This window comes from Streptomyces sp. 8N616, from assembly GCF_052246385.1.
Classification (GTDB): domain Bacteria; phylum Actinomycetota; class Actinomycetes; order Streptomycetales; family Streptomycetaceae; genus Streptomyces.
The window spans coordinates 57034-172376 of sequence record NZ_JBQQBY010000018.1; the positions used below are offsets into that span (position 1 = coordinate 57034).

General features: G+C 70.0%; 64 protein-coding genes, 2 pseudogenes and 1 riboswitch (2 of these 67 only partly in view). Of the genes and pseudogenes, 41 read left to right on the forward strand and 25 right to left on the reverse strand.

All coding sequences use genetic code 11. The features are described from left to right. From ACTWQC_RS18290 to ACTWQC_RS18330, 9 genes are all read left to right on the forward strand, one after another. On the forward strand, positions 1-10746 hold the 3' portion of the coding sequence (locus tag ACTWQC_RS18290; RefSeq protein WP_443316779.1) for an amino acid adenylation domain-containing protein. Its footprint begins 66 nt before the window's first position; only the last 10746 of its 10812 coding nucleotides appear in the window; its start codon lies beyond the left edge, outside the window; the stop codon is at positions 10744-10746. Then, positions 10743-31157 carry a non-ribosomal peptide synthase/polyketide synthase gene (locus tag ACTWQC_RS18295; RefSeq protein ID WP_443316780.1) on the forward strand — a complete coding sequence of 6805 codons (20415 nt, stop codon included), beginning with the start codon at positions 10743-10745 and terminating at the stop codon, positions 31155-31157. Before ACTWQC_RS18290 ends, ACTWQC_RS18295 begins: the two co-directional genes overlap by 4 nt. A 1-nt stretch (position 31158) precedes the next feature. Then, a complete protein-coding gene (locus ACTWQC_RS18300) occupies positions 31159-41286 on the forward strand; it encodes an amino acid adenylation domain-containing protein (RefSeq protein ID WP_443316781.1) in 10128 nt (3375 codons plus the stop codon). Between the two features lie 9 nt (positions 41287-41295). Then, positions 41296-41865 carry a hypothetical protein gene (locus tag ACTWQC_RS18305; RefSeq protein ID WP_443316782.1) on the forward strand — a complete coding sequence of 190 codons (570 nt, stop codon included), beginning with the start codon at positions 41296-41298 and terminating at the stop codon, positions 41863-41865. A gap of 178 nt (positions 41866-42043) precedes the next feature. After that, positions 42044-42646, forward strand: coding sequence for a hypothetical protein (locus tag ACTWQC_RS18310; RefSeq protein ID WP_443316783.1), 603 nt, complete (start codon positions 42044-42046; stop codon positions 42644-42646). A gap of 32 nt (positions 42647-42678) precedes the next feature. Next, positions 42679-43803: a peptidoglycan-binding protein gene (locus tag ACTWQC_RS18315; protein WP_443316784.1), complete on the forward strand. Its 1125-nt coding sequence runs from the start codon at positions 42679-42681 to the stop codon at positions 43801-43803. After that, positions 43800-44564, forward strand: coding sequence for an ABC transporter ATP-binding protein (locus tag ACTWQC_RS18320; RefSeq protein WP_443316785.1), 765 nt, complete (start codon positions 43800-43802; stop codon positions 44562-44564). The genes ACTWQC_RS18315 and ACTWQC_RS18320 overlap by 4 nt, the downstream gene beginning before the upstream one ends. Beyond that, positions 44561-45763, forward strand: coding sequence for an ABC transporter permease (locus ACTWQC_RS18325; RefSeq protein WP_443316786.1), 1203 nt, complete (start codon positions 44561-44563; stop codon positions 45761-45763). The genes ACTWQC_RS18320 and ACTWQC_RS18325 overlap by 4 nt, the downstream gene beginning before the upstream one ends. A 208-nt stretch (positions 45764-45971) precedes the next feature. Then, a complete protein-coding gene (locus tag ACTWQC_RS18330; protein WP_443316787.1) occupies positions 45972-47303 on the forward strand; it encodes a cation:proton antiporter in 1332 nt (443 codons plus the stop codon). Positions 47304-47322: 19 nt separating this feature from the next. On the opposite strand, the gene ACTWQC_RS18335 is transcribed toward ACTWQC_RS18330, so the two are convergent. After that, positions 47323-48960 carry an FAD-dependent oxidoreductase gene (locus ACTWQC_RS18335; RefSeq protein ID WP_443316788.1) on the reverse strand — a complete coding sequence of 546 codons (1638 nt, stop codon included), beginning with the start codon at positions 48958-48960 and terminating at the stop codon, positions 47323-47325. 507 nt (positions 48961-49467) lie between these two features. Here ACTWQC_RS18335 and ACTWQC_RS18340 point away from each other — a divergent pair. Then, positions 49468-50100 carry an endonuclease gene (locus ACTWQC_RS18340; RefSeq protein WP_443316789.1) on the forward strand — a complete coding sequence of 211 codons (633 nt, stop codon included), beginning with the start codon at positions 49468-49470 and terminating at the stop codon, positions 50098-50100. An 82-nt stretch (positions 50101-50182) separates the two neighbouring features. Here ACTWQC_RS18340 and ACTWQC_RS18345 read toward each other — a convergent pair whose 3' ends face one another. From ACTWQC_RS18345 to ACTWQC_RS18355, 3 genes are all read right to left on the reverse strand, one after another. After that, positions 50183-50944 (reverse strand): class E sortase, encoded by a 762-nt coding sequence (locus tag ACTWQC_RS18345; RefSeq protein WP_443316790.1) that lies wholly within the window; start codon positions 50942-50944, stop codon positions 50183-50185. 188 nt (positions 50945-51132) lie between these two features. Continuing rightward, complete coding sequence (locus tag ACTWQC_RS18350) at positions 51133-52689, reverse strand: GMC family oxidoreductase (RefSeq protein ID WP_443316791.1); 1557 nt, start codon at positions 52687-52689, stop codon at positions 51133-51135. Between the two features lie 106 nt (positions 52690-52795). Next, positions 52796-53842 carry an alpha/beta fold hydrolase gene (locus ACTWQC_RS18355; RefSeq protein ID WP_443316792.1) on the reverse strand — a complete coding sequence of 349 codons (1047 nt, stop codon included), beginning with the start codon at positions 53840-53842 and terminating at the stop codon, positions 52796-52798. 168 nt (positions 53843-54010) lie between these two features. Here ACTWQC_RS18355 and ACTWQC_RS18360 point away from each other — a divergent pair, with 168 nt between their 5' ends. From ACTWQC_RS18360 to narI, 5 genes are all read left to right on the forward strand, one after another. After that, positions 54011-57385, forward strand: coding sequence for a pyruvate carboxylase (locus tag ACTWQC_RS18360; protein ID WP_443316793.1), 3375 nt, complete (start codon positions 54011-54013; stop codon positions 57383-57385). Positions 57386-57913: 528 nt separating this feature from the next. Next, the gene (locus ACTWQC_RS18365) at positions 57914-61651 is read left to right on the forward strand and encodes a nitrate reductase subunit alpha (RefSeq protein ID WP_443316794.1); all 3738 of its coding nucleotides are present in this window, start codon (positions 57914-57916) and stop codon (positions 61649-61651) included. Then, positions 61651-63324 carry a nitrate reductase subunit beta gene (gene narH, locus ACTWQC_RS18370; RefSeq protein WP_443316795.1) on the forward strand — a complete coding sequence of 558 codons (1674 nt, stop codon included), beginning with the start codon at positions 61651-61653 and terminating at the stop codon, positions 63322-63324. Before ACTWQC_RS18365 ends, narH begins: the two co-directional genes overlap by 1 nt. Continuing rightward, positions 63321-64025, forward strand: coding sequence for a nitrate reductase molybdenum cofactor assembly chaperone (gene narJ, locus ACTWQC_RS18375; protein ID WP_443316796.1), 705 nt, complete (start codon positions 63321-63323; stop codon positions 64023-64025). Before narH ends, narJ begins: the two co-directional genes overlap by 4 nt. Continuing rightward, positions 64022-64762 carry a respiratory nitrate reductase subunit gamma gene (narI, locus tag ACTWQC_RS18380; RefSeq protein ID WP_443316797.1) on the forward strand — a complete coding sequence of 247 codons (741 nt, stop codon included), beginning with the start codon at positions 64022-64024 and terminating at the stop codon, positions 64760-64762. Before narJ ends, narI begins: the two co-directional genes overlap by 4 nt. 101 nt (positions 64763-64863) lie before the next feature. Here narI and ACTWQC_RS18385 read toward each other — a convergent pair whose 3' ends face one another. Beyond that, positions 64864-65433: a carbonic anhydrase gene (locus ACTWQC_RS18385; protein WP_443316798.1), complete on the reverse strand. Its 570-nt coding sequence runs from the start codon at positions 65431-65433 to the stop codon at positions 64864-64866. A 492-nt stretch (positions 65434-65925) separates the two neighbouring features. Between ACTWQC_RS18385 and ACTWQC_RS18390 the strand changes: the two genes are divergently transcribed. After that, positions 65926-68313, forward strand: a complete 2388-nt coding sequence (locus ACTWQC_RS18390; RefSeq protein ID WP_443316799.1) for a family 43 glycosylhydrolase — start codon at positions 65926-65928, stop codon at positions 68311-68313. Between the two features lie 148 nt (positions 68314-68461). On the opposite strand, the gene ACTWQC_RS18395 is transcribed toward ACTWQC_RS18390, so the two are convergent. Together ACTWQC_RS18395 and ACTWQC_RS18400 are read right to left on the reverse strand one after the other, a co-directional pair. Beyond that, the gene (locus ACTWQC_RS18395) at positions 68462-69004 is read right to left on the reverse strand and encodes a DUF488 domain-containing protein (protein WP_443316847.1); all 543 of its coding nucleotides are present in this window, start codon (positions 69002-69004) and stop codon (positions 68462-68464) included. Between the two features lie 375 nt (positions 69005-69379). Further along, complete coding sequence (locus tag ACTWQC_RS18400; protein ID WP_443316800.1) at positions 69380-70912, reverse strand: sulfatase family protein; 1533 nt, start codon at positions 70910-70912, stop codon at positions 69380-69382. A gap of 116 nt (positions 70913-71028) precedes the next feature. Then, positions 71029-71119, forward strand: a riboswitch (ZMP/ZTP riboswitch). A gap of 20 nt (positions 71120-71139) precedes the next feature. On the opposite strand from ACTWQC_RS18400, the gene ACTWQC_RS18405 reads away from it, so the two are divergent. The 6 genes from ACTWQC_RS18405 (at position 71140) to ACTWQC_RS18430 (ending at position 76681) form a co-directional block, all read left to right on the forward strand. Next, entirely contained in the window at positions 71140-72003 is an 864-nt protein-coding gene (locus ACTWQC_RS18405) for a bifunctional 5,10-methylenetetrahydrofolate dehydrogenase/5,10-methenyltetrahydrofolate cyclohydrolase (RefSeq protein ID WP_443316801.1), read from the forward strand. A gap of 423 nt (positions 72004-72426) precedes the next feature. Next, positions 72427-73866: an ATP-binding protein gene (locus ACTWQC_RS18410; RefSeq protein ID WP_443316802.1), complete on the forward strand. Its 1440-nt coding sequence runs from the start codon at positions 72427-72429 to the stop codon at positions 73864-73866. Next, a complete protein-coding gene (locus ACTWQC_RS18415) occupies positions 73863-74309 on the forward strand; it encodes a roadblock/LC7 domain-containing protein (RefSeq protein ID WP_443316803.1) in 447 nt (148 codons plus the stop codon). Before ACTWQC_RS18410 ends, ACTWQC_RS18415 begins: the two co-directional genes overlap by 4 nt. Further along, positions 74306-74665 carry a DUF742 domain-containing protein gene (locus ACTWQC_RS18420; protein WP_443316804.1) on the forward strand — a complete coding sequence of 120 codons (360 nt, stop codon included), beginning with the start codon at positions 74306-74308 and terminating at the stop codon, positions 74663-74665. The genes ACTWQC_RS18415 and ACTWQC_RS18420 overlap by 4 nt, the downstream gene beginning before the upstream one ends. Next, entirely contained in the window at positions 74643-75242 is a 600-nt protein-coding gene (locus tag ACTWQC_RS18425; RefSeq protein WP_443316805.1) for a GTP-binding protein, read from the forward strand. Before ACTWQC_RS18420 ends, ACTWQC_RS18425 begins: the two co-directional genes overlap by 23 nt. Further along, positions 75239-76681: a cytochrome P450 gene (locus ACTWQC_RS18430; RefSeq protein WP_443316806.1), complete on the forward strand. Its 1443-nt coding sequence runs from the start codon at positions 75239-75241 to the stop codon at positions 76679-76681. The genes ACTWQC_RS18425 and ACTWQC_RS18430 overlap by 4 nt, the downstream gene beginning before the upstream one ends. A 94-nt stretch (positions 76682-76775) precedes the next feature. Here the strand turns inward: ACTWQC_RS18430 and ACTWQC_RS18435 are convergent, their stop codons facing one another. The 4 genes from ACTWQC_RS18435 to ACTWQC_RS18450 form a co-directional block, all read right to left on the reverse strand. Next, the gene (locus tag ACTWQC_RS18435; RefSeq protein WP_443316807.1) at positions 76776-77978 is read right to left on the reverse strand and encodes a cytochrome P450 family protein; all 1203 of its coding nucleotides are present in this window, start codon (positions 77976-77978) and stop codon (positions 76776-76778) included. Further along, a complete protein-coding gene (locus ACTWQC_RS18440) occupies positions 77975-79201 on the reverse strand; it encodes an MAB_1171c family putative transporter (RefSeq protein WP_443316808.1) in 1227 nt (408 codons plus the stop codon). The genes ACTWQC_RS18435 and ACTWQC_RS18440 overlap by 4 nt, the downstream gene beginning before the upstream one ends. Continuing rightward, the gene (locus ACTWQC_RS18445) at positions 79198-79740 is read right to left on the reverse strand and encodes a hypothetical protein (RefSeq protein ID WP_443316809.1); all 543 of its coding nucleotides are present in this window, start codon (positions 79738-79740) and stop codon (positions 79198-79200) included. Before ACTWQC_RS18445 ends, ACTWQC_RS18440 begins: the two co-directional genes overlap by 4 nt. Positions 79741-79887: 147 nt before the next feature. Further along, on the reverse strand, positions 79888-80703 hold the full coding sequence (locus ACTWQC_RS18450) for a hypothetical protein (protein WP_443316810.1): 816 nt from the start codon (positions 80701-80703) through the stop codon (positions 79888-79890). A 548-nt stretch (positions 80704-81251) separates the two neighbouring features. Here ACTWQC_RS18450 and ACTWQC_RS18455 point away from each other — a divergent pair. Further along, positions 81252-81869, forward strand: a complete 618-nt coding sequence (locus ACTWQC_RS18455; RefSeq protein WP_443316811.1) for a hypothetical protein — start codon at positions 81252-81254, stop codon at positions 81867-81869. A gap of 83 nt (positions 81870-81952) precedes the next feature. On the opposite strand, the gene ACTWQC_RS18460 is transcribed toward ACTWQC_RS18455, so the two are convergent. From ACTWQC_RS18460 to ACTWQC_RS18485, 6 genes are all read right to left on the reverse strand, one after another. Then, on the reverse strand, positions 81953-83032 hold the full coding sequence (locus ACTWQC_RS18460) for an ABC transporter ATP-binding protein (protein WP_443316812.1): 1080 nt from the start codon (positions 83030-83032) through the stop codon (positions 81953-81955). 1 nt (position 83033) lies between these two features. Beyond that, on the reverse strand, positions 83034-84137 hold the full coding sequence (locus tag ACTWQC_RS18465; RefSeq protein ID WP_443316813.1) for an ABC transporter ATP-binding protein: 1104 nt from the start codon (positions 84135-84137) through the stop codon (positions 83034-83036). Then, positions 84134-84979 (reverse strand): carbohydrate ABC transporter permease, encoded by an 846-nt coding sequence (locus ACTWQC_RS18470; protein ID WP_443316814.1) that lies wholly within the window; start codon positions 84977-84979, stop codon positions 84134-84136. Before ACTWQC_RS18470 ends, ACTWQC_RS18465 begins: the two co-directional genes overlap by 4 nt. Further along, a complete protein-coding gene (locus ACTWQC_RS18475) occupies positions 84976-85854 on the reverse strand; it encodes a carbohydrate ABC transporter permease (RefSeq protein ID WP_443316815.1) in 879 nt (292 codons plus the stop codon). Before ACTWQC_RS18475 ends, ACTWQC_RS18470 begins: the two co-directional genes overlap by 4 nt. A gap of 80 nt (positions 85855-85934) precedes the next feature. Further along, positions 85935-87536, reverse strand: coding sequence for an extracellular solute-binding protein (locus tag ACTWQC_RS18480; RefSeq protein ID WP_443316816.1), 1602 nt, complete (start codon positions 87534-87536; stop codon positions 85935-85937). Positions 87537-87555: 19 nt separating this feature from the next. Continuing rightward, complete coding sequence (locus tag ACTWQC_RS18485; RefSeq protein ID WP_443316817.1) at positions 87556-88581, reverse strand: NAD(P)-dependent alcohol dehydrogenase; 1026 nt, start codon at positions 88579-88581, stop codon at positions 87556-87558. Positions 88582-88886: 305 nt separating this feature from the next. Between ACTWQC_RS18485 and ACTWQC_RS18490 the strand changes: the two genes are divergently transcribed. After that, a complete protein-coding gene (locus ACTWQC_RS18490; RefSeq protein WP_443316818.1) occupies positions 88887-90548 on the forward strand; it encodes a sigma-54-dependent Fis family transcriptional regulator in 1662 nt (553 codons plus the stop codon). Here the strand turns inward: ACTWQC_RS18490 and ACTWQC_RS18495 are convergent. Continuing rightward, positions 90545-90703 (reverse strand): annotated as a pseudogene (locus ACTWQC_RS18495) (PaaI family thioesterase); the annotation flags it as partial. The gene ACTWQC_RS18490 and the pseudogene ACTWQC_RS18495 overlap by 4 nt on opposite strands. Positions 90704-90727: 24 nt before the next feature. After that, positions 90728-91495, reverse strand: a complete 768-nt coding sequence (gene map / locus ACTWQC_RS18500) for a type I methionyl aminopeptidase (RefSeq protein ID WP_443316819.1) — start codon at positions 91493-91495, stop codon at positions 90728-90730. A 62-nt stretch (positions 91496-91557) separates the two neighbouring features. Here map and ACTWQC_RS18505 point away from each other — a divergent pair, with 62 nt between their 5' ends. The 6 genes from ACTWQC_RS18505 (at position 91558) to ACTWQC_RS18530 (ending at position 96157) form a co-directional block, all read left to right on the forward strand. Next, positions 91558-91827: a helix-turn-helix domain-containing protein gene (locus ACTWQC_RS18505; protein ID WP_443316820.1), complete on the forward strand. Its 270-nt coding sequence runs from the start codon at positions 91558-91560 to the stop codon at positions 91825-91827. A gap of 318 nt (positions 91828-92145) precedes the next feature. Continuing rightward, entirely contained in the window at positions 92146-92706 is a 561-nt protein-coding gene (locus ACTWQC_RS18510; RefSeq protein ID WP_443316821.1) for a hypothetical protein, read from the forward strand. Between the two features lie 185 nt (positions 92707-92891). Beyond that, a complete protein-coding gene (locus tag ACTWQC_RS18515) occupies positions 92892-94133 on the forward strand; it encodes an MAB_1171c family putative transporter (protein ID WP_443316822.1) in 1242 nt (413 codons plus the stop codon). A gap of 242 nt (positions 94134-94375) precedes the next feature. Continuing rightward, positions 94376-95059, forward strand: a complete 684-nt coding sequence (locus ACTWQC_RS18520) for a hypothetical protein (protein ID WP_443316823.1) — start codon at positions 94376-94378, stop codon at positions 95057-95059. Positions 95060-95258: 199 nt separating this feature from the next. Beyond that, the gene (locus ACTWQC_RS18525; protein WP_443316824.1) at positions 95259-95894 is read left to right on the forward strand and encodes a nucleotide-binding protein; all 636 of its coding nucleotides are present in this window, start codon (positions 95259-95261) and stop codon (positions 95892-95894) included. Beyond that, entirely contained in the window at positions 95891-96157 is a 267-nt protein-coding gene (locus tag ACTWQC_RS18530) for a hypothetical protein (protein WP_443316825.1), read from the forward strand. Before ACTWQC_RS18525 ends, ACTWQC_RS18530 begins: the two co-directional genes overlap by 4 nt. A gap of 291 nt (positions 96158-96448) precedes the next feature. On the opposite strand, the gene ACTWQC_RS18535 is transcribed toward ACTWQC_RS18530, so the two are convergent. Continuing rightward, positions 96449-97150 carry a FadR/GntR family transcriptional regulator gene (locus tag ACTWQC_RS18535; RefSeq protein WP_443316826.1) on the reverse strand — a complete coding sequence of 234 codons (702 nt, stop codon included), beginning with the start codon at positions 97148-97150 and terminating at the stop codon, positions 96449-96451. 224 nt (positions 97151-97374) lie between these two features. Between ACTWQC_RS18535 and ACTWQC_RS18540 the strand changes: the two genes are divergently transcribed. From ACTWQC_RS18540 to ACTWQC_RS18555, 4 genes are all read left to right on the forward strand, one after another. Beyond that, a complete protein-coding gene (locus ACTWQC_RS18540) occupies positions 97375-98616 on the forward strand; it encodes an aminotransferase class V-fold PLP-dependent enzyme (protein ID WP_443316827.1) in 1242 nt (413 codons plus the stop codon). Between the two features lie 95 nt (positions 98617-98711). Further along, positions 98712-100016, forward strand: a complete 1305-nt coding sequence (locus tag ACTWQC_RS18545; protein WP_443316828.1) for an ABC transporter substrate-binding protein — start codon at positions 98712-98714, stop codon at positions 100014-100016. A 2-nt stretch (positions 100017-100018) separates the two neighbouring features. Further along, positions 100019-101014 (forward strand): carbohydrate ABC transporter permease, encoded by a 996-nt coding sequence (locus ACTWQC_RS18550; RefSeq protein ID WP_443316829.1) that lies wholly within the window; start codon positions 100019-100021, stop codon positions 101012-101014. Continuing rightward, complete coding sequence (locus tag ACTWQC_RS18555; protein ID WP_443316830.1) at positions 101011-101847, forward strand: carbohydrate ABC transporter permease; 837 nt, start codon at positions 101011-101013, stop codon at positions 101845-101847. Before ACTWQC_RS18550 ends, ACTWQC_RS18555 begins: the two co-directional genes overlap by 4 nt. Before the next feature lie 238 nt (positions 101848-102085). Here ACTWQC_RS18555 and ACTWQC_RS18560 read toward each other — a convergent pair whose 3' ends face one another. Continuing rightward, positions 102086-102652 (reverse strand): TetR/AcrR family transcriptional regulator, encoded by a 567-nt coding sequence (locus ACTWQC_RS18560; protein ID WP_443316831.1) that lies wholly within the window; start codon positions 102650-102652, stop codon positions 102086-102088. A gap of 74 nt (positions 102653-102726) precedes the next feature. Here ACTWQC_RS18560 and ACTWQC_RS18565 point away from each other — a divergent pair, with 74 nt between their 5' ends. Continuing rightward, positions 102727-103224, forward strand: coding sequence for an FBP domain-containing protein (locus ACTWQC_RS18565; RefSeq protein ID WP_443316832.1), 498 nt, complete (start codon positions 102727-102729; stop codon positions 103222-103224). A gap of 136 nt (positions 103225-103360) precedes the next feature. After that, positions 103361-104569 carry a GDSL-type esterase/lipase family protein gene (locus tag ACTWQC_RS18570; RefSeq protein WP_443316833.1) on the forward strand — a complete coding sequence of 403 codons (1209 nt, stop codon included), beginning with the start codon at positions 103361-103363 and terminating at the stop codon, positions 104567-104569. Here the strand turns inward: ACTWQC_RS18570 and ACTWQC_RS18575 are convergent. Together ACTWQC_RS18575 and ACTWQC_RS18580 are read right to left on the reverse strand one after the other, a co-directional pair. After that, the gene (locus ACTWQC_RS18575) at positions 104561-105418 is read right to left on the reverse strand and encodes a class I SAM-dependent methyltransferase (protein ID WP_443316834.1); all 858 of its coding nucleotides are present in this window, start codon (positions 105416-105418) and stop codon (positions 104561-104563) included. The two genes, ACTWQC_RS18570 and ACTWQC_RS18575, sit on opposite strands and share 9 nt — an antisense overlap. Before the next feature lie 78 nt (positions 105419-105496). Continuing rightward, positions 105497-107581, reverse strand: a complete 2085-nt coding sequence (locus ACTWQC_RS18580; RefSeq protein ID WP_443316835.1) for a SpoIIE family protein phosphatase — start codon at positions 107579-107581, stop codon at positions 105497-105499. A gap of 388 nt (positions 107582-107969) precedes the next feature. On the opposite strand from ACTWQC_RS18580, the gene ACTWQC_RS18585 reads away from it, so the two are divergent. From ACTWQC_RS18585 to ACTWQC_RS18595, 3 genes and pseudogenes are all read left to right on the forward strand, one after another. Next, positions 107970-108320: a VOC family protein gene (locus tag ACTWQC_RS18585; protein ID WP_443316836.1), complete on the forward strand. Its 351-nt coding sequence runs from the start codon at positions 107970-107972 to the stop codon at positions 108318-108320. A 253-nt stretch (positions 108321-108573) separates the two neighbouring features. Further along, the gene (locus ACTWQC_RS18590) at positions 108574-109770 is read left to right on the forward strand and encodes a cytochrome P450 family protein (protein WP_443316837.1); all 1197 of its coding nucleotides are present in this window, start codon (positions 108574-108576) and stop codon (positions 109768-109770) included. Between the two features lie 76 nt (positions 109771-109846). Then, positions 109847-110116, forward strand: a pseudogene (locus tag ACTWQC_RS18595) (mycothiol transferase); the annotation flags it as partial. A gap of 35 nt (positions 110117-110151) precedes the next feature. On the opposite strand, the gene ACTWQC_RS18600 reads toward ACTWQC_RS18595, so the two are convergent. Then, positions 110152-111129 carry an AraC family transcriptional regulator gene (locus tag ACTWQC_RS18600; RefSeq protein ID WP_443316848.1) on the reverse strand — a complete coding sequence of 326 codons (978 nt, stop codon included), beginning with the start codon at positions 111127-111129 and terminating at the stop codon, positions 110152-110154. 484 nt (positions 111130-111613) lie between these two features. Between ACTWQC_RS18600 and ACTWQC_RS18605 the strand changes: the two genes are divergently transcribed. Continuing rightward, on the forward strand, positions 111614-112315 hold the full coding sequence (locus ACTWQC_RS18605) for a LuxR C-terminal-related transcriptional regulator (protein ID WP_443316838.1): 702 nt from the start codon (positions 111614-111616) through the stop codon (positions 112313-112315). 77 nt (positions 112316-112392) lie between these two features. On the opposite strand, the gene ACTWQC_RS18610 is transcribed toward ACTWQC_RS18605, so the two are convergent. Next, on the reverse strand, positions 112393-113691 hold the full coding sequence (locus ACTWQC_RS18610; protein ID WP_443316839.1) for a beta-ketoacyl-[acyl-carrier-protein] synthase family protein: 1299 nt from the start codon (positions 113689-113691) through the stop codon (positions 112393-112395). Positions 113692-114066: 375 nt separating this feature from the next. Here ACTWQC_RS18610 and ACTWQC_RS18615 point away from each other — a divergent pair, with 375 nt between their 5' ends. Next, positions 114067-115343, forward strand: the 5' portion of a protein-coding gene (locus tag ACTWQC_RS18615) for a fatty acyl-AMP ligase (RefSeq protein WP_443316840.1). 520 nt of this gene lie beyond the right edge of the window; 1277 of the gene's 1797 nt are visible here — the first part of the coding sequence; it begins with the start codon at positions 114067-114069; the stop codon falls past the right edge of the window.

Genomic DNA, 115343 nt, shown 5'->3' on the forward strand with positions numbered 1-115343 from the left:
CCGGATGCGGTGGCAGTGGTCGGCGAGGGCGGCCGGGAGTGGTCGTACACGGAGCTGGCCGAGCGGGCGGACCGGGTGGCGGGTGTGCTGGCCGCGCGGGGGGTCCGGCGCGGTGACCTCGTGGCGGTGGTGCTGGACCGGTCCGCCGAGCTGGTGGCGGTGTGGCTGGGCGTGGTGAAGGCCGGGGCGGGGTTTGTGCCGGTGGATCCTGCGTATCCGGCGGAGCGGATCGGGTGGATGGTCGAGGACTCGGCGCCCGTGCTGGCGGTGTGCTCCGAGGAGACGCGGGCGTTGGTCCCGGCCGGGGTGGAGTGCCTGGTCTGGGATCCGTCCGCGGAGGCGGCGCCGGCGCCCACGGCCTTGGTGAGCGCGGACGATGTGGCGTACGTGATCTATACGTCGGGGTCGACGGGCCGTCCCAAGGGCGTGCTCGTGACGCACCGCGGCATCGGGAACATGGCGGCCGCGCAGATCGACCGGTTTGCGGTAGACGCTGATGCACGCGTGCTGCAGCTGGCGTCGCTGAGCTTCGACGCGGCGGTCTCCGAGATGTGCATGGCCCTGTTGTCGGGCGCCGCCCTGGTGATGGCCGCCGCCGACAGGCTGCCGCCGAACGGGTCGTTGAGCGAGGCGGTGGCGGAGTTCGGCGTCACGCATGTGACCGTGCCCCCGTCGGTGCTGGCGACGGTGGAGGAGCTTCCGGAGAGCCTGCGCACGCTGGTGGTGGCGGGGGAGGCCTGTGCACCGGCGCTGGTGGAGCGGTGGGCCCACGGGCTGCGGATGATCAATGGGTACGGGCCGACCGAGGTCACCGTGTGCGCGACGATGAGCGCGCCTCTGGAGCCTTCCGGGTCGGTGCCGATCGGCGGGCCGATCACCAACACGCAGGTGTTCGTGCTGGATGAGCACCTGCGGCCGGTCCCCGAGGGAGTGCTGGGCGAGTTGTACGTCGCGGGCCCGGGGCTCGCGCGGGGCTATCTGGGCCGGCCGGGCCTGACCGCGGAGCGGTTCGTCGCCTGCCCGTTCACGGGTGGCCGGATGTACCGCACCGGCGACCTGGCGAAGTGGACCGCCGAAGGCGAGCTGGTCTTCGGTGGCCGCGCCGACGAGCAGGTCAAGGTCCGCGGCTTCCGCGTCGAACCCGGCGAGATCGAGGCCGTCCTCACCCGCCACGAGAGCGTCGGCCAGGCGGCGGTGACGGCCCGCGAAGACCGCCCCGGCGACAAGCGGCTCGTCGCCTACGTCGTCCTCGACGGCGCGGCCGATGCCGCCGAGCTGCGCGACCACGTCGCAGCCCACCTGCCGGAGTACATGGTGCCCACCGCGGTCGTCGTGCTGGACGCGCTCCCGGTCACGGTGAACGGCAAGCTCGACCGCGCTGCCCTCCCCGCCCCCGACTTCACCGACGCGGCGGAGGGTCGCGGTCCGGAGACGCCCACCGAGGAGATCCTCTGCCGGCTGTACTGCGAGGTCCTCGGCCTGGAGTGGGTCAGCGCGGAGGCCTCCTTCTTCGAGCTCGGCGGCGACTCCATTCTGACGATGCTGCTGGTGTCGGTCGCCCGGCGCGCCGGGCTGGTGATCGCCCCGTACCAGGTGTTCGAACTCTGGACCCCGGCCCGCCTCGCCACCGTCGCCGAACCGCTGGACGAGGGCGCTGCGACGGGCGACCGGGCGCGGGGCGCCGGGGACCTTCCGCTCTCCCCGGCCATGCACGAACTGCTGGACCACGAGGGGCCCGTGGGGTTCCGGTCGGCCGTGCTGGAAGTGCCGGCCGGGCTGGACCTGGACGCCGTCGCCCGTGCGCTGCAGGCCCTGGTCGATCGCCACGGCGTGCTGCGGGCCCGGCTGGAGACCTCGCCGGACCGGCGGCTGACCGTACCCGAGGCGGGGTCGGTGTCCGTCCGGCCGTGGACGCGGCGGGTGGCGACGGCAGGCCTGGACGCGGAGGGGCTCCAGCAGGTGCTCGACGCCGAGTCGGCCGCGGCCGGGCGGCGGCTGGACCGGCAGGCCGGGGTGATGGCCCAGGCCGTGTGGTGCGACAACGGGCCGGATGCGCCGGGGCGGCTGCTCGTCGTCGCGGACCGGCTGGTGGTCGATGCGGAGTCCTGGCGGATCCTGCTGCCGGACCTGGCCGCCGCGGTCGCGGGGCGGGAGGCGGCGGTGCCGACGTCGTTCCGCCACTGGACGCAGGCCCTGGCCGCGCAGGCCGGCAGCGCGGAGCGGCGTGCGGAGCTGCCGGCCTGGACCGAACTGCTCGCTGCCGGTGACCCGTTGCTCACGACCCGGCCCGCCGACCCGGCACGCGACGCGGACGCTCCGGTCCGGCACGCCTCCGTACGCATCCCGGCCGAGACCACGGCGGCGCTGCTGACCGGCCTCCCGGCGGCCTTCCACACCGGCGTCGACGCCGTCCTGCTGACCGGCCTGACCGCGGCCCTCGCCGCCTGGCGCGACGGCCAGGACCGGGCCGGCGGCTTCCTCGTGGACGTGGCAGCGCCGGACCACGGGCGTAGCGCCCTGGCCGACGGCGCCGATCTCTCCCGCACCGTGGGCTCGTTCGCCCACAGCCACCCCGCCCGGCTCGACACCGGGGCCCTCGACCTCGCGGTGATCCGCGCCGGCGGCCCCGCCGCGGGCCGGGCCGTGAAGCAGATCAAGGAACAGTTGCGGGCCATCCCCGGCGACGGACTCGGCTACGGCCTGCTGCGCCGTCTCAACCCCGACACCGCCGCCACACTCGCCGCCCTGCCCACCCCCCAGCTCGGCTTCGCCGCCCCGGGCGACGACGACCGGCCGCTCACGCACCCGCTCGAAACCGCGGCCCGGGTCGACGGAGCCGAACTCGTCCTCAGCCTGGCCTGGCCCGAGCCCCTCCTCGACGAGCCGACCGCCCAGCGCCTGCTCGCCGGCTGGGCGGAGATGCTGGCAGGCCTCGCCGCACACGCCGGCGGCGGCCACACGCCGTCCGACTTCCCGCTGGTGACGCTCGACCAGGCCCAGATCGAAGAGCTCGAGGCCGAGGTGCCGGGCGGCCTGGTCGACGTACTGCCGCTGTCACCGCTCCAGGAGGGCCTGCTCTTCCACGCGATGTTCGACGAGCGGGAGCGGGACATCTATGTGGAGCAGAAGGCCCTGGACCTGGAAGGGCCGATGGACGTACGGGCGTTGCGCGCCACCTGGCAGGCACTCGTCGAGCGGCACGGCAGCCTGCGCGCCGGCTTCCGCCGGCTGGTCGGCGTGGACGAGCCCGTCCAGGTGATCGCCCGCCAGGTCGCCCCGCCCTGGCGCGAGGTGGACCTGTCGCACCTCACCCCCCAGGCGGCGCGGGACCGGGCGGACCGGCTGGAGAGCGCGGAGCGGGCCCGCCGCTTCGACCTCGCGGCCCCGCCGCTGGCGCGGATCCTGCTGGTGAAGATGGGCCCCGACCGCTACCGCATGGTCGTCACCCTGCACCACATCGTGCTCGACGGCTGGTCGCTGCGGATCCTCATCCGCGAGCTGTGGGCCGTCTATGCGGCCGGCGGCGACGCCCGCGAGCTGGCGCCGGCCACGCCGTTCGGGGACTATCTGGCCTGGCTGCGCCGCCAGGACCGGGAGGCGGCGCGCGCGGCCTGGCAGCAGGCGCTCGACGGCTTGACCGAGCCGACGACAGTCGCCGCGCTCGACCCGAACGCCGAGCCGGTCCTCACCCGCAAGATTCTGGCCGAGACCGGCGACCATCTGGACGGCGCGCTGCGGGAGCTCGCACGCAGCCACGGCGTCACGTTGAACACCGTGCTGCAGGTGGCCTGGGCCCAGGTCGTCGGCAAGCTCACCGGCAGGCGCGACGTGGTGTTCGGCGCCGCCGTGGCCGGCCGTCCGCCGGAGCTGGCGGGGATGGCGGACATGCTGGGGCTGTTCATCAACACGATCCCCGTACGGGTCCGGCTGCACCCAGCCGACTCGATCGCCGACCTGCTCGCCGTGCTGCAGGCCCAGCAGTCGGCGCTCTTCGACCACCAGCACCTCGGCCTCAAGGAGATCCGGCGCGTGGCCGGCCCGGGCGCCACGTTCGACACCCTGATGGCCTTCGAGAACTTCCACGCGGGCGAGACGGGCCCGGCCGCCCCCCTGCAGCTGACCGCCAGCACGACCCGGATGGCGACCACCTTCCCGCTGACGCTGGGGGTGGATCCGGCGGACGAGCTGAAGTTCTGGCTGGACTACCGCCCGGACGCGTTCGACGAGGAGGCGGCCCGGGGCGTGGTGGAGCGGTTGGTGCGGGTGCTGGAGCAGATGGCGGCGGACCCGGCGCAGCGGCTGAGCGAGGTCGAGGTGCTGAGCCGCGGCGAGCGGGCGCGGGTGCTGGAGGAGTGGAACGCCACCGACCGGGCTGTGCCGGTACGGCCGTTGGGTGAGCTCTTCGACGCGCAGGCGGCTGCGTCCCCGGATGCGGCGGCCGTGGTGGGGGCGGGCGGCCAGGAGTGGTCGTACGCGGAGCTGAGGGAGCGGTCCGACCAGGTGGCGGGCGTGCTGGCCGCGCGCGGTGTGGGGCGCGGGGATTTCGTTGCCGTGGTCCTGGAGCGGTCGGCGGACCTGGTGGCCGTGCTCCTGGGGGTGGTGAAGGCCGGTGCGGGGTTCGTGCCGGTGGATCCTGCCTATCCGGGCGAACGGATCGCGTGGATGGTCGAGGACGCCGCGCCGGTGCTGGCGGTCTGCTCCGAGGAGACGCGGGCGCTGGTTCCGGCCGGGGTGGAGTGCCTGGTCCGGGATCCGTCCGCGGCGGCGGAGCCGGCTCCGGCGGTCCCGGTGGGCGCCGATGACGTGGCGTACGTGATCTACACCTCGGGCTCGACCGGCCGACCCAAGGGCGTCGTCGTGTCCCACCGCGGCATCGGGAACCTGGCCGCTGCCCAGGTGGACCGCTTCGGCGTGGGCGCGGAGTCGCGGGTACTGCAGCTCGCGTCGCTGAGCTTCGACGCCGCGGTCTCCGAGATCTGCATGGCGCTGCTGTCGGGCGCGACTTTGGTGATGGCCGGCGCGGACAGGCTGCCGCCGAAGGCGCCGCTGAGCGAGGCGCTGGCCGAGTTCGGCGTCACGCATGTGACCGTGCCGCCGTCGGTGCTGGCGACGGTGGAGGAGCTGCCGCCGGGTGTACAGACCTTGGTGGTGGCGGGCGAAGCCTGCGCGCCGGGGCTGGTGGAGCGGTGGGCGCCCGGGCGGCGGGTGGTCAACGCGTACGGGCCGACCGAAGTCACCGTCTGCGCGACGATGAGCGTGCCCCTCGACCCGGCCGGGCAGGGCCCGGTGCCGATCGGCCGGCCGATCACCAACGCGAAGGTGTTCGTGCTGGACGCGTTCTTACGGCCCGTGCCCGAGGGCGTGGCAGGTGAGCTGTACGTCGCGGGCCCAGGGCTCGCGCGCGGCTACCTGCGCCGCCCGGGGCTGACGGCGGAACGTTTCGTGGCGTGCCCGTTCACGGGCGGTCGGATGTACCGGACCGGGGACCTCGCGCGGTGGACCGCGGACGGTGAACTGGTCTTCGCGGGCCGCGTCGACGAGCAGGTCAAGGTCCGCGGCTTCCGTGTCGAGCCTGGCGAGGTCGAGACCGTCCTCGCCGGCCATCACAACGTCGGCCAAGTCGCCGTCGTCGTACGGGAGGATCGCCCCGGGGACAAGCGGCTCGTCGCCTATGTCGTCTCCGAAGGCGATGCGGACCCGGCCGCGTTGCGCGATTACGTGGCCGAGCGGTTGCCGGACTACATGGTCCCCGCCGCCGTGATGACCCTCGACGCCCTCCCCATCACGGTGAACGGCAAGCTCGACCGTGCCGCCCTCCCCGCCCCCGACTTCGGCGGCGCCACCGGCCGCGGTCCCGCCACGCCGACCGAGGAGATCCTCTGCGGCCTGTACTGCGAGGTCCTCGGGCTCGAACGCGTCGGCGCCGAAGTGTCGTTCTTCGACCTCGGCGGCGACTCGATCCTCGCCATGAAGCTCATCGCCCGTATCGGCGCCGTCCTCGACACCGAGCTCAACATCGGCGAGCTATTCGCGGCGCCGACGGTGGCCGGGGTCGCCCGCCTCGTCGCGGCGGCGGGTGGTACGGCCGCCCGGGCAGCGCTGACGCCGCGGCCGCGGCCGGAGGTGCTGCCGCTTTCGTACGCCCAGCAGCGCATGTGGTTCCTCAACCAGCTGGAGGAGACCAATCCGGGTGCCGGCGCGGTCTACAACCTGCCGCTCGCCCTGCGGCTCTCCGGCGGACTGGATGTAGCCGCGCTGGAGGCGGCCCTTGGCGATGTCGCCGACCGGCACGAGAGCCTGCGGACGGTCTTTCCCGAGACGGACGGCGAGCCGTGCCAGCAGGTGCTGGAGGGCGAGGCGGGCCGGCCGCGGCTGGTGCTCGTGGAAACCAGCGAGGAGCTCCTCACGGCGGAGCTCGGGGTGCACGCTGACCGCGGCTTCGATGTGACCGTGGATCTGCCGTGGCGGATCCGGCTGCTGAAGACGGGGCCGGCGGAGTATGTGCTGCTGGTCGTGGCGCATCACATCGCGGTCGACGGGTGGTCGATGGGCGTGCTCGCGCGGGATCTGGGGGTGGCTTATGCGGCCCGGCGGGCCGGCGGGGCGCCGGGGTGGGAGCCGCTGCCGGTGCAGTACGCGGACTACGCCCTGTGGCAGCGCGAGATGCTGGGCGACCTCGACGACCCGGACAGCGTGATCAGCGGCCGGCTCGGCTACTGGCGCGAGGCGCTGGCCGGCGCGCCCCAGGAGCTCGCACTGCCGACCGACCGGCCCCGGCCGGCGGTGTCCTCCTTCCGCGGCGGCGAAGTGCCGATCCAGATCACCGCAGAGACCCACGCCCGGCTGTTGGAGGTCGCCCGCCGCGGTCGCGCGACGATGTTCATGGTGGTGCATGCCGCCCTCTCCGTGCTGCTCAGCCGGGTGGGTGCGGGCGACGACATCCCGATGGGCGTGCCGATCGCCGGCCGCGGCGACCCGGCGCTGGACGACCTGGCCGGGTTCTTCGTCAACACCCTGGTCGTCCGCGCCGATCTGAGCGCGGACCCGTCCTTCACGGAGCTGCTGGCCCAGGTGCGGACATCGGACCTGGCCGCGTACGCCCATCAGGACGTGCCCTTCGAACGGCTCGTCGAGGACCTCAACCCGTCCCGCTCGCTCTCCCACAACCCGCTGTTCCAGGTCCTGCTGGCCTTGCAGAGCGTGCCTGCGGCGCAGTGGGCCCTGCCGGGGCTGCAGGTCCGGCAGATACCGGCGGCCGCCCAGGTGCCGGCGCGCTTCGATCTGTCGGTGGACCTGGCCGAGCACCGTGATGAGGCGGGGGCGGCGGCGGGGTTGGGTGGGGCGTTGCTGTATGCGGCGGATCTGTTCGATGAGGGTACGGCGCGGGCGTTGGTGGAGCGTTTGGTGCGGGTGTTGGAGGTTGTGGCGGCTGATCCGGGGGTGCGGGTCAGTGAGATCGATGTGCTGGGGGAGGTGGAGCGGGCGCGGGTGGTGGAGGAGTGGAATGCCACTGGGGCCGTGGTGCCGGGTGGGTCGGTTGTGGAGCGTATCGAGGGGCGGGTTGCGGCGGCGCCGGATGTGGTGGCGGTGCGGTGTGGTGAGCAGGTGTTGTCGTATGGGGAGTTGGACCGGCGGGCGAATCGGCTGGCGCGGTTCCTGGACAGCGCCGGGGTGGGGCGGGAGTCGCGGGTTGCGTTGTGTCTGCCGCGGTCGGTGGAGATGGTGGTGGCGGAGCTGGCGGTGTGGAAGGCCGGTGGTGCCTTTGTGCCGTTGGATCCGGAGTATCCGGTGGACCGGTTGGGCTTCATGGTCGCGGACAGTGGTGCCGAGGTGGTCCTCGGCACGGCCGACTGCTTGGCCGAGGTGGAGCTCGGCGATGCACGCGCCGTCCTTCTCGAGGAGGTCGGCGATCTCTCGGCGGAGCCGCTCGGGACGGAGATCTCGGCAGACCAACTGGCGTATGTGATCTACACGTCGGGTTCGACGGGTCGCCCGAAGGGGGTGGCTGTCGCTCATGGTGGGGTGGCGAATCTCGCTGAGGCGATGCGTCCGGTGCTGGGGATGGATGCGGGTGTGGTGGGGCTGCAGTTCGCGTCCTTCAGCTTCGACGCCGCCGTCCTCGACGTCGTCGTCACCCTCGCCGCTGGCGGCACCCTCGCGGTGGCGACGGCGGACGAGCGCGGTGATCTGCAGGCGCTGGCGGAGATGATCGACGCCGCCGGGGTGGAGGTGGCCAGCGTGGTGCCCTCCCTGCTGGGGGTGCTGGAGCCGGCCGCTGTTCCGGGGGTGCACAACTGGGTGCTGGGAGCGGAGCGGTTGAGTGCCGATCTGGCGGGTCGGTGGTCGGCGAGCGCGCGGGTGTGGAACACGTATGGCCCGACTGAGGCCACCGTCATTACCACTGCCACCGCGACCGCACTGAAGACCGGCCTGGAGGAAGCCCCGCCGATCGGCCGGCCCCTCGCCAACAACAAAGTGTTCGTGCTGGACGAGTTCCTCAAGCCGGTCCCGGAAGGGGTCACGGGTGAGGTCTATATCGCCGGTGCGGGTCTGGCTCGGGGTTACATCGGGCGGCCGGGGCTGTCCGCGGAGCGGTTCGTCGCGTGCCCCTTCGCTGCCCCGGGTGGGCGGATGTATCGCAGCGGCGACCTGGCGAAGTGGACCGCCGACGGCGAACTGGTCTTCGCAGGCCGCATCGATGAGCAGGTCAAGGTCCGCGGTTTCCGTGTGGAGCCGGGTGAGATCGAAGCCGTTATCGCCGCGCACGAGGCTGTGGGTCAGGTCGCGGTTGTGGTCCGTGAGGACGGTCCGGGGGACAAGTGGCTGGTCGCGTATGTGGTCCCCAGTGGGGAGCTGGATGTGGCGGCGGTACGGGAGTTCGCCGCGGGGCGGCTGCCGGAGTACATGGTCCCGGCGGTCGTGGCGCTGGAGGCGCTGCCGTTGACGGTCAACGGCAAGCTGGACCGCTCGGCGCTCCCTGTCCCGGACACTGCCGGGATGGCGGTGGGCCGGGCTGCGGAGACGCCTGCCGAGGTGGTCTTGTGTGGTCTGTTCGCTGAGGTTCTCGGTCTCGATGAGGTCAGCGCGGATGCGTCGTTCTTCGAGTTGGGTGGCGACTCGATCATGTCGATGCTGCTGGTGTCGAGGGCGCGTAAGGCGGGCTTGGTGGTGACGGCGCGGCAGGTGTTCGAGCGTCAGTCTCCGGCGGGCCTGGCCGTGGTTGCCGGGGAGGTCGGTGCCGGTGGCGTCGTCGGCGGCGGTGAGCCGGGCACCGGTGAGGTGCCGCTGACCCCCGTCATGCACGAGTTGCTCGGGCGGGCTGGAGCGGAGCGTATCGGAGGGGTGTATCAGTCGACGGTGGTGGTGGCCCCGGCGGGGATGCGACTGGAGACGCTGATCGACGCCGTCCAGGCAGTCGTTGATCACCACGACATCCTGCGGGCCCGGCTCGAGACCGAGCCCGTACCCCGCCTGGTCGTCCCCCCGACCGCGTCCGCGGCCCCCTGGGTGCACCGGGTCGATGCGACCGCCGGCGATCTGGACCGCCTCATCGCCGAGGAGTCCCGGGCCGCCACGGACCGGCTCGACCCACAGGCGGGTGTGATGGCCCAGGTGGTCTGGTTCGACGCCGGCCCGGACACCCCCGGACGGCTCCTGCTCACCGTCCACCACCTGGCGGTGGACACGCTCTCCCTCCGGATCCTCGTCCCGGATCTCGCGCAGGCCTACGCAGACCTGGCCGTCGGCCGCGAGGTCGCGTTGGAGCCGGTGCCCACCTCCTTCCGGCACTGGGCCCGCGCCCTGCAGGCCGAAGCCACCGGCCGGCCGCGGCTCGCAGAACTCCCTGCCTGGACCCGGCTGCTGCGCGACTCCGACGCGCCGCTCGGCGACCGGCCCCTGGACCCGGCCCGTGACGTGGGCGTCACGCTGCAGCGGGTCTCCGTGACGGCCTCGGCGGAGCTCACCGGCACCCTGCTGACGGCGGTCCCGGCCGCCTTCCACGCCGGGATCGACGATGTGCTGCTCACCGCCCTGGCCTCCGCGGTCACGGAGTGGCGGCGGCACCGCGGGCAGGACGCGGGGGGCGGGGTCCTCGTGGACGTGGAAGGCCACGGCCGGACGGCCGATGGTCTCGATCTGGTCCGTACGGTGGGCTGGTTCACCAGCACCACTCCGGTGCGGCTCGACCCCGCGACGCTGGACTTCGCGGGGCTGCGCGGCGGCGGGCCGGCGGCGGGACGGGCCGTCAAGCAGATCAAGGAACAGCTCCGCGCGGTCCCGGGCGACGGCCTCGGCCACGGCCTGCTCCGGTATCTCAACCCCGAGACCGCGCCCGCCCTCGCCGCGCTGCCCACCGCCCAGATCGGCTTCAACTACCTGGGCCGCTTCGCCGACGGGACACCGGACCGGACAGCCGCCTGGTCCGCCGCCCCCGAAGGCAGCTTCGGCGGCGGAGCGGGCGACAAGGTCCCGCTGGCCCACGCCCTGGAGGCCGTCGGCCTGGTCCGCGACCTGCCGGACGGCCCGCGGCTCACGCTGACGCTCGCCTGGCCCCGGCACATCCAGCACACCGAGGACATGCGGCAACTCGCCGACGGCTGGCTGGCGATGCTCACCGGCCTCGCCACCCACACCACCGGCTCCGGCGGCGGCCACACGCCGTCGGACTTCTCACTGATCACGCTCGACCAGAGCCAGATCGACGCGCTCGAAGCGGAACTCGCGGACAAGGGGGGAGCACGATGACTCAGATGCGAGTCCAGGACGTCTGGCCGCTGTCGCCGCTGCAGGAGGGCCTGCTGTTCCACGCGGTGTACGACGAGCAGGGCACCGACGTCTATGTCGAGCAGCTCGTGCTGGACCTGGCAGGAGACGTCGACTCGGCGGTGCTGCGGGCCTCGTGGCAGGCGCTGCTCGACCGGCACGAGAGCCTGCGCGCCGGCTTCCGGCAGCTGGCCGGGGTGGCGCAGCCGGTGCAGATCATCGCCCGGGGCGTGACCCTGCCGTGGCGGGAGGAGGATCTGTCCGGGCTGGATGCCGATGTGGCCCGGGCGGAGTCGGAGCGGCTGGGGATCGAGGAGCGGGAGCGGCGGTTCGACCTGGCGGTGCCGCCGCTGCTGAAGGTGCTGCTGGTCAAGGTCGGGCCTGACCAGTACCGGATGATGATCACGTTGCACCACATCCTGCTGGACGGCTGGTCGCTGCCGGTGCTGATGCGGGAGTTGTGGACGTGTTACGAGGCCGGGGGCAGCGCCCGCGGTCTGCCGCCCGTCACCCCGTACCGCGACTACCTCGCCTGGCTCGCCCGCCAGAACAAAGAAGCCGCGCGCGACGCCTGGCGGCAGGAGCTGGCGGGTGCGGAGGAGCCGACGCTGGTGGCCCCGGGCGAGCAGTCCGCCGCCGCCCCTGTCGCCTCCGGCAAGGCGGCCACCGACGCCGGCGCGGAGCTCGCCGGCCGGCTGCGGGACCTCGCCCGCCGCAACGGCCTGACCCTGAACACCGTGATCCAGGCCGCCTGGGCCGTCGTGCTCGGCCGGCTGACCGGCCGCCGCGACGTGGTGTTCGGCGCGACGGTGGCGGGGCGGCCCGCGGATCTGCCCGGTATGGAGAGCATGCTGGGGCTCTTCATCAACACGGTGCCCGTACGCGTGCACTTCGACCCCGCGCAGTCGGTCACGGCCATGCTGACGGAGCTGCAGGACCGGCAGTCGGCGCTGCTCGGCCACCAGCACCTGGGCCTCACCGAGATCCAGCGGCTGGCCGGGCCCGGCGCGACGTTCGACACGATCATGGCGTTCGAGAACCACCCCATCGGGGCACAGGAGTCCACCGCGGCCGCTGGGGTGCAGGTCACCGGCACGGCGATGCGGGAGTCCACCAACTTCCCGCTGTCGCTGGGCGTGCACCCGACGGAGGAGCTGCGGCTGCGGCTGGACTACCGGCCGGATCTGTTCGACGCCGAGGCGGCACAGGAGCTCCTTGAGCGCTTGGTACGGGTGTTGGGGCAGATGGCGGCTGATCCGGGGGTGCGGGTCAGTGAGATCGATGTGCTGGGGGAGGTGGAGCGGGCGCGGGTGGTGGAGGAGTGGAATGCCACTGGGGCCGTGGTGCCGGGTGGGTCGGTTGTGGAGCGTATCGAGGGGCGGGTTGCGGCGGCGCCGGATGTGGTGGCGGTGCGGTGTGGTGAGCAGGTGTTGTCGTATGGGGAGTTGGACCGGCGGGCGAATCGGCTGGCGCGCTTCCTGGACAGCGCCGGGGTGGGGCGGGAGTCGCGGGTTGCGTTGTGTCTGCCGCGGTCGGTGGAGATGGTGGTGGCGGAGCTGGCGGTGTGGAAGGCCGGTGGTGCCTTTGTGCCGTTGGATCCGGAGTATCCGGTGGACCGGTTGGGCTTCATGGTCGCGGACAGTGGTGCCGAGGTGGTCCTCGGCACGGCCGACTGCTTGGCCGAGGTGGAGCTCGGCGATGCACGCGCGGTCCTTCTCGAGGACGTCGACGGGTTCTCGGCGGAGCCGCTCGGGACGGAGATCTCGGCAGACCAACTGGCGTATGTGATCTACACGTCGGGTTCGACGGGTCGCCCGAAGGGGGTGGCTGTCGCTCATGGTGGGGTGGCGAACCTTGCTGAGGCGATGCGTCCGGTGCTGGGGATGGATGCGGGTGTGGTGGGGCTGCAGTTCGCGTCCTTCAGCTTTGATGCCGCCGTGCTGGATGTGGTCGTGACGCTGGCCGCGGGTGGCACCTTAGCCGTCGCCACGTCCGCCGAGCGCGGTGATCTGCAGGCGCTGGCGGAGATGATCGACGCCGCCGGGGTGGAGGTGGCGAGCGTGGTGCCCTCCCTGCTGGGGGTGCTGGAGCCGGCTGCTGTTCCGGGGGTGCGCAATTGGGTGCTGGGAGCGGAGCGGTTGAGCGCTGATCTGGCCGACCGGTGGTCGGCCGGCGCCCAGGTGTGGAACACGTATGGCCCGACTGAGGCCACCGTCATTACCACCGCCACCGCGACCGCACTGAAGACCGGCCTGGGGGAAGCCCCGCCGATCGGCCGGCCCCTCGTCAACAACAAGGTGTTCGTGCTGGACGAGTTCCTCAAGCCGGTCCCGGAAGGGGTCACGGGTGAGGTCTATATCGCCGGTGCGGGTCTGGCTCGGGGTTACATCGGGCGGCCGGGGCTGTCCGCGGAGCGGTTCGTCGCGTGCCCCTTCGCTGCCCCGGGTGGGCGGATGTATCGCAGCGGCGACCTGGCGAAGTGGACCGCCGACGGCGAGCTGGTCTTCGCAGGCCGCATCGATGAGCAGGTCAAGGTCCGCGGCTTCCGCGTCGAGCCCGGCGAGATCGAAGCCGTCCTCAGCGGCCACCCGACCGTGGCCCAGGCCGCCGTGGTCATCCGCGAGGACCACCCGGGGGACCGGCGTCTCGTGGCCTACGTGGTCCCCGCCGGCGAGCTCGACCCGGCAGCCCTGCGCGGCCTCGCCGCCAACCGGCTGCCGGAGTACATGATCCCCGCGATCGTGCCCCTCGACGCACTGCCGCTCACCGTCAACGGCAAGCTGGACCGCGCCGCCCTCCCCGCCCCCGACACCGCCGGCACCACCGAGGGCCGCGCCCCCGCCACCCCCACCGAGGAGATCCTCTGCGGGCTCTTCACCGAAGTCCTCGGCCTGAACCAGGTCAGCGCCGACGCCTCCTTCTTCGAGCTCGGCGGCGACTCCCTCCTCGCCATGAAGCTCATCGCCCGCATCCGCCCCGTCCTCGACAGCGAACTGCGCATCGCCGACCTGTTCGCCGCCCCGACCGTCGCCGACGCCGCCCGCCGGATCGACGCCGAGCGCGGCGACGCGCGGCCGCCGCTGGAGCCGCAGCCGCGGCCCGAGCAACTGCCGCTGTCGTACGGGCAGCAGCGGATGTGGTTCCTCAACCGGCTGGAGACGCTCGGAGAGGGAGCCGAGGGCGTCTACAACATGCCGCTCGCGCTGCGGCTCTCCGGCGCCCTCGACACCGGCGCGCTGGACGCCGCCCTCGCCGACGTCGCCGACCGGCACGAGAGCCTGCGGACGGTCTTCCCGGAGACCGACGGCGTACCGCGGCAGCAGGTGCTGGACGGCCCCGCGGCGCATCCGCCGCTGGTGGTCGTCGACGTCCCCGCGGACCAGGTCGAAGCGGAGCTGAGCGCGCACGCCGGCCGCGGCTTCGAGCTGAGCACCGAACTCCCGTGGCGGGCGCGGCTGCTGGTCACCGGACCCACGGAGTACGTGCTGCTCATCGTGGCGCACCACATCGCCGTCGACGGCTGGTCGATGGGCGTCCTCGCGCAGGACCTGAGCACGGCCTACGCGGCCCGTCGGCAGGGCCGGGCGCCGGTGTGGGAGCCGCTGCCCGTGCAGTACGCCGACTTCGCCCTCTGGCAGCGGCAGCTTCTGGGGGAGCAGGGCGACGCGGACAGCCTGCTGAGCGATCAACTCGCCTACTGGCACGACGCCCTGGCGGGCGCGCCGCAGGAGCTGGCGCTGCCGACAGACCGGCCGCGCCCGGCGGTGTCGTCGTACGCGGGCGGCCTGGTCCCCCTCCGGATCGACGCCCGCACCCATGCCCGCCTCGTCGAGGTCGCCCAGCGCGGCGGGGCCACGGTTTTCATGGTCGTGCACGCCGCGCTGGCGGCGCTCCTCGCCCGGATGGGCGCCGGCACGGACATCCCCATCGGCACGGCCACCGCCGGCCGCGGCGACGCGGCGCTGGACGGGCTGACCGGCTTCTTCGTCAACACGCTCGTGCTGCGCACCGACCTGAGCGGCGACCCCGCCTTCACCGAGCTCCTGGCCCGGGTACGGGAGACCGACCTGGCCGCGTACGCCCACCAGGACGTGCCCTTCGAGCACCTCGTCGAGGACCTCGCGCCGTCGCGCTCGCTGTCCCGCAACCCGCTGTTCCAGGTCATGCTGTCGCTGCGGAACGTCCCGTCCGCGCAGTGGGACCTGCCCGGTCTCCAGGTCCGGCTGACCCCGCCCGGCTCTCTCGCCGCCCGCTTCGACCTGTCGGTCGACCTGTCCGAACACCGCGACGACGACGGCAGCCCGGCCGGCATCGGCGGCGAGATCTTCTACGCCACCGAGCTGTTCGACGAGGACACCGTTCAGGACCTGGCCCGGCGGCTGGCGCGGGTGCTGGAGCAGATCGCCGCCGACCCCGCCGCGCCCCTCAGCCGGCTGCAGATCCTGGACCCGGCCGAGCGGCGCACCGTCGTCCAGGACTGGAACCGCACGGCCCGGGACGTGCCGGAGGGCACGCTGGCCGAGCTGTTCGAAGCACAGGTGCAGCGGACCCCCGATGCCGTGGCCGTCGTCGGGGCGGAGCGCAGCCTGACGTATGCACAGCTGGAGGAGCAGAGCAACCGGCTGGCGCACGAGCTGATCGCCCGCGGCGTCGGTCCCGAGGACCTGGTCGGCGTGGCCATGGAGCGGTCCGTCGAGCTGATGGCCGTGCTGCTGGCCGTGGTCAAGGCAGGCGCGGGCTATCTGCCCATCGACCCCCGGTATCCGGCGCAGCGGATCGCGTTCATGCTGGCCGACGCCCGGCCGAAGCTGATGCTGTGCACCGGCGGGACCGAGGTCGCGCCGGCCGCCGGCACGCTGCCCCGGCTGGTCCTCGACGACCCGGAGGTGACCACCGCGCTGGCGGCCCGCCCGGCCACCGCCCCCGGCGACGCGGACCGCATCCGGCCGCAGCGGCTGCAGCACCCCGCGTACGTCATCTACACCTCCGGCTCCACCGGCACCCCGAAGGGCGTCGTGGTCACCCACGGCGGAGTGGGCAGCCTGGCGGCGAGCCACATCGCACGGTTCCGGCCCGAACCCGGCGCGCGCATTCTGCAGTTCGCCTCGCCGAGCTTCGACGCCGCGTTCGCCGAGTTCTGCACCGCCCTGCCCGCGGGTGCCGCCCTCGTCATGGCGGACCGCGACATGCTGCCGCCGTACGGGTCGCTGGCAGGCGTGGCCGCCGAGTTCGGCGTGACGCATCTGACCGCGCCGCCGTCCGTGCTCGCCGCCGCCGACGAGCTGCCCGCCACCGTGACCACCGTCGCGGTCGCGGGCGAGGTGTGCCCGCCCGCGCTGGTCGGACGGCTGGCGCCGGGCCGGCGGATGATGAACGCGTACGGCCCCACCGAGGCCACCGTCTGCGTCACCTTGAGCGACCCGCTCACCCCGGCTGACGCCGACGCCCCCGTGCCGATCGGACGGCCGCTCGAGAACGGGCAGACGTATGTCCTGGACGAGTTCCTGCAGCCCGTCCCCGCCGGCGTCACGGGAGAGCTCTATCTCGCCGGCCCCGGCCTGGCCCGCGGCTATCTCGGCCGCTCGGCGCTGACCGCCGAGCGCTTCGTGGCCTGCCCGTTCGCTGCCGTCGACGAACCCGGCCACCCCGGCGGGCGGATGTACCGCACCGGGGATCTGGCCTACTGGACCCCCGACGGCCGGCTCGTCGTCGTCGGCCGGGCCGACACCCAGATCAAGATCCGCGGCTTCCGGGTGGAGCCCGGCGAGATCGAGGCCGCGCTGGCCGCCCACCCGGCCGTCGGCCGGTCCGCCGTCGTGGTCCGCGAGGACCGCCCCGGGGACAGGCGGCTCGTCGCCTACGTCGTCCCCGAGGGCACCGAAGAGCCGGGCGGGCTGCGGGAGTACGTGGCCGAGCGGCTGCCGGACTATCTGGTCCCGGCCGCGGTGATGGTCCTCGACTCCCTCCCCGTCACGGTGAACGGCAAGCTCGACCGCGACGCCCTGCCCGCCCCCGACTACGCGGGCCTTACCGGCCGGCGCGCGCCCGCGACCCCCATCGAGGAGGCGCTGTGCGGGCTGTTCGCCGACATCCTCGGCCTCGACCAGGTCGGCGTCGACGCGTCGTTCTTCGAGCTGGGCGGTGACTCGCTGCAGGCGATGCGGCTGATCGCCCGGATCCGCGCCGTCCTGGACGCCGAGCTGAGCATCCGGCAGCTGTTCGCCGAGCCGACCGTCGCCGGGGTCGCCCGGCAGCTCGCCGGTGGGGGAGACGTGCAGCTGTCGCTCACGCCGCAGCCCCGGCCGGAGGTCGTGCCGCTGTCGTTCGGGCAGCAGCGGATGTGGTTCGTCAACCAGATGGAGGAGGCCCAACAGGGCGGCGAGGCCGCGTACAACCTGCCGCTGCGCTACCGCATCTCCGGCGACCTCGATGTCGCCGCGCTGGAAGCCGCCCTGCGCGACCTCGCCGACCGGCACGAGAGCCTGCGCACGATCTACCCCGAGACGGACGGCGTGCCGCGCCAGCAGGTCCTCGAAGGCCTGGCCGGCCGGCCGCCGCTGGTCGTCCTCGACACCCCCGGCGACCGGGTCGAGCAGGTGCTCGCCGAGCAGACCGAGGAGCGCTTCGACCTGAGCGCCGACCTCCCGTGGCGGATCCGGCTGCTGAAGACCGGTCACGCCGAGTACGTGCTGCTGATCGTCGCGCACCACATCGCGGTCGACGGCTGGACGATGGACCTGCTCCTCAAGGACCTCGAACTGGCCTACACGGCCCGGCTGCACGGTCGCCGGCCGGCCTGGGAGCCGCTGCCGGTGCAGTACGCCGACTACGCACTCTGGCAGCGCCGGCTGCTCGGCGACCTGGACGCCCCCGACAGCCTGATCAGCGCCCAGCTGGACTACTGGCGGCAGACCCTGGCCGGCGCGCCCCAGGAGCTCGCGTTGCCGGCCGACCGGTCCCGGCCCGCGGTGTCCTCGTACCGTGGCGGGGCGGCCGGGGTGCGGATCGACGTGCCCGCCCATGCCCGGCTGGTGGAGGTCGCAAGACGCGGCGACGCCACGATGTTCATGGTCGTGCACGCGGCGCTGGCGCTGCTGCTGTCCCGGCTGGGCGCCGGGCAGGACATCCCCGTCGGCACGGCCGTCGCCGGCCGCGGCGACGCCGCGCTGGACGGATTGGCCGGCTTCTTCGTCAACACCCTGGTGCTGCGTACGGACCTGAGCGACGACCCCACCTTCGAGCAGCTGCTGGCCCGGGTGCGGGAGACCGACCTGGCCGCGTACGCGCATCAGGACCTGCCCTTCGAGCACCTCGTCGAGGACCTCAACCCCGCCCGCTCGCTGGCCCGGCACCCGCTGTTCCAGGTCATGCTCTCCGTGCAGACGATGCCGCCCGGGCAGTGGGAGCTGCCGGGCGTCCAGGTGCGGCCGATGACGCCCGGGGCAGCGGCGGCCCGGGTCGACATGTCGCTGACCCTGGCGGAGCACCGGGACGGCGAGGGCAACCCGGCGGGCATCGACGGCGATCTGCTGTATGCCACGGACCTGTTCGACGAGGCCACCGCGCGCGTGGTGGCGGAGCGGCTGGTGCGGGTGCTGGAGCAGATCGCCTCGGATCCGGCGGCGCGGCTGAGCGAGGTCGAAGTGCTCGGCGGCGCGGAGCGGGCGCGGTTGGTGGAGGAGTGGAACGCCACCGAGCTGGCTGTGCCGGTACGGCCGTTGGGTGAACTGTTCGACGTGCAGGCGGGGCGGTCGCCGGATGCGGTGGCGGTGGTGGGTGCGGGCGGTCTGGAGTGGTCGTACGCGGAGCTGGCCGAGCGGGCGGACCGGGTGGCGGGTGTGCTGGCCGCGCGGGGTGTGGGGCGTGGCGATCTCGTGGCGGTGGTGCTGGACCGGTCCGTCGAGCTGGTGGCGGTGTGGCTGGGGGTGGTGAAGGCCGGGGCGGGGTTTGTGCCGGTGGATCCTGCGTATCCGGCGGAGCGGATCGGGTGGATGGTCGAGGACTCGGCGCCTGCGCTCGTCCTCTGCTCCGAGGAGACGCGGGTGTTGGTTCCGGCCGGGGTGGAGTGCCTGGTGTGGGATCCGTCCGCGGAGGCGGCGCCGGCCCCCACGGCCTTGATGAGTGCGGACGATGTGGCGTACGTGATCTATACGTCGGGGTCGACGGGCCGTCCCAAGGGTGTGGCGGTGACGCACCGCGGCATCGGGAACCTCGCGGCTGCCCAGATCGACCGGTTCGAGGTGGATGCGGGTTCGCGGGTGCTGCAGCTGGCGTCGCTGAGCTTCGACGCGGCGGTCTCCGAGATGTGCATGGCCCTGTTGTCGGGCGCCGCCCTGGTGATGGCCGACGCCGACAAGCTCCCGCCGAACGGGTCGTTGACCGAAGCGGTGACGGAGTTCGGCGTCACCCATGTGACCGTGCCGCCGTCCGTGCTGGCGACGGTGGAGGAGCTGCCGCAGAGCCTGCGCACCCTCGTGGTGGCGGGTGAAGTGTGCCCGCCGGCGCTGGTGGAGAAGTGGGCGCCGGGGCGACGGATGGTCAATGCGTACGGGCCGACCGAGGTCACCGTCTGCGCCACCATGAGCGCGCCTCTGGAGCCATCCGGACCGATATCCATCGGCCGTCCGATCTCCAACACCGGCGTCTATGTGCTGGATGAGCACCTGCGGCCGGTCCCCGTGGGTGTGCTGGGTGAGCTGTACGTCGCGGGCCCCGGCCTCGCCCGCGGCTATCTGGGCCGCCCGGGGCTGACGGCGGAACGTTTCGTGGCGTGCCCGTTCACGGGCGGCCGGATGTACCGCACCGGGGACCTGGCGAAGTGGACGGCCGACGGCGAGCTGGTCTTCGGCGGCCGTACGGACGAGCAGGTCAAGGTCCGCGGCTTCCGCATCGAGCCTGGCGAGGTCGAGGCCGTCCTCGCCGGCCACCAGAATGTCGGCCAAGTCGCCGTCGTCGTACGGGAGGACCGCCCCGGGGACAAGCGGCTCGTCGCCTATGTCGTCCCCGAAGGCGATGCGGACCCGGCCGCGTTGCGCGACTACGTGGCCGAGCGGTTGCCGGACTACATGGTCCCCGCCGCCGTGATGACCCTCGACGCCCTCCCCATCACGGTGAACGGCAAGCTCGACCGTGCCGCCCTCCCCGCCCCCGACTTCACCGACGCCGCAGAGGGTCGCGGTCCGGCCACCCCCACCGAAGAGATGCTCAGCGGCCTCTACTGCGAGGTCCTCGGCCTGGAGTGGGTCAGCGCCGACGCCTCCTTCTTCGACCTCGGCGGCGACTCCCTCCTCGCCATGCGGCTCATCGCCCGGATCCGCGCCGTCCTCGATGCCGAGGTCAGCATCGGCGAGCTGTTCGCCGCCCCCACCGTCGCCGGCGTCGCCCAGCTGGTGGGCGAGCTCGCCGGCGAGTCCCGGGCGCCGTTGACGGCGCGGCCGCGGCCGGAGGTGCTGCCGCTGTCGTTCGAGCAGCAGCGGATGTGGTTCCTCAACCGGCTCGAAGGCGCCGGCGAGGGCGCCGCGTACAACCTCCCCCTGGCCCTGCGGCTCTCCGGCGACCTCGACGTCGCCGCGCTGGAAGCTGCCCTTGGCGACGTCGCCGACCGGCACGAGAGCCTGCGGACGGTCTTCCCGGAGACCGCGGGCGTCCCCCGCCAGCAGGTCGTGCACGGCGCGGCGGGCCGGCCCTCGCTGACGGTGGTGCACGCCGCCGCGGACGAGGTGCCCGGGCAGCTCGCGGCGTACGCGAACAAGGTGTTCGACGTCCGCACCGAACTGCCCTGGCGCGTACGGCTCCTGGTGACCGGCCCGGCCGAGTACGTACTCCTGGGCGCTGTCCACCACATCGCCGCCGACGGCTGGTCGATGGGCATCCTCGCGCGCGACATCGGCGCCGCCTACGCGGCCCGATGCGCGGGCCGGCTCCCGGGCTGGGAGCCGCTGCCGGTGCAGTACGGGGACTACGCGCTCTGGCAGCGCGAGGTGCTCGGCGAGCTCGACGATCCGGACAGCCTGGTCAGCGGGCAGCTGGACTACTGGCGGCAGGCGCTCGCCGGCGCCCCGCAGGAGCTGGACCTGCCGACCGACCGGCCCCGCCCGGCGGTGTCCTCGTTCACCGGCGGCGAGATGCCGTTCGAGGTGGACGCACAGACCCACGCCCGGCTGGTGGAGCTCGCCCAGCGCGGCCGGGCGACGATGTTCATGGTGATGCACGCCGCGATCACCACCCTCCTCTCGCGGATGGGCGCCGGCACGGACATCCCCATCGGCACGGCGACCGCGGGCCGCGGCGACGCCGCGCTGGACGGGCTGGCCGGCTTCTTCATCAACACCCTGGTGCTGCGCACCGACCTGAGCGGCGACCCGTCGGCCGCCGAACTGCTGGACCGCGTCCGGCAGACCGACCTGGCCGCGTACGCGCATCAGGATGTGCCGTTCGAGCGGTTGGTCGAGGACCTCAACCCGGCCCGCTCGCTGGGCCGGCACCCGCTGTTCCAGGTGTCGCTCACCATGCAGAACCTGCCGCAGAGCCGTCGGCAGTGGGAGCTGTCCGGGCTGGAGGTGAGCGGTCTGCCGGCCGCCTCGCCGGCGGCCCGGTTCGATCTGTCGGCGACGGTGGCCGAACGGCGCGACGAGGATGGGGCGCCGGCGGGGCTGGCGGGCTCGCTGTTGTATGCGACTGATCTGTTCGATGAGGGCACGGTGCGGTTGTTGGCGCAGCGGTTGGTGCGGGTGTTGGAGCAGGTGGCGGTTGATCCGCGGGCGCGGGTCAGTGAGATCGATGTGCTGGCGGAGAGCGAGCGGGCGCGGGTGGTGGCGGAGTGGAATGCCACTGAGCGTCCGGTGCCGGCGGCGTCGTTGGTGGAGTTGTTCGCGGCGCAGGTCGCGGCGGTGCCGGATGCGGTGGCTGTGGTGGGTGTGGACGGCCGGGAGTGGTCGTACGGGGAGTTGGCCGAGCGTTCGGACTCGGTGGCGTGTGAGCTTGCGGCCCGGGGTGTGGGGCGTGGGGATCTGGTCGGCGTGGTGATGGAGCGGTCGGCGGAGCTGGTGGCGGTGCTGCTGGGGGTGGCGAAGGCTGGTGCCGGTTATGTGCCGGTGGATACGGCGTGGCCGGTGGCGCGGCGGGAGTTGGTGCTGGGTCAGGTCGGGTTGGTGGTGGCGGGCCGGGTGCTGGAGGTGCCGGGTGCGGTGCCGGTGGAGGAGTTGTTCGGTGGGCGGGGCGGCGTGCCGGATGTGGTGCTCTCGGCGCAGGATGTGGCGTATGTGATGTTCACGTCCGGCTCCACGGGCGTCCCGAAGGGCGTGGCGGTCAGCCACGGAGCCGTGGCCGCGCTGCTCACCGACCGGTGCTGGAGCGCGGCGGCGCGCGATCGCGTTCTGCTGCATGCGCCGCATGCGTTCGATGTGTCGACGTACGAGATATGGGTGCCGCTGGTCAGTGGTGGCCGGGTGGTGGTGGCGCCGCCGGGTCCGATGGACGCGGGCACGCTGGCGGGTCTGGTGCGGGCACATGGGCTGACGGCGGTGCATGTGACGGCCGGTCTGTTCGGTGTGCTGGCGGAGGAGTCGCCGGAGTGCCTGTCGGGTCTGGCTGAGGTGCTGACCGGCGGTGACGTGGTGCCCGCGGGGGCGATCGCCCAGGTCAAGGCCGCTTGCCCGGAGATCGAGATCCGGCACATGTACGGGCCTACCGAGACCACTCTGTGCGCCACGACCCACGTCATTCCCGCTGCGGCCCAGGCTCCGGCGGTGCTGCCGATCGGCCGGCCGCGCGGCAACACCAAGGCTTTCGTCCTCGACGAGTACCTCAAGCCCGTCCCCGTCGGGGTGATGGGCGAGCTCTATCTCGCCGGCGCCGGCGTCGCCCGCGGGTACACGGGGCACCCCGGCCTCACGGCCGAGCGCTTCGTCGCCGCGCCCTTCGTCGAGCCGGGGGCACGGATGTACCGCACCGGGGACCTCGCGCGGTGGACCGCGGACGGTGAACTGGTCTTCGCGGGCCGGGCGGACGAGCAGGTGAAGATCCGCGGCTTCCGGGTGGAGCCGGGGGAGATCGAGGCCGTGCTCGCTGCTCACGAGAGCGTGGGCCAGGTTGCGGTCGTCGTACGGGAGGACCGCGAGGGCGACAAGCGGCTCGTCGCCTATCTCGTACCCGACGGTGCGGCGGACCTGGCCGGGCTGCGGGAGTACGTGGCCGAGCGGCTGCCGGACTACATGGTCCCGGCCGCCTTCGTCACCCTCGACACCCTCCCCGTCACCGTCAACGGCAAGCTCGACCGCTCCGCCCTCCCCGCCCCCGACTTCGGCGGCGCCACCGGGCGCGGCCCCGCCACCCCGGCCGAGGAGATCGTCGCTGGGCTCTTCGGCGAGGTGCTCGGGCTGGACTGGGTGGACACGGAGGCCTCGTTCTTCGACCTCGGCGGCGACTCCCTCCTGGCCATGCGGCTCATCGCCCGCATCCGTGCCGTCCTTGGGGCGGAGCTCACCATCGGCGAGCTCTTCGCCGCTCCCTCGGTCGCCGGCGTCGCCCGGCTGGCCGGCGCGGCAGCCGGCCAGACGCGCTCGGCGCTGACGGCGCGGCCGCGGCCGGAGGTGCTGCCGCTGTCGTTCGAGCAGCAGCGGATGTGGTTCCTCAACCGGCTCGAAGGCGCGGGCGAGGGCGCGGCGTACAACCTCCCCCTGGCCCTGCGGATGTCCGGCGACCTGGACATCGCGGCCCTGGAGACCGCCCTTGGCGACGTCGCCGACCGGCACGAGAGCCTGCGCACGGTCTTCCCGGAGACCGCGGGCGTCCCCCGCCAGCAGGTGCTCGAAGGCGCCGCCGGCCGGCCGCCGCTGGTCGTGGTGGACACCACCGAGGACGAGATCGAGGGTGCCCTCACGGCCCACGTGGGCCGCGGCTTCGACGTCAGCGTCGACCTACCCTGGCGGATCCGGCTGCTCAGGACCGGCCCCACGGACTACATCCTGCTGATCGTGGCGCACCACATCGCGGTCGACGGCTGGTCGATGGGCGTCCTCGCGCAGGACCTGGAGACGGCCTACACCGCCCGACGGCAGGGCCGGCTCCCGGGCTGGGAGCTGCTGCCCGTGCAGTACGCGGACTACGCCCTCTGGCAGCGCACGGAGCTGGGCGAGCTCGACGATCCGGACAGCCTGGTCAGCGGGCAGCTGGACTACTGGCGGCAGGCGCTCGCCGGCGCGCCGGAGGAGCTGGACCTGCCGACCGACCGGCCCCGCCCGGCCGCGTCGTCGTTCCGCGGGCGCACCCTGCCGGTGGAGGTGGACGCACAGACCCACGCCCGGCTGGTGGAGCTGGCGCGGCACGGCCGGGCGACGATGTTCATGGTCGTGCACGCCGCGCTGGCGGTGCTGCTGTCCCGGATGGGCGCGGGCCAGGACATCCCGGTCGGCACGGCGACCGCGGGCCGCGGTGACGCGGCGCTGGACGGGCTGGCCGGCTTCTTCGTCAACACCCTGGTGCTGCGCACCGACCTGAGCGCCGACCCGGGCTTCGACGAGCTGCTGACCCGGGTGCGGGAGGCCGATCTGGCCGCGTACGCGCATCAGGATGTGCCGTTCGAGCGGCTGGTCGAGGACCTCAACCCGGCCCGGTCGCTCTCCCGGAACCCGCTGTTCCAGATCACGCTCGTCCTGCAGAACCTGCCCGCGTCCCAGGGGCGGTGGAATCTGCCCGGGCTGCAGGTCGGGCCGCTGGAGGCCACGTCGCAGGAGTCGACCGCCAAGTTCGACCTGTCGCTGACCCTGGCCGAACGGCGGGACAGCGAAGGCGACCCGGCGGGGCTGGCGGGCTCGCTGTTGTATGCGACTGATCTGTTCGATGAGGGCACGGTGCGGTTGTTGGCGCGGCGGTTGGTGCGGGTGTTGGAGCAGGTGGCGGTTGATCCGCGGGTGCGGGTCAGTGAGATCGAGGTGCTGGCGGAGAGCGAGCGGGCGCGGGTGGTGGCGGAGTGGAATGCCACTGAGCGTCCGGTGCCGGCGGTGTCGTTGGTGGAGTTGTTCGCGGCCCGGGTCGCGGTGGTGCCGGATGCGGTGGCTGTGGTGGGTGTGGACGGCCGGGAGTGGTCGTACGGGGAGTTGGCCGAGTGCTCGGACTCGGTGGCGTGTGAGCTTGCGGCCCGGGGTGTGGGGCGTGGCGATCTGGTCGGCGTGGTGATGGAGCGGTCGGCGGAGCTGGTGGCGGTGCTGCTGGGGGTGGCGAAGTCTGGTGCCGGTTATGTGCCGGTGGATACGGCGTGGCCGGTGGCGCGGCGGGAGTTGGTGCTGGGTCAGGTCGGGTTGGTGGTGGCGGACCGGGTGCTGGAGGTGCCGGGTGCGGTGCCGGTGGAGGAGTTGTTCGGTGGGCGGGAGGGCGTGCCGGATGTGGTGCTCTCGGCGCAGGATGTGGCGTATGTGATGTTCACGTCGGGCTCCACGGGCGTCCCGAAGGGCGTGGCGGTCAGCCACGGAGCCGTGGCCGCGCTGCTCACCGACCGGTGCTGGAGCGCGGCGGCGCGCGATCGCGTTCTGCTGCATGCGCCGCATGCGTTCGATGTGTCGACGTACGAGATATGGGTGCCGCTGGTCAGTGGTGGCCGGGTGGTGGTGGCGCCGCCGGGTCCGATGGACGCGGGATCGCTGGCGGGTCTGGTGCGGGCACATGGGCTGACGGCGGTGCATGTGACGGCCGGTCTGTTCGGTGTGCTGGCGGAGGAGTCGCCGGAGTGCCTGTCGGGTCTGGCTGAGGTGCTGACCGGCGGTGACGTGGTGCCCGCGGGGGCGATCGCCCAGGTCAAGGCCGCCTGCCCGGAGATCGAGGTCCGGCACATGTACGGCCCCACCGAGACCACCCTGTGCGCCACGACGCACCCGGTCGCTCCCGAGGTCGAGGCCCCGGCGGTGCTGCCGATCGGCCGGCCCCGCGACAACACCAAGGCCTTCGTCCTCGACGAGTACCTCAAGCCCGTGCCCCCGGGCGTCAACGGCGAGCTCTATCTCGCCGGTTCCGGACTAGCCCGCGGCTATCTCGGCCGACCGGGGCTGTCGGCAGAGCGCTTCGTGGCGTGCCCGTTCACGGGCGGTCGGATGTACCGGACCGGGGACCTCGCGCGGTGGACCGCGGACGGTGAACTGGTCTTCGCGGGCCGGGCGGACGAGCAGGTGAAGATCCGCGGCTTTCGGGTGGAGCCGGGGGAGATCGAGGCCGTGCTCGCTGCTCACGAGAGCGTGGGCCAGGTTGCGGTCGTCGTACGGGAGGACCGCGAGGGCGACAAGCGGCTCGTCGCCTATCTCGTACCCGACGGTGCAGTGGACCTGGCCGGGCTGCGGGAGTACGTGGCCGAGCGGCTGCCGGACTACATGGTCCCGGCCGCCTTCGTCACCCTCGACACCCTCCCCGTCACCGTCAACGGCAAGCTCGACCGCTCCGCCCTCCCCGCCCCCGACTTCGGCGGCCTCACCGCCGGCCGGGGCCCGGCGACGCCGGCCGAGGAGATCCTCTGCGGGCTTTTCGCCGAGGTGCTGGGCCTGGAGTGGGTCGGCGCAGAGGCCTCGTTCTTCGAGCTTGGCGGCGACTCCCTGCTGGCCATGCGGCTCATCGCCCGCATCCGGTCGGTTCTGGACACCGGCGTCACGATCGGCGAGCTGTTCGCGGCGCCGACGGTGGCCGGAGTCGCCCGCCTCGTCGCGGCGGCGGGCGGTACGGCCGCCCGGGCCGCGCTGACACCGCGGCCGCGGCCGGAGGCGCTGCCGCTCTCGTACGCCCAGCAGCGGATGTGGTTCCTCAACCGGCTCGAAGGTGTCGGCGAAGGCGCGGGCTACAACCTTCCCCTGGCGCTACGGATATCGGGAGACCTGGACATCGCCGCCCTGGAGGCCGCGCTGGGCGACGTCGCCGACCGGCACGAGAGCCTGCGGACCATCTTCCCGGAGACGGACGGCGAGCCCCGGCAGCACGTGCTGGAGGGCGAGGCGGGCCGACCGCCGCTGATCGTCGTGGAGACCACACCGGACGAGCTCGGCGCGACCCTGGCGGCGCACTCCGGGCGCGGCTTCGAGCTGAGCGTCGATCTGCCGTGGCGCATCCGGCTGTTGGCGACCGGGCCCGCGGAGTACGTACTGCTGGTCGTGGCGCATCACATCGCGGTCGACGGCTGGTCGATGGGCGTGCTCGCGCGGGACTTGGGGGTGGCTTATGCGGCCCGGCGGGCGGGCGGGGCGCCGGGCTGGAGGCCGCTGCCGGTGCAGTACGCGGACTACGCCCTGTGGCAGCGCGAGATGCTGGGCGACCTCGACGACCCGGACAGCGTGATCAGCGGCCAGCTGGACTACTGGCGGCAGGCCCTGGCCGGCGCACCGGAGGAGCTCCTGCTGCCGACCGACCGGCCGCGCCCGCCCGCGTCTTCGTTCCGGGGCGGCACAGTGCCCCTGCGCGTGGACGCCGAGACCCACGCCCGGCTGGTGGCGACCGCCCAGCAGGGCAACGCGACCATGTTCATGATCGCGCAGGCCGCACTGGCCGTGCTGCTGGCGCGGCTGGGCGCGGGCACCGACATCCCCATCGGCACCGCTATCGCCGGCCGGGGCGACGAGGCCATGGACGACCTGGCCGGGTTCTTCGTCAACACGCTGGTGCTGCGCACGGATGTCACTGCCGACCCGACGTTCAGCGACGTGCTGGCGCGGGTGCGGGAGACCGATCTGTCTGCGTACGCCCACCAGGACGTGCCGTTCGAACGGCTCGTCGACGTGCTGAGCCCAGCGCGGTCGCTGTCGCGCAACCCGCTGTTCCAGGTCATGTTGGCGCTGCAGAGCGCCGCGCCGGAGGAGTGGGAGCTGCCCGGCCTGGCGGTCGACGCGCTCCCGTCGACCGCGGATCCGGTGGCCCGCTTCGATCTGTCGGTGACGCTGATCGAGCAGCGTGACGACGCCGGTGAGCCCGCGGGGTTGGGTGGGGCGTTGCTGTATGCGGCGGATCTGTTCGATGAGGGTACGGCGCGGGCGTTGGTGGAGCGTTTGGTGCGGGTGTTGGAGGTTGTGGCGGCTGATCCGGGGGTGCGGGTCAGCGAGGTCGATGTGCTGGGGGAGGTGGAGCGGGCGCGGGTGGTGGAGGAGTGGAATGCCACTGGGGCCGTGGTGCCGGGTGGGTCGGTTGTGGAGCGTATCGAGGGGCGGGTTGCGGCGGCGCCGGATGTGGTGGCGGTGCGGTGTGGTGAGCAGGTGTTGTCGTATGGGGAGTTGGACCGGCGGGCGAATGGGCTGGCGCGGTTTTTGAACGGTGTGGGGGTGGGGCGGGAGTCGCGGGTTGCGTTGTGTCTGCCGCGGTCGGTGGAGATGGTGGTGGCGGAGCTGGGGGTGTGGAAGGCCGGTGGTGCCTTTGTGCCGCTGGATCCGGAGTATCCGGTGGACCGGTTGGGCTTCATGGTCGAGGACAGTGGTGCCGAGGTGGTCCTCGGCACGGCCGACTGCTTGGCCGAGGTGGAGCTCGGCGATGCCCGCGCCGTCCTTCTCGAGGAGGTCGGCGATCTCTCGGCGGAGCCGCTCGGGACGGAGATCTCGGCAGACCAACTGGCGTATGTGATCTACACGTCGGGTTCGACGGGTCGCCCGAAGGGGGTGGCTGTCGCTCATGGTGGGGTGGCGAACCTTGCTGAGGCGATGCGTCCGGTGCTGGGGATGGATGCCGGTGTGGTGGCGCTGCAGTTCGCATCCTTCAGCTTCGACGCCGCCGTCCTCGATGTCGTCGTCACCCTCGCCGCGGGCGGCACCCTCGCGGTGGCGACGGCGGAGGAGCGCGGGGACCTGCAGGCGCTGGCGGAGATGATCGACACCGCCGGGGTGGAGGTGGCCAGCGTGGTGCCCTCCCTGCTGGGGGTGCTGGAGCCGGCCGCTGTTCCGGGTGTACGGAACTGGGTGCTGGGAGCGGAGCGGTTGAGTGCCGATCTGGCCGACCGGTGGTCGGCCGGCGCCCAGGTGTGGAACACGTATGGCCCGACTGAGGCCACCGTCATTACCACCGCCACCGCGACCGCACTGAAGACCGGCCTGGGGGAAGCCCCGCCGATCGGCCGGCCCCTCGTCAACAACAAGGTGTTCGTGCTGGACGAGTTCCTCAAGCCGGTGCCGGAAGGGGTCACGGGGGAGGTCTATATCGCCGGTGCGGGTCTGGCTCGGGGTTACATCGGGCGGCCGGGGTTGTCCGCGGAGCGTTTCGTCGCGTGCCCCTTCGCTGCCCCGGGTGGGCGGATGTATCGCAGCGGCGACCTGGCGAAGTGGACCGCCGACGGCGAACTGGTCTTCGCAGGCCGCATCGATGAGCAGGTCAAGGTCCGCGGCTTCCGCGTCGAGCCCGGCGAGATCGAAGCCGTTATCGCCGCGCACCCAGCCGTGGGCCAGGTCGCGGCTGTGGTCCGCGAGGACGGGCCGGGGGACAAGCGGCTGGTCGCGTACGTGGTCCCCAGCGGGGAGCTCGATGTGGCGGCGGTACGGGAGTTCGCCGCCGGGCGGCTGCCGGAGTACATGGTCCCGGCGGTCGTGGCGCTGGAGGCGCTGCCGTTGACGGTCAACGGCAAGCTGGACCGCTCGGCGCTCCCTGTCCCGGACACTGCCGGGATGGCGGTGGGCCGGGCTGCGCAGACGCCTGCCGAGGTGGTCTTGTGTGGTCTGTTCGCTGAGGTTCTCGGTCTCGATGAGGTCAGCGCGGATGCGTCGTTCTTCGAGTTGGGTGGCGACTCGATCATGTCGATGCTGCTGGTGTCGAGGGCGCGTAAGGCGGGCTTGGTGGTGACGGCGCGGCAGGTGTTCGAGCGTCAGTCTCCGGCGGGTCTGGCCGTGGTTGCCGGGGAGGTCGGTGCGGGTGGCGTCGTCGGCGGTGGTGACCCGGGCACCGGTGAGGTGCCGCTGACCCCCGTCATGCACGAGTTGCTCGGGCGGGCTGGAGCGGAGCGTATCGGAGGGGTGTATCAGTCGACGGTGGTGGTGGCCCCGGCGGGGATGCGGCTGGAGACGCTGATCGACGCCGTCCAGGCAGTCGTTGATCACCACGACATCCTGCGGGCCCGGCTCGAGACCGGGCCCGTACCCCGCCTGGTCGTCCCCCCGACCGCGTCCCCGGCCCCCTGGGTGCACCGGGTCGATGCGACCGCCGGCGATCTGGACCGCCTCATCGCCGAGGAGTCCCGGGCCGCCACGGACCGGCTCGACCCACAGGCGGGTGTGATGGTCCAGGTGGTCTGGTTCGACGCCGGTCCGGACACCCCCGGACGGTTGCTGATTCTCCTCAACCACCTCGTCGTGGACGGCGTCTCCTGGCGCGTCCTGGTGCCCGATCTGGCCGAGGCCTATACGGAGCTGGCCGCCGGCCGCGAGGTCGCGCTGGAGCCGGTGCCCACCTCCTTCCGGCACTGGGCCCGCGCCCTGCAGGCCGAAGCCGCCAGCCGGCCGCGGCTCGCAGAACTCCCCGCCTGGACCCAGGTGCTGGACGGCACCGACCCGCTGCTCACCCCGCGGCCCGTGGACCCGGGGCGGGACCTCGGCGCCACCGTGCGGCAGCTGTCGGTGAAGGTGCCCACGGAGGTCACGTCGGCGCTGCTGACCAGTGTGCCGACGGCGTTCCACGCGGGCGTCGACGACGTGCTGCTCACCGGCCTGACCGCGGCGGTCGTCGAATGGCGCCGCCGGCAGGGCCAGTACACGGCCGGGATCCTGCTGGACCTCGAGGGCCACGGCCGGGTCCCGCTGGCTGAGGGCATGGATCTGACGCGCACGGCAGGCTGGTTCACCAGCAGCTATCCGGTGCGGCTCGATGTCGGCGTCGCCGACTTCGCGGAGCTGCGCTCCGGCGGGGCCGCGGCGGGACGGGCCGTCAAGCGGATCAAGGAACAGCTCCGGGCCGTCCCGGGCGACGGGCTGGGCTACGGGGTGCTCCGGCATCTCAACCCCGAGACCGCACCCGCGCTCGCCGCGCTGCCCACCGCCCAGATCGGCTTCAACTACCTGGGCCGGTTCCCCGCCCAGCAGAGTCGGCAGCCCGCTGAGCAGAGCCGGCAGCCCGCCGAGCAGCAGGCCTGGCAGACCGCCGGCGAGGGCGGCCGGGGCGGCGGGGCCAACGACCGGATCCCGGTCATGCACGCCCTGGAGGTCATGGGCGTCGTCCACGACCTGCCCGACGGCCCGCAGCTCACCCTCATCGTGTCCTGGCCGGCCGAGCTGCTGACGGAGCCGGCCGCCCGGAGCCTGGCCGAGGGCTGGGCCGCGATGCTCACCGGGCTGGCCACGCACACCACGGACGCCGACACCGGTGGCCACACCCCCTCCGACTTCCCGCTGGTGGAGATCAGCCAGAGCGAGTTGGACGAGTTCGAAGCGACAGCGCAGCAGATGGAAGAAGGAGCTTGAGATGACCGACTCCGCTCTGGTGGGGGTATGGCCGCTGTCGCCGCTGCAGGAGGGCCTGCTGTTCCACGCGGTGTACGACGAGCAGGGCACCGACGTCTACGTCGAGCAGATGATCCTCGGCCTGGAGGGCAAGCTCGACTCCGCGGTGCTGCGGGCGTCCTGGCAGGCGCTGCTCGACCGGCACGAGAGCCTGCGCGCCGGCTTCCAGCGGCGTGCCTCCGGAGCGCCGGTCCAGCTGATCATGCGCCGGGTGACCCTGCCGTGGCGGGAGGAGGATCTGTCCGGGCTGGATGCCGATGTGGCCCGGGCGGAGTCGGAGCGGCTGGGGATCGAGGAGCGGGAGCGGCGGTTCGACCTGGCGGTGCCGCCGCTGCTGAAGGTGCTGCTGGTCAAGGTCGGGCCTGACCAGTACCGGATGATGATCACGTTGCACCACATCCTGCTGGACGGCTGGTCGCTGCCGGTGCTGATGCGGGAGTTGTGGACGTGTTACGAGGCCGGGGGCAGCGCCCGCGGCCTGCCGCCCGTCACCCCGTACCGCGACTACCTCGCCTGGCTCGCCCGCCAGAACAAGGAAGAAGGCCTGGCGGCCTGGCGGCAGGTGCTGGCCGGGGCGGATGAGCCGACGCTGGTGGCCCCGGCCGAGTACAACCGGGCGCCGGCGCACTCCGCCATGGTGTCCGGCAAGGCGAGCAAGGAGCTGGACCAGGCGCTGCGCGAGCTGACGCGCACCCATGGCCTCACCCTGAACACGGTGGTCCAGGCCGTCTGGGCCCTCATCGTCGGCAAGCTGACGGGCCGGCGGGACGTGGTGTTCGGCGCCAGCGTTGCCGGACGGCCGCTGGAGCTGCCGGGCATGGAGAGCATGCTGGGGCTCTTCATCAACACGGTGCCCGTACGCGTGCGCTTCGACCCGGCGCAGTCGGTCGCCGAGATGCTGACGGAGCTGCAGGCCGAGCAGTCGGCGCTGGTGGACTACCAGTATCTGAGCCTCAGCGACATCCAGCGGCTGGCCGGGCCCGGGGCGACGTTCGACACGATCATGGCGTTCGAGAGCTTCCCCTCGGGCACGAACGCGCAGAAGCCGTCGGGCGACGAGGTCGATCGACGCGGACCGGGCGGCCTGAAGTTCACCGAGTCCGGACTCCGGGAGTCGATCAATTACCCGCTCGGCCTGGTGGTCGGCCCGAGCGGCGGTCTGGGCATGCGGCTGAGCTATCGGCCGGATCTGTTCGACGAGGAGACGGCCCAGGCGCTGGTCGACCGGGTGCTCCGGGTGCTGGGGCAGATGGCGGCTGATCCGGGGGCGCTGGTCGGTCGGCTGGATGTGCTGGGGGAGGTGGAGCGGGCGCGGGTGGTGGAGGAGTGGAATGCCACTGGGGTCGTGGTGCCGGGTGGGTCGGTTGTGGAGCGTATCGAGGGGCGGGTTGCGGCGGCGCCGGATGTGGTGGCGGTGCGGTGTGGTGAGCAGGTGTTGTCGTATGGGGAGTTGGACCGGCGGGCGAATGGGCTGGCGCGGTTTTTGAACGGTGTGGGGGTGGGGCGGGAGTCGCGGGTTGCGTTGTGTCTGCCGCGGTCGGTGGAGATGGTGGTGGCGGAGCTGGCGGTGTGGAAGGCCGGTGGTGCCTTCGTGCCGTTGGATCCGGAGTATCCGGTGGACCGGTTGGGCTTCATGGTCGCGGACAGTGGTGCCGAGGTGGTCCTCGGCACGGCCGACTGCCTGGCCGAGGTGGAGCTCGGCGATGCACGCGCCGTCCTTCTCGAGGACGTCGACGCGTTCTCGGCGGAGCCGCTCGGGGCGGTCATTGTGCCGGAGCAGTTGGCGTATGTGATCTACACGTCGGGTTCGACGGGTCGCCCGAAGGGGGTGGCTGTCGCTCATGGTGGGGTGGCGAATCTCGCTGAAGTGATGCGTCCGGTGCTGGGGATGGATGCGGGTGTGGTGGGGCTGCAGTTCGCGTCCTTCAGCTTCGACGCCGCCGTCCTCGACGTCGTCGTCACCCTCGCCGCGGGCGGCACCTTAGCCGTCGCCACTTCCCCCGAGCGCGGCGACCTGGAAGCGCTGGCCGGGATGATCAGCCGGTCCGGCGTGCAGGTGGCGAGCGTGGTGCCCTCCCTGCTGGGGGTGCTGGAGCCGGCCGCTGTTCCGGGGGTGCGCAATTGGGTGCTGGGAGCTGAGCGGTTGAGTGCCGATCTGGCGGGTCGGTGGTCGGCGGGTGCGCGGGTGTGGAATACGTATGGCCCGACTGAGGCCACCGTCATCACCACTGCCACCGCGACCGCACTGAAGACCGGCCTGGAGGAAGCCCCGCCGATCGGCCGGCCCCTCCCCAACGCCCGCGTCTATGTGCTCGATGAGTTCCTCAAGCCGGTCCCGGAAGGGGTCACGGGTGAGGTCTATATCGCCGGTGCCGGTCTGGCCCGGGGTTACATCGGGCGGCCGGGGCTGTCCGCGGAGCGTTTCGTCGCGTGCCCCTTCGCTGCCCCGGGTGGGCGGATGTATCGCAGCGGCGACCTGGCGAAGTGGACCGCCGACGGCGAACTGGTCTTCGCAGGCCGCATCGATGAGCAGGTCAAGGTCCGCGGCTTCCGCGTCGAGCCCGGCGAGATCGAAGCCGTTATCGCCGCGCACGAGGCTGTGGGTCAGGTCGCGGTTGTGGTCCGCGAGGACGGTCCGGGGGACAAGTGGCTGGTCGCGTACGTGGTCCCCAGTGGGGAGCTGGATGTGGCGGCGGTACGGGAGTTCGCCGCCGGGCGGCTGCCGGAGTACATGATCCCGGCGGTCATGGCGCTGGACGCGCTGCCGCTGACGGTCAACGGCAAGCTGGACCGCGCGAAGCTCCCCGCCCCCGACGCCACAGTCACCGCAGAGGGCCGCGGTCCGGCCACCTCGACCGAAGAGGTGCTCTGCGGGCTTTTCGCCGAGGTACTCAGCGTGGAGCGGGTCAGCGCCGATGCCTCGTTCTTCGAGCTCGGCGGTGACTCGCTCCTGGCGATGAAGCTGATCGCCCGGATCCGGGCGGTCCTCGACACCCGGATCACCATCCGCGAGCTCTTCACCGCCACCACCGTCGCCCTCCTGTCCCGCCGGATCGAGGAAGAGGGCAGCGCGGACGGCCGGGCCCGCCCCGAACTGGTGCCGTTCCCCCGACCGGACTCCGTACCCCTGTCGTACGCCCAGCAGCGGATGTGGTTCCTCAACCGCCTGGAAGGCGTCGGGGAAGGTGCGGGCTACAACCTGCCGCTGGCGCTGCGGCTCTCCGGCGAGCTCGATGTGGCCGCGTTGGAGGCGGCGCTGGGGGATGTCGCCGACCGGCACGAGAGCTTGCGCACGGTCTTCCCTGAGACCGACGGCGAACCGCGGCAGCAGGTTCTGGCGGACGGCGCCGGCCGACCACCGCTGGTGGTCGTGGAGACCGCGGAGGACGAGCTGCCGCAGGCCCTGGTGGCGCACTCCGGCCGCGGCTTTGACCTGAGCGTCGATCTGCCGTGGCGGATCCGGTTGTTGAAGACGGGGCCGGTGGAGTACGTGCTGTTGATCGTGGCGCATCACATCGCGGTCGACGGTTGGTCGATGGGTGTGCTGGGCCGGGAGGTCGGGGTGGCGTACGCGGCCCGGCGGGCGGGCGGGGCGCCCGGCTGGAAGCCCCTGCCGGTGCAGTACGCCGACTACGCGCTGTGGCAGCGTGAGGTGCTGGGCGATCTCGACGACCCGGACAGCGTGATCAGCGGCCAGCTCGGCTACTGGCGCGAGGCGCTGGCCGGTGCACCGCAGGAGCTGGTCCTGCCGACCGACCGGCCCCGGCCCGCCGTCTCCTCCTTCCGCGGCCGCTCCCTGCCGGTGCAGGTGAGCCCGCAGGTCCACGCCCGGCTGGTGGCGCTCGCCCAGCGCGGGCGGGCCACCATGTTCATGGTCGTCCAGGCGGCGCTGGCGCTGCTGCTGTCCCGGATGGGTGCGGGGAAGGACATCCCGATGGGCACGGCGGTCGCGGGGCGGGGGGACGCGGCGCTGGAGGGGATGGCGGGGTTCTTCGTCAACACGCTGGTTCTGCGCACCGACCTCAGCGGTGACCCGACGTTCGCTGAACTCCTGGCTCGGGTGCGGGAGAGGGATCTGGATGCGTATGCCCATCAGGAGGTGCCGTTCGAGCGGTTGGTGGAGGATCTCAATCCGGCCCGGTCGCTGGGGCGTAACCCGCTGTTCCAGGTCTCGCTGGGTATGCAGAGTGCGCTTCCGGGTGAGGGGCGGTTGTGGGAGCTGCCGGGGCTGCAGGTCCGTCCGCTGGAGTCGGGGGCGGAGGCGGCGGCCCGGGTCGACTTGTCGCTGGATCTGGCCGAGCACCGGGACGGCGAGGGCAACCCGGCGGGCATCGACGGTGCGTTCCTGTATGCCACCGATCTCTTCGACGAGGGTACGGTGCGGCTGCTGGCGGAGCGGCTGGTGCGGTTGCTGGAGCAGGTCGCCTCGGATCCGGCGGCGCGGGTGAGCGAGGTCGAGGTGCTCGGCGGCGCGGAGCGGGAGCGGGTGGTGGAGGGGTGGAACGCGACCTCTGCCGATGTGCCGGTGGCTTCGCTGTGGGAGCTTTTCGACGCGCAGGCCGGGCGGTCGCTGGATGCGGTGGCGGTGGTGGGTGCGGGCGGTCTGGAGTGGTCGTACGCGGAACTCCGGGAGCAGGCGGACCGGGTGGCGGGTGTGCTGGCCGCGCGGGGTGTCGGGCGCGGTGACTTGGTCGCGGTGGTGCTGGACCGGTCCGTCGAGCTGGTCGCGGTGCTGCTGGGGATTGCCAGGGCCGGGGCGGGGTTTGTGCCGGTGGATCCTGCGTATCCGGTGGAGCGGATCGGGTGGATGGTCGAGGACTCCGCTCCGGTGCTGGCGGTGTGCTCCGAGGAGACGCGGGTGTTGGTTCCGGCCGGGGTGGAGTGCCTGGTGTGGGATGCGTCCGCGGAGGAGGCGCCGGCGCCTACGGTCTCGGTGGGTGCCGATGATGTGGCGTATGTGATCTATACGTCGGGGTCGACGGGTCGGCCCAAGGGTGTGGCGGTGACGCACCGCGGGATCGGGAATCTGGCGGCTGCCCAGGTCGATCGGTTCGGCGTGGGTGCGGGTTCGCGGGTGTTGCAGTTGGCGTCGTTGAGTTTCGACGCTTCGGTGTGGGAGCTGTTCATGGCGCTGCTGTCGGGCGCCGCTTTGGTGATGGCCGATTCCGACAAGCTCCCGCCCAACGGCTCGTTGGCCGAGACGGCCGAGGAGTTCGGCGTGACGCATGTGACCGTCTCGCCGTCGGTTCTGGCAACCGTGGAGGAGTTGCCCGACAGCCTCAGCACCGTCGTGGTGGCCAGTGAGGTGTGCCCCCCGGCGCTGGTGGAGAAGTGGGCGCCGGGCCGGCGGATGGTCAATGCGTACGGGCCGACCGAGGTCACCGTCTGCGCGACGATGAGCATGCCCCTGGAGCCGGCCGGTTCGGGCCCGGTGCCGATCGGCCGGCCGATCACCAACAGCCAGGCCTTCGTACTCGACGAGCACCTGCGCCCCCTCCCGGAGGGTGTGCTGGGTGAGCTGTACGTCGCGGGCCCCGGCCTCGCCCGCGGCTATCTCGGCCGCCCGGGGCTGTCCGCGGAACGTTTCGTCGCCTGCCCCTTCGCTGCCCCGGGTGGCCGGATGTACCGCACCGGCGACCTCGCGAAGTGGACGGCCGACGGCGAGCTGGTCTTCGGCGGCCGTACGGACGAGCAGGTCAAGGTCCGCGGCTTCCGCATCGAGCCTGGCGAGGTCGAGGCCGTCCTCGCCGGCCACCAGAATGTCGGCCAAGTCGCCGTCCTCGTACGGGAGGACCGCCCCGGGGACAAGCGGCTCGTCGCCTACGTCGTCCCCGAAGGCGAAGCGGACCCGGCCGCGTTGCGCGACCACGTCGCCGAGCGGCTGCCGGACTACATGGTCCCCGCCGCCGTGATGACCCTCGACGCCCTCCCCATCACGGTGAACGGCAAACTCGACCGTGCCGCCCTCCCCGCACCCGACTTCACCGACGCCGCAGAGGGGCGCGGTCCGGCCACCCCCACCGAAGAGCGCCTCTGTGCGCTCTTCGCCGACGTGCTCGGCCTGGAACAGGTGGGTGCCGACGCGTCGTTCTTCGACCTCGGCGGCGACTCGATCCTCGCCATGAAGCTCATCGCCCGGATCCGGTCGGAACTCGGCGCCGAGGTCAGCATCCGCGCCCTGTTCACCGCCCCGACGGTCGCCGGCGTGGCCCGGTTGCTGGACGGTACGGAGGGGGACGGCACCGTCCAGCAGGCGCTGACGCCGCGGCCGCGGCCGGAGGTGCTGCCGCTGTCGTACGCCCAGCAGCGGATGTGGTTCCTCAACCGTCTCGAAGGCATCGGCGACGGTGCGGGCTACAACCTGCCGCTGGCGCTGCGGCTCTCCGGCGAGCTCGATGTGGCCGCGTTGGAGGCGGCGCTGGGGGATGTCGCCGACCGGCACGAGAGCTTGCGCACGGTCTTCCCTGAGACCGATGGCGAACCGCGGCAGCAGGTGCTGGAGGGCGAGGCTGGCCGGCCGCCGCTGGTCGTGGTGGAGACCGCGGAGGAACACCTGCGGGAGGTGCTCGGCGGCTATGCCGGGCGGGGCTTTGACCTGAGCGTCGATCTGCCGTGGCGGATCCGGTTGTTGAAGACGGGGCGGGTGGAGTACGTACTGTTGATCGTGGCGCATCACATCGCGGTCGACGGTTGGTCGATGGGTGTGCTGGGCCGGGAGGTCGGGGTGGCGTACGCGGCCCGGCGGGTGGGCGGGGCGCCCGGCTGGAAGCCCCTGCCGGTGCAGTACGCCGACTACGCGCTGTGGCAGCGTGAGGTGCTGGGCGATCTCGACGACCCGGACAGTGTGATCAGCGGCCAGCTCGGCTACTGGCGCGAGGCGCTGGCCGGTGCGCCGCAGGAGCTGGTCCTGCCGACCGACCGGCCCCGGCCGGCGGTGGCCTCCTTCCGCGGCGGGGAAGTGCCGATCCAGATCACCGCAGAGACCCACGCCCGGCTCACGGAGCTCGCCCAACGGGGCGGGGCGACGATGTTCATGGTGATGCACGCCGCCATCTCCGCACTGCTGTCCCGGATGGGTGCGGGGAAGGACATCCCGATCGGTACGGCGGTGGCGGGGCGCGGGGACGCGGCTTTGGAGGGGCTGGCGGGGTTCTTCGTCAACACGCTCGTGCTGCGGACCGATCTGAGCGGTGACCCGACGTTCGCCGAACTCCTGGCTCGGGTGCGGGAGAGGGATCTGGATGCGTATGCCCATCAGGAGGTGCCGTTCGAGCGGTTGGTGGAGGATCTCAATCCGGCCCGGTCGCTGGGGCGCAATCCGCTGTTCCAGGTCTCGCTGGGTATACAGAGTGCGCTTCCGGGTGAGGGGCGGTTGTGGGAGCTGCCGGGGCTGCAGGTCCGTCCGCTGGAGTTGGGGGCGGAGGCGTCGGCGCGTGTCGACTTGTCGTTGGATCTGGCCGAGCACCGGAACGGTGACGGCAGCCCGGCGGGGATCGACGGTGCGTTCTTGTATGCCACTGATCTCTTCGACGAGCGGACGGTGCGGCTGCTGGGGGAGCGGCTGGTGCGGTTGCTGGAGCAGGTCGCCTCGGATCCGGCGGCGCGGGTGAGCGAGGTCGAGGTGCTCGGCGGCGCGGAGCGGGGGCGGTTGGTGGAGGAGTGGAACGCCACCGAGCTGGCTGTGCCGGTACGGCCGTTGGGTGAACTGTTCGACGTGCAGGCGGGGCGGTCGCCGGATGCGGTGGCGGTGGTGGGTGCGGGCGGTCTGGAGTGGTCGTACGCGGAACTCCGGGAGCGGGCGGACCGGGTGGCGGGTGTGCTGGCCGCGCGGGGTGTCGGGCGCGGTGACCTCGTGGCGGTGGTGCTGGACCGGTCCGTCGAGCTGGTCGCGGTGCTGCTGGGGATTGCCAGGGCCGGGGCGGGGTTTGTGCCGGTGGATCCTGCGTATCCGGTGGAGCGGATCGGGTGGATGGTCGAGGACTCCGCTCCGGTGCTGGCGGTGTGCTCCGAGGAGACGCGGGTGTTGGTTCCGGCCGGGGTGGAGTGCCTGGTGTGGGATGCGTCCGCGGAGGCAGAGTCGGCGCCGGTGGTCCCCGTGAGTGCGGACGATGTGGCGTATGTGATCTATACGTCGGGGTCGACGGGTCGGCCCAAGGGTGTGGCGGTGACGCACCGCGGGATCGGGAATCTGGCGGCTGCCCAGGTCGACCGGTTCGGGGTGGGTGCGGGTTCGCGGGTGTTGCAGCTGGCGTCGTTGAGTTTCGACGCTTCGGTGTGGGAGCTGTTCATGGCGCTGCTGTCGGGCGCCGCTTTGGTGATGGCCGATGCCGACAAGCTCCCCCCGAACGGCTCGTTGGCCGCGACGGCCGAGGAGTTCGGCGTGACGCATGTGACCGTCTCGCCGTCGGTGCTGGCGACTGTGGAGGAGTTGCCCGACAGCCTCAGCACCGTTGTGGTGGCCAGTGAGGTGTGCCCTCCGGCGTTGGTGGAGAAGTGGGCGCCGGGCCGGCGGATGGTCAATGCGTACGGGCCGACCGAGGTCACCGTCTGCGCGACGATGAGCATGCCCCTGGAGCCGGCCGGTTCGGGCCCGGTGCCGATCGGCCGGCCGATCACCAACAGCCAGGCCTTCGTACTCGACGAGCACCTGCGCCCCCTCCCGGAGGGTGTGCTGGGTGAGCTGTACGTCGCGGGCCCAGGCCTCGCCCGCGGCTATCTCGGCCGCCCGGGGCTGTCCGCGGAACGTTTCGTCGCCTGCCCCTTCGCTGCCCCGGGTGGCCGGATGTACCGCACCGGCGACCTCGCGAAGTGGACGGCCGACGGCGAGCTGGTCTTCGGCGGCCGTACGGACGAGCAGGTCAAGGTCCGCGGCTTCCGCGTCGAACCCGGCGAGATCGAGACCGGGTTGGCCGCGCACGACAGCGTCGGACAGGTAGCGGTGATCGCCCGGGAGGACCGTGCCGGGGACAAGCGGCTCGTCGCCTACGTCGTACCGGACGGCGGAGTGGACACGGCCCAGCTGCGGGAGTTCCTCGCGGACCGGCTGCCCGACTACATGATCCCGGCCGCGTTCGTGGAGCTGGACGCACTCCCGGTGACCGTCAACGGAAAGCTCGACCGCTCCGCCCTCCCCGCCCCGGACTTCACCGGGGCGACTGTGGGCCGCGGGCCGGCGACGCCGACCGAGGAGCGCCTCTGCGGGCTCTACTGCGACGTGCTCGGCCTGGAACAGACCGGCGCCGACGCGTCGTTCTTCGACCTCGGCGGCGACTCGATCCTCGCCATGAAGCTCATCGCCCGGATCCGGTCGGAACTCGGCGCCGAGGTCAGCATCCGCGCCCTGTTCACCGCCCCGACGGTCGCCGGTGTGGCCCGGCTCATCGACGCCCGCACGGACACCGACGGCCTCGGGCTGCTGTTGCCGCTCCGGACGGAAGGCGACCGGCCGCCCCTGTTCTGCGTCCACCCGAGCACCGGCCTGGGGCGCTGCTACGCAGACCTCCCGGACCACCTGCCGCCGGACCGTCCGGTCTACGCGCTGCAGGCCCGCGGCTTCGGCACGGACGAGCCCCTGCCGGAGACGGTCGAGGAGATGGCCGCGGACTACGTCGCGCAGATCCGGACCGTGCAGCCGGCCGGGCCCTATCACCTCCTCGGCTGGTCGTTCGGCGGCGCCGTGGCCCATGCGATGGCGGCGCTGCTGCAGCAGCAGGGCGAGACGGTGGACCTCCTCGTCAGCCTCGACGGCTACCCCGGCGCCGACGAGGCGGAGCCGGTCGGCGGGCCCGCCGCCGGGCAGCGCAGGCAGGTCAGGATGCTCTCCGAGATCCAGAGGGTCAACGCGAACAACAACCGACTCCTCCAGCATCACACCCCTGGTCTCTTCCACGGAGACCTGCTGCTCTTCGTCGCCACGGAGGGCCGGCCCGCATCGGCTCCCGCGCAGACGGCTCCGGACACCTGGGCGCCGTATGTCATCGGGCACGTCGAACCGGTCCGGATCGCCTCCGATCACGACGGGATGCTCACCGGAAAGCCCCTCGAAACGATCGGCCGGCTCATTTCCGCACAGCTGCTCACGAAGAAATAAGGAGAGGGAATGGAAGAGAAGGAGAACGCGGCCGCGGGCGAGCCGCCCGGGGGCAAGCGGCGGCAAGGCAGAATTGGCATTCTGGTCGCTTCGCTCGGGGCTGCCCTGGCGATTGCCATGGTGGCGGCCGGATTGGGTTTTGCGTTCGGCTCCAATGATTCCCCGGAAGCCGCCGGAGGCGCCGGGGCTGGGGACAAGAAGGCCAAAAGCATGGCCTTCATCGAATGTCTGCGGGAGAACGGCGTGCCGGACTTTCCCGACCCCGCCGCGGACGGCTCCATTCTGCTCGACCCGAGCAGCGGGATCGACGTCAAGGGCGACGCGTACAAGAAGGCGGAGAAAGCCTGCGAGGACCTGATGCCCGAAGGCCGCCGGGCCTCGCCGCCGCCCGGCGGTATGCCCGATCTGACGAAGTACGCCGACTGTATGCGGGAGAACGGCGTGCCCGACTTCCCCGACCCCAAGGGCAGCGGCTTCGCCCCTGAGGAGGCTGGGATCGACGTCGAGTCGCCCGAATTCCAGGACGCCCACAAGGCCTGCCAGCGGCACCTGCCCGCCGGGGCGCCGCCGCCGGCGTAGCCCCACGGGGTGCCGCCGTCGGCGTAGCCCCACGGGGTGCCTCCCCTGCCCCGGCCTGCCGGACCACCCGTCCGGCGGACCGGGGCTTCTGCATGCCCGGCGGCAGCGAAACCTCGGCGAAACCGCAGCCTCGGTAGAACAGGGGTACAGGAAATCCGGAAGGAATGGGGACAGTGGCATGGCGGTTATCGCGGAGCGGCCGACGGATGGCATTACCGCATCAAAAAGGAAGCTGCGGCACAACGCCGTACTGGTATTGATGACCGGGGTCGCCCTGTTCGTCACCGCCTGTGGCGGCAACGAAGACCCGGGTAACAGCGTGGCCAGCGTCGGCTCCGGGAATGACTCGCAGTCCAAGAAGCCGGAGGCCGGCGGGCAGGGCGACGGGCTGAAATTCGCGCAGTGCATGCGAGACAACGGCCTGCCCGACTTCAAGGACCCGAAGCCCGGCGAGGGCATGGGCGGCGGGATCGACCCGCAGTCGCCGGAGTTCAAGAAGGCCGAGAAGGCCTGCAAGCAGTACATGCCGGCTCCGCCCGCGCAGGAGGGCGGCGGCGGTCCGGGCGATGTGTGGCCGACCGAGGACAAGCTCAAGTACGCCAAGTGCATGCGGGAGAACGGCGTGCCGAGCTTCCCGGACCCGGACGACAGCGGCGGCTTCAAGCTTGAGGTCGACCCCAACACGCCGCAGTTCAAGAAGGCGGAGGAGGCCTGCGAGAAGTACCAGCCCGAGTCCCTGCGCAACATGGAGCCCAACAAGCCCGGCGGGGGTCCGGCGTGAGTGCAACACGGTTACCGACGGAGGACGAGGAAGTGAGCACCCCGGACCGCCAGAGCGCGCCGCCGCCACCGGAGCGGCGCAAGCGGCGCGGGCTGACCGCGCTGGTCGTCGTAGCGATCGTGGTCGCGGCCGGCGCGGGGGTCGTCGTGACCGACCCGTTCAAGAAGCCCGCGAAGGACGCGTCCGCCAGGACCACCGTCCCCACCGGGCTGGCGAAGGTCACCCAGGGCACCCTGTCCGCCCGCACCCTGCAGAACGGGACGCTCGGCTACGCGGGTTCGTACGACGTCGTCAACAACGCCAAGGGCACCATCACCAAGCTGCCCGGCGTGGGCGACGTGATCAGCCAGGGCGACGTGCTCTACCGCGTGGACGGCAAGCCGGTGGTGCTGCTCCAGGGAGCCGCCGAGCCGGTGTACCGCGATCTGTCCTACGGTGCCGAGGGCCCCGACGTGCGGCAGCTCAACGCCGCGCTCGTCACCCTCGAGTACGCCACCAAGGAGGAGATCGACCCCGACTCGGACTACTTCGGCACGCAGACCCTCAACGCGCTCAAGGAGCTGCAGGAGGACGTCGGCCTGGACGACTCGGGTGAACTGCCCCTCGGACAGGCGGTGTTCCTGCCCGCCGAGGAGGTCCGGGTCACCAAGTCCGACGCCGTGCGCGGCGGGCCGGCAGGACAGGGGCAGAACGTCCTGCAGGTCTCCTCGACCAAGCGGCAGGTCACCGTCGAGCTCAACGCCAGCCAGCAGACCGGGGTGGCGGTCGGCGACAAGGTGACCATCACGCTCCCCAACGGCAAGACGACCCCGGGTGAGGTGTCGTCGGTGGGGAAGGTGGCGAAGCAGGTCGAGGACAAGACCACCATCGAGGTCCGGATCAAGCCGAAGGACCCGAAGGTGACCGGAGGGCTCGACCAGGCGCCCGTCCAGGTCGCCATCGTCTCCGACACGGTGAAGGACGTGCTGTCGGTGCCGGTGAACGCGCTGCTGGCGCTCGCCGGCGGCGGTTACGCCGTCGAGGTCGTCGGCAGCGGCGGCGACAAGCACAAGCTGATCCCGGTGCGGACCGGGCTCTTCGACGACAGCGAGGGCAAGGTCGAGGTCAGCGGCCCCGGGCTCGCGGTCGGTCAGAAGATCGTGGTGCCCGCCTCATGACCGGCGTGGAGACCGAGACGCGGCCGGCCGGCGTCCAGGGCACCGGCGAGGCGGTCCTGCAGCTGGAGGGCGTGACCAAGGTCTACCCGGGCGTGTCCTCGGTCGTGGCGCTGGACGGGGCGGGCTTCACCATTCACCGGGGCGACTTGGTGGCGATCGTGGGCCCGTCCGGCTCCGGCAAGACGACCCTCCTGCAGGTGATGGGCACCCTGGACCGGCCGACTTCCGGGACGGTACGGATCGTGGGGGAGGACGTCGCCACGATGTCCGACCGGGCGCTGGCCTGGCTGCGCGCCACCCGGATCGGCTTCGTCTTCCAGCAGTTCTTCCTGGCCGAGCACGCCACCGCGCTGGAGAACGTCGCCGACGGGATGCTGTACTCCGGCGTCCGGCGCCCGGCCCGGCTGTCGGCGGCCGCCGCAGCCCTGGACCGGGTCGGCCTCAGCCACCGGATCCACCACCGGCCGCCGCAGCTCTCGGGCGGCGAGCGGCAGCGGGTCGCGATCGCCCGGGCCCTGGTCGGCGACCCGGCGATCGTGCTGGCCGACGAGCCCACCGGCAACCTCGACAGCGTCGCCGGCGCCGCGATCTTCAAGCTGTTCAAGGAACTCAACGCCGAGGGCACCACCATTGTCATGATCACCCACGACCGGGAGCTGGCCGCCCGGCTGCCGCGCCGGATCGAGGTCCTCGACGGCCGCATCGTCGCGGACGTCATGTCAGCGGAGGACCCCCTGAACACCGAAAGGCGGCTGCCATGACCACCACGGCCACCGCCCCCGTCCGGCTCCACCCCGCCGATCTGGCGCGGACCGCCAGCGTCGGGCTGCGCACCCGGCGGATGCGGGCCGCCCTGTCGGCGCTGGGCATCGCCATCGGCGTCGCCGCGATGGTGGCGGTGCTCGGGCTGTCGGCCTCGTCGCAGGCCGGGCTGCTCGCCGAGATCGACAAGCTGGGCACCAACCTGCTGAAGGTCACCCCGGGCCAGTCGCTGGGCGGGGGGGACGCGAAGCTCCCCATCGAGGCGCCGGGCATGATCTCCCGGGTCGGCCCGGTCGAGGCGGTGCAGAGCACCGGCAAGACCGACGCCGAGGCCTACCGCAGCCCGCACATCCCGAGCCTCAACACCAACTCCCTCACGGTGAACGCCGCCAGCCTGCGCCTCCCGGCCGCGGTGCGCACCTCGATGGCCCAGGGCAGATACCTCAACGCTGCCACCGCGCAGCAGCCGGTCGCCGTCCTCGGCTGGGACGCCGCGAGCCGACTGGGCATCTCCCGGATCCACTCGGACATGCGCATCTGGGTCGGCGGCCAGTGGTTCTACGTGTCCGGGGTCCTCAAGCCCGCGAAGCTGACGCCGGAGATCGACTCGGCGGTGCTGGTGGGCTATCCGGCCGCGGAGAAGTACCTGGACTTCGACGGCCACCCCTCCACGGTGTACGTGCGGTCGGATACCGACCAGGTCAAGGAGGTCCGCAATGTGCTGGCCGCCACGGCCAACCCGCAGAACCCCAGCGAGGTCAGTGTCACCCAGCCGTCGGCCGCGCTCGAGGCCCGGGCCGCCGCGCAGTCGGCGCTCGACGGCCTCTTCCTCGGGTTGGGGGCGGTGGCCCTGCTCGTCGGGGGTATCGGCGTCGCCAACACCATGGTCATCTCCGTGCTCGAACGCCGCTCGGAGATCGGCCTGCGGCGGGCGCTCGGCGCCACCCGGGGCACCATCCGGCTGCAGTTCCTCTCCGAGGCGATTCTGCTCGCCATGCTCGGCGGCGCGGTCGGGGTGGCGCTGGGCACGCTGGCGACGTTCGTCTACGCCGGCGTCAAGGGCTGGGAGACCGTCGTCCCGGTGCTCGCCTGGGCGGGCGGACTCGGTGCGGCCGTGGCCATCGGCGCCATCGCCGGGCTGCTGCCCGCCCTCCGGGCGGCCCGGATGCAGCCCACGGAGGCGCTGCGGACGGTCTGACCGAGTTGCCCGGCACTGCGGTGTTCCCCCCGCCGCGGTGCCGGGCTCTCGGCTGTTCAGGGAAGGTCGCGGTGGACGCCTGCCCGTAGGGCGGTCCGGTCACCGCCTGCGCCGGTCGGCAGAACCCCGCGTCCAGATGTCCAAGTGCAGATTTCCGTCTCGCCGTTGGCTCCCCAAGACTGGAGTGAACCGGTGATGCGGAGGGGGCATGGTCGTGAGCAGCAGCGCGCTGGAAGGGACCATCCGTGACGTGCTGGTCGGCCTCGCCGTGGTCGTGCCCGCGGCCTTCATCTGCGGCCGGATCGCCCAGCGGCTGCGGCAGCCGGCGGTGCTGGGGGAAATCGCCGCGGGCCTGATGCTGGGGCCCAGCCTGCTGGGTCTGTTCCCCGGGAATCCGACCGCGGTCCTGTTCCCGGACGAGGCCCGCCCCTTTCTTCAGTTGCTGGCCCAACTGGGCCTTGTTCTCTTTATGTTCGGGGTGGGGTATCACCTCGACGTCGCGCATCTGCGCGGCCGGGGACGTCAGGTGCTGTCGGTCTCGCTCAGCTCCGTCGCCCTGCCGTTCGCCCTGGGCACGGGCCTGGCCGTCGTGTTCGCGTCCTGGGGCCTCACCGGGCAGGAGGGGACCGGACTGCTCGGCCCGGCGCTGTTCTTGGGCGCGGCCATGTCCATCACGGCCTTTCCGGTGCTCGCCCGCATCCTGTCCGACCACGGCCTGGCCCGGGAGCGCATCGGCACCATGGCGCTCGCCTGTGCCGCCCTGCAGGACCTGCTGGCGTGGGGCATTCTCGCCGTCGTGGTCGTGGTGGTGAACGCCACCGGCCCCTGGCCGCTCGCCCGGATGGCACTGCTGTCCGCCCTCTTCGTCCTCGGCATGCTGTACGTGGTCAGGCCTGGGCTGCGCTGGCTGCTGGCGCCCGAACGGCGCTGGAACCGGGACAGCACGCTGGTCCACGGGGTGGTCTTCAGCGGCCTGCTGCTGTCGGCCTGGGCCACCGACGTGATGGGGCTGCACACCGTGTTCGGCGCCTTCGTCTTCGGCGCCGTCGTACCGCGCCGGCAGATCGACGCCTGCGCTCCGGAAGTGCCCGCCCGCATCGAGCAGTCGAGCCTGCTGCTGCTCCCGGTCTTCTTCACCGTCACCGGGCTGTCGGTCGACTTCCAGGGCCTCGGCGGACAGGGCCTGGTCATGCTGCTCGCCGTGCTCGTCGTGGCCTGCGCGGGCAAGTTCGTCGGTGCCGCGGCCGCCGCCCGGCTCACCGGGGCCACCCCCCGGCTGTCCATCACCCTCGGTGTGCTGCTGAACGCGCGCGGGCTCACCGAACTGGTCCTGCTCAACGTGGGCCTCGGCCTCGGCGTCATCGACGGCCGCCTCTTCACTGTGATGGTGGCCATGGCCGTGATCACCACGATGATGACCGGCCCGCTGCTGCAGCGCCTGTGGCCGGCGCCCCGGTCGCGCACCGTCGGCCGCGGTGGCGAGCACGGGGGCGCCGGCGACGCGGCGGCCTCAGCGGAAGATGCCGGTGTGACCCAGTGAGTACCGGAACCGCATCGGCTCAGCTGCCCAGGTACTCGTGCACGAGACGAACGGCCGTGGCTCCCTCGCCCACCGCCGAGGCGACGCGTTTGATCGAGCCCTTCCGTACGTCTCCCGCGGCGAACACGCCGGGCATGCTCGTCTCCAGCGGGAGGGGGGCACGACCATGGTGCCCGTGCGCTGCGGACTCCTCGCGAATCTCGCGCCCCGTCAGAAGGTAACCCTGATCATCGCGCGCGATGCTCTCCGGGAGCCATTGCGTGTGCGGTTCACCGCCGATCATGATGAACAGCGCAGTCGCCGGTACCCGCTCGACCGCGCGTGCCGTACGATCCGCAAGCGTCAGGTACTCGAGGCGCCCCTCGCCACCACCGTCGACCACCTCCGTCCGATAGCGGACGATGATGTTCGGCGTCGCCTCGACGGCACGTACAAGGTAGGCCGATGCGGACTTCGCAAGGCTGTCGCCCCGGACGACCAAGGTGACTGTGCGAGCGTGCCTGGCCAGATGCGTGGCGGCCTGCCCAGCCGAGTTTCCGGCGCCGACGACGAAGACGTCCTGGTCTTGCATGGCCCGGCTCTCGCTCACGGCCGCGCCGTAGAACACCCCGGAGCCGACGAGGGCCTCCAGCCGCGGCACACCGAGGCGTCGCCAGTCGATGCCGGTCGCAATCACGACCGCGGGTGCGCTGACGTCGGAGCCGTCCAGCAGGTGGACCACTCGGCGGTCACCGCGGCGTTCGAGCCCGACCGCTTGTTGCGCGAAGACGATGTGCGCGCCCATCAGCCACGCTTGCTCGCAGGTCTGCCCCATGAGGTCGCCGCCGGCGATGCCATGGGGAAACCCGGGATAGTTCCTGATCAGCGGGCTCGTCCCGGCCTGCCCACCGGAGACGGCTCGTTCGAGCAGCACCGTGTCGAGCCCTTCGGACGCGGCGTACACGGCCGCCGTCAGGCCGGCCGGTCCGGCACCGACGATGGCGACGTCGCAGACGTCCACGTCGTTCGTGACGCTGACCCCGATCGCACGGGCGAGGTCGGGCAGGTTCGGATCGACGAACACGTGGCCGTCATGGCGAATCACCACCGGCAGCCGCGACGCGTCGAGCCCGGCCTCGCGCAGCAGACGCCGTCCGGCCTCCCGCTCCACCGGATAGAACCCGAACGGCATGCTGAAGCGCGTCATCACATCGCGCAGCTGCAGCACACGGCTGTCGCCCTCCTGGGCGATGATGCGGAACAGCTCGAAGTTCGGCTCCTGCTCCTTCGTCCACGACGAGAGGAACGTGCTCACGGTGCGGTACATCATCTCGTCGTCCGCCCATGGCCGCACAAGGTGATAGTCGGCGCGGCCGAGTGCGATCGCCTGGACCGCCGGACTCGTCGACGAGTAGTCGCGATCCACGAGCAGCACACGCTTGGCCTGCGGATACAGCTCATGTGTCCGTGTGAGCACGTCGACGGAGTCGTCGTCCACGAGCAGCAGTGCGACGGGTTCCTCGGCCCGCGCGAGTTCCTGCATCGCGGTGAGCGCCGCTTCCGGCGAGCCCGCGCCCTTCACCGCGAATGCCCTGCCGAACCGTCGCGTGAGGTCGGCGAGTAGCACACGAAACGAGCTCGGGTCGTGTTCCACCACGAAGATGACCGGCCACGTCACCTCTGCAAGCCTAATGGCGGCAGCCCGGTCATGCGCGGCGACCGCTGGCTGCCTACGCGAAGAAGAGGGAGCTCCCGGAGCCATGGCTCCGGGACCACTTTCGGACCACACGCTGTGCGTGCAGCGGAACGATGACAGTTCAGAGGAACGACACCGCGTGCAGCAAATCCCTCATCGTGGCCGGACACGACCACAGACCGGTGTGGCTGCCATTGCTCCGCGGGCACCCGCGCCGCAGGCCGATCACGCGCTGCGGCGTTCCAGGCGCGAAGTTCTCCCCTGTGGATCGTGCCGGTTCCGGCCACGACCGGGTGTCCTGCGCAGCATCGGCACGGCTCGCTGAACAAGCTGCTCAGGGCCGTCGCTTGACCATGGCAGACCATCCTCACCGTCGGCTTGGATCCCTCACATCATGGCCGCAAATTTTGGTCGACTGCCTCCGCCGATGCCGGGCACCCGCGCCGTAAGGCCCATCCAGGGAGACGTAAAGGCAGGCAGGTGAGCGCCATGGGCAAGAAGAGTGGTGCCGTGGCACATGTTCTGCTCGACCAGTACGGACGGACCTACGCGTCCGAGGCCGGTATCAAGCTGCGGGACAGCCCCGGTTCCCTTTACCAGATCCTCGTGCTCGCCCATCTGCTGTCCGCGCGGATCAAGGCAGACATTGCGGTGGCGGCGGCCCGTGCGCTCTTCGACGCGGGAATGCGGGACGCGCGACGGATGGCGGAGGCGAGCTGGCAGCAACGCGTCGACGCGCTCGGCGAGGGCGGCTACCGCCGCTACGACGAGCGCACCGCAACCCAGCTCGGCGATGCGGCCGAGCTGCTGAGGCGGGAGTACAGGGGCGATCTACGCCGACTTCGCCAGGCCGGAGACCCCAAGAAGCTGCTGCGGGACTTCCCGGGCATCGGGCCCTCAGGGGTCGACATCTTCCTCCGGGAGGTTCAGGGAATCTGGCCGGAGTTCGCGCCGTACATCGACAGCAAGGCGCTGCAGGGGGCGGAACGTGTCGGCCTGCCGAAAACCCCGAAGGCCCTGGCACGACTCGTGAAGGAGGACGACCTGCCCCGGCTGGCGGCCGGCCTGGTGCGGGTGGCCCTCGACAAGCGCGCCGCCGAGGAGGTGCGCGCAGCTGCGTGAAGAGGCAGCCGCGTCATCCTCGCCGAAGCACCTCGTGGAACATGCCGCCCGCCTCGGCGACGACATGGAAAGAAATGACCTCTCAGGGCGAAGCCGGATTACCGGGAGCCTTCCGCGTCGAGGCCAGCACGCCGACTTTGTCGATGCGGTGCTCGGGGTTGCCCCTGTCGTCGCGCCAGAAGTTTCCGGCCGCGTCGTCCTCCGGAGTCGCGCAGGTGGAGATTGTGATCATGGATTCCGTGGCACGCTCGCCCGGGGAACCAGGGACCGCCGCCCGCTGCTCGGTGAGGGAGCTCTCGGAGCGGAAGGAGGTCTTCCGAGTCTGGGTGATCTCGTATTCGTAGATCATGCCACCCGACGTGACGAGGACCGAGTCGCCCAGGTCGAGGGAGGGCAGGTTGTGCAGGGGCCCACCAGCGGAGAGGCGGTGGGCTGTCACGATGTAGTTGCCGATCTCGCCGGGGCCGACACCGCCACGGTCCCCGTACGGGCTGGCGGCCACGCCGCGGTTCTGGATTCGCGTACCCGGCCAGTCGTCAGTCGTGCCCTCGTACGGCACGACGTGCAGGTCCTGGAGGCCGATCGACGGGATCGTCAGCGAGGCGGTCTGGGTCCGCGTGCTGGTCTCGCGCGGAGTCGGCTTCGTCGAGGTCGTCTGCGGAGCCGGTGAGGGGCTGTTCGGCGAGGGGGTCGTGGGCCTCTCCGTGGGCGCAGTCGCGGTGGACGCTGAGCCCCGGGTGGCCATTCTTCCGGCTCCCTCGTCCCCACCACCGGAGAAGCAGCCGGCAAGTACGAGGGTGAGCGTGCCGGCGAGTGCGATCCACGCCGCGCGGGAAGGGGACATATTACTCCCCAGTAAATTGGAGGCATATCGATCTCGGGGGCGGTCGACGGTGAACGCCTCTCATGCGACAACAACAGGAACGGATCAGGTGTTCCTCCATCAAGCATGCCGTTGACCTGCGGGTATCCGCTGGGGCCCCCGACCTGCGGGCAGGTCCGTGCAGTGATGGCCCAAGCCGCCGCGTTGCGTCAGGCCGGTGACGGGAGGTCGCGGATCATGTCCGCGGCCTTTTCCGCGATCATGATCGTGGGGGCGTTGGTGTTGCCTCGTACCACGGTGGGCATGACCGAGGCGTCGGCCACCCGCAAACCGTGCACGCCGTGCACCCTGAGCCGGGAATCCACGACGGGGCCGATGGAACAGGTGCCCACCGGATGGTAGAGGGTCTGCAACTCGCGCCGGGCGTAGTCGAGCAGGCCGGTGTCGTCCGTGGAGCGGGGTACGCGGAAATCGGCTCGGCGATGCTTGCGCAGGCTGGGCTGGTCGGCGATGTGGAGCAGCACCCTGAGCGCCCGGATCATCGTGGCGCGATCGTCCTCGGTGGTCAGGTAGTTGTGCAGGATATGCGGCTTGGCGCTGGGCACAGCGGACCGCAGGGAGACTTTGCCCCGGCTCGTGGGGGCGAGCAGGACCGCGCCGAACATGAAGGCATGGTCGGTGACGGGGCTGATGCCTTCCTCATGGAACATCACCGGGGCGGCATGCACCTGGATGTCGGGGGCGTCCAACCCCTCGCGGGTGCGGTGAAATCCGCCGGCCTCGCCGACGTTCGAGGTGAGCGGGCCGCGGCCCTCGGTCTCCAGCAGGCGCACGTTGTCGGGTGTCTCGGCGGTCATCAACGACTCGGTGTCGGTCAGGTAGCACAGGCCGACATGCGGATGGTCCTGCAGGTTTTCCCCCACCGGGAGGTCGACGCGGGGCGTGATGCCGTGGGCCGCCAGTTCACCGGCCGCACCTATGCCTGACAGCATGAGCAGGTGCGGGGAGTTGTACGCACCGGCCGACAGCACCACTTCCCGTTCGGCGCGCAGTCGCAGCAGTTCGCCGTTCCCGTCCACCTCGACGCCGGTCGCGCGGTCGCCGTCGAGCAGGACACGGGTGCACCGGGTGCCGGTGAGCACCTCGAGGTTCGGCCGGGACAGGGCTGGCCGCAGATAGGCGACAGCCGTGCTGCAGCGCAGACCGTCACGCTGAGTGAGGTGGTAGTAGCCGACGCCGTCCTGTTCCGGACCGTTGAAGTCGGTGGTGTAGGGGTGGCCGGCCTCCTGGGCGGCCGCCACGTAGGCGGCCATCAACGGATGCCGGGAACGGCCCTCGCTGACCGTGAGAGGTCCGCCGGTGGAGTGCCATGGTGACGGGGCGCCCGAGAAGTCCTCGGCACGCAGGAAGTACGGCAGGACGTCCTGCCAGCTCCACCCGTCGGCGCCGGCCGCTGCCCAGGCGTCGTAGTCACGGCGGTTGCCGCGTATGTAGATCATCGCGTTCATCGATGATGAGCCGCCGAGCATCCGGCCCCGGGGCAGATAGCGGCGGCGGCCGTCCAGCCCTGGTTCGCAGTCGCTGAGGTAACTCCAGTCGTACTTCGTCTGGAAGAGCTTGCTGAACGCGGCCGGAACGTGGATTTCCTGCGCATCGTCCTCCGGCCCGGCCTCGATGAGCAGGACGCGCGTGCTCGCGTCCTCGGTGAGTCGGGCCGCCAGCACGCACCCCGCCGACCCGGCACCCACGATGATGTAGTCGTACACCCGTCCCCCCTCGACCGACCTGGCTACCTGGCCCCTTCACCTAAGCCGCATCGGTGGGCGGACCGCACCCCTGCTCTCGGCCATAATCAATCCGTTCCGCTCCGGCTCAATCGGACTCATGCAAGGAGATAACGGCCTCTACGAGGGTGTGGGGGCTTTCCCAGTTGAGCATGTGCCCGGCGTCCGGCACGGTGATCAGCCGCGCACCCGGTATCCCTGCGGCCAGGCGCCGGGAGTGACTACGCGGTGTGGTGCGGTCGGCCGAGCCGACCATGACGACAGTGGGAACCGTGATGTCCTTCAACCGCGGGTAGCGGTCCTCGCGGGCGAAGCCCCGCACGACCGGCAGGAGGGGCGGATGGTCCTGACGCAGGAACACGTCGAGGAACACCTCGATCATCGCCGGCGAGGGGCGTTTGCCGCACTGAACGGACCCGAAGAGTATTCCGCCGGTGCGGGTACGTGCCAACCGCTGGAGTATGCCGGCCTTCAGCAAGGGGATCTGCAGCCGGTTGTGCGGCGCTCCGTCGTAGATTCGGCCCGCCCATGTTGCGAACAGCACCAGACCGCGGAGGCGAGAGGCGGCGTCGGGGTGGTCAAGCAGTGCCCGGATGGCGAGAAACCCGCCCATGGAGTGCCCCACCAGGACCCCGCCCCGTACGTCGAAGTGCTCCAATACCGCCACGTAGTCCTGCGCCATGGGGCCCGAGCCGGCGCCGTCCGAGCCGAGCGTCGAACGCTCATGACCGCGCTGGTCGAAGGCGATGACACGGTGGCCGCGCGCCACTAAGGCGTCCTGCACCAGATTCCACTCCAGGAGCGAGGCGCCGTAACCGTGCGCCAGCACCACCGGGGGTCCCTCACCCGCGACGATGGCGCGCAGGACCGTTCCGTCCGGGCGAGACAGGAACACCTCCTCGCCCTCGGGCTCCCGGCGGAGCCGCGCGTAAGGAACGGGATCGGGGTGACGCTCAATCCTGGCGGCCGCTGCGCGCGCCGCGATTGCACCCACGACCGCCGCAGTGGCTCCCCACACCAGCCGCATACCCAACGAAATCCCCTCCTCCACGACGACCGGCTCGACACCGGCCATCGTCGCTGCCCACCACTCGAGCCCCTGGACGGCTGCCACCGCTGCGGGCGTGATCGACATCGCATGATTTCATGCGCACGACCGACTGAGGGGAGCCTTCGGCTCTTACCGGACACCACCGGGTGCTCCCCCTGTGAGCTGGACCACCCGGGCGCCGACTTTGCGCCACACAGCGCTAGCGTCGCCGAGGAGGCGGTGTTCGTACCGTGCACGCAGAAGGGATCGGGCATGTTCCGCAAGGTGCTGGTCGCCAACCGTGGTGAGATCGCCATTCGCGCGTTCCGCGCCGGCTATGAGCTGGGCGCGAGAACCGTCGCGGTGTTCCCGCATGAAGATCGCAACTCGTTGCACCGGCTGAAGGCCGACGAGGCGTACGAGATCGGTGAACCAGGGCACCCGGTGCGCGCCTACCTCTCTGTGGAGGAGATCGTCCGCGCGGCGCGCATGGCCGGTGCGGACGCGGTCTACCCCGGGTACGGCTTCCTGTCCGAGAACCCCGACCTTGCGCGCGCGTGCGAGGAGGCGGACATCACGTTCGTCGGCCCGAGCGCGGAGACCCTCGAGCTCACCGGAAACAAGGCTCGCGCGGTGGCGGCCGCCCGCGCGGCCGGCGTACCGGTGCTCGGTTCCTCGCAGCCCTCCACCGACGTCGACGAGCTGGTCCGGGCCGCGGAGGAGATCGGCTTCCCCGTCTTCGTCAAGGCCGTCGCCGGTGGTGGCGGCCGCGGCATGCGGCGGGTGGAGGACCCCAGGATGTTGCGCGAGTCCATCGAGGCGGCGGCGCGTGAGGCCGAGTCCGCGTTCGGTGACCCGACAGTCTTCCTGGAGAAGGCCGTCGTCGACCCCCGGCACATCGAGGTGCAGATCCTCGCCGACGCCGAGGGCAACGTCCTCCACCTGTTCGAGCGTGACTGCTCGGTGCAGCGGCGCCATCAGAAGGTGATCGAGCTCGCGCCCGCGCCCAACCTCGACCCGGAGCTGCGCGAGCGGATCTGCAACGACGCCGTGAAGTTCGCCCGGCACATCGGTTACCGCAACGCGGGCACGGTGGAGTTCCTGCTCGATCGGGACGGCCGGCACGTGTTCATCGAAATGAACCCACGCATCCAGGTCGAACATACGGTGACCGAGGAGGTCACCGACGTCGATCTCGTACAGGCCCAGCTGCGGATCGCCGGTGGTGAGACACTTGCTCAGCTCGGGCTGACGCAGGACACCGTCTACCTGCGCGGTGCCGCGCTGCAGTGCCGGATCACCACCGAGGACCCGGCCAACGGGTTCCGCCCGGACATCGGCAAGATCAGCGCCTACCGCTCGCCGGGCGGCTCGGGTATCCGCCTCGACGGCGGCACCGCCCACGCCGGGACGGAGATCAGCGCACACTTCGACTCGATGCTGGTCAAGCTGACCTGCCGGGGCCGGGACTTCACCACCGCGATCGGCCGCGCCCGGCGCGCGGTGGCCGAGTTCCGGATCCGCGGCGTATCGACGAACATCCCGTTTCTGCAGGCTGTGCTGGACGATCCGGAATTCCGGGCCGGGAAGGTCACCACGTCGTTCATCGAGCAACGGCCGCACCTGCTGACTGCACGGCACTCCGCCGACCGCGGCACGAAGCTGCTCACCTACCTCGCCGATGTCACGGTGAACAAGCCCCATGGCGAGCGGCCCCAGTTGATTGATCCGGCCACCAAGCTGCCGCGGCTTCCCGGCGCCGAGCCGCCCGCCGGCTCCAAGCAGAAGCTCACCGAGCTCGGTCCGGACGGATTCGCGCGGTGGCTGCGCCAGTCGCCGACGATCGGCGTCACCGACACCACCTTCCGGGACGCGCATCAGTCGCTGCTCGCCACCCGGGTCCGGACGAAGGACCTGCTCGCGGTGGCCCCGGTGGTGGCGCAGACCGTGCCGCAGCTGTTGTCGCTGGAATCCTGGGGCGGCGCCACGTACGACGTCGCGCTGCGCTTCCTTGCCGAGGATCCCTGGGAGCGCCTCGCCGCGCTGCGCGAAGCGGTGCCGAACATCTGCCTGCAGATGCTGCTGCGCGGCCGCAACACCGTGGGCTACACGCCCTACCCGACCGAGGTGACAGGCGCCTTCGTACAGGAGGCCACCGCCACCGGCATCGACATCTTCCGGATCTTCGACGCGCTCAACGACGTAGAGCAGATGCGGCCCGCCATCGAGGCCGTGCGGGAGACCGGATCCGCGATCGCCGAGGTCGCGCTGTGCTACACCTCCGACCTGTCGGACCCGTCGGAGACGCTCTACACCCTGGACTACTACCTCGGGCTGGCCGAGGAGATCGTGTCCGCGGGCGCACACGTGCTGGCGATCAAGGACATGGCAGGGCTGCTGCGCGCCCCGGCCGCGGCGAAGCTCGTATCCGCGCTGCGCAGGGAATTCGACCTGCCGGTGCACATCCACACCCACGACACCGCGGGCGGCCAGCTCGCCACCTATCTCGCGGCCATCCAGGCCGGTGCGGACGCCGTGGACGGCGCTGTGGCCTCCATGGCGGGCACCACCTCGCAGCCGTCGCTGTCAGCGATCGTGGCCGCCACCGACCACTCCGACCGGCCGACCGGGCTGGACCTCCAGGCGGTCGGTGATCTGGAGCCGTACTGGGAGAGCGTGCGCAAGATCTATGCGCCGTTCGAGGCGGGCCTCGCCTCGCCGACCGGGCGCGTGTACCACCACGAGATCCCCGGCGGGCAGCTCTCCAATCTGCGCACGCAGGCCATCGCACTCGGCCTCGGTGACCGCTTCGAGGAGATCGAGGCGATGTACGCCGCCGCCGACAAGATCCTCGGCCACCTGGTGAAGGTCACGCCGTCGTCGAAGGTGGTCGGCGACCTCGCGCTGCACCTGGTCGGGGCGGGGGTGTCGCCGGAGGACTTCGAGAGCGAGCCGAACAAGTTCGATCTTCCCGACTCGGTCATCGGGTTCCTGCGCGGTGAGCTGGGCAGCCCGCCGGGCGGATGGCCGGAGCCGTTCCGCAGCAAGGCGCTGGAAGGCCGGGCCGACGCCAAGCCGACGCAGGAGCTGTCCGCCGAGGACCGTGAAGGGCTGGACAAGGACCGGCGGGCGACGCTGAACCGGCTGCTCTTCCCCGGGCCGACGAAGGACTTCGAGACGCACCGTCAGGCCTACGGCGACACCAGCGTGCTGGAGAGCAAGGACTTCTTCTACGGGCTGCGCCCGGGGAAGGAGTACGCGGTGGACCTTGAGCCCGGCGTCCGGCTGCTCATCGAGCTGGAAGCCATTGGCGAGGCCGACGTACGTGGCATTCGCACCGTGATGTCCACGTTGAACGGTCAACTGCGGCCGATCCAGGTGCGGGACACCTCGGTGGCGTCCGATGTGCCGGCGACGGAGAAGGCCGACAAGGCCAACTCCGGTCATGTCGCTGCGCCGTTCGCCGGCGTGGTGACGCTGGCCGTCGCCGAGGGCGACACGGTTGAGGCCGGTGCCACCGTGGCCACCATTGAGGCGATGAAGATGGAAGCCACCATCACGGCCCCGAAGGGCGGAAGCGTGACACGGGTTGCCATCAATGCGATCCAGCAGGTGGAAGGCGGCGACCTCATCGTCGAGCTCGCCTAGAGTCCGGGGCGACCACGCCAGTCGGTGGGTGGTCCAGGAGGCGCGTTATGCGCGAGCGTCATCGCGTGCCGTCCTGGACACCACCGGTGGCCGCCTGTGGCAAAATCAGAAACCACGGGCATAGCCGAAGAAAACCTGCCTGGGACGACCGGAGATCGCTGGTGAATTGGCCGGCCGTGGGCAGCGGTCGGCTTCTCCGCATTGCATTCAACCGCCTCGGACGGGGCGGTCATCGCCATGACGGATTCGGTGGAATCGTCGGCGAATACACCGGTGGCAGCGTGTCCAACAGAGCGTCATCCCCGCTGAACAGCGACGTGCGCGGCGGCTCGGGCCGCTCCGATCGATGCCCGCCCTCACGGAAAACAGGTCACGTGGCGAGGCTTGCAGGAGCCAGCAGTGTAAACATGGCGTTACGGCGATCGCACCGCCGCCGTTGCCATCACGTGCGCATGCTCAGATTCGTAGCGCGCGGTCTTGTAGGGCATTAACACGCCACCTACGGTAAGTCTGCGGCTCCCAGAGCGTATGCCCATTCAAGAATACAGGAGAGGTGGACTTGTGTCCGAATCCTCGAATGGTATCCCCAGCGTACAAGGGACCAAGTCGGCCACCGATTTCGAAGATTCTCTACTCCGCATCGGGAAGCATTTTCAGCGTGGCGAGACCTCGGGTGACCTCCGGACGGTGCACAAGATCGGCGGCAGGTCCGCGGACGTGTTCTACCGGGACCGCTGGGCCTACGACAAGGTCGTGCGGTCGACCCATGGGGTGAACTGCACCGGTTCCTGCTCGTGGAAGGTCTACGTCAAGGACGGGATCATCACCTGGGAGGCGCAGCAGACCGACTACCCGTCGATCGGCCCCGACAAGCCCGAGTACGAGCCCCGCGGTTGTCCGCGGGGCGCGTCGTTCTCCTGGTACACCTACTCACCCGCACGAGTCCGGTACCCCTATGTGCGCTCGACGCTGCTCGAGCTCTACCGCGAAGCCAAGCAGCGGCTCGAGGATCCGGTGCTGGCCTGGGCCGACATCGTCGAGGACCCGGAGAAGGCCCGCAGGTACAAGTCCGCACGCGGAAAAGGGGGGTTCGTGCGGGCGGAGTGGTGGGAGGCGGCCGAGATCGTCGCCGCCGCGCACGTGCACACGATCAAGCAGCACGGGCCGGACCGGATCGCAGGGTTCTCGCCCATACCCGCGATGTCGATGGTGAGTCACGCGGCGGGCGCTCGGTTCATCTCGCTGATCGGCGGCTCGATGCTGTCGTTCTACGACTGGTACGCCGACCTGCCGGTGGCCTCACCGCAGGTGTTCGGCGACCAGACCGACGTTCCGGAGTCCGCCGACTGGTTCGACGCGGGTTATTTGATCATGTGGGGTTCCAACGTCCCGGTGACCCGCACCCCCGACGCGCACTACATGACCGAGGCGCGCTACCGGGGCCAGAAGGTCGTGGTGGTCTCCCCGGACTACGCGGACAACACCAAGTTCGCCGACGAGTGGCTGCCTGCGCGGCCCGGCACCGACGCGGCGCTGGCCATGTCCATGGGGCATGTGATCCTCAAGGAGTTCTTCGTCGACAAGACGACACCGCGGTTCACCGACTATGTCAGGCGCTACACCGACCTGCCCTTCCTGGTCAGCCTCGCCGAACACGGTGACGGATACGTTCCCGGCAAGTTCCTCACCGCCGCCGACCTGGGCGAGACCGGCGAAGGCGCCGAGTTCAAGACGGTGCTGCTGGACGCGGGCGGCGACCCCGTGGTCCCCGGTGGATCGCTCGGTCACCGGTTCACCGATTCCGGGCAGGGCCAGTGGAATCTGGATCTCGGAGAGGTCGACCCCCTGTTGTCGCTGCACAGCGGCGACCCCGACAACGTGACCGTCAAGCTGCCCCGGTTCGACCGTATCGACGCCGCCGAGGCGGGCGTGCTGCACCGCGGCGTGCCCACGCGGATGGTCGGCGGGCACCGGGTGACCACGGTGTTCGACCTGCTGCTGGCCCAGTACGGCGTGCACCGGCCGGGGCTTCCCGGCGACTGGCCCGCCGACTACGACGACGCGTCACAGCCGTACACGCCCGCCTGGCAGGAGCCGATCACCGGTGTACCCGCGAAGGCCGCCGAGCGGATCGCCCGCGAGTTCGCCGACAACGCCGAGCGTTCCGGCGGCCGTTCGATGATCCTCATGGGGGCGGGCACCAACCACTGGTTCCACTCCGACCAGATCTACCGCTCGTTCCTGGCGCTCACGATGCTCACCGGCTGCCAGGGAGTCAACGGCGGTGGCTGGGCCCACTATGTCGGCCAGGAGAAGTGCCGGCCGATCACGGGGTGGGCGACGCTCGCCTTCGGACTGGACTGGCAGCGACCACCGCGCCAGATGCAGGGCACGGTGTACTGGTACCTGGCCACGGACCAGTGGCGCTACGACCCGTTCACCTCGCAGGCGATGGCATCGCCGCTGGCCACCGGGCGCTTCGCGGGACGGACGGCGGCGGACAACATCGCGCTGGCCAGCCGGCTGGGCTGGATGCCCAGTTACCCGACGTTCAACCGCAATCCGCTCGACCTGGCCGACGAAGCGGAGCGGCTGGGCAAGGACGGAGCGCAGCACGTCGTGGACGGCCTGAAGTCCGGACACCTGCGCTTCGCCTGCGAGGATCCGGACGCGCCGGAGAACCACCCTCGCGTGCTCACCGTATGGCGAGCCAACCTGCTCGGCTCCTCCGCCAAGGGCAACGAGTACTTCCTGCGCCATCTGCTCGGCACCGATTCCAACCTGCAGGCGACCGACCGCGAAGGAGTCCGCCCCGAGGAGGTCACCTGGCGGGAGGAGGCACCGGTCGGCAAGCTGGACCTGCTGCTGTCGCTGGACTTCCGGATGACCAGCACCACGTTGTTCTCCGATGTGGTGCTGCCCGCGGCCACCTGGTACGAGAAGCACGACCTGTCCAGCACGGACATGCACCCGTACGTGCACGCGTTCTCCCCGGCGATATCGCCACCGTGGGAGGCCAAGACCGATTTCGAGGCCTTCCACCGGATCGCGCGTGGCTTCTCCTGGCTCGCCGAGAAGCACCTCGGCACGCGCAAGGACATCGTCGCGGTACCGCTGACGCATGACACCGCCGACGCCACCGCGCAGCCGGGCGGCCGCGTGCTCGACTGGAAGGCGGGCGAGTGCGAGCCGATACCGGGCAGGACGATGCCCCGGCTGGTCGTGGTCGAACGGGACTACCCGGCTCTGGCCGAGAAGATGGCCGCGCTCGGCCCGCTGGTCGAAAAACTCGGCCTGACCACCAAGGGCGTGACGGTGCACCCGGACGCGGAGGTCGACCATCTCAAGGGCGTCAACGGTGTCGTCGCATCCGGAGTCGCCGCAGGCAGGCCGAAGCTGGCCAAGGACACCCATGCGGCCGAGGCCGTCCTGGCGCTGTCCGGCACCACCAACGGCAGGCTCGCCACCGAGGGCTTCCACGCCCTCGAGCGGCGTACCGGTACCAAGCTCGCCGACCTCGCTGCCGAGAACGAGGGCAAGCGGATCACCTTCGCCGACACCCAGTCCCGCCCGGTGCCGGTGATCACGTCACCGGAGTGGTCCGGCAGCGAGACCGGCGGCCGGCGCTACGCCCCGTTCACCATCAACACCGAACGGCTCAAGCCGTGGCACACCTTGACCGGCCGGCAGCACTTCTTCCTCGACCACGACTGGATGTTCGAACTCGGTGAGCAACTGCCCGTCTTCCGGCCGCCGCTGGACATGACCGCGCTGTTCGCCGAACCCGCCGTCGGCGCGACCGGCGAGGCCGGGGTGACCGTCCGATACCTCACTCCGCACTCGAAATGGTCGATCCACTCCGCGTACCAGGACAACCTCCACATGCTGACGCTGTCCCGGGGCGGGCAGGCGATCTGGATGTCCGATGTCGACGCGGCGAAGATCGGCGTCAAGGACAACGACTGGATCGAGGCGGTCAACCGCAACGGGGTCGTGGTCGCGCGGGCCATCGTGAGCCACCGGATGCCCGAGGGAACGGTGTTCATGTACCACGCCCAGGACCGTGCGGTCGACGTGCCGCGCACCGAGAAGACCGGCAAACGCGGCGGCATCCACAACGCCCTCACCCGCTTGATGATCAAGCCGTCGCACCTGATCGGCGGCTATGCCCAGCAGTCCTTCGCGATCAACTACCACGGCCCGACCGGCAATCAGCGCGATGAGGTCACGACGATCCGGCGGCGGGGCCAGGAGGTGCGGTACTGATGAGGGTCATGGCACAACTCGCCATGGTGATGAACCTGGACAAGTGCATCGGCTGCCACACCTGCAGCGTCACCTGCAAGCAGGCATGGACCAACCGCGGCGGTGTCGAGTACGTCTGGTTCAACAACGTGGAGACCCGGCCGGGTCAGGGCTATCCGCGCCAGTACGAGGACCAGGACAAGTGGCGCGGCGGCTGGGAGCTGTCCAAGCGCGGCAAGCTCCGGCTGCGCACCGGATCCCGGCTGAGGCGGCTGCTGAACATCTTCGCCAACCCGGACCTCCCGGCGGTATCCGACTACTACGAGCCGTGGACGTACGACTACGAGAACCTGCTGTCCGCGCCGCCGTCGGACACCACGCCGGTGGCCCGGCCCAAGTCGCTGATCACCGGCGAGGACACCAAAGTCACCTGGGGAGCCAACTGGGACGACGACCTGGGCGGCGGTCCGGAGCAGATCGGCCGGGATCCGCTGCTGACCAAGGTGTCCGAGCAGGTGAAGCTCGAGTTCGAGCAGACGTTCATGTTCTACCTGCCGCGGATCTGCGAGCACTGTCTCAACCCGTCCTGCGCGGCGTCCTGCCCGTCCGGCGCCATCTACAAGCGCAGTGAGGACGGCATCGTCCTGGTCGACCAGGACCGCTGCCGCGGCTGGCGCCAGTGCGTCACCGGCTGCCCGTACAAGAAGATCTACTTCAACCACAAGACCGGCAAGGCCGAGAAGTGCACGTTCTGCTATCCGCGCGTCGAGGTCGGCATCCCGACCGTCTGCTCGGAGACCTGCGTCGGGCGGCTGCGCTACATCGGCGTAGTGCTCTACGACGCCGACGCGGTGCTGGAAGCGGCCTCGGTCGAGGACGACAAGGACCTCTACCCGGCCCAGTTGGGCGTGTTCCTCAACCCGCACGACCCGCGGGTGATCGCCGAGGCCGAGCGGGCGGGCATCTCCAGCGAGTGGATCGAGGCGGCGCAGAACTCACCCGTCTACCGGTTGATCGTCGACTATCAGGTCGCGCTCCCGCTGCACCCGGAGTACCGCACGATGCCGATGGTCTGGTACGTGCCGCCGCTGTCGCCCGTGGTGGACGTGCTCGCCGGGACCGGACACGACGGCGAGGACGCGAGCAACCTCTTCGGCGCGATCGACGCGCTGCGCATCCCGGTGGAGTACCTGGCGGAGCTGTTCACCGCGGGCGACGTCGGGCCGGTCCGTGCCTCGCTGCAGCGACTTGCCGCGATGCGTTCGCACATGCGCCGGATCAACCTCGGCGAGCCGAGCACTCCGGAGACCGCCGAGTCGGTGCGGCTCACGCCGGATGAGGTCGAGGCCATGTACCGGCTGCTGGCCATCGCCAAGTACGAGGAGCGGTACGTGATCCCGAGCGGTGCGGGGGCGGACGCGCACCGGCTGGACGCGATCGCCACGGGGTGCAGTCTGGACGGCGACGGCGGGCCGGGCATGACCGCGTTCGACGCGATGGCGGAGAAGTTCCACCTCACGGACACCCCCACGGACACCAACGGCGCGGCGCCCGAGGACAAGGGGACTCGCATCAACCTGCTGAACTGGGACGGCAAGCGCACCGACGGCCTGTTCCCCGCCCCCCATCAGGAACCGAACGGCTCCGGCCCTCACGACGCCGAGCAGGCGCCGGCGGCGGAGGGCGCCCGATGAGCCCGCTCCGGCTGGGCAAGCGAGGGCCCGGGACCACGTCGGCCGAGCACCTGTCCGAACAGCAGCGGCGGATCGTCTGGCGGCTCGCAGCGCTGCTGCTGGACTATCCGACCGGGCAGACGCTGAACCTGCTGGAGGAGATGGCGGCGGCGGCCGGTTCCGTGCCCGCGCCGGCGGGACCCGCCTTGGTCTCGTTCGTGGACGACGCTCGCCGGATGTCACCGATGGACCTGGCCGCACACTATGTGGAGACCTTCGACCTGCGCCGTCGCAGCTGCCTGCATCTGACCTACTACGCCTACGGGGACACTCGTAAGCGTGGCATGGCACTGTTGCGGTTCAAGCACGCCTACAAGGCGGCCGGCGTCACGCTGGGCGACCACGAACTCCCGGACCATCTCGCCGTGGTGCTGGAGTTCGCCGCGACCGTCGACCCCGCATCAGGACGACGCCTGCTCGTCGAGTACCGACCCGTCGTGGAACTGCTCCGGTTGTCCCTGGTGGAGGGCGGGTCGCCGTATACGCATGTGCTCGACGCGGTGTCCGCGACCCTGCCCGACCTTGGCACGGCCGACCGGCGACGGATCGCCGAACTGGCCGCACAGGGCCCGCCCGAGGAAGAGGTCGGTCTGGAGCCGTTCGCGATGGATCCGTTGGCGATGGAGCCGACGACGCAGCCCGGGATCGGAGGACGCCGGTGATCACCTTGCTGTGGCTCGCCGCACCGTACGTGGCACTCACCTCCTTCGTGCTCGGGCATGTCTGGCGCTACCGGCACGATCAGTTCGGCTGGACCACGCGGTCCTCGCAGCTCTACGAGAGCAGGCTGCTGCAGCTGGGCAGCCCGCTGTTCCACTTCGGGCTGCTGGCGGTGATCGGCGGGCACGTGCTCGGCATCCTGATCCCGGCGAGCTGGACCGAGTTCGCCGGCGTCTCGGAGGGGGCGTACCACGTGCTCTCGGTGTCGGCCGGCACGCTGTCCGGGCTGGCCACGGTCGCGGGCCTGGCGATTCTGCTCTACCGCCGAATCACCGTGCCCGCCGTGCGCAAGGCCACCACGACCAACGACAAGGTCATGTATGCGCTGCTGACCGCCGCCATCGCGACCGGGATGCTGAACACGGTCGGCAGCAACCTCATCGGTGGCGGCTACGACTATCGCGCCACCGTCTCACCGTGGTTCCGCAGCCTGTTCTCGCTGAACCCGCAGCCGCACCTGATGGAGGGCATTCCGGTCAGCTTCCAGGTGCACAACCTCGTGGTGCTCGGCCTGCTGGCGATCTGGCCGTACACACGCCTGGTGCACGTGTTCAGCGCACCGCTGGGCTACCTGGTCCGGCCGTACGTGGTGTACCGCAGCCGAGACCCGAAGGGCCCGGACGCCCGCCGTTATGCACGCGCGTGGGAGACGCCGACGGCCCCACCCACCCGGCGCTGACCCGCTGGATGAGAGAGAACCGACAACATGGTCCGGGGCCAATGCCGTTGGGTGGGTTCGGGGCGGGTGTCGTCCTCAGCCGCCGGCTTGGTCCCGACCGGTCAGGAAGGCGCGCCGGCCAGGACTTCCACCTCGCCGGTGTCGAGCGAGTAGTAGGCGCCGACCACGGCAAGGGCCCCCTTTCCCACGAGTGGGGCCAGGTCCTGGTTGGAGCGCAGGTCGGCCGCGGTCAGCGTGACCTGGGCGCGGGCCATGGTCTCGGCCGGGTCGGCACCGCCTTCCCGGACTGTCTGCTCGTACGCCGGCCGCAGAGCCTTGGCGATCGCCTCCAGATTGCCGGGCAGCGGTTTGCCGTCACGCATGGACTTGTATGCCGCCTCGACGGCGCCGCAACGCTGATGCCCGAGGACCACGATGAGCGGAGTGCCACTCGTCATGGGCCCGTACTCCACGGAACCCGTGACCACCGGGCCGACCGCCTCCCCGCCCGTGCGCATCACGTAAAGGTCACCCAGCCCGGTATCGAAGAGGAGTTCAGGCGGCACCCGGGAGTCGATGCACGAGAGGATCGCGCCGAAAGGTGCCTGCTCCTGGGCTACGAACTGGCGCCGGTTCGGATCCCGGTCGGGATGTCGAAGGTCTCCGCTCACCCAGCGCTTATTGCCGTCCATCAGTCTCGCGAACGCCGCGGCGGGCGTGGCCGGCCGTGCTTCCGGCGAAGCGCTGGTCGCCGACGGGGTGCCGCTCGTCGATGAGCACCCCGCAAGCGCGACCGTGGCGACCGCAAGTCCGCCGGCAAGCAGAGCTCTGCGATCCGGATGTCCCGCTCTGTCCACCCGCGTTCCCCTCAGTCCGCTGAGACGCGTCCGTACGTCTCGATCAGGGCAATTGTTCAGCGCGGTGTGGGGGCCTGACGGCAGGCGCAAGCGGGCGTGGGCAGCTTTGCCACCGACGGCCCACAGAACCGGCTCGGGCGGCGGCTTGCGCCTACGCGGGGCTGGCTGCGGAGGCGTCGGGGCGGTGTTGCCTCGCGCCGGCGACGCATCTTTGCGGCGGAGCCCGCATCGTTCGAGCACCCGCTCGTACGCGTTGAACCGTTTTCCGTCCCGGCTCCGTTTGGCCTCGAACAAGCACCGGCTGGACGAGGGGGACACAGCATGAGAATGGGACTGACGAGGCCGGCCAGCCTGATCGTGAGCAGGCTGACCGCCCTGCGGTGGGCGTCCGCGGTCGCGGCCGGCATCGCGGCACTGCTCGCGGCACTGCTCGCGTGGCTGCTCACCGGGCCGTCGTCGGCCCCGACCACGGCCAGGGGCACGGGCATGGGCACGTATGCCAACCCGGTGACGGCGGGTGCCGTCGACACCTTCCCCGACCCCGTGATGATCCGCGGCAAGGACGGGTACTGGTACGCCTACGGCACCCAGAACCCGGTGTTCCAGAGCAAGGGCCGCGAGGACGGTGAGCGGATGCTGCCGATCCTGCGCTCGGCCGACCTGGTGCACTGGGACTACGCCGGTGAGGTCTTCACCCCGCGAACCCAGCCCGCCTGGCACAAAGGCTCGCGGCTGTGGGCGCCGGACATCCGGTACGTAGACGGCCTTTACACCCTCTACTACTCGGTGGTGGGCGTGGCCAACATCGGCGTGGCGACTGCCCCCACCCCGACCGGACCGTGGACCGACCGGGGCGCCGTGCTGCCGTCGCCGAGCGGCTGCCCTGCGGGCAACATCGACCAGGCGCAGTTCACCGACAAGGGTGGCCGGCCGTATCTGTACTGGGGGAGCTACGACACCCTCTGCGTCGCGAAGATGAACGGCGACCGGACCCGCATCGAGGGCCCGGTGACCCAGGTCGCCAGGGGGCGCCGGATGGAGGGCGGGTTCGTCGTCCGGCGCGGCGGCTACTACTACCTGTTCTACTCCGACGCGGGCTGCTGCGACGGTGCGTACAGCGGTTACCAGGTCAAGGTCGGCCGCGCGACCAAGCCGACAGGGCCGTTCGTCGACGACGAGGACGTCGACCTGATGGACCTGACCAGCAAGGGCGGCATCGTGGTCGGCGCGAACGGCAACCGCTGGATCGGCCCGGGGCACAACTCCCTCCAGACCGACCTGTCCGGTCAGGACTGGCTTGTCTACCACGGCATCCCCTCCGACCACCCGGACATGAAGCTGACCAGCGGGGGCAAGGTGAAGCCGACCAGGCGCCCGATGCTGATCGATCGGCTGGACTGGATCGACGGCTGGCCGGTCGTGCGCGCCGGCGCCGGGCCGTCAGAGGGCAACCAGCCGGCGCCGGTGGCCTCCTGGGACGTCGGCAGCACGTTCAACGACGGCTCGCTGACCGGCTGGCACGGCGAGGGCGCCGGGACGGGCGGCTGGTCGGTCGCCGAGAAGCAGGACGCCCACGGGTACGTGACCCACGCAGGGAGCGGCGCGGAACCCGCGTATCTGGTCTCGGACAAGGAGGCCCCCGCGGACCTGCGCGCCGAGGCCGACCTGAAGGTGAGCTCGGCCGGCGGCGCGGCCGGGCTGACGGTCGGTCATGTGAACCCCGGCAACCATGCCGTCGCCTGGCTGGACCGGGGCCGCAACGCGCTGGTGACCGACGTGGTGGTCAACGGCACCAGCCGCGGCGAGTCGGTGACCGCGCTGCCCTCCGGATTCCAGTGGGGCGCCTGGCACAATGTGGCGGTCGAGGTGCGCGGCACCCACATGACCGTCGAGGTGAGCGGGGACCGGCTCCGCGACGCGGTGGCCACCCAGGAACGCGACCTGCCCGCGCGGACGGCCCACCCCGGCCGAGTCGGCACCGCCGTACGCGGCTCCGGCGCCGCCGCTGACAACGTCGGCGCGGCGAAGCTCTTCACCCCGGTGACCAAGCGGGTGCCCGAGCCCAAGCCGGGCGCGCTGCTCCCGGCCCACAGCGACGAGTTCAACGGCGCCGCCGTGCCCGGCACGACCCCCGCCTCGCCATGGACATGGATACGCGGCGCGTCATCCGGAGTCACCATGACCGGCCGTGCGCTCTCGTGGCCGACCCAGGCTGCCGGACTGGGGAACAACAAGGCGTCGGTGCTGACACGGGGCGCGCCGAAGGGCGACTACACGGTGGAAACAAAGATCAGTTTCGCGCCGGGGCAGCCCACCCAGCAGGCCGGGATCGTGCTGTACGAGAACGATGATCGCTGGTTCAAGATGGTCCACTCGGTGCTGCCGGTGACCCGGGGACGCGGAACCGTGGTGGACGTCAGCGAGTTCGGCAAGGAGGGCGAGCGGCCGACGACCACGCCACCGACCGCAGTGGCCAACGGCCCGATGTTCGGCGGCCCCACCGCGGACACCATGTGGCTGCGCCTGTCCCACCACACCGACACCGCGCACAACGAGCACGAGGTGCGCGCGGCCACCAGCCGGGACGGTGTGCACTGGGTGCACAACGGCGTGTGGACCCTGCCGGTCAAGGGCGATCTCAAGATCGGTCTGGTCTCGATGAACAAGGCCGGAGCGGTCGCAAGGTTCGACTACGTGCGCACGTACGGCGGCTGACGGCCAGCCAGGGCCGCCCGGCCGCCCGGCCCGCCCGGGCACGCCTCCGGAGGAGAAGCGGGCCCGGGCCGAGCGAAGGAAGCGAGCCGAGAAGCAGGCCGACGTATGAGGCGCCTGCACCAGACCGTGCCCCCCGCGGCGACCGGGTTCACCCCGGGAGAGGAGGCTGGCCCGCGCCATAGACGAGCAGGCGGCGTTCGGGCAGCAGGCGCGCCTCGGGGCTCGGGAGGTGCGGTTGCAGTGTGCCGTCGTGCATGAGGTGAAGGACCTGGACCTCGCGGGCGAGGACCAGGAAGTCGGCGATCATCTTGCGGTGGCAGCGCCACCACACGGACTCCGCGCACATGACCGCGGTGCGTTCCCCGGCAGCCTCGGTGAGCAGCACATCGATCGCGGAGACGAACTCCGGCGAGCGCATGTGGGCGGCGTACCCGCAGAAAGCACGGTTGCGCAGCGCGGTGTCGGGCGTGTCCGGCCGTGCCTTCCGCCAGCCGCCGAGCCGCTTTTCCCACCGGTAGGCGATTCCGGTCTGCGGCAGCCATTGCGACATCGCGTCGCGGTTGGCGTCGGGATTGTGCCGGCTGCCCGGCGCCGTCCGCACGTCGACCAGCCGGCGCACCCCGGCGCCATGCAGCAGCCGCGTCATCTCCCTGGCGTCAGCGGTGCCGTGGCCGAAGCTCAGCAGTTGCATGTCACTCACGCGACCCTTTGCCCTGCGCGGCGCGAGACGGCCTCGTGGCCGCAGGCGCCGTCCACACGCATCGAGGGAGCGGCCCCAGACGGCTTGCATGGTCTTCCCGGCGTCTGCTGGGCCTTTTCCGGGATGGCGCCGCTGCCGGCGACTTGCTTGCCGAACTCCCCGAAGGCCGGGTGGCTGTCGTGTGCGGGCCGCCGCCTCCACTCGTCGTACCCGGAGCTGTGGGGATACGCCGCACAGGTCATGACCAAGATCTCCTTCCGGGGGAGTGTGGCATCCCTTCATCTCAGTAGCAGATGCCGATGCGTCTGCAGTGACGTCAGCCCGTACCTGGTTCCGTGTCGTGGGCGGGAGGCGGCGCGGCGCGCCCTATTTCCGGATACGCGACGCGGCATGGCAGCTCTCCGCGCCCCGGCAGTGCTTCAGCGCTGTGAGGGTTTCGTGCAGGGAGGCGCGCTGCTCGGACGGGATGGACGCTGCCAGGTTCTTCAGCTCTTCTGGGTCGGACTTGACCGAGTAGTACTCCCGCTCCCCGTCGGCGTACTCGACGTAGAGGGCGTCTGCGGTCCTGATCGCCTCGTAGCTCGGGGGGTTGCCGCTGTCGTCGGGCGCCGCGTCCGGGTCGCCCTTCCTGGACGCCGGGTGACGGTGTTCGACGAGTACGGCTTGGCGCCAGTCGTCCTCCGGCCGGCCGTGCATCAGCCGGGCGAGGCTTCGCCCGTCGCAGGTCGACGGCGGCTTCACGCCGGCGAGCTCCTGGAAGGTGGGGTTGAGGTCGACGTTCTCCGTCAGTTGCGGAACATGCGCGCCGGCCGGCACTCCGGGACCGGTGACCATCATCGGCACCTTGATGTCGGTGTCGTAGGCGGTCTGCTTGCCCGGGCGGAGCCGGTGCTCGCCCATGTGGAAGCCGTTGTCCGACGAGAACACGATGTACGTGTTGTCCGCCAGGCCCTTCGCCTTGAGCTCGTCTTCCAGGTGCCCGATCATCGCGTCCACTGCCTGCACGGAGCGCACCCGCTTGGCGAACTTCTGGTCGATCTGCTTCTGCTCTTCGGACGTCAGCGGCGACAGCTGCCTCTGCCACTTCGGCGTGGGCGTGGACGCCCGGTTGTAGGCGGCGGTGCGCGGGGCCTTGAGCGTGGGGAACTTTCCGGCGTCTCGCGGTGCCGGGGTGGAGGGGCCGTGCGGCGTGAAGGTCGCCACCTCCAGCATGAACGGCTTCTTCGACTTCGCCGAGGTGTCGATGAAGGACGTTGCCTTAGCCGCCAGCACGTCCGTCAGGTAGTCCTGGGCGTCGTGCCCGTAGTGCACGACCTTGCCGTTCTCGTTGAGGTTGTAGTTGAACCCCGGGTACCCGTTGCCGGCGACGTCCCATTCGTTCCAGCCGGACGGAACGTACGGTGTGGGCGTGCCGTTCTTGTCGGCGGGCTTGTAGCCGTTCAGGTACTTTCCCATGAACCCGGTCCGGTAGCCGGCGCGTTGCAGGGCGGTCGCGAAGCTCCTGCTCTCGTTGCCGTTCTTCATGAAGGCGCCGTAACCGCCGTCGCTTCCGTTGTTGGTGAAGACCCCGGTGTTGTGCGGGTATTGGCCGGTGAAAACGGACGTGCGCGACGGGCAGCACAACGAGTCGGTCGTGAAGAAGTTCGAGAAGGTCGTTCCGCGTTTCTGCATCTGCCGTACGTGCGGCATGTACTGCACGAGGTTCCACGAGAGGTCGTCGGTGAGCACGTACACGATATTGGGCTTCCGCGCGGCCGCCGTGGTGCCGCCGTCGGTCGGCGAAGCGCTTTCAGTGGCCTGACCGGCGTTCGGCCCCGGCGAACACGACATCAGTAACGCCGCGACAACGGCGATACAGAGTCCGGCCGTGGCCGTACGACGGTGACGAGTACCCAGCATGAACAATGCCTCCACGGTTGAGCGTTTCCTGGCGCCCCGCACCGTAGGGTCCGACTTTGTGGAAACCTTGTGGCGCCCCCGTCCTGAATGCCTTTTCGACCCGCTCGACTAGACTGCGGGCGGGCCGTTACTGGCGCGACGAGGTGGAGCACCACCGGGAAGCGGTCTGACAGCAGTTGTCGTATGCCGTGCGCCTGGGCGATCCCTCGTGACGCAGGAGCAGGTGCATGACCGAGACGACACGTTCCGCCCGTCTGATGGACGGCAAAGCCCTCGCCCAGCGCCTCGTCGCTGAGGCCGCCGCCGGGGCGGCTCAGCTCCGCGAACGCACCGGTACCGCTCCGTGCCTGGCCACCGTACTGGTCGGTGACGACCCCGCCTCGGAGACGTACGTACGAATGAAGCGCAACCGGTGCGCGAAGGCGGGCATCACGTCGCGGCACGTGCCGCTGCCCGCCTCTCTCAGCACCGGCGAACTGGTCGAGAGGGTCAGCGAGCTCTCGCAAGACCCGGGCGTGCACGGCATCCTGCTCCAGCACCCGGTCGGCCCGCACATCGACGAGCGGGCCGCGTTCGAGGCGATCGCGCCGGAGAAGGACGTGGACGGGGTCACGCTGAGCTCGTTCGCGTCGATGAGCTTCGGCCTGCCCGGGTTCGTGTCCTGCACGCCGGGCGGGATCTTGCGGCTCCTGGATCAGTACGAGGTCGACCTGGCGGGCAAGCACGCGGTGGTCGTGGGGCGCAGCGCGATCCTGGGGAAGCCTGCCGGGATGCTGCTGCTGGAGCGCAATGCCACGGTCACCTACTGCCATTCGCGCACCCGCGACCTGCCCGCGTACATGCGCGAGGCCGATGTACTCATCGCCGCCGTCGGCCGTCCGCGCTTCGTCGTGGGCGCGGACATCAAGCCGGGCGCCGTTGTGATCGACGCGGGCTCCAACCCGGGCAACGTCGGAGACGTGGACTTCGAGACCGCCCGGGAACGCGCGCGCCTGATCACGCCCGTCCCCGGCGGCGTCGGGCCGATGACCATCGCCACGCTGCTCACACAGACGGTCCAGGCGGCTGCACGGCAACTGGCCGCCGCCTGACCGGTTCGGGTGTGGGTGCCGAATATTACGTCCGCCCTGATCGGTGCCCGCCGTCGGCGGCTCTCCGCCGTTGCCACAGCCTGGCGGCGTTCCTCGGCCCGTTTTGCGGAACGCTGGGGAGCACGTTGGGCCACATGCCGTCAGGCCGCGCCTGCGCCCCGTTCCCGGCGCACGGTGGCGACCTGTGATGGTCCTGTGACGGTCCGTCAGTTAGGTCAGGAGCTTGAAGTATCCCGCCATAGCTAGGATGATCGGCGCACTCCCGTTCCCGTGGTGAACGCGGGCGTTCCGGCATGGCAGACGCCGCTGTGCCGATGGTCGGCTCGCGCCTGTCGGAACCCGATGAGCCACGCAGCCCGTACCCGCGCTCCGCCTTGTCGCTTCCCCTCGGTCTGCTTCACCTCACCCGTCCATGAGGATCTGATGACACGACACATATCGGAGGCGGTGTTCTGGTTCCTGGCTGCCGGTGTGCTCACGGGCTTGGTCCTGTTGGTCCGCCAACGCCAGATGACCGCCACCCTGCGCAAGCGCCTGTCGGCGATGGAAGACAGCCTCCACGCTCGTGACGAGGAGGCGCGGCATCTGGTCGAGGTCCGTCTCCCCGCGCTGGAGGAAGTCCAGAAACAGCCCGGGCCCGTCGCCGAGCCCGGCCCGCTCGACCGGAGTTTGGCCGAGACTCCGTTCGGACAGAGCCTGCAGCAGGTCGTGGACTTGTTCACCGGGGCCTCCCACAAGGCCCAGTCCCGCGCCGATCAGTCGGCGAAGGCCGCGCTGAAGGCGGCCATGCGCGCACTCCAAGCCCTGGCGAACGAACAGCAGTTGGCCATCTCGGAGATGCAGGACCGGCATGACGACCCCTATATGCTCCAGGGCCTCTTGGAGATCGACCACGCGAACGCGCAATTCGGCCGGCGGGCCCAGGCCATCGCCGTCCTCTGCGGGTCCTGGCCCGGCAGGCAGCGGGTCGCTTCGCTGCTGATCGATGTCGTACGCGGTGCGACGTCGCGTATCCGTGACTACCGGCGCGTCGAGATCCACTCCCGAGTCGAGATGGACGTCGTGAGCCGGGCGGTGGAGCCGGTGGTCCTCGCGGTCGCCGAACTGCTGGACAACGCAGCTCGGCACTCGCAGCCCAACACCACCGTCGAGGTCAACATCCAGCCTGCGCACAACGGCGCCAGTGTGGTGATCGACGACGCCGGAGTGGGCATGGACGCCGGTGAGATCGAGGAGGCAGGCCGTCGCCTGTCCGGTCGTGAGGACATCGACATCAACCGGCTCGGCAATCCGCCGCAGTTCGGCTTCGCCGCGATCGGTGTGCTCGCCGCCCGCTACGGATTCAGCGTCTCGGTCGACACCCGGTCCCCCTACGGGGGTGTGCGCGCCGTGCTGTTCCTCCCGAATGCTCTCCTCAACCGCGTACGTCTCGTCGGTGGCAGAACCGGACTGGAGGCAGAGTCGGCACCCGCACCCGCAACCGCACCCGCACACGCACCCGCGCCAGCACCGGCATCCGCGCATGCCGCGCCAGCACCGGCATCCGCGCATGCCGCGCCCGCAAGGGACGCGGAGTCCGTCCTGGTGCCCGACGCCCCGGCGGCGCCGTCGGGGGCCGCGGAGCACGCGCCGTCAGCGGCCGCGGCCCCACCGGCGTCAACGGCCGGAGGACTGCCCAAGCGACGCCGCCGGTCCGCATCGGAACACGCGTCGGCCGACCAGACACCCTCCACCCCGCCGGGTGCCGAGGCCTCGCAGATCCGCCCGGCGCACGAGACCGCCTCCCGCATGGGTGCGTTCGCCCGCGGCACCCGATCCGGGCGCGACTCCTCTGCCGACGACGAAGGGAACTCGCAGGAATGAAGGACCATATGGCCAATGAGCTGGGCTGGATGCTCGACGAGGTCCTCAAGGTCCCCGAAGCGCGGCACGCGATCCTGCTCTCGGCCGACGGGATGCTCCGGGCCCATTCCCAGGGCATCGCGCGTGACGAGGCCGAACGGCAGGCAGCCGCGCTGTCGGGCCTGCAGTCGATCAGCCGCAGCACCGCCGAGTTCTGCGCCGAGGAGTCCTCCCCGTGGCAGCAAACCCTGGTGGAGTTCGTCGACGGGTACGTCTTCCTGGTCGCCGCCGGCGCGGGCGCCTATCTGGCCGTGTCCGCCACACAGCACGTGGACATGGAGGCGGTCACCTACCGCATGCACAAGCTGGTCGACCGACTGGGCAAGGAACTGACCAGTCCGCCGCGTGAGGACACCGACTCCGAGCCGCCCTCCGAGCCGCCAGGCACTGCCGGTCCGGCATGACCCGGCCTCACAGGCGCGAGCGGGGGCTGGTACGGCCGTACGTCGTGACGGACGGCCGAGCCCATCCGACCCGCAACACGCTCGACCTGGTGACGCTCGTGACGGCGGTGAACAACCGGTCCCTGAACGGGCTGAGCCCGGAGAAGCGCCGCGTCATGGAGCTGTGCCGAGGAGGAGCGCTGTCGGTCGCCGAAGTCGCCGGACATCTGACGCTGGCGATCAGCGTCACGAAGGTGCTGCTCAGCGATTTGATCGACAGCGGTCACATCACGACCCGGCCTCCCATACCCAAGGCCCAACTCCCCGATGCCCAGCTTCTGCAGGAGGTGCTTGATGGGCTCCGCTCCCGTCTCTGACCGCGTCTACGTCTCGCACAAGGTCAGGACCGCCGTAAAGATCTTGATCGTGGGGCACTTCGCGGTGGGCAAGACCACGTTCGTCGGCACGCTGTCGGAGATCCGGCCGCTGCGCACCGAGGAGACCATGACGCAGGCCAGTGAGCTGGTCGACGACCTGGCCGGGAGTCCGGACAAGACCACGACGACCGTCGCCATGGACTTCGGCCGCCTGACCCTCAGTGAACGACTGGTGCTGTACTTGTTCGGCGCCCCCGGGCAGAAGCGCTTCACCCAGCTCTGGAAGGACATGATGCACGGGGCTCTGGGCGCACTGGTGCTGGCGGACACCCGGCGACTGGACCAGTCCTTCGACATCATGGGCCTCTTGGAGGAGCACGGCATGCCGTACGCGGTCGCCGTCAACCAGTTCGACGGCGCTCCGGTCTTTCCCGAAACGGAGATACGCGAAGCCCTCGACCTGCTCCCCGAAACGCCCCTGGTCACCTGCGACGCCCGGGACGACGCATCGTCGGCCCGGGCCCTGATCTCCCTCGTCGAGTACCTGCAGACCCGTACCGCTCAGGAGCACCGATGACCCCTTCCCAACCCGAATCGGGCGCGGTGCCGCCGCCCGGCTGCCCGGCACACACCGACCAGGCCGACCAGGCCGAAGGAGCGACCGGCACGCGCACGGCTGAGCAACTGTACGGACCCGGATTCGCCGCCGACCCGGCCGCCACCTACGCGCGGCTGCGCAGATATGGCTCCATCGCGCCGGTGGAGATCGCCCCAGGCATCCGCGCATCGCTCGTCACCGGCTACGAGACCGCCCTCGAGGTCCTGCGCAGCCCGGAGCGGTTCTCCAAGGACCCGCGCCGGTGGCGGGCTCTCGCCGACGGGACCGTACCGCCGGACAGCCCGGTCGTGCCGATGATGATGTACCGGCCGAACGCTTTGTGGACCGACGGCGACGAGCACACACGGCTGCGCGGTGCCATCACCGACAGTCTGAGCCGCGTCGATCCGAACGCCCTGCGCGGCTACGTCGAGCACAGCGCCGACACCCTCATCGACAGATTCGGTCCCGAAGGACAGGCGGATCTCCTCGGCGATTATGGCGCGATCCTGCCTCTGCTCGTCTTCAATCAGCTCTTCGGCTGCCCGCCCCACATCGGGGACAAGCTGGTCGAGGGCATGTCCGGGATCTTCGATTCCAACGCCGACTCCGAGAAGTCCAACGCGCTGCTCTCCGAGGGCGTTGCCGACTTGGTCGCTCTCAAGCGGAGGCAGCCGCGGGCGGATGTGACGTCGTGGCTGATGGCGCACCCCGCGCAGCTCACGGACGAGGAGATGATGCACCAGCTGGTGGTGCTCATGGGCGCCGGCACCGAGCCCCAGCAGAACCTGATCTGCAACGGGTTGCGGCTGCTGCTGTCCGACGACCGGTTCGCCGGCGACCTGGCGGGGGGCAGTACGCCCGTCGAGGACGCGCTCGACGAGGTGCTGTGGACGGACCCGCCGATGGCGAACTACGCCATCCACTACCCGCTCCATGACCTGGAACTGGACGGAACCCTGCTGCGCGAGGGGGAGCCCATCCTGATCAGCCTGGCAGCCGCCAACACCGACCCGGCCCTGGCCAGCGACCGGCGGGGCGGCAACCGCGCACACCTGGCATGGAGCGCGGGTCCGCACACCTGCCCGGCGAAGAGCCCCGCCCGGCTGACCGCCGCGGTTGCGGTGGAGAAACTCCTCGACCGGCTGCCGGACATGGAACTCGCCGTCGACGTAGGCAAGTTGGAGTGGCGGCAGGGCCCGTTCCACCGGGCTCTGGCCGCCTTGCCGGTGCGATTTCCCCCCATCACCGTGCCGGTCACCGCTCAGGAGCCCTCCGGAACCGGCGGACCGGAGGCGAAGTCCGTCCCACCGCCATCTGATCCGAGGGAAACACCCACGGCTGGGGCGGACGCCTCCGAGGCCCGGGACCGACGGCCCTGGTGGAGGCCCCTGGTCACGTGGTGGCGTGGGCAGTAGAGCAACAAGTGGGCAGGAGGCGACGCATCTCTGCTCAGGGACTGCTCAACCGCGCTTCGCGGTCAGGAAGGGCGGGCGACAGTCAGCCGGCCGGCTACCAGACGACGGGCAGTTCCAGCAGGCCGCGGGTGCGGAACGATGGGTACCACCTCAGTTCGTCCGCGGGGACGGCAAGGCTGAGCGAGGGGAACCTTCGCAGGAGGGTGGTGAGGGCGATGCCGCCCTCCAGCCGCGCGAGGGGGGCGCCGAGGCAGTGGTGGATGCCGTGTCCGAAGTCCAGGTGGGGCCCGTTGCGAGAGGCGTTGAAGGTGTCGGGGTCCTCGAAGCGCGCGCCATCGCGGTTGGCGGAGGTCAGGGAGAGCCATATCCGCTCGCCGGCCGGGATGACGACGCCGCCGATCCGTACCTCTTCGAGGGTGAAGCGGCGTGAGGCGAGCATGGAGGGCGAGTTCCAGCGGAGTGTTTCGTCCAGAGCCGCTTGCACGGGGAGGCGTCCTTCGCGGACGGCGCGCAGCTGCTCGGGGTGGGTGAGCAGGGCGAGGGTTGTGTTGCCGATGAGGTTGACGGCGTTGTCGTAGCCGGCGAACAGGATCAGAAAGACCATGGCGACCAGTTCGGGCTCGGTCAGCCGGTCGTGCTGATCGCGTGCCGCGATCATCCCGGACAGCAGGTCGTCCCCCGGGCGGGCGCGCTTGTCGGCGATGAGGCCGAGCAGGTACCGGTGCATGTGCCGCATGGCCTCGCGGGAGCCGAGCGCGGCATCCGGCTCCGGCGAGCGCAGGGTGTTGGTCCACGTCCGGAAATCCCTGCGCGCTTCGTCGGGGATGCCGAGGAGTTCGCAGATGACGGCCAGCGGCAGGGGTGCGGCCAGAGCGGTCATCACGTCCATGGGCGGCTTGGTGAAGCCGTCGAGGAGTTCATCGGTGCGCGACAGGATGCGTTCGCGCAGTCCCTCGACGCGCCGCTGGGTGAATGCTCGGGAGACCAGGCGCCGCAGACGGGTGTGGTCGGGAGGGTCGAGGTTGAGCAGGTGGCGGTCGAGTTCCGGTGGCATGGACGGGCCGTGGGCTCCACCGCTGCGGGCGTTGCGCTTGTCCAGGGACAGCCGGGGGTCGGCGAGTGCCGCGCGGACGTCCTCGTAGCGGGTGACCAGCCATACGGCGGCGCCGTCGGGTGTGGTCGTCCTGTGGACCGGGCCGGCCTTCCGCAGCAGGGTGTAGCCGGCGTGCGGGTCGGCCAGGAGCGCATCGTCGAACACAGTGGGGTGCCCGGTCGGTCGGTGTCCGGTGCCGTTCACGGGGTGTCCACCAGGGCACCCGGCTGGGACAGCGCCGCACGGACGATGGGGGACCGGCGGAAGGCGTCGGCGACCAGGGCCAGCCACGCGCCTTCCTCACGGAGGTCGCCCTCCGCTGGATCGTGGGGAGTGACGGTCTCCCGGCCCGGGGTTCCGGTGCCGCTCGCCCTCGCCTTCAGCGCGGCAGCGATCTGGGCAGCCTCGACCACCGCTTTGAGACGGTCGCCCGTGAGGTTGCGTGCTTCACCGAGCCGCCGCGCGGTGTCGGCCACGTCGGGGTGGTAGTAGGGGCGCAGCGCGAGCTGGCCGTCCCGGATCTCGATGATCTGCCGGCCGAGCAGGAAGGTGACGTCTCGCGCCGCCCAGCGAGCCAGGCGGGAGGCCGGCGGGTAGAGCACGAGGTCGGGGAACTCGCGGGCGATGACGCTCCACAGCGGGTGGAGCCGCTGGTACGAGCGGTAGTCCATGACCCAGGTCCGGGCCCTGTCCCACCCCACACCCCAGGCCGGCATGGTGAAGCCGACCGCGAACAGGAAAGCCGACACACTCGCGGACATGGGTGCCACCACGGAGTTGACGTAGTCCAGAGGGGAGGAGCCGAGGCGCTCCCAGACGAGCGAGACGAGCTTCGGGAGCGAGTATCCCAGGCCGAAGGCCGCGCCCACGGTGACGCAGCGCAGGCCGCGGCGCATCCAGGGTTTGTTGACGGCCTTGGCGTAGCGCCAGCACAGGCGGATCAGGCCCACCATGCCGATCGTGAAGAGAAGCTTGTAGACGAGCAGGAACTCGGTGATGTAGGGCGTGTCCGCGTAGTGCACGTCGAAGTCGATCGGGTGCTCCGCATCATCCACCCTGCCCAGTGAGAAGAGCACCGCCATGGCGATGATCGTGGCTCCCGCGTACCCGACGAGGATGCGGTGCCACAGCCGCACCGCGGACTGCGCGGTGGCCCAGCTGACCAGGAGGGCCAGGAAGGACACGTTGCAGATGGCCACGGAGGTGTAAATGATCAACGTGGCGATGTTGGGTATGCCGAGCAGGGCGTCCACCCGCACGTAGATCGCGGGGGAGGCGAAGACGAAGGGTGCCGCGAAGGTCGCGATCGCCAGGCACAGCAGCCTGAGTTCTTTGTTGCGCCAGTCACGGGCGAGGTCTTTGAGCTTGTAGAAGAAGGCGCTCCAGGTGACGATCGCAAGGAAGCCGTACACGAGGGTGAAGATCACGCGTCATTCCTTCGTGTGGAGCTGCGCTCAAGGGAGCGCTCCAGGTGGGTGACGAGATGGGCCACTTCCGGGGGGACGTCGGCAACCGCACGGTCCGTCACCGCGTTTGCGCGCATGGAGATCAGGGAGGCGATGAGTTCGGCTGCCCTCTCCTCCTGACTGGTGTACTGCGTCCGCCCCAGCACGACGCGGACGAGCTCGGGGTCGAGGGTGGGCATGAGCAGTCGGGAGACCTCGTCGTGCAGGGCGGGCGTGGCTTCGTGCCGGCAGAGCAGGTGACCGATCTCGTGCAGGATGATGTGCACTTGGTGGACCCGTGACGTCCGCTCCTGGTAGAGGATGTAGTCGACGTCGTCCGTGGCCACCCACAGCCCGCACGGGCTGCCCTCGCCGACCGGTAGGGGCATCGGCGCAAGGGAGATGGCGCGTCCCCGGGTTTCCTCCAGGCGGTCGCATAAGGCGTTGATGTCGAACGGGTCGGGGATCTGCAGTTGTTCGACGATCGCAGCGCAGTGCTTGCGGAGTTTGTGGTCGTTCATCTCCCCGTCCCAGGGATGGCTGTCAGGCTGCTGCCAGCGAGCGAAGATCATTACTGGGCCCCGGCCTCTCCTGCCATTCCGCGGGTTCCGACCGGCGCTGTTGGTTCCGGATGGGCGGCAGAGCGTCGGTGACAGCCGGACCGCGGGTCACTGAAGGGGTGTCCGACCAGGAGACCGACTGGATGAGCGGGGCGGCTCCATCCGCTGCCGGGCCCCGGTCCTGCCCAGGTGCTCAATCATGGGGACCAGCGCGCGCAAGGCGTCGTCGTCCAGAGAAGCGACGGCCCGCAGCGCGACTTCGCGTGCTCCAAGTCCCTTGAGCGAGCCCAGGAGTTCGAGATCGTCGTGGACCCGGGACGCGACGGCGTCGTCGAAGAAGTAGGCGGTGGGGACTCCGAAGAAGTCGGCGACGGCCCGGAGCTGCTTGCCCGTTGGGTTGTCTTGCCCCCCGGAGCGGAGTTGCCCGAGGTATCGCTCCGAGATCCCACCGGATGTGTCGCCTGCGGCCTCGGCCTTCGCGGTGACGGCGTCGGCCACTTCCTTGGTGCTGTACGGGCCGCGCCCCTGGGGGCGTACGTTCGCGAACAGATGGTTGAGTCTGTCCGACAGCGGTGCCGAAGTGGGCGCCGGTGCGGAGGCGTTGGGCATCGACGGATCGGTGGCGACCTGGGGGCGGTGCTGTTCCTCGGGCCCGGACTCGAGGAAGTAGGTGACCGGAACGGCGTAGACGTTGGCCAGGGCGCGGAGGCTGTCGACCCCGGGGTTGGTGACGTGGCCGTTGCGGATGTTCAGGACCGTCTGATGGCTGACCGTGGGGCCTCCGTGCCGCGCCGCGTACTCCCGGCTGAGCCTGGCGATCTCGTCGTATCGGTAGGGGCCGCGCCCCTGCGGGTGCACGTTCTCGATCAGCCAGTTGAGCCGGTCGGCAATGGTCGCCCGGCCGCTCGGGGTGGTCTCGCCCATCTCTGTGATCAACTCCTGCCCCTGGGGCGCTGGCGTCGTCGGGTGCCCGAGCCGCCCATTATCCACTCCACGAGATCGCGGGTCACCAGGACCTCCGCGCTCGAGGTCGCTTGACATGGTCGGTGCGGGCACATCTAAGCTCCTGGATAGCCTATCCAGTTGGCTAGATGGGCGACCGTCGGCGACTTTCCTGCAGTCCTGGGTCGGACCACCCATCACTGTCAGTTTCGAGGCGGCGGCAAGGACCAGCGTATGCGGGGGAGAGGTCGACGCTGCGGCGGGGGACCGGTCAGCAACAGCGCGTTGGGCGAACGCGCTCGGGCGCAGCGTGGATGAGACCCCGGTCCAGCAACGAGCTCATCGCCTTCGGCCACGACCAGCCTCAGGAACAGGACACGTCATGATCACCACTCCGGACGGCACCGAGGACGTCACATGCTGACCGTTCGTCACACCGTGTCCGGCGGCGCCGCGTCCGCGTTATCCCGTTCCCCGGGTCCCGCAGGGTCTGTGCGCGGTCACGCCTCACCGGCTCAGGCGCCGACAGGATGAACACGACCGGCACCGACGTCCTCCCCCCGCTGTACCCGCATCCGACGATCGTGGTGCTGCCCGGCGGAGCCGCACACGCGGGCGGCCGGTTCATCACGGGCGCCGAGGACCGTCGGGACCCGTTGGACGCCGCGTGGGACCACGCTCATGAAGTGGCCGCATGGTGCGGACGAGAGGTCCGGGTGAGCGTCGGACGCGCCAACGGCACCGTTGAGACCTATGCCCTCGGCCTCCACGGCGGCGGGCCGTACCCCATCACCTTCCCCGTCCCGTCTCCTTCGGCACCCGGTCCCGGATGGCGCGAGAGCGTGGCCGACCGGCATGACGTTCCGGGGTACTACGCAGCCCGGGCCCGCGACTGGAAGACGGCGGCCCGGCTGTGCATGACCGCTGCTGAGCGCCGTCACCGCCTCCGCGCGCCCGGACCCAAGGACGGACACGACCTCGACAACGCGGTCAGGGCATGGCTGAACTTCCGCGACGACCCCGAAGCGCTGGCCATGGGCTTCGAACTGGCCCACGTTCTCATCCGCCTTCAGCCCCACCAGCCCGGGCCCATCGCTTCCGTCCTCGGCCGCGTCACCCACCTCATCCGGGCAGGAGCGAGACCGTGACCATTCCCCGTACGGCTCTCAGCGACTCTCCAGCCCCCTTGCGGAGCCGGCGCTGCCAGACGTGCCGTCGGCAAGAACATGATCTATGGCTGGAGTACCAGGCGACCGTCCGTATAGGGGAGCGCCTTGGCGCGCGGCAGATGCACCAGGAACTCCTCGATCGCCGGAACTCCGTCCTCCCGCGGCACCTTCGCCTTGATGAGCTGGCCGGCCACCTCGATCTCGAGGATGCGCTGCGGGCCGTGGTCCCGGACGCCCCGAAGCCTGGCGGGAAATGTGTTGGGTCCGGGATCCGTGACGACTTTGACGTATTCGGGACGCACTCCCACCTGGACCTGGGTGGTGCTCTCCGGGATGTCCCACGCCAGGGCCAGGGTCCGGCCGCCCAGAGCGAAGTTCCCTGGGGCCCGGTCCACGGTCAGGAAGTTCATGGCCGGTGATCCGATGAAGTAGCCGACGTACGTTGACGAGGGGGCCTCGAAGAGCTGCTCCGGAGTGCCCTGCTGCATGGCCTGGCCATCCTTCATGACCAGCACTTCTTGTGCGAAGCTCATGGCTTCGTACTGGTCGTGGGTCACGTAGATCACGGTGGGCTGGAACTGCTCGGTGATCTCACGGATCTTGCGCCGCAGCGAATGCTTCAGCTGCGGATCGATGACGGTCAGCGGCTCGTCCATCAGCACGGCCGCCACGTCGTCGCGGACCAGACCACGGCCGAGCGAGATCAGCTGCTTGTCGTCGGCGGTGAGCCGCCGGGCGGGCTGCCTGAGCCGGTCATCCAGGTCCAGCGCCTCAGCGACCTGATGGACCTTGGCATCGATCCTCGCCTTGTCCCACTTGCGGCACTGCAGCGGGAAGGCGAGGTTCTCGTACACCGTCATCGAGTTGTAGATGACGGGAAACTGGAACACCTGGGCGATGTTGCGCGCCTTCGTGGGCAGAGCCGTGACGTCGGCGCCGTCGAACAGCACCTGGCCCCTGGATGGTTTGACCAGCCCGGACAGGATGTTCAACAGGGTGGTCTTGCCGCACCCCGACGGCCCGACCAGCGCGTAGGTCTTGGCGGCCTCGAATGTCAACTTGAGCGGCTTGAGAGCCCATTGCTCCTCGTCGGCACCCGGCGCGTAGCTGTGCCCGACGTCGACGATGTCCAGCTGCGCCATATCAACGTCCTTCCACTGAAGCGAGATCGTGTGAAATGAGATCGCTCGAAGGCGGCCGCACGAGCGTCCCCTTCTGGTCGAAGGCGAACAACCGGTCGGGACGGAGCCGCAGTTTCACCAGGTCACCGAGGGCGATGTCATGGATGCCCTCGATCTGTACGACGAACGGGGTGTCGCCGACGGCCACGTGAACGAAGGTCTCGGAGCCGGAGATCTCCACGAAGGTGACCTCGCCCTCGACACCGGCGGAGGCCAGGCTGACGTCCGTTGCCCGGAGGCCGAACTGGTAGGCACCGTCGGACAGGTCGGCGAGATGCGCGGAGACGTGCGTGGCCTGGAAGCCGGCCACCGTGACCTGACCGCCCTCGATCCGGCCCGCGAAGATGTTCATGGGCGGGTCGTTGATGATGGACGCCACCGTGGTCGTCGCCGGGCGCTCGAAGACCTCCTGGGGAGTGCCGGTCTGGAGGATCTGTCCCTCGTGCATGACCAGCACCACGTCACCGAGCATCATCGCCTCGGCGGGTTCGGTGGTCGTGTAGATCACTACCGTGTCGCCCTGGTCCGAGAAGAGGGTCTTGAACTCGTCGCGCAACTGTTCACGCAACTTGTAGTCCAGGTTTGCCAGCGGCTCGTCGAGCAGGAGAATGCCCGTGCCGCGTGCCACGGCGCGAGCTACCGCGACGCGCTGCTGCTGGCCGCCGGAGAGCTGAGACGGTTTGCGCCGCTCGAAGCCGGCCAGACCGACACTGGCCAGGCTCTGCCGGACACGTCGCTGAATCTCACCCCGTGACAGCCCGGCCCGCCGGAGCGGGAAGGCCACGTTGTCGAAGACGTTCAGATGCGGGTAGTTGATGAACTGCTGGTAGACCATAGCGGTATCGCGCCGCCAGACCGGCGTCTTCAGGAAGTCGGCACCCTCCCTGGTCAGGGAGCCGGAGTCCACCCCCTGCAGACCGGCGAGCACGCGCAGCAGCGTCGTCTTCCCGGCCATCGTCCGCCCGATGACGGTATGCAGCCGTCCCGGCAGAAAGGTCGCGGTCACGTTCTTGAGATGGTCGACGCCGTCGACGGACAGGCACAGATCAGTGGCGCTCAGCTTCATCGGACCGCTCCCGACAGGTTGCCTTTGGACAGATAGCGCTCCACCCACAGCGCGAGCAGGATCAGCGGGGCCACGCCGAACAGTGCGGCGGCGGACAGGGTCCACCAGGGCGGGACTGATGAGTTGAGGGCGACGACCGCCTGGGGCAGGGTCTGGACCTCGGTGAAGGTCAGCCTGAAGGCGAAGAAGAAGTCGTTCCAGCCGAACACCGCGCAGAACATCGCCGCCACGGTCAGCCCTGGCAGGGAGTTCGGCAGGATCGCCCGCACGAAGGTCTGGAATGGGCCGCATCCGTCGAGCATGGCCATCTCGTCGATCTCACGCGGGATGCCGTTGAAGAAGTCCACCATCACCCAGACCGCGATCGGCAGCAGCAGGGCGACTGTCACGATGACCAGGCCCAGGATGCTGTCCAGGAGGTTGACCTGCTGCAGGAGGAAGAAGAAAGGGATCACCAGGACGACGGGCGGCATGATCCGTTGTGACACGAAGAAGAAGACGATGTCGCTGTTCTTGATGAAGCCGAGCTTGAACCGGTAGCGGGACAACGCGTAGGCGGCCAGGGAGCCGAGTGCGAGGCTGATGGCCGAAGCGGCGATGGTGATGATGGCGCTGTTGAGGAAGGGATTGATGACATCGATCCCCCCGGCTGCACCGAAGATGTTGCGCCAGCCGGTGGAGGTGGGTTCGTACTGGACCCATGGGAGGTAAGTGGCGCCACCCTGGACCCCGTTGGCGTCCTTGAAGCTGGTCGTCATGGCCCAGAAGAACGGTCCGGCGACGAAGCAGGCCCAGAGTGCGATCACGGTGTACTTGAATACGGGATAAAGGCGCGAGCTCATGAGTCTCCCTTCAGCTTGAGGGCCCTGGTGAGCAAGGCGGCAACGACCGTGAGCGTGACGATCATCAGGACCAGGTAGGTCAGGGACATCGCCCCGCTGTATCCGGTCTGCTGATCCCTGAGCCCTTGGATGTAGAGGTAGTAACCCGGAGTCTCCGTGGAGGAGCCCGGCCCTCCGGAGGTCAGCACGTAGACGCTGTCGGAGAGCTTGGATGCCTCGATCAGCCGGATGATGACCGCCGCCACCGACACCGGCGCCATGAGCGGGAAGGTCACCTTCCAGAAGGTGCGCCACGTGTCGGCGCCGTCGATCGCGGCGGCCATGAACGGTTCCTTGGGGAGGCTCAACAGGCCGGCCAGCAGCAGCAGGAACATGAACGGGGTCCACTGCCAGACCTCGACGGTCATCAGTGCGGCCAGTGCGGGCCCGGACTCGGTGAGCCAGGGAATCTCGGTGAGGCCGAGCCTCCCGAGCAGGTCGTTCACCGGCCCCAGCGACTCGTGGAAGATCGTCTGCCAGATGGCGGCCATCACCACGGGAGTGGTCATCATGGGAACGAGGAACAGCACCCGCCAGAGTCGACGGCCGCGTACGTCACGCCACACCAGCAGGGCCATCCCGAACCCGATGACGTACTGGATCAGGACCGTGCCGCCCGCCAGCAGGATCAGGCGCATGATGGACGCCCAGAAACGGCTGTCGTGCAGCATCGTGACGTAGTTGGCCCCTCCCACGAAGTCCAACTGGGGGTTGCTGACGTTCCAGCCGGAGAAGCTGACACGAATGGTGAACAGGAGCGGGAAGATGATGATCAGCGCGAGCGTGAGCAGTCCGGGGAGCAGGAACATGCTCTTGTGCCGACGCAGGACGTCCATGGTTCTCCTTGCGGAAGTGCGGGGCTCCCCCCGGATGGCCGAGCGGCGGCCGGCCACCCAGGGAGCGTCCTGCGATCGGGTCAGGAGTCGTAGTCCTCGAGCAGCACCACGTTGCGATAGGCCTTCTGGACCTTGTCCTTGCCGATCTGTTCGGTGATCTTGGACCATTCCTCGGCCACGCCGTCCAGCGCCCGCTGCGGATCCTTCTGGCCTGCCAGAGCAGCCGCGACGCCGTTCGCCAGTGCGGACATGTACCCGTTGACGCCGGGTACGCGCAGGTCGAAGACGCGGTTGCTGCTCTTCTCCATGCCGGAGAGCGACTGCACATACGACTTGGCGACGTCCTTGTCCCAGCCCTGCTTCTCCCAGAAGGCCGCATCGAAGTGGGACTCGCGGTACGGGTTGACACCGAAACGGCCGATGGTCAGGTCCAGGGCGGTGTTGGCCTCGTTGCTGAAGAAGCACAGGTAGTCGAAGGCCATCTGCTGGTTGGGCGCGGCCTTGGCCACCGCCGAGGTCCACCCCCACGTGAAGTAGGGAGCCTGGTTCGGCTTCTTGTCCCACTTCTCCGTCTGGCGGTTGTAGACCTCCTTGGATCCCGGCAACGGCGCCGCCTCGACCTTGTTGCGGATCTTGCTGTCCTGCTGCTGGGCCTGGATGAACGCGTCGTCCCACGAGTAGGACATCAGCGTCTGGCCTCCTCCGAACGAGAAGATCTCGTCCCCCAGACCGAAGTTGGCGCCACCGGGTGCCCAGGTCTTCTTGGCCTTCACCATGTCGCCCAGGGCGCGTACGAAGCCAGGCGTGTTGATCAGCGGTTTCATGGTCTCGACGTCGAAGAAGAGACCACCCTTGACGTCCGGATGCTTCACATAGGGCGCCGCACGGCTGATGAACGCGGAGAACGTCAGGTCGTCGCGCTTGGTCACCTCGGCACTGCCGAAGTTGCGCTTGCCGTCACCGTCGAGGTCCTTGCCGCTGAAGAACGCGGCGACCTCCTGGTATTCGCTCCAGGTCTGGGGCACCCGCAGGTCCTTACCCGTCGCCTCCTTGTACGCGGCCTGGCGCTTCGGGTCCTTCAGGACATCCGTCCGGACCTTGAGGTAGTGCCGGTCACCGTCGACTGGGTACTGCACGACCTTCCCGTCCCAGGTCGCCACGTCCATATAGGCCTGCGTGACGTCCTTCATCCCCGGGGTGTCCAGATACTTCTCCGGCACGGGCGCCAGATAAGGAGCCATGTCGCCGATCCACAAGGAGGGGTAGAACATGACGTCGTACGCCGGCTGGCCCGCCTGCAGGGGCGTGAGGATCTTCTGGTGCAGCTCCCCGAAGGGGACGTTGACCACCTCCACCTTGGCCCCGGTGATCTCCTCGAACTGCTTGGCATGCAGCTGGGTCGGCTCGCCGATGACGGGGACGGCGTGGCTGATGATCTTCAGCGTCTGACCCGAGTAGTCCTTGCGACTGATCGACTCGTAACTGCAGGGGCCCGGGACGTCCTTCACCTTCGTCTTCGGGTAGTTCTTGCCGTACTTGCTGTAGCTGATCTCCGAACCGGGCTTGAACAGCGCGGGCTTGTCGGGCTTGTTCTCGGCCTGGCTCTGACCGGTGCATCCGGTGGCGGCGAGGGCCGCAACGGCTGTGGCGGCGACCAGGCCTTTGTACGATCTGCTGCGCATGGGTCTGCTCCTTTCGGCGTCAGGGGATCAAGATCGCTCGGCCGCGTACGGCCCCGGCTGCCAGGTCGTCCAGCGCGTCCTGGAAGGAGGTGAGCGGGTACCGCTGGGTGTGCAGGCTGACCTTGCCCTGAGCGGCGAGGACCATCAGCTCGGAGAGGTCGTTGTAGGACCCCACGAGGTTGCCGATGAAGTTGATCTCAGTGGAGATGACGTCGATCGTCGGAACGTCGAGGTGGCCGCCGTAGCCGATGACGTAGTAGTTGCCGTTACGGCGCAGGCAGGCCACGCCCACCTCGACAGCACCCCCCTCGCCGACGAAGTCCAAGACCGCCTCCGCCCCGTGCCCTCCGGTGAGTTCCAGGACGCGTTCGGCCTCGGTCCCGTCCGCGAGAAGCGTGTGTTCGGCACCCAGCTCCTTGGCGAGGGCGAGGGCATCCGGGCTCCGGTCGATGACGATGATCTCGACCGGTGAAAGGGCCCGCAGCACCTGAATGCCGATGTGCCCGAGTCCACCGGCGCCGATCATCACGGCCCGGTCCCCTGGCCGCAGGACCCGGGCCGCCTTGGCGACAGCGTGGTACGCCGTGAGCCCGGCATCGGCCAGGGCCGCCACGGAGGCCGGCTCGAGGGACCGGTCGAGTGCCACGACCGAGCGGGCGGTCGTCTTGAGGTACTCGGCGTAGCCGCCGTCGGTGTCGATTCCCGGGAAGGACGAGTTCATGCAGTGCACGTCGTCGCCGGCCCTGCAGGCACGGCACAGACCGCAGGTCACCAGCGGGTGCAGGATGACCGGGTCGCCGACGCCCACGTGCGTGACGGCCTCTCCCACCGCCTCCACCCAGCCGGCGTTCTCGTGGCCGATGGTGTAGGGCAGGGCGACCCCGCTCTTCTCACTCCACTGTCCTTCGAGGATGTGGAGATCGGTGCGGCAGACCCCCGCGCCACCGATCCTCACGATCACATCCAGCGGGCCGGTGATCTCCGGATCCGGTACATCGACGAGCACGGGCGGCTCGTCGTACTCGATGACCTGCACGGCTTTCATGGCGGCTCCTGCGAGTCGGCGGGTGGGTAGTGCGCCGATTACACAGCCCGCCGATCGCAGGTCGATGTCTCAGAAGCCGTCCGCGGATGTATCAATGTGATACACGCCATAGGCGCGGCGCCATCGAGCTGTTCCAATCACTCCACCGAGGGTTTGTGACGCGCGCCATACGGGAGTGTTAAATGCCCCGACGTCAAACTGGCAGCTCCCTGACAGCCGCCCGAGAGCTTTATCTGGAAGTCACCAAGGATCCGAGCGCCCGTCCGCTCGTGGTTGCCTCGTGGCAGCGCTCCATGGAATACGACGTGAAGTCGAGCTCCCTCGACGCTCCGTATCTGGAGAACCCCAATCTGGACAGCCCGCTCGCCAGGGCGGCGATACCGATCGTGAACAAGCTGCACGAGCAGCTCGCCGACGACCCGGTGTCCACGATGATCACCAACCGGAACGGCGTGGTGCTGTCCCGGGTGGTCTCCCACGAGGGTCTGACGACGCGGCTCAACCGCGTGCACCTGGCCCCGGGCCACGTGTTCTCCGAGCGCTATGTGGGCACCAACGGCATCGGGACCGCGCTGGCCAGCGGCCGCCCGGTCATGATCTCCGGAAGTGAGCACTACGTCGAGGCGCTGCGGGACTTCCACTGCGCGGCCGTGCCGATCCTGCATCCCACCCGGCGCACGCTGCTGGGAGCCTTCAATCTGACCACGGGCCGTCAGGGCTCTGCCGGAATGCTCATGGCTCTGGCCCGCTCTGTCGCGGGCCAGATCGAGAGCGAGATCGCCGCGATCAGTTCGCGGCGGGAGCGGGCGCTGTTTCACGACTACATGGAGGCGTGCTCCTCCGTGCGCCCGGGGCCTGTCCTGGCCCTCAATCGCGAGGTCGTCATGATGAACGAGCAGCTGAGTGCGGCCGTGGCCGGGCCGGATCACTACGCGCTGCTCGACCACGCCCGGGAGATCGCCGACGACCCGCGGTTCGAAGGGACGCGGAGCATCGCCCTCCCCTCCGGCCGAGTCGCCGAACTCCGGGTCAGCCGCAGCCGACGCGAGGACAGCGACGCGGGCGCGATCTTCCGAGTCCGGGTGATCGGACGTCCTCAGCCCGGACCGGTCGTCACCGCTGGACCTGCACGATCGAGCCTGGGACTGGTGGGCTCCTCCCCGCAATGGCTGCGCGCGGTCGCCGAGAGTGAAGCGGCGTTCATCGCCGGGTCCTGGCTTCATCTCGTGGGCGAAGCCGGTGTCGGCAAGTGCACGCTGGTCGAGGCCCTCCACCGGACCCATGGGGCCGGGGGCCCGCTTGCGATGATGGAAGCGCCGCTGTCGGAGTCACCGCACGTCGCCGAGGTGTGGCTGCGCGAGGTCCGCGAGCTGCTGGCCGTGCCGTCGAACGTGGTCGTCCTGCGCGATGTCCACCTGCTGGGCGACCACCTGCGCCGACAGCTGAGGACCCTCCTGACGCACCTCGATCGGACGGCCACCGGGCAACTGGTCATGACGAGCCAGCCGTCCATGGTCAGTGCCGACGACCAGCTCGACGACGTGTGCGGCGCCTCGGTGGAGGTGCCGCCGCTGCGTCATCGCTATGGAGACATCGAGCACGTGGTCCGGTACTTCCTGCTCAAGTACCGGCCGAGCGGGGAGCGCGGCTGTTCCCCGGATGCCCTTGCGATGCTGCAGCGATGCCCCTGGCCGGAGAACGTCCGGCAGCTCGAGTCGGTGATCCGCGGCCTCGCACGGCGGCCTTCCGGCCGGACCATCCGAGTGGAGGATCTCCCGCCGGAATGCCGGGTGTCCTCGCACAAGGTCCTGACCACCATCGAAGCGCTGGAACGCGATGCCATTCTGCGTGGGTTGATGGACCGTAACTCCAACGTCCAGCGCACCGCACAGGATCTCGGGATCTCCCGCGCCACCATGTACCGCAAGATGCGACGTTACGGAATCGTCCCGTCGAGCCTCACCTAGGCCAGGGTCTGGATTCGCGCGGTCGCGGTCGCCACAGCCACCGGCCTGTCGTCGGGGCCGATGAGCTCACCGGCGAGAAAGCAGACGTCCTTGCCGCGCTGCACGATCCGTCCGCGCCCCAGAAGCCGTCCGGGGCGGGCGGGACGGAGGAACTGAACATCCTGTGAGCCGGTTGGAGTTCAGGGCAGGGTGAGAATTCGGGGGCCGTCTTCGGTGACGGCGATGGTGTGTTCGATGTGGGCGGCTCGGCTGCCGTCGTTCGTGCGCAGGGTCCATCCGTCGGGGTCGGTGCGGTAGTCATTGCGCCCTCCGGCCATGAGCATGGGTTCGATGGCGAGGGTGAGGCCGTGGCGCAGGGGGAAGCCGCGGCCGGGTCGTCCGTGATTGGGGACGTGGGGGTCTTCGTGCATCTGGCGGCCGATCCCGTGGCCGCCGAAGTCGACCGGCATGCCGCAGTTCATCTTGCGGGCGACCGTGCTGATGGCATGAGAGATGTCTCCGATGCGGTGACCGACGGTGGCTGCGGCGATGCCTGCGTCCAGGGCTTGCTGGGCGGCGGCGATGAGTTCGAGGTCGGCGGGGCGGGGGGTGCCGACGGTGAAGCTGATCGCAGCGTCGCCGGTCCAGCCGTCGAGTTCGGCTCCGCAGTCGATGCTGACCAGGTCGCCGTCACGCAGGCGGTAGCCGTCGGGGATGCCGTGCACAACGGCGTCGTTGACGGAGGCGCAGATCACGGCGGGGAAGGGGATGGGGGCGAAGGAGGGCTGGTAGCCCAGGAACGGAGAGCGTGCTCCGGCCTTGGTCAGAACGGTACGGGCGGCTTCGTCGAGCTCGCGCAGGCGAACTCCCACGGCTGCCGCTTCGCGGACGGCTGCCAGCGCGTGGGCCACGACGCGTCCTGCTTCACGTATCGCCTCCAGTGCCGCGTCGGTCTTGATCTCCACCATGTGTCGTGACTCCCTGCGAGCTGGGGCTTGCCAATACTTATACCGGTATTAGTATCACGGACATGGTGAGAACTCCTCTGAGCCCGCAAGAGCGGCAGCGCGGAGAGCGCTTCGGGGCACTCCTCCGCCAAGCCCGCGGTGACCGCAGCATGGTGGACGTTGCAGCAGCGGCCGGGCTGTCCGCGGAGACGCTCCGCAAGATCGAAACCGGCCGGGCCCCGACCCCCGCCTTCTTCACCGTGGCAGCCCTGGCCCACGCGCTGGAACTGTCACTGGATGACCTGGCTGCTGCCTGCGCGGGGGATGCCGACCGCGGTGGGCAGGCGGCGTGAACGCAGGGGAGCCCATCTGCTGCAGGGTTGCGGGAAGCGGCATGCAGGGCCCGTACAAACCTTGAACGGGCTTGTCAGGCCAGGGGATGGAGACTGGCCCAACCCTGTCGCCGCCGCGACGCGGCGTCCCCTCGTCGGTGAGCGGGCGGCGCATCTGCGCGAGCAGCGCGAGGAAGTGTCGGACTCGGACATGATCAGTCCCCGGAGCGTCAACGGACTGATACTTTGGGTTTCATATGAGTGACGCATGAGGCGGTATGAGCCACTGGGGACGTGGATCCGGACCAACACCCAGAGCGCCCGACCTAGGACGGCAGCATGGACCGGCATGAGCTCGACAAACTCTGTGATCAGATGCTCGACCGGTTCAGCCTGCCGCGGTCAGCCACGTATCAGGACGCCTGTCGTCGGGTGTGCGAGGTGATGAGCGAACTCCTCAACGCCTGCGTCGAGGTCAAGTTCGTCCGCATGCGCAGTAGCGGGCTCAGCGGGGCGACCATACGGCTCCGCGACGGATCGTATGCCGTCCTGTGCGCGAGCTCTCGGTCCTGGTACCACCGCCTTGGAATCCTGCTCCACGAGCTCGCGCACGTGGTTCTCGGGCACGAGGGCATCGGCCCGGCGCACCAGGAGAATCTCCGCCAGTCGGATCTGCCCAGCAAGATGCTGCGCATGATCGCAGCCCGAACCACGCTCGCCGAAGAAGAAGAACGCGACGCCGAAGCGTTCGCCGACAGGCTCCTTTGCCTGCTGACTGAGCGTCAGGACTTTGAGGAGGCCGAACTCAGGTCGTCGGAGGTGGCGCCGCAGGTCATGCGGGCCGCCGAAGTCTGGGGTTCCGGATCGAAGAAGTCAAAGCCGTCCGACGCGTCGGAATGAAGGCCCTGGCTATCAGCTTCGGCCGCCGCCCGGCCCGTTTCCGGGCCCCCTCATCGAGCTCAACCAGCCGGACATGCCCGGGAATGAGGAGTGGGGATTGGGCATTCGGAGTGCCGGCCGCCGTGCCATGCGGTCGGTGTACACATTCTCAGGTGTACGGGAAGAACGACTCCCGAGGAATCCCCGTGATCTTTAACATCGTTTTCCTCAGTGTGGCCACCGTGTGGACGTTTGCGTTCGCTCACAAGTTCCGGCAATTACGCGCCCATCACGGCAGTCCCAGGCTGTTGGTCATGTGTGCAGCCGTCTTCTTTCCTGCCGTGGCCACATGGCTGGCCGTACCCGCGACCCAGCAGGTGATCAACCGGGTGACCGGCTGGCCCAATGTCTCCATCCTGCTGGTGGCCAGCCATTTCACCGCGATTTCCGCATCCTGGCTGACGCTGGGCTTGTTCGTGCGCCATTCGGCCGATATGGCATGGAAGTGGGCGCGTTGGGTCATAGCGGCCTATGCCTTGGACATTGTCGCCATGGCCGTCCTGTTCAGTTTGTCGAACGTCCCCGTAGAGCGTGTGCACAACGATTTCGCCGTCACCTATGTGCCGCATCAGCTCACGGTCTTCGCCTTCTACATGGTTTATCTCCTGCCGGCAGCGGCCGGGACTCTCATCTTGGCCTACTGGTGCCTGACTTGGGCGAAGATGGACGACTACGCGCAATTTCCGCGGCTGCGCCGCAGGTTGCGCCTTCTCGGCTTGGCGGGCGCCTCGCTCAATGTCTACATGGTGTTGATGGTGGTCAATGTGATCGCGGTGAGATTCGATCTCTACGACTCGGGACCCCAGATCAAGGCGCTCGCTCTGACGGTCCCCACGGTGAGCGCTCTGTCGCTGTTCTCGGCGGCGGTGGGGACTTCGTCGCTCCGTGCCTGGCTGAGCCGGTGGCGGGACTTCTTCACCCTGCGGTACTTGCACCGCGCGCTTCGGCCCGTGTCCCCGGGCAGCGTCATGGTCATCAACCGGCAGAGGCTGGATCCGTATCATCGCGTGCGCCGGATCGTGATCGAACTCAACGACTGGCGGTTGATTCTCAAGCCCCTCTTCGATCCCGCGGTATACGGGGCTGCCGATCGATGGGGCCGGGAATCCGGCCTGACGGGCGAGAGGCTCACGGCTGCTGTCGAAGCGGCCCAACTCCGCGCTGCTCTCCGGGCGTGGCAGCGTGGAGAGCGACCCTTAGAGGGTGCCGAGGCGCATCCCGACGATGAGCAGATCCTGGACGCCAGCAGCATCGAAGCCGAAGTCGACTGGTGGCTTCGGGTCGCCCGCGCGTACAAGAGGGCCACCGAGCGGTCTTCGCTCTCGGGAGGGGTGATCCGACCACACCGACCAGTGCCGTTGTCCTCAGGAGAGGAAGGACGGCGCTGACCCTCCGTCAATAGCGGATTGATCGTTGCCGAGTTCATACCGCAGTAGTGATAGGCAATGGCCTTGTGCCAGGGGAGTATGCTAGTCTCCGGGTGCTTTGGGCCGGCAGCAGCGGCTTCCGCGTGACTGGTCGGCCGCGGGGTTGGCGCACCCGGTTCGGAGATCGCTGTGGAGGTGCCGCTATGGCGAGGGGACCGTGCCGGTCGTTTGCGGGCGTGCTGGATGATCTGTGCCTGCACCCCGTGAACCGTTCCCAGCGTTACACCAACGCCGAGTTGGCCCAGTTCGTCGTCGCTAACGGCGGGGACATCACCGAGGGTTACATCTGCCTCCTGCGCAAGGGCCACCGGGCCAACCCCACGCTGCAGACGGTCCAGGACCTGGCCGCCGCGCTCGAGGTGAGTCCGGCCGTCTTCGTCGGAGGACGCGAGGAACGTCTCGGTGACGAGCAGCCGCGCCGGTCGTTCCCTGGCAAGCTGCGCCGCCTGTTCCGCGTGGCCCACCCTTCGGACCGGGGGCCGTACACCCCCGAGGAGGTCGCACGTTCCATCAGTAGCGACGGTCGGTACGGATCGATCTCCTCCAGTTACATCCGCGAACTGCTCACCCCGCCGCCGCAGCCGCCGCCCAATCCCCGGCTGAAGCATTTGCTGGGGCTGGCCGACCACTTCAACCTGGCCGACGACGACGGGCCGCAGGCGGTCTACTTCCTCGATGACCACCTGGCAGCCAGGATCGATGCGGAGCTCGACGACTACGCGGCCTTCAGGGATGCCGGAGTCCTGGAGTTCGTCACCAGGATGGCTGAATACGCACCGCAGTGGAGCCCGCATAGGCGCCGCCAGGCCATCGACAGCATCTCGCACGCCCTCGAGTCCGGAGACAGCACCTGGAGGTTTCCGTGCAAGAAGGGCGATGCTCAATGAATGCGAGCGCGGTTCAACCGATTGGCGATTCCGGGCAGTGGGCAGGCGGGGTGATCCCGAGTCCTCCGTCGCGCCGTAATCCGAGGCCGTCGCCGAGCCCGTAACCGACAGCGGTTTCTGACTGCTTGCGAGTGAATGATGGAACTCCGCTCTCGCGCCGACCATATCCAGTTGATCACGCCCACTATGGTTGGCTCTCGTGCTGCTGAGCTGTGCGTTTGTGAACCTCAAGCCCGGTGTCGGAAAGACGACCAGTGCCGTGTGGCTGGCCCATGCGCTACACGAGTCGGGGTATTCGCCGCTGCTGGTTGACGGCGATCCAGCCGCTTCCGCGCTGCGGTGGAGCGAATTGGCCGACGGCTTCCCGTTTCCCGTCATCGCCTTGCCGGTGGGGGACGTACACCGTCGTGTGAACGACTTCCTCGGCAGACGGCAGGCCGTCGTACTCGACGCGCCGCAGTTGGAGGACCATCCTCGTATCGCCCGCAGCATCATGAGGTACGCGAGCGAGTGGATCGTGCCGGTGACCCCCGCTCCCATCGAACTGGACCGGATGGCACCCATCCGCGGTGAGATGGGCGACGTGCAGTCCTTGCGCGTCGAGCCGGCCCGTACCGCAGTCCTGCTGAACAGAACCAATCGTCCCGACGCCACGCGCACCGGCCCCGATGCCGACGCTCGCGAGGCGCTCACCGAGTGGGGCTTCGAGGTGCTGGGCACCCAGATCGCGCGGCTCGACTTGTACGCCCAGTCGTTCGGGAGCCCGGTCCAGGTCAAGGGCTCGGCGTACATGGACCTCGCCGAAGAACTCATCAAGCGTCAGGAAGCGGCATGAACCAGCGCAAGGACAGGTACCGCGCGGCATTGGAGCGCGGACAGGACACCGCCGCGCCCCGGGCTGCCAAGGTCACCACGCTGCACAGCAGATACGTCCGGGTGACCATCGAGGTGGACCCGGATCTGCAGCGACACGTGACGCGATGGGCGGGCCCGCCGGTCTCCGCGCTTGTGCTCGCCGGCACGACCGTCCTGCGCACCCTGGCCGACACCGCCGCCAGGGTGCCCCAATCCGTCGGCGGCGCCCGTCGTACGGAGTAGCCGACGAAGGCGCCCGCCCCGGGACGGCCGCCCTCGTCGGCGAGATCAGGCGGGGAGCCATGACTTCGGACCGGGCCAGCCGTCTGCTGCGGCTCCGTGCTGTCCACGAGGCCGGTGACGCGGTCTCGTTCCCGGGCCTTCGCTGCCGGTGCGGATCACCCAGTGGTGCCCTCGCCTTGTGAAGGACCAGCCGAAGACCGACACGTAGAAGGCGCGCACACGCGCTCCACGTCACCGGCGTGGAGCCCGAAGTGGACCGGACGGGCCACGTCTCTTCCTTGCGTCGGTCGGTCAGCTCGGGGTGTCGTCCTCCTCCACGGGAGGCATGAAGGCGCGCAGCCACCGCTCCGTCTGGGCGACGTGAGCCTGTGCGGCACCGGCGGCGCCGACGGGGTCGCGGTCGGCGATGGCGGTGGCCAGGACGCGGTGGTCCTCGTCGCTCTTGCGGCGCAGCTCGGGCCCCTCGGGGAGGGTGAAGACCTGGTACTTGCGGGAGCGGGCGCGGAAGACCGACAGCAGGGAGGCCAGGGTGGGGTTACCGCCGGCCAGGGCGATCTCCGCGTGGAAGCGGTGGTCGAGCTCGGAGGCCTTGGTGGGGTCGTCGGTGGCCTCCATGGCCTCGATGAGCGAGGAGAGCGTCCGCACCGTCTCCGGCGTGCAGCGCGCCGCGGCCTGGGCCGCGACGTGGGCTTCGAGCACGCGCCGGATCTCGTAGACCTCCAGCAGGCCGGGCAGCGGCAGGAGTTCGAGGGTCAGCGAGAGGCTGCCGATGATGTCCTCGGGCCTGAGCGGGGAGACGTACGTGCCGGAGCCGTGCCGCGGCTCTATGACGCCCAGGGCGGCGAGCATCCGCACGGCCTCGCGCAACGACCCTCGCGAGACACCCAGTTCTTCGCAGAGCTCGCCCTCCGGAGGCATGCGTTCGCCCGCGCCGAGACGCCCCGTCGCGATCATGTGCCGTAGGCCGTGGAACGCCTTGTCGACTGCGGACATCCGACTCCTCCCGTGATGGGACCGGCGACACCGCCGACCCTCGATTCACTGTAGCGAGTCATCAGATGTCTTGTGTTGATTGCTCGCGATTCATCTGATGACTCCTGCTGCAGAGCCCTTGCCTGCCTGGAAAGAGCCGTGCCAGGATGCCGAGTCATCATACGTGTCCTGGTCCACGGTCTGATGTCCCACACGACATTCAGGTCCGGCAGATGTGGAGTCATGTGAGCGAGACCGAGGTCACCACCGCGCCGCGCCCCCTGCTGCTGGCCGACGGCCGGCCCGCCGCCCGTGCATGGTCGCTGGATCCCGCCCTGAGGCACCTGAACCACGGTTCGTTCGGGGCGGTTCCCCTGGTGGCACAAGAGCGGCAGAACCAGCTGCGCGCGGAGATGGAACGCTCCCCGGTGGTGTGGTTTCCGGCGCTGCCGCGGCGGATCGCCGCCACCCGGGTCGAACTAGCGGATTTCCTCCGGGTCGCCCCAGAGGACCTCGTCCTCGTGCCGAACGCGAGCGCCTGCGCCAGTGTCGTGTACGCCGGCCTGACCCGCCGCCACGGCGGGGAGATCCTCGTCACCGACCACGGCTACGGCGCCGTGACCATGGGCGCCGAGCGGCTGGCGCGCCGCTGGGGCGGCCGGGTCCGCACCGCCCGGGTACCGCTGGACGCGGACGAGGAGCAGGCGTACGAGGCACTGGCCGCCGAGATCGGCGAGGCGACGGACCTCATCGTGCTGGACCAGATCACGTCGGCGACCGCACGCCGGATGCCGGTGCAGCGGATCGGCGCGGAGGCGCAGCGGCGCGGCATCCCGCTGCTCCTGGACGGCGCGCACGCCCCCGGTCTGATCGCCGCCCCGCTCGCCGGCGTGACGTGCGACTTCTGGGTCGGCAACCTGCACAAGTGGGGCTGCGCACCGCGCGGCACCGCGGCGCTGGTCGCCCGCGGCCCGCTGCGTGAGCAGCTCCACCCTCTGATCGACTCGTGGGGTGCGGCCGGTCCGTACCCCGACCGCTTCGACCAGCAGGGCACGGTGGACGCCACCGCCTATCTGGCGGCGCCGACGGCGCTCGCCTTCATCGAGAGGACCTGGGGCTGGCAGACCGCCCGCCGCTACATGGACGACCTGGCCGGCTACGCCGAGCGGGTCGTCGGCGCCGCGTTCGCCGAACTGACCGGCGTCAGCAGCGTCGTCGACGTGGGCATGCCGGTCCCCGGCATGCGGTTGGTGCGGCTGCCCGCGGGCCTCGCCGCCAGCCGCGTCGAGGCCGACGCGCTGCGCGACCGGGCTGCCCGGGAGCTGGGAGTGGAGGCGGCGTTCACCAGCTTCGGCGGCGCCGGCTATCTGCGGCTGTCCGCCCACGTCTACAACACCGCCGCAGATTACGAGTACTTCGCCGAGGCCTGCGTCCCTGTCCTCGGCGAGTGGGCCCGCACAGCCTGCGAGCAGCACAGCGCGCCGTAGCGGCGCACCACCCGTAAGCCCCGTCCCCGAAGCCGCTGCCGGCGCGGCCGTCAGCCAAGGAAATCCAAGGAAATCCAAGGAAAGAGGTCAGCACTATGAGGAGATGGACGGCAGCTCTCGCCCTCGGTACAGCCGCCGCGATGGTCCTGACCGGCTGTTCCGCCATGAACCCCGGTGACAGCGGAACAGTCACCCTCACCATGGTCGAGAGCCTGACGAACCCCGCCCGCACGGATCTGCTCAAGAAGCTCATAGCGGACTTCGAGCAGCAGAACCCCAAGATCGAGGTCAATCTGATCTCGCCGCCCACCGAGCAGGCCGACCAGAAGATCCAGCAGATGCTCCAGTCCGGCAGCGGCGTGGACGCCCTGGAGGTGCGGGACATCACCGTGGGCCCGTGGTCGAACAACGGCTGGCTCTACGACATGAAGAAGGACCTCAAGGGCTGGAAGGGCTGGCAGTCCATGACGGAGAACGCCGTCAACGCCTCCGAGGACGCCAAGGGCAGGACCTACTTCGTCCCGTACGGCTTCTACGGGCTGAGCCTGTTCTACCGAACCGACCTGATCAAGGAGGCCGGTTTCAGCAAGCCGCCCGCCTCCTGGGACGAGTTGCTGGAGCAGGCCTCCGCCATCCACGATCCGGCGAAGCGCCGGTATGGCTACGCCTTCCGCGGCGGAGCCAACGCCAACAGCAACGCCACCGCCGTCATCGAGGCGTACGTCGCAGACAAGGTCGACCCCGCCAACGGCTACAAGCTCAAGAACGGCAGCACGATCTTCTCCGCGCCCGAGGCCCGGGAAGCCCTCGAGACGTACCTCAAGCTCTTCAAGCAGGCATCCCCCAAGTCGTCCGTCTCCTGGGGCTACCCGGAGATGGTCGAGGGCTTCTCCAACGGCTCCACGGCCTTCCTGCTGCAGGATCCTGAGGTAATCGCCACGGTCTCGGAGTCCAAGGCGGTCTCGAAGGACCAGTGGGACACCGCCCCGCTGGTGGCCGGGCCCGGCGGCAAGACCGTCCAGCCGCTGGCCACCGCCGGGTGGGGTGTCGCGGACGGCAGCGAGCACAAGGCCGAGGCCGTCAAGCTGGTCGAGTTCCTCTCCCAGGGCGAGGCGTCGACGACCTTCACCAAGGAGAACAGCCTGGTGCCGATCCTCAAGTCGGCGATCGACGACCCGTTCTACAAGACCGGCCCCTGGTCCAGCTACGTCACCATGACCCAGCACCCGGAGACGTACCTCAACGTCAGGCAGCCGCGCGGCGTCGCCTGGTGGACCGAGTGGGAGCAGAAGGCCGACGCCGACGTGCAGAAGCTTGTGCTCGGCAAGATGACGCCCAAGGAACTGCTGGCCGCCTGGGACGCGTACTGGACCGAGAAGTGGCAGCAGGAGAAGAAGTAGGCATGCCCGCCGCGTCCGCGACGACGAAGACGACAGAACCGAGGACGGGGCGCCCCTCCTGCAAGGGGGGCGCCCCGCCCGCCGGCGGCGCCGCACCGGGCCGCCGCAGGCCGGAGTTCACCGCCCGCCGCGGACTGCTCATTGCCGCCTTCATGGCGCCGGCCGCGGTCTTCGTGGCGGTCTTCACGTACTACCCGATGGTCGCCGGTAGCCAGATGGCCTTCCGTAACTGGAAGTTGACGGATCTGACCGACACCTCCTGGGTGGGCCTGAAGAACTTCCGCGAGGTCTTCACCGACCCCGCCTGGGGCACCGTGCTGGGCAACACCGCCGTCTGGGTGTTCGGGTCGATCGTGCCCCAGCTGGTGATCGGCTTCGCGCTCGCCCTGTGGCTGCGCCGCCGGTTCCGCTTCCGCGGTCTCTACCAGGCGCTGGTCTTCTTTCCCTGGGCGATCTCGGGCTTTCTCATCGGCATCCTCTTCCGCTGGCTGTTCAACAGCGAGTTCGGCGTCGTCAACGACCTGCTGCAGAAGGCCGGGCTGATCGACGAGCCGATCGCCTGGCTGGCCGATCCACAGACGGCGATGATCGCCGTGGTGATCGCCAACATCTGGTACGGCGTCACCTTCTTCGCGATCATGCTCCTGGCCGCGCTGCAGTCGATCCCCGACGAGCTGTACGAGGCGGCGGCGCTGGACGGCGCCGGCAAGGTGCGCACGCTCTTTCAGATCACCATCCCGTACATCCGGATCACGCTGGTGCTCACCGTGCTGCTGCGGGTCATCTGGATCTTCAACTTCCCCGACCTGATCTTCGGGATGACGGGCGGCGGGCCGAACAACGAGACGCACATCGTGACCACCTGGATGATCAAGATCACCCAGCAGGGCGACTACGGCAGGGCCTCCGCGCTGGGCCTTCTCGTGGTCGCCACGCTGCTGGTGTTCGCGGTGTTCTTCCTCCTGGCCACGCGCGAGAAGCGAGGGGTGAGGTCGTGATCGGCAAGGAGACCGCGGCCGGCCGGGCCACCAGGTTCGCCTTCCTGGGGCTGTGGCTGGTCTTCACCGGCTTCCCGCTCTACTGGATCACCGTCACGTCGCTCAAGGCGCCCGGCGACATCTTCGCCTTCCCGCTTCGCTACTGGCCCGAGCGCGTCTCGCTGGAGAACTACAGCGGATTGTTCGGCAAGGCGGACTTCGGGGTCTACCTCGCCAACAGCCTCATCGTCGCGACCGTCGCGGGCGCGGCGGCCACGGCGATCTCGATGCTGTCGGCGTACGTCCTGGCGCGCTTCGAGTTCCGCACGAAGTCCGCGCTGCTGATGGCCGCCCTGGTCACCCAGATGATCCCTGCCTTCATTGCGCTGGGGCCGCTGTACCTGCTCATGACCGATCTCAAGCTGGTCGACAACCGCCTCGGGCTCGTCCTCGTCTACATCGCCGTGTGCATCCCCTTCTGCACGGTGATGCTCCGCGGCTTCTTCGAGAACATCCCGGACGCACTGGAGGAGGCCGCCATGATCGACGGCCTGTCCCGGTTCGGGGCGCTGTTCCGGGTGCTGCTGCCGGTGATGCGTCCCGGGATCGTGGCCGCGTTCATCTTCAACTTCGTCAACTGCTGGAACGAGCTGTTCCTGTCGGTGACGCTGATGAACAGCGACGGCAACAAGACCATCCCCACGGCCCTGAACGGGTTCATCTCCAGCTTCAACATCGACTGGGGCTCGATGTCCGCGGCGGCCGTGCTCACCATCCTGCCCACGATGGTGCTGTTCGCCTTCGCCAGTCGCCACATCGTCCAGGGGCTCACCTCCGGCGCGGTGAAGGGCTGAGGGGAGTCAGGCCCCCGCTCCAGCCTCGCGACCTGCGCGTCGGAGAGCCTGTGGTGATCCCGACGAAGCACACGGCCATCGCCTCCGGCCGGGTCCTGCCCGGCCGGAGGCGATGGCTGCCGAATGGCTACCGGTGTAATCCGCGCCTACCTGCGGCGCCGTGGCACCCCGCACGTGATCCCGGAGAAGAGCGCGCGCCCGTGCGTGCAGACGAACGCGCAGGCCGTCCGCCACCGCCTCAAGGCGACGGCCAGTTTCTGAGCAGGACGTCGAGGGCGTCCAGAACTCTGTCCCAGGAGGTGTCCACGCCGCGCGCGTGCTGAAATGCCTCCGCCGTCTCCAGACTGACGTACCCGTACAGCGTGCTGTGCAGCAGCCGCACCGCATGGGTCTGCTCAGCCTCGGGCAGCTCATAGCCCCGCAAGATCGCTCGAGTCATCTCGGCATGCCGGCCCGCCGCGCTGGCAGCCGCCGTCTCCGGATCGAGCCGGAACTGCGTCGCCGCGTACCGGCCCCGATGCTCCTTCGCATAGGCCCGGTAGGCGTTGGCGAAGGCCACCAGCGCGTCCTTGCCCGCACGCCCGGCCAGCTCGAGAGCGACCTTGTCGGCGAGCTCCGCCAGGGCCAGCACCGCCACCCTTGCCTTCAGGTCGTGCACGTTCTTGATGTGCGCGTACAGGTTGGCGTCCTTCACGCCGAATCCACGCGCGAGAGCCGAGACGGTCACGTTGTCGAAGCCGACCTCGTCGGCCAGGTCCGCTGCCGCCCGCGTGAGACGGTCCACGGACAGCCCTACACGAACCATGAGTATCTCTCTCCATCTCCTTAGTGCAATTAATGTTTTGCAGAGTACTCCTAGGGGAGGTAGCTTCGCGGTCCATGAGGCCTGTCACCGAGCGCGAGATCCGCGCATCCTTCGTCAACTGCTCCAAGGGGGAGGCCCAACGGGTCGGCCTCCCCGGCGACCTTGAGAACCGGCCCTGGGAAGATCTCGACTTCCTCGGCTGGCGCGATCCGGGCGCACGCGAGCGCGCGTACCTGGTCGTCGAACGTGACGGCGGCCTCGTCGGCATCGCGCTTCGGGCGGCCGGTGGCGCGTTCCGTACCTTCACCGCGCGCAGCATGTGCTCGCTGTGTTTCACCACGCACACCTCCGGCGGTGTGGTCTTGATGACCGCGCGCCGCACCGGCCAGGCCGGCCGCCAGGGCAACTCGGTCGGCCAGTACTTGTGCGCCGACCTCTCCTGTTCCCTCTACATACGGGGGAAGAAGACCGCCACGGCGGGCAGAGGACTCGACGAGTCCCTCCCCGTGGCAGAGAAGATCACCCGCACACGGGGCAAACTCGAGGGTTTCCTGGACCAATTGACCGGTTGACGACATGGCGGATGCGTCGGGCACGGCGAGCCGCTCACTGCGCCCGCGCCCTCAGGGCCGACTGTCTATGTCCTTTCTCCGAGCCGCCGCGTGATCGCGCCGGTGCTGCATCGGCCCGACCCCTATGCGAGAACGCATGACTGACTGGATCACGACACCCATCACGGCGGACCTCCTGCGCGGCGCCCTGGATCTGGAGCGCACCGAGCACGGAGTGCTGCCGCACCGGCTGCCCGCCCGTGCCCGCGCCCAGTGCGCCGACGGGCAGTTGGCCATGGCGGAGGCCCAGCCGTCGGGCGTACGGCTGGTGTTCCGCACCCGGGCCACCGTCGTCGAGCTGGACGCGCTGCGCACCAAGATGGCCTACCAGGGCGCCCCGCCCCGTCCGGACGGCGTGTACGACCTGCTCGTCGACGGCCGCCTGGCCGGTCAGGCCAGTGTGACCGGCGGCAACGTCCTGCTGGTGGACATGGCCACCGGGTCCGCGGAAACCCGGCCAGGCCCGGTCGGCACCGTCCACTTCCCCGGTCTGCCCGACCGGGTCAAGGACGTCGAGATCTGGCTGCCGCACCACGAGGTCACCCAGCTCGTCGCCTTGCGCACCGACGCCTCCGTCGAGACCATCCCGGACCACGGCCGCAAGGTGTGGCTGCACCACGGCAGTTCGATCAGCCACGGCTCCGACGCCGTAAGCCCCACCACGACCTGGCCGGCGCTGGCCGCCTCCCTCGGCGGCGTGGAACTGATCAACCTCGGTCTGAGCGGCAGCGCCCTGCTCGATGCGTTCACCGCGCGCGCCCTGCGCGACACCCCCGCGGACCTGATCAGCATCAAGATCGGTATCAACCTGGTCAACACCGACCTGATGCGGCTGCGCGCCTTCACCCCGGCGGTGCACGGCTTCCTCGACACCATCCGCGAGCGGCACCCCACCACTCCGCTGCTGGTCGTCTCGCCCGTCCTGTGTCCCATCCACGAGGACACGCCCGGCCCGAGTGCCCCGGACCTCAGCAACCTCAGCGAGGGAAGGCTCCAGTTCAAGGCCGCGGGCGACCCCGCGGAACGCGCAGGCGGGAAGCTGACGCTCAACGTCATCCGGAACGAGCTGGCCCGCATCGTGAAGCAACGGACGGCCGACGACGCGAACCTGCACTACCTCGACGGCCGCGACCTCTACGGCGAGACCGACTTCGCCGAGCTGCCGCTGCCCGACCAGCTCCACCCGGACGCCGCCACACACCGCCGCATCGGCGAACGCTTCGCCGCCCTGGCCTTCGGCTCCGGCGGACCGTTCGGCTCCGACTCCATCGAAGAGACGAGTCCCGCGGCTCACGCCTCAGGCTAGGGAAGGGCTGCCGGGATCTTCCGGGGGGCGGCGTCCCCATGTGGAGATCGTGATCTGCGGGATATCCACAAACGTCGGGTCGTTCAGCAGCTCGAAGAACTGGCTCAGATCCCTTTCGGTGATGAGGCCATCGGCGACGAGAGACGGACCTACCTGGTTGATGAGAGGAAACCAGCGATCTTTGTCGAGGCACCCCATGCAGCCAGGTTTTCCGGAGAAACCCACATCGCGTAGTCCGTGACGAGCAAGGAGCGCGGGAACCGTCCGTGCCCATGTCAGGTCGGCTCCACGCTCGTTGTACTTGCGTTCGTAGGCAGCCATGAGGCGCTGTACGAGCGGAAACGGGGAGGTCGATGCCGGGAGTTGGTAAGGGTCCTCGATCACCAGCCAGCCGCCGGGGGCGAGCCATTGGGCAGCCCGTGCAACGATCTCATCTCGCGTGAGCAGATGGCAGAGCAGGTAGCGGGCATGGATGAGGTCGAAGCTGCCCGGTGCGTAGTCCCTGTGAGAGATATCGGCTTCCTGGACAACGAGGTTCGAGGCTCGACTGGCGTCGAGATGGCGGACATCGATGTCGGCGGCGACCACACGCCCGTCGGGACAGCGATCGGCGAGCCAGTACGCGATGGAGCCCGCACCGGCGCCCAGTTCCAGGCAGTGCCAGGACGATGTGATGGGGAGGCCTCGGATGATCGAAATCGTATGTGAGTCCACATTCCGTTGGATGGAGTCCAGACGGTTTCGTTCGTGAGAAGCGTTCTTGTCCGACCTGCCGGTGCCGTATCGGTGGTTCGTGAGAGCGGGCTGATCGCCATCCATGGCTTCCCCGGTTTCTTGATGTTGTCGCATCGAGCGTGAGCGTAGCGGGGGAGCCGAGTCGCGCCGGAGGCCGCGTCACAGGCCGGTTGAAGGCTCGTCGCCGGGATGTCAGCGGTGGACGCGAGCGATGAGCAGGGCGACGTCGTCGTGGTTGCCGGGGTGGCGCAGGGCGTGCAGGAGCTGGTCGCAGGTTTCTTCCAGGTCGGTGCGGGGGTCATGGAGGAGGGTGAGCAGGAGGCTGAGGCGGGTGTCGATGTCCTGGTGGCGCGTTTCGATCAGGCCGTCGGTGTAGAGGAGGAGTTGGTCGCCGGGGAGGAGGGGGACGGTGGTCGTGTGGAAGACGATGTCGCCGACGCCGAGGGGGGCGGCGGTGGGCAGGTCGAGCAGCTCGGGCGGGCGGCCGGGCCGTAGGAGGACTGGGGGCAGGTGGCCTGCCGTGGCGATGCGGCACTCCTCGCTGTGGGGGTCGTAGACGGCGTAGAGGCAGGTGGCGATGGCCTGGTCCAGCCCGGTGCTGCTGCGGTCGACGTGGTGCAGGATCTGGTCGGGGTCGAGGTCGAGGTCGGCCAGGGCCCGGGTGGTGGTGCGTAGCTGGCCCATCGTGGCTGCGGCGGTGACGCCGCTGCCCATGACGTCGCCGACGACGAGGGCTGTCTTGTCCGCGGTGAGGGGGATGACGTCGAACCAGTCGCCGCCGACTTCGCTGGCGGCTCCGGCGGGCTGGTAGCGGTAGGCGATCTCCAGGCCCGGCTGGGGCGGTGGCGGGTGGGGCAGCAGGGAGCGCTGGAGGGTCAGGGCGACGGTGCGCTCGCGCTGGTACCAGCGGGCGTTGTCGATGGAGACCGCCGCCCGGTTGGCCAGCTCTCCGGCGAGGACGAGATCGTCGTCGTCGAAGGGCAGCGGGTTGCGGATGCGCTTGAGATCGAGGGCGCCGAGCACGGTGCCACGCGCGATCAGCGGGACGGCCAGGTAGGAGTGCAGACCGGCGCGGCCCAGGAGGAGGGCGGCTTCGCCGTTACGGGCGATGTGCGGCAGGTCGCCGTTGGTGACGTGGGGGACGAGGACGGGGGCACCGGTGGTGACGACCTGGGTGACCAGCCGGTCGGTGTCGTACCGGGTGGGCTCGCCCACGGGGTCGGCGGCGCGGATGGCCTCGGTGGGGTAGGCCGCGGCCACGGCGAGTGCGCGGAAGAGTGCGGGCTCGGCGGGTTGCGTGCCGGGGAGGCTGGGGTGGAGCAGCGTGGTGTCGAGGACATCGACGGCGGCCAGGTCGGCGAGGTCGGGGACGACGATGTCGGCGAGTTCGCGGGCGGTCTGCTCCAGGTCGAGAGTGGTGCCGATGAGCACGGAGGCGTCCGCGATCAGAGCGAGACGCTGGCGGGCGTGGTGGGCCTCGGCGGCCGCGCGGTGCCGGTCGGTGACGTCGACGACCGAGGTGGCCAGACCGAGGACCTTGCCGTTGGGCGCTTCCAGCCGGTGGTAGGAGACCGACCAGGCGTGCTCGGTCTCCGGGTCGGCCGGGGTGCGGCCGAGGAGGTTCTGGTCCACCAGGGGAGTGCCGGTGGCCAGGACCTGGCGCATCGCGGATTCGATCACGTCGTTGTCCAGCCAGGACACGGGTTCGCGCACCCCTCGGCCGATCTGCTGGTCGGCGGGCAGGCCGCTGATCCGCTCGAACGCCGGATTGACGGTGACGTAGTGCAAGCCGGTGTCCAGGACCGCCAGGCCGATCGGCGACTGCGAGACCAGCCGTGTGGACAGGGCCACGTCCCGCTCCACCTGGCGCAGGGTCGCCTGGTTGGTGGCGAGCCCGAGCGCGTAGAAGTCCCCGCGGTCGTCGGTCAGCCGCATGTTGCGGAACTCCAGCAGCCTGCTGCTGCCGTCCTTGTGCCGCACGGGGAAGACGCCCGCCCAGCTCTCCCCACTGCTCATCACCTGGGTGAACAAGTGAAGGATGAGGTCCAAGTGCTCGTCGGCGACCATCAGCCGGGCGGCGTACCGGCCCAGGGCCTCCTCGGCGGTGTAGCCCAGGAGCTGTTCCGCCTGCGGGCTCCACAGCACGATCCGCCCCTCCGCATCCAGCACCACCGCCGCGACGGCCAGTACGTCCATCAGCCCGCCGGGAGGCGAAGGACCGAAGGCGGCACGGCCGGGCGCGCCCCCGAGATCGTCGTGGAACCGTTCGGAGCCCATGCTCAGCCGCTCCCTCCGCCCGTCTGCGGGAAGGCCCGGATGTGCTTCCATCGTCTCTCAGCACCGGTGGAGCCCGCAGCTTCCGCAGGAGCAGTCCCGGCGGGGTATCACCCGGGTTCCAGCCCCTGCAGTCGTAACCTTTAGCGTTACGACTGCAGGGATCGGTCTCACCCCGGCCCGCCGGTTCGCCGCGGAAGGCGCGACCGCGTACCCCACCGGCCAGCGCAAGGCCGAGCTCGACGCGGTCCAATCCCACAACCGGATCGCCATGGCCGCCGAGCCATCACCGATCCGTGTCGGAACTTCGGTGATCGGCGCATGAGCCCAGGCCTGCCGCGGGCGGGAAGGCGTGGGCCGCCGCGACGGTCGGGCCGGCCGTAGGGCGGACATGAAGGCGCTTGCCACGCTGGCCCGGCTGTATGTGGATGACCTGGATCGTGCTCTGCTGGCCCTGCGCGACCTGACCGGCCGGGAGAGCGGGGGGCGGTTCGCGTACGGCGACGTGGAGGTGGTGAGTATCGGCGGCTTCCTGCTCGTCGCCGGCACTGACGAGGCCCTCGCCCCGTTCCGGCACGTCCAGAGCACCGTGCTCGTCGACGACCTGGACGGCGTGCAGGAACTTCTGAACGCGCGCAGCGGAGAGATCCTCTCGGGGCCGAACCAGGTGCCGACCGGCCGGAACGCCATCGTCCGGCACCCTGGGGGAGTCGTATTCGAGTACGTCGAGCGCACGGCCTGACCCGACGTTGCGGCAGTCGGCCGGAGCGGGCCGCCGAGGGCAGCGGAACACCGGGTTCGCCGTGCACCCGCCCCAGCCCGGGCGGGGATTCTCCCGCGTCGGGCGCAGCACCGGGGCGCGAATGGGGTGCACAGTCCGTGCAGGGTTTCGCGGTTGGCGCGGACCGCCGGCCGGGGCGGGAGATCGGCCGGATCATGACCCCCAGTGGGGCGGGCTGCCGACTAACGTGATGTTGCCAACGGAGGGGGCGGCCATGAGCACGGACACGACAGTGGACCTCGGCGCACTCGGCGAGGACTTCGTCCGGAACCCGTATCCGGTCTACGCGGAACTGCGGACGCGCGGCCCCGTGCACCGGATCCGGATGCCCGAGGAAGCCGACGCCTGGCTCGTCGTCGGGTACGAGGCCGGGCGAGCCGCACTCGCCGACCCGCGCCTTTCGAAGGAGTGGAGGAATGCCTCGGACTCCCTGACGCTGAGCAGCGTCGCCGCGGGTTCGCACATGCTGAACTCCGATCCCCCGCGCCACACCCGGCTGCGGAAGCTGGTCGCCCGGGAGTTCACGCCCCGCCGCATCCAGGAGCTCCGACCGCGCGTCCAGCACATCACCGACGAGCTGCTGGACGCGATGCTGGCCCGCCCCGGCGGTCGCGCCGACCTCGTCGACGCGCTGTCGTTCCCGCTGCCGATGTCCGTGATCTGCGAACTGCTGGGGGTGCCGTTCCTCGACCGGGAGCGGTTCCGTACCTGGTCCAACGACTCCTTGTCGTCGCCCAGCCGGGACACGCGGAGAGCGGCGACCGAGGCGGTCTCCGGCTACCTCGGCGAGCTGCTCGAGCAGAAGCGGCAGCGGCCCGGCGAGGACCTGCTGAGCGCGCTGATCCGCACCACGGACGAGGACGGGGACCAGCTCTCCTCCGGCGAACTCATGGGTACGGCCTGGCTGCTGCTGGTCGCCGGTCACGAGACCACGGTCAACCTCATCTCCAACGGCGTCCTCGCGCTGCTCCGCCACCCCGACCAACTGGCCGCTCTCCGCGCCGACTTCTCCCTCCTGGGCGACGCCATTGAGGAGATGCTGCGCTACGACGGCCCGCTCGAGACCCCGACGTATCGCTTCACCACGGAGCCGGTGGAGATCGGCGGCACAGTCATCCCCGGTGGCGGAGAACTCGTCCTCGTCGCCCTCGCCGACGCCGATCGCGACCCGGCCCGCTTCCCGGAGCCGGATCGCTTCGACATCCACCGCGCCCCCCGCGGTCACCTGGCCTTCGGCCACGGCATTCACTACTGCCTGGGCGCCCCGCTCGCCCGCATGGAGGCCGCCATCGCGATCCGTACGCTCCTGGAGCGCTGCCCGGAACTGACCCTGGACGCCCACCCGGCGGCCCTCGCATGGCGCCAGGGCATGCTGATCCGCGGTGTCCGCCACCTTCCGGTGCGCTGGTGACGTCAAGACACGGCCTGAGCAGCCTGTTCGGCGCGATCGCGCCGGTGCTGCGCAGGCCTGTGCGAGGGTGGCGTGCATGGGTGTGACACCGGACGGGCGCCCCATACCGCCCCCGCACGCCGATGAACGGGCCATGCTCGAAAGCTGGTTGGAATTCCACCGAGCCACGCTCGCGCTGAAGTGCGCGGGGCTCGACGACCGTCAGCTGCGCCTGGCCCCGGTGGCACCGTCACCGATGACGCTGCTGGGCCTGGTCCAGCACATGGCGGAGGTGGAACGCAACTGGTTCCAGCGGGTGTTCGCCGGAACCGACGTGCCACCGGTGTACGAGGGTAATGGGGGGCATAGCCGGAAAGCGACAGGGACGTCGCGTCGCGTTCCTCAGGAGGGCCGGGTGGGCACGCTGGTGCGGTAGGCGCCGGGAGTGGCGCCGGTCCATCGGCGGAACGCGCGGATGAATGCCGCCGCATCGGCGTACCCGAGTCGTACGGCGATCTGTTCGACTCCGAGTCCGATGGTGGTCAGCATCTCGACAGCGCGAGCGTGCCGCGCCCCGTCGACGAGACGCCGGTAGGACGTGCCTTCCTCGGCCAGACGCCGGTGCAGCGTGCGGATGGAGACGTGCAGCGCCGCTGCGGCGACGCCCATGTCGGGGATCCCCTCGGGCCACTGCATGAGCAGATCCCGTACCCGCGCGGCGAATCCGGTGTCGGCGCGGCGGGCCAGCAGGAGCCTGCACTCGCGTTCGCACACCTGCATGGTGTGCCGGTCCGCCTGAGGCAGGGGCTGCTCCAGATCCGCTGCGGAGGTCACGATCGCGTTGCGCGGCGCCCCGAAGGCGATCGGCGCGTCGGCGAACGCCTCGTGCGGTGCGGATTCTTCGGGTCGCGGGAAGCGCAGATCCAGCCGGAGGGGCCTGAAGGGCCGCCCCAGAATGGTGTCCAGGATGGTGCAGATGTTGGCCAGTTCCCGCTCGACGAAGAAGTGCCGAACTGGCTGGGGCACAAACCCGTCGTCCAGGACGAGGTGGACCTCGTCCCCCTCCTCCTGAAGGTGGATCCCGACCATGGCGAAGGTGAGTTCCAGGTAGCGGAGTCCCACAGCCGCCGCTTCGCGCAGCGTCGGGCTGGCGAGCAGGGCGAAGCCCCACACGCTGTACGTGCGCAGCGGAATCCGGCTGCCGACCTCCAGCCCCAGCCCAGGAGCATCGCCAGTGGCGCGGACCAGGTTCTGCGCCACCACGAGCTCCTGGACGGCTCGGACGTGCGCGGCATCATCGGCAAGGGCGTTCGCGTCCACACCGCTGCCGTCGAGGCACGCCCGTACGGGCACCCCGCGCTCGACCCCGACGTCCACCATCGCACGCACGCCGGCGATGCCTCGTTTGAACAGCCGCGAAGCTGTGGAGACTTCGTCGACCGCCGTCGTGTGTCCGGAACGGCCAACAGCATGGCCGCCATTGCCTAAAACCAGCACTGCGAATCCCCCTAGCGTCGGAAGGGATGGATGCGGCATATCCCGCCGAGGGTTGCCATTCACCCTAACCGGGACGTGCGTGGGGGCCAGGGGACGTACGTGGAATCAGCCACGGTCATCTGGAGGCGCAGCGCAGCCCCGCAGCCATCGCGTGTGCAACGGCTGTACCGGAACGTGTTCTTGAGCAGGACCGTGAACGCACCGCGTTGGTTGATGGTTGATGGAGGCAACGGGGGCATGCCGTCGGCAGCGTGAGCCATGAGGAGGAAGCAGTTGAGGAGCTGAAACACCTGAAACTCCCCGGTCAAGAAAGACCGCGGAGTTGGATGGGGACCACACTTCCCGAATCGCACAGGCGGAGTGAGCGATGGACGACTTCAGCACGCTTGACGTCATGCTGGTCGACAATGAGGATCTCGTGCGCCGCGGTTTCCGGCAGGCCCTCGGGGAGTCACCGGATATTACGGTGGTCGCCGATACGAGGGTCGGCGACGAGGCACTGCGCATGGTCGGGCTGCGGCGGCCGCGGGTCGTACTGGTCGATGCCGAATACGAATTCATCCGGAAACTCGCCCGGCCTTCCGGGGCTGCAGCATCCGGAATCGCGCCAGGAATCGTGCCCGGAATCATTGTCCTGACGAGCATCGACCTCGACAGCCATCTGTTCAGATCGCTGAAGGCGGGCGCGAGCGGGTTTCTGCTCAAGAGCGCGAGCCAGGAGGAGCTGACCTCAGCCGTCCGTGCGGTCGCTGACGGCGGTGCCTTCCTTTGCCCGAAGATGACCCGGCGGCTGATCGACCGGTTCGAGATCCTCCCACCACCCCATGAGCGCTCCCACGCGGTGGCCCTGGCCGCCCTGAGCGGCCGGGAGACCCAAGTCCTGTGCGGTATAGCCAAGGGCAGGTCGAATCAGGAGATCGCCCACGAGCTGCATGTGACGCCCGCGACCGTGAAGTCCCACGTCTCCCGCATTCTCGCCAAGCTCGAGCTGCCGAACCGGATGCACGCGGCGCTGATGGCCCAGCGGAGCGGACTGGTGCACTCGCCTCAGGCCTCCGCAGCCCCCTAGCCCTTAGTCCCCGAGGCGTCCAACAGACCGCCAAGCCCCCTTCCTCCGGTCCTCCGGCCTCCCCCCGGGGGCCGTGGTCAGGCGGGCTTCGTGAAAGCGAGGACCACGTTGTGACCGCCGAAACCGAAGGAGTTCGAGATGGCCGCGGTGACGTTGGCGGCCCGCGGGCTTCCCGTGACGACCTCCACCTTCACCTCGGGGTCCTTGTCGTCGAGGTTCCTGGTCGCGGGAATCACGCCGTTGACGATGCTCAGGACCGTGAAGATCGCCTCGATCGCGCCGGCCCCGCCTATGAGATGGCCCGTCATCGACTTGGTCGCCGTCACGAGAACATGCGGACCGAGCGATTCCAGCACTGCCGAGGCCTCGATACGGTCACCGACGGGCGTACCGGGAGCGTGAGCGTTGACATGAGCGATGTCCTGCGGGTCGAGGCCGCCGGAGCGCAACGCCTGGCGGATCGCACTGATCTGACCGTCCGCTGAAGGAGCTGTCATGGCGTGCGCGTCGGAGCTCATCCCCGTACCGGCGAGCGTGGCATACATCCGCGCGCCACGAGCTTTTGCGGATTCGGTTCGTTCCAGTACGACGACGCCGGCGCCCTCGGCCATGACGAAGCCGTCGCGGGCGCTGTCGAACGGCCGCGATGCGCGCTGAGGTTCCTCATGACGGCTGGACAGGGCTCCCATGCGGGCGAAGGCCGCCATGGACAGCCGGCCGAAGCATGCCTCGGTGCCGCCGGCGACCACGACATCGGCCCGCCCGGAACGCAGTATGGCGAGCCCCATGGCGATGGCCTCCGCTCCGGAGGCGCAGGCGCTGGTCGGCGCGTGGGCGCCGGCGCGGGCGTTGAGAGCCATGCTCACGGCGGCGGCCGAACCGTTGGGCATCAGCATCGTCACCGCGAACGGCGATACGCGGCCCGGTCCCTTCGCCGAGGACACGTCGTGCTGGTCGACCAGCGTCCTCCCCCCGCCCAGGCCGGTGCCGATCACCACGGCCAACCGCTCCGGCGCCACCTCGGGCGAGCCCGCGTCAGCCCATGCCTGCCGGGCCGCCACCATCGCTATCTGCTGGCAGCGGTCCATCCGCCGGGCCTCGACCCGGTCCAGCACCTCGGTCGGTTCCCGGCTCAGCCGGCCTGCCAGCCGTACGGGCAGGTCGCGGGCCCACGGTTCGTCGAGCACGGTGATCGGGGACGCGCCGGCGAGCAGTGCCGTCCAAGTGGAGTGGACGTCGCCCCCCAGCGGCGTGGTCATTCCCAAACCGGTGACCACAACGCCGGTCGTACCGAGGACTTCCCCGTCCGGAAGATCGGGGAGATCGGGGAGCTTCGGGTAGCCAAAGAAGTATTCGTCAGATGCTTCGTAGGACATCGCTGTTCCCTTTCTGAAGCCTTCTGGGGAAGTGTTCTCCCTTGGACACGGGCCATTCGTCGTCCACTGGCCGTCCTCATGACGGTAGCCAGTACGAGGCGCTTTCCGTAACGGCCGTCGGACGGAATCGTGAGGGCGACCTGAGGCCCGTCGACATCCGTCTTCCGGGTTACTCGACACTCGCCTCCAGTAGGGGGGTCGACGCCGTCCGGCGGCGGATACCCGATATTTCCCGGCCGACTTAGCATCTCTTCGAGTCCGAATGACCGCGGCGCAGGCATACGGCATTGGCTGGGTGATGGCCGAGTCCTGGCCGGGTCAGCGGGAGGAATGGCGCAGGCACGGGAAATGGCCAGGCCGAACAGGAGGAACACGATGTCAGAGGATGCCGTCACGGAATCCCGGCTCGAGCCGACCACCTTGGTCGAGCTCTGCCGGTACCGCGCATCCAGGGAGCCCGATCGACGGATGTTCGCCTTCCTGGAGAACGGCGTCGAAGAGTCCGACTCGCTCACCCTCGCCCAACTCGACGCCCGAGCACGGGCCATCGCCGCGCGTCTGAGCGGGCATGCACCGCCGGGTGCCCGCGCCGTGCTGAGTTACCCGCCGGGCCTGGACTTCGTGTCCGCCTTCTTCGGCTGCCTGTATGCGGGCCTGATCGCGGTGCCGGCTCCTCCGGTGCTGCGCGTCGGTGTCGACGACCGGTATACGCGCTTCCGGGCCATCGTCAACAGCTGCCGGCCGGATCTGCTGCTGTCGAACGCGTCCCGGCTGGACCGTGTCGACGCGTTGCTGAAGGACATGCCGACATCCCGCCGTCCGACCTCTGTGGCGACCGACGAGATCAGTGAGACGGACGCATACGGCTGGAATGCCCCCCACATCGACCCGGACACGGTGGCGTACCTGCAGTACACCTCCGGCACAACCGGTCCGCCCCGGGGCGTGGAGCTCACCCATGGCAACGTCCTGAACAACCTCTCGCTGATCCTGGCCAACGGCACCCGGGCCACGGAGGACATCGACCGGCTGCCCCCCGTTGTGTCCTGGCTGCCGGTGTTCCACGACATGGGACTCATCACCGGGGTCCTGCAGCCGATCTATGTCGGATACGACGCCGCACTGATGCCGCCGACGGCGTTCGCCCAGCATCCGGTCAACTGGCTGCGCGCGATATCGGACCGCGGGGCGGGCATCAGTTCGGCACCCAGCTTCGGGTACGAGCTGTGCCTGCGGCGCGTCTCCGAGCAGCAGCTGCGTTCCCTCGATCTCAGCGGCTGGCGGATCGCCGTGGTCGCCAACGAGCCGGTACGCGCAGAGATGATCGACCAGTTCAGTGCCATGCTCGCCCCGTACGGCTTCCGCCGCGAGGCGTTCTTCCCGAGTTACGGCATGGCCGAGTCCACCGTCATGCTCAGCGGCGGGCCGGTGGAGCCCGAACCGGTGATCCGCAGGTTCGATGCGGTGGCGCTGGCGAAAGGCAAGGTGCAACGGGCCGGGCCCGAGGACGAGGCCCGCCGACTGGTCGGGCTGGGCCAGTTGCACCCGTCCATGACCATCGCCGTGGTGGATCCCGCCACCGGCGAACCGTGCGCCCCGGACGAGACAGGGGAGATTCTGGCCTCCGGACCGAGTATCGGCACCGCGTACTG

Bases quoted from the DNA above. Each gene is read 5' to 3' on its own strand.
- ACTWQC_RS18295 (WP_443316780.1), top strand. From the start codon at position 10,743: ATGACTCAGATGCGAGTCCAGGACGTCTGGCCGCTGTCGCCGCTGCAG.
- ACTWQC_RS18300 (WP_443316781.1), top strand. From the start codon at position 31,159: ATGACCGACTCCGCTCTGGTGGGGGTATGGCCGCTGTCGCCGCTGCAG.
- ACTWQC_RS18305 (WP_443316782.1), top strand. From the start codon at position 41,296: ATGGAAGAGAAGGAGAACGCGGCCGCGGGCGAGCCGCCCGGGGGCAAG.
- ACTWQC_RS18310 (WP_443316783.1), top strand. From the start codon at position 42,044: ATGGCGGTTATCGCGGAGCGGCCGACGGATGGCATTACCGCATCAAAA.
- ACTWQC_RS18320 (WP_443316785.1), top strand. From the start codon at position 43,800: ATGACCGGCGTGGAGACCGAGACGCGGCCGGCCGGCGTCCAGGGCACC.
- ACTWQC_RS18325 (WP_443316786.1), top strand. From the start codon at position 44,561: ATGACCACCACGGCCACCGCCCCCGTCCGGCTCCACCCCGCCGATCTG.
- ACTWQC_RS18330 (WP_443316787.1), top strand. From the start codon at position 45,972: ATGGTCGTGAGCAGCAGCGCGCTGGAAGGGACCATCCGTGACGTGCTG.
- ACTWQC_RS18340 (WP_443316789.1), top strand. From the start codon at position 49,468: ATGGGCAAGAAGAGTGGTGCCGTGGCACATGTTCTGCTCGACCAGTAC.
- ACTWQC_RS18345 (WP_443316790.1), bottom strand. From the start codon at position 50,944: ATGTCCCCTTCCCGCGCGGCGTGGATCGCACTCGCCGGCACGCTCACC.
- ACTWQC_RS18355 (WP_443316792.1), bottom strand. From the start codon at position 53,842: ATGTCGATCACGCCCGCAGCGGTGGCAGCCGTCCAGGGGCTCGAGTGG.
- ACTWQC_RS18360 (WP_443316793.1), top strand. From the start codon at position 54,011: ATGTTCCGCAAGGTGCTGGTCGCCAACCGTGGTGAGATCGCCATTCGC.
- ACTWQC_RS18365 (WP_443316794.1), top strand. From the start codon at position 57,914: ATGCCCATTCAAGAATACAGGAGAGGTGGACTTGTGTCCGAATCCTCG.
- narH (WP_443316795.1), top strand. From the start codon at position 61,651: ATGAGGGTCATGGCACAACTCGCCATGGTGATGAACCTGGACAAGTGC.
- narJ (WP_443316796.1), top strand. From the start codon at position 63,321: ATGAGCCCGCTCCGGCTGGGCAAGCGAGGGCCCGGGACCACGTCGGCC.
- ACTWQC_RS18385 (WP_443316798.1), bottom strand. From the start codon at position 65,433: ATGGACGGCAATAAGCGCTGGGTGAGCGGAGACCTTCGACATCCCGAC.
- ACTWQC_RS18390 (WP_443316799.1), top strand. From the start codon at position 65,926: ATGGGACTGACGAGGCCGGCCAGCCTGATCGTGAGCAGGCTGACCGCC.
- ACTWQC_RS18395 (WP_443316847.1), bottom strand. From the start codon at position 69,004: ATGCAACTGCTGAGCTTCGGCCACGGCACCGCTGACGCCAGGGAGATG.
- ACTWQC_RS18400 (WP_443316800.1), bottom strand. From the start codon at position 70,912: ATGCTGGGTACTCGTCACCGTCGTACGGCCACGGCCGGACTCTGTATC.
- ACTWQC_RS18405 (WP_443316801.1), top strand. From the start codon at position 71,140: ATGACCGAGACGACACGTTCCGCCCGTCTGATGGACGGCAAAGCCCTC.
- ACTWQC_RS18410 (WP_443316802.1), top strand. From the start codon at position 72,427: ATGACACGACACATATCGGAGGCGGTGTTCTGGTTCCTGGCTGCCGGT.
- ACTWQC_RS18415 (WP_443316803.1), top strand. From the start codon at position 73,863: ATGAAGGACCATATGGCCAATGAGCTGGGCTGGATGCTCGACGAGGTC.
- ACTWQC_RS18420 (WP_443316804.1), top strand. From the start codon at position 74,306: ATGACCCGGCCTCACAGGCGCGAGCGGGGGCTGGTACGGCCGTACGTC.
- ACTWQC_RS18425 (WP_443316805.1), top strand. From the start codon at position 74,643: ATGGGCTCCGCTCCCGTCTCTGACCGCGTCTACGTCTCGCACAAGGTC.
- ACTWQC_RS18430 (WP_443316806.1), top strand. From the start codon at position 75,239: ATGACCCCTTCCCAACCCGAATCGGGCGCGGTGCCGCCGCCCGGCTGC.
- ACTWQC_RS18445 (WP_443316809.1), bottom strand. From the start codon at position 79,740: ATGAACGACCACAAACTCCGCAAGCACTGCGCTGCGATCGTCGAACAA.
- ACTWQC_RS18450 (WP_443316810.1), bottom strand. From the start codon at position 80,703: ATGGGCGAGACCACCCCGAGCGGCCGGGCGACCATTGCCGACCGGCTC.
- ACTWQC_RS18455 (WP_443316811.1), top strand. From the start codon at position 81,252: ATGAACACGACCGGCACCGACGTCCTCCCCCCGCTGTACCCGCATCCG.
- ACTWQC_RS18460 (WP_443316812.1), bottom strand. From the start codon at position 83,032: ATGGCGCAGCTGGACATCGTCGACGTCGGGCACAGCTACGCGCCGGGT.
- ACTWQC_RS18465 (WP_443316813.1), bottom strand. From the start codon at position 84,137: ATGAAGCTGAGCGCCACTGATCTGTGCCTGTCCGTCGACGGCGTCGAC.
- ACTWQC_RS18470 (WP_443316814.1), bottom strand. From the start codon at position 84,979: ATGAGCTCGCGCCTTTATCCCGTATTCAAGTACACCGTGATCGCACTC.
- ACTWQC_RS18475 (WP_443316815.1), bottom strand. From the start codon at position 85,854: ATGGACGTCCTGCGTCGGCACAAGAGCATGTTCCTGCTCCCCGGACTG.
- ACTWQC_RS18480 (WP_443316816.1), bottom strand. From the start codon at position 87,536: ATGCGCAGCAGATCGTACAAAGGCCTGGTCGCCGCCACAGCCGTTGCG.
- ACTWQC_RS18485 (WP_443316817.1), bottom strand. From the start codon at position 88,581: ATGAAAGCCGTGCAGGTCATCGAGTACGACGAGCCGCCCGTGCTCGTC.
- map (WP_443316819.1), bottom strand. From the start codon at position 91,495: ATGGTGGAGATCAAGACCGACGCGGCACTGGAGGCGATACGTGAAGCA.
- ACTWQC_RS18505 (WP_443316820.1), top strand. From the start codon at position 91,558: ATGGTGAGAACTCCTCTGAGCCCGCAAGAGCGGCAGCGCGGAGAGCGC.
- ACTWQC_RS18510 (WP_443316821.1), top strand. From the start codon at position 92,146: ATGGACCGGCATGAGCTCGACAAACTCTGTGATCAGATGCTCGACCGG.
- ACTWQC_RS18530 (WP_443316825.1), top strand. From the start codon at position 95,891: ATGAACCAGCGCAAGGACAGGTACCGCGCGGCATTGGAGCGCGGACAG.
- ACTWQC_RS18535 (WP_443316826.1), bottom strand. From the start codon at position 97,150: ATGTCCGCAGTCGACAAGGCGTTCCACGGCCTACGGCACATGATCGCG.
- ACTWQC_RS18545 (WP_443316828.1), top strand. From the start codon at position 98,712: ATGAGGAGATGGACGGCAGCTCTCGCCCTCGGTACAGCCGCCGCGATG.
- ACTWQC_RS18550 (WP_443316829.1), top strand. From the start codon at position 100,019: ATGCCCGCCGCGTCCGCGACGACGAAGACGACAGAACCGAGGACGGGG.
- ACTWQC_RS18560 (WP_443316831.1), bottom strand. From the start codon at position 102,652: ATGGTTCGTGTAGGGCTGTCCGTGGACCGTCTCACGCGGGCGGCAGCG.
- ACTWQC_RS18565 (WP_443316832.1), top strand. From the start codon at position 102,727: ATGAGGCCTGTCACCGAGCGCGAGATCCGCGCATCCTTCGTCAACTGC.
- ACTWQC_RS18570 (WP_443316833.1), top strand. From the start codon at position 103,361: ATGACTGACTGGATCACGACACCCATCACGGCGGACCTCCTGCGCGGC.
- ACTWQC_RS18575 (WP_443316834.1), bottom strand. From the start codon at position 105,418: ATGCGACAACATCAAGAAACCGGGGAAGCCATGGATGGCGATCAGCCC.
- ACTWQC_RS18580 (WP_443316835.1), bottom strand. From the start codon at position 107,581: ATGGGCTCCGAACGGTTCCACGACGATCTCGGGGGCGCGCCCGGCCGT.
- ACTWQC_RS18585 (WP_443316836.1), top strand. From the start codon at position 107,970: ATGAAGGCGCTTGCCACGCTGGCCCGGCTGTATGTGGATGACCTGGAT.
- ACTWQC_RS18590 (WP_443316837.1), top strand. From the start codon at position 108,574: ATGAGCACGGACACGACAGTGGACCTCGGCGCACTCGGCGAGGACTTC.
- ACTWQC_RS18600 (WP_443316848.1), bottom strand. From the start codon at position 111,129: ATGGTGGACGTCGGGGTCGAGCGCGGGGTGCCCGTACGGGCGTGCCTC.
- ACTWQC_RS18605 (WP_443316838.1), top strand. From the start codon at position 111,614: ATGGACGACTTCAGCACGCTTGACGTCATGCTGGTCGACAATGAGGAT.
- ACTWQC_RS18610 (WP_443316839.1), bottom strand. From the start codon at position 113,691: ATGTCCTACGAAGCATCTGACGAATACTTCTTTGGCTACCCGAAGCTC.